This window comes from Frankia sp. AvcI1 (genome assembly GCF_001420875.1).
GTDB lineage: Bacteria > Actinomycetota > Actinomycetes > Frankiales > Frankiaceae > Frankia > Frankia alni.
Map to the genome: position 1 here is coordinate 115,344 of NZ_LJFZ01000004.1, position 115,343 is coordinate 230,686.

The window sequence follows — 115,343 nt, forward strand, 5'->3', positions numbered from 1 at the left end:
TCGGGTGAGGGTCGCCCGGCCCGCCGGATCGAGGTCCAGATCGTCGAGGATCGTCGACGCCGCCCGCAGGCCGGCCTGGTCCGGGGCGCCCGCGGCGGTGACGGTGCCGAGCACCCGGGCCAGGCGCACCCGCGCCTCGACGTGGGCCGCCGACGCCGCCGGCACCCGCCGGTAGGCCTGCGCGGCGCCGTCGCGGTCGCCCGCGGCGAGACGTACCCGGGCCAGCCCGAACGCAGCGCTGGTGAACGTGTCGTCGGTGCGCGAGACCAGGTCGTAGAGCTCCTGGGCCCGGGGCAGATCGCCGCCCGCCTCGGCCGCGCGGGCCAGCGCCAGCTTCGGCGCGAGCTCGCCGGGCACCTCGCCGTACACCCGCTCGAACGCCGTGACCGCCCCCGCCGTGTCACCCTGGGTGAGTAGGAGCAGGCCACGCTGCCAGTGCACCCGCCAGGCGAAGGGATCCTCGGCCGCCACGGCGTCGAGCAGCTCCCGCGCCGCGTCGTGCTCACCGAGCCGGGTCCGCAGGTCGGCCAGGCACAGCCGGGCGCCGGCGCTGTCCNCACCCATCGCGTCGAGCAGCTCGGCGAGCTGGCCGGGGGAGACGTCGGGCAGCGCGGCGAGCGCGGTGGCCGCGGGATCGTCCGGATCGGGCAGCAGCGCCGGCAGCAGAGCCGNCAGCAGACCCGAGGGCACCGGATCGGCCGGTTCACCCGTCGGGTGGGCGTCACCGGTGAACCGGACGCTGCGGGCCGGCATCGGGGTGNCCCGTTCGGCGGCGACGATCTCCCGCAGGACGCCGAGCAGTTCGCCGTNCATCTCCTCGGCACTGGTGAACCGATGATCGGGGTCGAGCGCCGTGGCCTTGACCAGCAGACGGTAGAGCGACTCGTGCCGGGCGAGCACCGGATGCCCCGACGCCGGCGGCAGGGCGTGCCGGTAGGTCNAGGTGTTGCCGCGGAAGTCCAGGACGAGGGTGGCCAGCGTCCGGCCCACCGTGTACAGGTCGGAGGCCACCGACGGGCCCTCGGTGGGCACTTCCGGGGCCTGGTAGCCGAGCGTGCCGTAGACGGCGCCGTCGTGGTCGTCGATCCGCCGCACTGCGCCGAGGTCGATCAGCCGCACCGCGTCCCGGCCGACCATCATGTTGTCCGGCTTGAAGTCGCAGAACACCAGACCGTTGCGGTGCAGGTAGGCGAACGCGGGCAGCACCGCGAGCAGGTAGGCGACGGCCTCGGCCGCCGGCAGCGGGTCGGGCCGACCCGCGGCGGCCCGCCGCCGGCGCAGCACCTCGCGCATCGACGTCCCGCCGACGTACTCCATCACGATGTAGCCGGTTCCGGCATGCTCGACGAACGTGTAGATCTTCACGATCGCCGGATGGTCGACCGCGGCCAGGAACCGGCGTTCGGCTATCGCCGCGGCCTGCGCGTGCCGGTCGCCGGAGTCGAGCAGCCCCTTGAACACCACCCAGAAGTCCCCGCCGACGCCGTGGTCGCGGGCCAGGTAGATCCAGCCCTGCCCGCCGTGGGCGAGGGCACCGGCGATCTCGTACTGGCCGACGCGGTCGCCCGGCCGCAGCGCAGGCCGGAACGAGTAGGGCTGCCCGCAGCCCGCGCAGAACCCCTCCGCCAGGGCCGGCTGGCCCCCGCGCGAGCGGCCGACGGGCTCGCCGCAGCGGGCGCACACCCGCCGCCGCTGCGGGATCTGCGGGTCGGCGAGCACCAGCGAGGTGGGATCGGGCAGGTCGATCTCGGGCATGCGCACCAGCCCGGCGCCCAGCCGGTCGGGCGCGCTGTGGCTCGCCGACCCGCGCCGCGACCGCCGCGAGGCGGTGGCCCCCGACGACGCGGACCCGCCGGTTCCGTGGGACACGGCAATTCCGTGGGACGCAGGGGATGCGCCGGACGCAGGGCGTGCGCCGGTCACGCCGCCGTCCACCGGCGCCCAGGCGGCGGGACGGTCGGCGGCCGCGGCGGCCGGGCCGGGCGGCCGGTAGGCGAGGCCGGTGATCGTGCAGTAGCCGTCCTCGATGACGCCCTCGCAGTCCGGCTCGGGACACCGGATCGCCTCCGTCATGCGTGCTCCTCTGGTCGGGCGGGGTATCGGGCGGGCGCGGCTGCCAGCAGGGCGTCCGCGTAGGCGCGGACGAGCTTCTCGGCCCGGTCCAGGTCGATCGGGGCCGATCCCAGCGCGGCCAGCGCGGGGGCGTAGCTGGCCTCCACCGCGGCGGATTCACCCAGGCCGGTGCGCCCGGCCTTGGCCCGCAGCGCCCGCAGCAGCCCGCGCAGCTCGTCGCGGCGGCGCACCGGCGCCGCGTTCGTCTCGGCGATCGTCGTCGCCGTCGCCAGCGTCGCCTGCGCGGTGCGCCGCCAGGCCGGCAGGCCGTAGGCGACCAGCCGCCAGTCGCCGGCCTCGCCGGCGGCGCTCAGCCGGTCCAGCCAGGGCCGCAGGCCGCGCCGCGGCGCGTCGAACCACCCGTCGGACAGCCGCAGCAGGCCATCGGCGTGGCCGCTGATCCGCTCGACGACCTCCCGGGCACGGCGCTCGCCGACCTGCGCGGCCGCGACGACCTGCGCCAGCAGCGCGTCGGCCGCGGCAAGGTCCGCGGCGAGATGGTCGTGTGCCCGCGCGAGTGCGGCGACGGCGGCGAGGGCTGGGGCGAGCGCGTCGCCGACCTCGGTCAGCAGCTCCGCCGGCACGTCGAGCGGGTCGGCGGCCACCGCGGCCTGGGCGAGTGCCAGCGCGGCCCGGGCTGTCGCGAGCGCCGGAACCTCGTCGTCCACGGCTCCGTCGTCGTCCACGGCTCCGTCGCCGGCCTCGGCTCCGTCGTCGGCCTCGGCGCCCCTCGGGCCGGCGCCACCCGGGGTGAGCCCGAGGCGTTGCGCCGTCGCCTGCGCCTCGGCGAGGTGGCGGCCGAGCGGTGCCAGCGCCTCGCGGTGCGCGGCTCGTGCCGCGATGATCTCGTCGGCGGCGGCGCGTAGGGCACGGACGCTCGCGAGCGCCTCCTCGAGGCGACGATGGGCGGGAGTCCGGGCCGCAGCGTCGTGTCCCTCAGCCGCCCCGGCGGCGCCGGCCGGGCGGTCACCGTCGGGCTCGGCGTCCAGCAGCGCGGCGAGCCGGGCGGTGCGCCGGGCGCCAAGCCGTGGACCCTCTCCCCGTTCGGCCGCGGCGGCGGTGAGCAGGTCGTTGAGCGCGGCGTGGGTCTCCCAGAGGCCCACCAGCCGGCGGCGGGCGTCGGCGGCGATCGCGGCGGTGCGTCCGCGCAGCCGCGGCGGATCGCCGAGGTGCCGGTCGATGAGGGCGTCGAGGTCCAGCAGCTCCGCGGCGAGCTGCGCGCCGCCGGAACGCAGCCTGGTCAGGGCCGCGTCGACGTCCGAACGGGTGCGCATCGCCGGTCACGCCCCCTGCGTCGACGCGAGCGATCCCGCTGCCCGACGCGGCGAGGGCCGGACGGGTCGGGCGTGCCGGGCGGAACATGCTGTGCGGGCGCCGGCGAGGCGCGCGGATCCGGCCGCTCGTGGCGCGCGACTCGCCCCCGCGGCATCAAGCATGCCCGCCATGCCCTGAGTACCACCGCCCCGATCGTCCGTTTCGCGACCGTCCCGGTCTCGCCGGGACGCCCGCGCCTGCACCGCCCTGAGCCGCGGCGGTCAGGGCGCCTGATGGCGGTCCGACTCCGCGGGATGGCTGATCGTAAATCGGTCGAGCACCTTCCGTGGGGCAATGTCGCCTTGTCGTCACCTCGCCCGGCTCACAGTGCCGGCATGTTAGGCAGTCCGGCCCTGGGAGCAGGGCGAATCCGGCCGGCCTGGGAAGACGTAGTGAGGGCGACCTGCCTTCGGCGTCGCGGCGGGACCGGCACCGTCGGGGGCGGGCGCAGCCCCTTCAGCCGTCGCCGGACCAGCACGTCAGAGTGGGGAGCCGCTCGGTGTTGAGGTCCGGAGGCGGGAGGCGGGAGACGCCGCGTCACCCGCCGTCGGTGTAGCGGGGGACCGGCGCGGTCGGGGGTGGGCGCAGTGCCGGCAGCCAGTGTTGGACCAGCGCGGCCCAGGTGCCGTCGCGCACCACGTCGGCGAGCACGCCGTTGACGAAGCGGGTCAATTCCGGATGGCCGCGGGCGACGCCGATCGCGTCCGGCTCGTTGGACAGTCCCGGGCCGACGAGGTGGACCCGGGGATCCTGCGCCGCCATGCCGGCGAGGACCGCGCTCGTCGTCGTGATCCCCGCGACCTGGCCGGACTGGAGCAGCACGAGGCAGTCGGCGATGTTCGNCACGGTCCGCACGACCGGGTGCGACGACGTCCGGCGCAGAGTGTCCACCGTGGTGGTCCCCGCCGCGGTGCACACCGGCTGCCCCCCGAGGTCGTCCAGGCTGCGGGCGGGCGAGCCGAGGGGGACCAGCACCCGCTGCGTCTCGTACCAGTAGACGGTGGAGAAGTCGATCTGNCGGCGCCGCTCGCAGTTCGTCGTCATGGTCGCGACGACGATGTCCACGTCCCCGTGCGTCAGCACCGGGATGCGCTCGGCGTAGGTCGTCGCGCGAAACCGCACGTGCCCGTCCGTGCCGAAGATCGCCCGGCCGATGCGGTTCGCCAGGTCCACGTCGAAGCCCTCGAACTGCCCGGTGAACGCGTTGATCGAACCGAACGGCGGGACATCCGCGAGCACCGCGGCCCGTAGGTAGCCGCGTTGCTGGATCGTCGCGAGGAACGTGCCGGCCGGCATCGCGCCGGGCGTGGGGGGCACGGCCGGTGGCCGCAGGCTCGCCTGCGGATCTCCGCAGCCCGCACCGGTGCCCGACGGTGGCGGGACGCCGGTGGCAGACGGGGACGAGGCGCCCGTCGTGACCAGCGGCCGTGCCTGCGCGGGAAGCGGCGCGTCCACGGTTGCGCAGCCGGCGCCGGCGAGGGCCAGCAGCACCGCGACGGCCAGCGCGATGACCCGCGGCAGCCTCGTGGACGTCGTGGACGTCGTGGACGTCGTGGACGTCGGGGACGTCGGGGACGTCATGGAGGTCGGGGAGGTCGTGAGGGTCGTGGGTTTCGGCATGATGGCGGCTACCGATAGTCGTTGATGCGGAGCTGGATACCGGCGAGCGCGAGGGCGGCGGCGAACAGGAGGCTCGCCGTGACGGCCAGCGGCAGCGGATCGAGGCCGTCGTCCGCGGCGGTGAGTCGCTGCTCGAACCGGCCGCGGCCGGCGTCGAACACCACTGTCGAGGCGGTGTCGAACCGTCGGAAGGCGTCGGTGCCGCCGCCCTGGGCCAGGGCCACCGCCTGCTGGAACCCGCCGACCTCGGCGACGAGCGCGCGGACTCGCACCGCGCTGGCCTGGTAGGACTGCCAGGTGGGCGCGAGCGCGCCGCGGGCGGCCCGGTCCGATCCGGGTAGCGCCGCGGTCGCCGGGAGCAGCCCCGTGCCGGTCGGCCGGCCCTGGGCGTCGTAGCCCAGCCGGGCGCTGACCGCGTCGGCGTCGGCGTCGAGGCCCGCGCCGTTGCCCCGGGAGATCAGCGACAGGCTCTCGTCGCCCCAGGCACGCAGCGCGAGCGCCCGGGCCTGCGCGGTCATCGTCATCGGCACGTAGCCGTCGTCGCGGCTGTCGAGCAGGCGGGCGCGCTGCACCCCGAACGCGGCGAGCGTCCACCCGAGCGCGAGCGCGGCGAGCAGCGTCGCCGCCACCAGCGCCGGATTGAGGATGCGGTTGGTCCGCCGGAACAGCCGGACCTGCAGGACGATCAGCACGGCGAGCGTCGCCAGCCCGGCGACGGCGACCACCACCGGGTGGTAGACGCGGCTGGCCTGCCGGTAGTCGTGGTCGATGCGGTCGGCGGCCGCGGCGGCGAGCCCGTCGGCGGCCGGCAGGATCGTGCCCTGCATCAGGCTGGACGCCTCGCGTAGATACGCACCNCCGACGACCAGGCCGAGNCGGTTGTTTGCCCGGGCTCGTTCCACCTCGCCGGTGTAGACGGGCAGCTGCTCGGTGAGCACGGTCAGCGGCTCCCGCGGCCCAGCGGCCCGGGCGAGATCGACGATCCGCTCGCTCGCGTCGGCGATGGCCCGCTGGTAGGCGGCGCGCTGGTCGGGAGGCTCGACGCCGCCGGCGAGGAAGGCCCGTGCCGCCGCGGCGTCGGCCGCCGAGAGGTCGGCGTGCAGGCTCTGCGCCGCGATGAACGACGCGCCGCTGTCGGTCCGCAGCGAGTGCAGCGCCTGCTGGCGGGCCCGCACGGTGGCGAGGGCCGCGATCCACAGGACGAGCAGCCCGACGGTCACGATGATCGACAGCAGCCGCAGCCGGCCGGGCGGGGTGGCCGTGNGGCGCCGCAGCCCGCGGCGCCCGGGCGAGCCGCCCCTGCCACCGTTCGTCTCCGGCCCGCCGGCCACGCCCGATCCGCCGGCTGCCCCCAAGGTGCCGGCCGCCCCCAAGGTGCCGCTCGTTCCCGGTCCGCCGGCCGTGCCCAGGGTGCCGGCTGCACCCCCGGCGGGCATGCCCGTCGCGCCGCGGACTGCGGTCGGCGGTGGCGTGGTTGCGGCCGGCGTGGTTGTGGCCGGCGGGGTGGCGGGATGCGGGGTGGAGGGAGGCGACGGCGTGCCCACCGCGGTCATAGCCGGTGATCTTAGGTGAACCACGGCGTTGCGTGGCCCCGGTGTCAGCTTTGCGTCATCACACTTCGCTGCGGCGTCCCGGGCCGGGGTTCGCCGCCGTCCGCGGTCGCGCGTCGTGGCGAAGCTCGTGGGCGCGCACCTGCCGTCCTCCACGCCGACGACGCCCGCCGGCCGGACGCGGCGATCAGTGGGGCACGAGGTCCGGGTGCACCGGCGCCGTCGCGTTGGCCATGACCTCCTCGGCCCGGTCCCACACGCGGTGCAGCCCGAGCGCGAGGGTCAGGCGGTCGGTGAACGTCTTGGTGACCGCGTCGGCGACGAGGACGCCGGCGTGGTCGGCGGTGATGCCGGCGGCGGCCAGGACGCGGGCACCGGAGCCCCACGCGGCCAACGGCTTGAGGTGCCGGTAGGCCTCCTGGAGCAGCAACGTCACCTTGAGCGCGTCCGCCACCTGCAGGGCGTCGCGCGGGGAGGTGTCGCCGGCGACGACGACGGCGTCGAACTCGACGGAGCGGGCGGTGAGGTTCGTCCGCTCGACGACCTCGGTGTGCCGGCCGTGGTGGAGGACCCCGCCGACGGGGGCGACGACGAGGAGCTGCACCCCGAGGCTCGCCACGGCCTTGCGGAGCTTGTCGATGCCGCCGAGGTCGGCGTCCAGGCTGGCGATCACCCCGATGCGNCGGCCCGCGACGGGGCCCGGCTCCGTCACGAGCTGGGACAGCGAGGGGGCCAGGGCGACGTCGGGCGGNGAGCCGTCGGGAGCGGGTAGACCCAGCGCGGCGGCGACCCGGGCGCTCAGGTCGGCGTCGACGTTGGCGAGCACCCTGAGCTGGCGTTCCTTGATGGCCTTGTCGTACACCTTGCCCAGTTCGAAGGCGAAGGCCTCGACGATGTGCGCCCGTTCGATCGGGCTGACACTGCGGTAGAACATCGCAGCCTGGGAGAAGTGGTCGTCGAAGGAGACCGGGTTGGCACGTACGACGCGGCCTTCCACGGGCCGCTCCCGCTGCACGTAGCCGCCCTCGNCCTCGGCCGCGACGAGCGGCAGACCCTCGTCGACGCTGTTGGGCAGGTAGGCCGCGAGGCCGGTGTGGATCGCGGACTGGTGGGCGCCGTCGCGGAGCAGGTCGTTGACCGGGCAGTGCGGCCGGTTGATCGGTAGCTGCGTGAAGTTCGGCCCGCCGAGGCGGGTGAGCTGGGTGTCGAGGNAGGAGAACAACCGGGCCTGCATGAGAGGGTCGTCGGTGACCTCGATGCCGGGGACGAGGTTGCCGGTGTGGAAGGCGACCTGTTCGGTCTCGGCGAAGTAGTTCGTCGGATTCGCGTTCAGGGTCAGCCGGCCGATCAACTGCANGGGCGCCAGTTCCTCGGGCACCAGTTTGGTGGGATCGAGCAGGTCNATGCCTTCGAACGTGTGCGTGCCGTCGTCGGGCAGGACCTGGATGCCGAGCTCGTACTCGGGGAAGGCGCCGGCGTCGATGGCGTNGGCCAGGTCCCGGNGGTGGAAGTCCGGATCGACCCCGGCGGCGATCTGCGCCTCCTCCCACACGAGGGAGTGGACGCCNCTGACCGGTTTCCAGTGGAACTTCACCAGGCTCGTGAGGCCCTCCTCGTTGACCAGCCGGAACGTGTGGACGCCGAAACCCTCCATCGTGCGATAGGACCGGGGAAGACCGCGGTCACTCATGTTCCACAGGACGTGGTGGGTGGCCTCGGTGTGCAGGGAGACGAAATCCCAGAAGGTGTCGTGGGCCGACTGCGCCTGNGGAATCTCCCGGTCCGGGCGCGGCTTGCCGGCGTGGATGACGTCGGGGAACTTGATGCCGTCCTGGATGAAGAACACCGGGATGTTGTTGCCGACGAGGTCGACGTTTCCCTCGCTGGTGTAGAACTTCACGGCGAAGCCGCGGGTGTCGCGGACGGTGTCCGCCGACCCGCGGGATCCGAGGACGGCGGAGAACCGGGTGAACACGGGCGTTTGGCGACCCTTGACGGCGAGGAACCGGGCCTTGGTCACNGACGCCGCCGTCCCGTAGGACTCGAAGACGCCGTGCGCGGCGGCGCCGCGGGCGTGCACGACCCGTTCCGGAATCCGTTCGTGATCGAAATGGGTGATCTTCTCGCGGAGGTGGAAGTCCTCCAGCAGCGTGGGGCCGCGCTCGCCGACCTTGAGGGAGTGGTCGGTGTCGGGGAGCCGGAGCCCCTGCGCGGACGTCAGGTAGACGCCCTCCTGGGTGGGTGCCGCCAGGCGGGCGGCGTTGTCCTCGGCGGCGTTGTCCTCGGCGGCGCCGTTGGCGGCGGCCGACCGGGAGGCGGCCTGATCAGAGTGACGGGCGGTTGGCATCGCGACTCCGTAGGGGTAGAGCGAAGGACAGCGGATCTCCACCCGCCTGCGGCCGAATCCGGAGCAGACGGACGAACCTTCGTCGCCGTGCGATCTCCTTCATGGTAACTCTGAGTAAGCTAATACCGCTGCATCGGTAGCATCGCCGGGGAGGTGTGGGCGCGGGGATCCGGTCGGCGACGCTCGGTGGTGGTGCTCAGTGGTGGCGCTCAGTGGCGGCGGACGTCGAACGGTGCCGCGAGGTTGGTGAGTGCGAACAGCCGGTAGGTCAGGGGACGGGCGCCGATCACGACCAGGCGCTGCCCCGAGGCCCTCGCCCGGGTGCGGGCGGCGACCAGTGCTCCCAGCCCCAGGGCGTCGAGGAAGTCGACCTCGGCGAGGTCGACCACGACGGTGGGGGACCCGCCGCGGACGGCCGCGAACAGCGCCGAGCGCAACGCCCCGACGCTGGCCAGGTCGATTTCTCCACGCACCTCGACGCCGGTTTCGGCGGATCCGTGGTGGACCGTCACCGACAGCCTGTCGGCGACCCAGACGTGCTGCGGGGATTCGACTGGTGGCGGCTCGGCGTCGGCCTCGACCGCTTCCCGGGTCACCGGGCCTTCTTCCCCGATAACGAGGAATTGTTGGAGGTCATCCTCGGTCGGCGGGAGCCGCGAGGGGACCATGTCGACGACCGACACCGATGCGATGCGTGCGGAGGGGGCCGCGCCAGACGCGATGGGCGGGGAACCGCGGAGGGATTCCGCCGACCGTCGCCTCAGGGGAATCCGCTGAGACCCTCATGTCCGTGGACTCCCTTGCGCGCTGAAAAACAACGCGTCACCGGGAGTCTGGAGCGACGTCGGCTCTCTGAGGCCACCGCGATTGTGGCATGTCGGACGTCTCGCCGCAAGCCCGACCATCGGCCCTGGGCTTGGAGACGGTGGAGCCACGATCCGGCCGTCGGGCCGTCCCCGCCGCGACGGCGAAACCGGGCGGTCACCGGTGCGCCCGTAGCCGATCGGTACCCGTAGGCTGGAAATGACCAGCGGATGGTTGGCGGGCCGTTACCGGTGCAGGAAACCGATGCGNGGAACCGCGGATGGATGTGGGCAGTGCGGCCCGACGTTGGGGAGGGGCTATCGCCTCGAGTGAGCGTGTCCGGTCCGGTCTCGGTGCGGCGGTGGCGGCCGGCAGCGGCCTGGCGGCGGCCGACGGGCTGTGCCGGGCGTGCGTGCGGCTGCTCGGGGTCGACGGGGCCGCGGTCTCGGTGGTGCGCGACGGCGTCTCGACGGGGACGTTCGGCTCCAGCGGCGCGTTGAGCCGGCGGCTGGACGAGCTCCAGTTCACCTTCGGGGAAGGCCCCTGTCTCGACGCGGTGCGCGAGGGTCGCCCGGCGCTGGTCCCGGACCTCACGCTGACGACCGAGACCCCGTGGCCGGTGTTCGCCGGCGCGGTGATGGCCGTCGGGGTGCGGGCGGTGTTCGCCCTGCCCGTGGTGCTCGCCGGTGCGCCCATCGGCGCCCTGGACCTGTTTCGCCACACTCCCGGCCCGCTGGGCGGGGAGAACCTGGCCGGCGGTCTGTTCGNCGCGAGGCTGGCCAGCTTGCCGCTGCTGGACCTGGCGGGCGGGGATCTGGACTGGGAGGCCGTCGGTGACAGCGGCGAGGGGTTACGGGAGTTCGCCTCCCTCGAGCGGGTCGAGGTCTACCAGGCCACCGGGATGATCATGGCTCAGTGCGACGTCGGTCCGGCCGAGGCGCTGGTGCGACTGCGGGCCTACGCGTTCGCGCACGACCTGACCGCGAGCGAGGCCGCGTGGCGGGTGGTGNAGCGTCAGGTGGCGCTCGACGACGACAGCGCCTGGGTCCTGCCGGACGACGACCCGGGGATGATCGCGTGAGCGCCGAGCGGGAACGTCAGGTCACCCGGGCGTTCGTGTCGCTGGCGAACAGCCTGGTGGACCGCTTCGACGTGGTGGACCTCCTGGACGGGCTGACCGCGGACTGCGCGCGGCTGCTCGACGTCGAGTCCGCGGGCCTGCTCCTGGCCGATCATCGCGGCACCCTGCACCTGGTGGCGGCGTCCTCCGAACGCACCCGCAACCTGGAACTGCTCCAGCTCCAACGCGACCAGGGGCCGTGCCTGGACTGCTANCGGGCGGGGGCGCCCGTCAGCGTCGCGGACCTGCGCACGGCCACGGCGCGCTGGCCGCGGTTCGTCGCCGCCGCCACGCAGGCCGGCTTCGTCTCGGTCCACGCCCTTCCCATGCGGTTGCGGGACACGGTCCTGGGCGCCCTCGGGCTGTTCGGCACGCAGGTCGGGACGCTCAGCGAGGACGACCTGAGTCTCGGCCAGGCCCTCGCGCACGTGGCGAGTGTCGCGATCGTGCAGGACAAGGCGGCCACCGACCAGATCGTCATCAACGAGCAGTTGAAGGGCGCGCTGAGCAGCAGGGTCGTCCTGGAACAGGCCAAGGGCTTTCTGGCGCAGCGCGGGAATCTCGGGATGGACGAGGCGTTCGGTCGGCTGCGGACCTATGCCCGCGACCACAACCTGCGGCTCACCGACGTCGCCCGCGCGGTCGTCGCCCGGGAGATCCCCGCCCAGCGCCTGCTCGATCACGCCGCCACCAGGGCGTCTCGACCGAGGCGCGCCAAGCCGAGTTGAGCGTTCGCGGGCTGGAGTAGTCTGACCGTTGTCACTTCAGCGTGGCAGTGTTCTCGTCCCTGGTCTGGTCCGTACGCCTGTTCCGGGTTCCCTCTCGCTGATGCGTTGTCGGCTGAGAGGGATGCCCATGGGCGCGGATGCCGTGGCCACAAGCAGTGCAGCAGCAGAACCCGCTTCGGCACCGGTGCCGACGCCGTCGGCGGCAGTCCGTGGCAGCGAGTACGCCGAACTGCGGCGCCAGGTCGCCGCCGCCGCGTTGTTCGATGGCCGGGCCGGCTGGTATTCCGCCCGGATCGCGGTGAGTCTGGGCCTGCTCGCCGCCGGCTGGTGGGCGTTCGTCGCGCTGGGCGACTCGTGGTGGCAGCTGGCCACGGCGGCGTTTCTGGCGGTGATGTTCACCCAGGTGGCGTTTCTCGGGCACGACGCGGGCCACCGCCAGATCTGCCTCGGCCGGCGGGGCAACGACGCCCTGGGCCTGTTAGCGGGAAACATGCTGGTGGGGCTGAGCTACGGCTGGTGGGTGGCCAAGCACAACCGGCACCACCGCCACCCCAACCAGGTTGGTCGCGACCCGGACCTCGCCCCCGGCGCATTCGTGTTCACCGCCGCCGAGGCCGGGCGGCGCCGCGGGTGGGCGCGCCGGCTGACCCGCCACCAGGCGTCGCTGTTCTTCCCAATTCTCCTGCTGGAGGGACTGAACCTGCACGTGGCCAGNGTGCGGGAGCTGGCCGAGCGCCGCGACCGGACCGGCCGGCGGGACCGGACCGTCGCCGCGGAGGCGGGGCTGCTGGTGGTGCACCTCGCCGGCTACCTCACCGCCGTCGCCCTGGTTCTCTCGCCGGTCAGGGNGGTGGTCTTCGTGCTGGTCCATCAGGGGCTGTTCGGCCTGTACATGGGCTGCGCGTTCGCGCCGAACCACAAGGGGATGACGATTCTCGCCGGCGACGAGCCCGACTTCCTGCGCCGGCAGGTGGTGACCGCGCGCAACATCCGGGGTGGCCGGGTCACCGACGTCGTGTTCGGGGGGCTGAACTACCAGATCGAACACCACCTGTTCCCGAGCATGCCGCGGCCGAGCCTGCGCCGGGCCCAGCCGCTGATCCGCGCGTTCTGCCAGGCCCACGAGGTCGGCTACCGGGAGACCGGCGCGCTGGCCTCCTACGGCGAGGCGCTGCGGCATCTGCACCGGATCGGCGGGCCGCTGCGGCACCCGACCCCGGAAAAGCGGCTGGCCACCGCCTCCGACCTGGCCGCCGTCGCGGGGGCGGCCGTGTCCACGTGAACTGCGCACCGCCGCGCCGTGGTCGGGACCGGTGAGGGCGGGAGTCCTCAGGGTGGTGCCAGCCTCCTGGGCCCTTTCCAGCCTCCGCGACACCCCCTCAAGAAGCGGGGTGAAACAGCCGAAGTAGGCCGCCGATCTACTCGTGGAATCGGGTCAGACGCTCGCTCAGGACCCGGTCGAGCGCCGCCCGTCCCGCCGGACCCCACGCCGGCTTGCCGCCGGGCAGGCCGCGGTCCCCGTTCTGGCCCATCAGCATCAGGAAGAGGCTCTTGCACGCGGCCAGCCCGCGGGCGCGCCGGACCGTCGCGTGGTCAGCCTCCCCGTAGGCGGCGAAGAAGCGTGCGGCCGCGCCGGCCGGCAGCAGGACCCAGGCGGCCGCCAAGTCCAACGCCGGGTCGCCGACGAACATGTCGCCGAAGTCGACCACGCCCGCCAGCGTGCCGTCCGCGACGACGACGTTCGCGGGATGCAGATCGCCGTGCACCCACACCGGCGGACCCTCCCAGGCGGGGGCCGCGACGGCGTCGTCCCAGACGGCCCGGACGTCGGCGGCGTCGGAGCCGATCGCGTCAGCGTCGGGCTCGCCACTGCTCGTCGTCGTGCCTTCGGCTACTTCGGCGACGACGTTGCCGAATCCTCGCTCCGACGCCGTCCCGCCCCGACCCAGCGACGGTAGGCGTCCACGTCGACGTTGCTGCCGCACACGACGGTGACGACGTGGCGGCCGGCGAAACGGTCCCGGTCCTCGAGGATCGCCNCCACGCCGAGCGCGGCCGACGGCTCGACCACGAGGCCGGCGTGGTCGAGGAGCAGCCGCATCCCGGCGATGATCGACGCCTCCCGGACCAGGACCGCGTCGTCGGCGACGAGGAGGAGGTCGTTGAGGACGGCCGGGATGGGACGTCGACCGGCGACGCCGTCGGCAATGGTGTTGGTCGCGTCGGTGGTGACGACGCGCCGCCGGCGCCACGAGTGGGTCATCGCCGGTGCGCCCAGCGGCTGGACGCAGATCACCTCGACGTCGGGCGCCAGGGCCTTCACCACATGACCCACCCCGGTCGCCAGCGCTCCGCCGCCGAGCGCGAGGAGGACCGCGTCGAACGACGGCCCGATGTTGAATGGCGGCCCGGTGTCGACGAGTTCCAGGCCGATGGTCGCCGCGCCCTCGCACGTCTCGAGGTCCAGGCTGTCCTCGACCAGCCGGATGCCGTCGCGGCGCGCGATGNCCGCGGCCCGCTCACGAGCCAGGTCGAAGTCGCCGTCCACCAGCTCCACCCTGGCGTCCAATGCACGGATGCGGGCCAGCTTGGCCGCGGGCGCGTGGCGGGAGGCCACGACGGTGACGTCGAGCCCCCGGCCGCGACCGGACCAGGCGAGGGCCTGGCCGAGATTGCCGGCGCTGGCGCACACCACGGCCCGCGCGCCGGTCTCGGCGAGCCCGCTCGCGACCATCTCGGTGCCGCGGGCCTTGAAGCTGCGCACCGGATTCGCCGTTTCGAGCTTGATGCTCACCGCGCAGCCGAGGTCGGGTTCCAGCGCCTCGCAGCGATACAGCGGAGTGTCGAGAAACACCGGGTCGATGATCCGGCGAGCCGCTCGGATCCGGGCGGTGTCGAGACGCGTTCCCTGCACGGTCCGCCAGCGTAACGCCGCCGGCGACGGTCGGTTTGGGCCTCCCGGCCTCAGCGAGGGCCGGCCGCGTTCCCTGATCCTCGCCGTCGAGGTGTGAGGATATGATCGTGGACGGCGGGGTCCCGACCGGCACCACGGGGCGGTTCCGCGGTTCCGCGGAACCGCAGGCGCCGGACGCGGGGGCTGGTGCTAGCAGGCGAAGGCGAGTTCGGGTCCTTCTGTGCCTGCCCGTGCACGCCGATCGTGCCGAGGGTTCGTGCCACTTTTCGGCGCGGGAGTCCGCTTCCCGTCGCCAGCCACGAGCCCGTGAGAATCAGCAGAAAGCCGAGGAGCATCGTTCTCGTCAGGTTCTCGTGCAGAAAGGGAACGCCCAGCGCCACCGCCACCAGGGGATTGACATAGGTGAACACGGTCCCTCGACTCGCGCCGACCTCGGAGATCAACGCGAGGCAGGTGATCCAGGCCAGCGCCGTACACACCACGCCCAGCACCACAATGCTGCTCTGCGCCTTCCAGCTCGGGGTCGTCCCTGGTAGGCGAAGGGCCGCCACGGGCAGCAGGACCAGGGCCGCCGCGACGCACTCCGCCGTGACCACGCCCAGCCGCGGAAGATGGACGAACGGGCTGCGCTGCACCAGCACCGCGCCCAGGGCATAGCACCCCGAGGCGAGAAGAACGAGCCCCGCGCCGGCCAGGAACACAGTGTCCCCGCCCACCCTCACGCCCAGCAGCGCGGCAACACCGCCCAGGCCGAGGCCCAGGCCCACGGCACGGCGCCGTGACACCCGTTCCCCCGTCAGACGCGGCGCAATCAGGGCCACGAACACGGGTTCCGTCGCGATCAGCAGGCTGGNCATCGACGAGGCGACATGGCGTTCCCCGACGCTGATGCACAGGAAAGGCACGCCGATCTGAACCAGTCCGAGCATGGCGAGACGGAGCCAGCATCCCCGTAAACCCGAGAAGGACCTGGTCGCCAGTGCCACGGGCAGCAGCACCACCACCGCCACGGCGATGCGACCGAAGGTGGCGACGACGGGATCGACCTCGCGAACCGCGACCTTGATGAACAGATACGGAACGCCCCAGAACAGCGCCATCGCAACAAAGAGCAGCCAGCCACGGCGAGTCACGCAGGCCAGAATACTATCCACCACCGCGGGCAGCTGAGTCGCTTCACCTTTTCCGAACAGGAAAGGAATGGCGCAGTGCTCTGGCCTGCTCGGCGCCGAGTCCTCTCGTCCTCTCGTCGTCTTGTCACGGCTGTCGTCTTGTCACGGCGGCCGCCGCGATGGCGACCACCACGCTGCCCCACGTCATCGAGGGCATGTGCGGGGTCGATCCCCGTTCACCCGAGTTCGTCGGCCACNACGCGGACCAGGTCGCCACCGTCACCCGCCTCCTCGGCCTCGACACCGCGGGCTGATGGACAGCCCGGGGTGTCGGCCGCCGACGGGATCAGGCGCGGGCGAAGTACTGGGTGGGGAACGTGTAGGAGGTGCCGTCGGCGTACCGCTCGGTCTCGACGATCGGCAGCCCGGTGTACCTGGTGGATGNCGTGATGTACAGCGTCTCGGTCAGCCCCTGGAAGTTGTACGTGGCGGTCAGCGACGTCCCGTAGACGCCCCATTTCACGCTGCTGGNGTATCCCCAGTACGACGAATTCGCGGAAAGCCCGAGGAAGGCGTGGGAGAGGACGCTGACCTTCACGGAGTTCCAGTTCGAGCAGTTCGGGAACTCGAGGGCGACGACGATGAGGTGATCGTCGGGATCGGTGGCCTTCCAGGTTCCCTGGTAGGGATTGTCGGTGCAGGTGGATGCCTGCGCGGCCGGCGCGGTGAGGCCCAGGGTCGCCGTCAGGCCGACCGCCAGAGCGGCCGCGGTGAACAGTGCTCCGAGCCGGCGGACGGGCAGGGCGAAACGACGTGACATGGTTACCCCCGTAACTGGTGATTTCGTTCGCTGCGATTGCAACAATGCCAGCATTCAGTTCGCCGCGCGGTGATTGTCGGCTGCTGTACAGCACCCTGCGGCCCGTTGGCCGGACCAGCACGGGGTCGGCTCTGCCACCACAGGGTCGGCCGGTGCTGGGCGCTGCCGGGGCAGTCTGACGACGCCCTACCAGGACGGACGCGGCCAGATCCGCACGCCGAGGCCCAGTTGCAACCGTCTTGCAGTTACGAGAGGGTTGCATCTGGGCCCGTTGGTGGCTCGTTGGCGGAGCTCTCCTCGCGCCCGAGGACGCCGCCCCGAGGTCCCGCAGTCCCGGTGAGGAGGCTTCTGGTGGCTCACGCGGCTTCCGGCGTCGGCGAGCCGACCCTGGCGAGACGGCTGATCGAGTTCCGGCGCAGCCTCACGGGGGCCGACAGGCGGTCCCTGGCGGGGATGGCCGGGNTCATCGTCCTGCTGCACGTCGTGGGGTTCGTCGTCCTGCTCACCCTCGTCACCCCGCACGACTACCGTCTCGGTGGCGATCATCCCGTGTTCACCGCCGGGGTCGGCGTCCTGGCCTATACCTTCGGGCTGCGCCACGCCTTCGACGCCGATCACATCGCCGCCGTCGACAACGCCACCCGAAAGATCATCGCCGACCACGCGGCGAGGGGAGCCGAAGGCGCCGGCCCCCAGCGCCGACCGCTCTCGGTCGGGTTCTGGTTCTCCCTCGGCCACTCGACGATCGTGTTCGCNCTCGCGTTCCTGCTCTCCGTCGGCATCAAGTCCCTGGTCGGCCCGATCGAGGACGACTCCTCCACGCTGCACACCATCACCGGCGTGATCGGCCCGTCGGTCTCGGGGGTGTTCCTGTGGGTGCTCGGGATCCTGAACCTTGCCGCCCTGCTCGGCATCGTCAGGGTCTTCCGCGAGATGCGCCACGGGCAGTACGACGAGCAGGAGCTCGAACGGCGGCTGNAGTCCCGCGGCTTCATGNACCGTTTTCTCGGCGGCCTGACGAAGACGGTCACCAGGCCGTGGAACATCTACCCGATCGGTGTGCTGTTCGGCCTCGGGTTCGACACCGCGACCGAGGTCGGCCTGCTCGTCCTCGCCGGCGGCGCCGCGGCGTTCAACCTGCCCTTCTACTCGATCCTCGTGCTGCCGATCCTGTTCGCCGCCGGCATGTGTCTCATGGACACCATCGACGGCGTCTTCATGAACGCCGCCTACGGCTGGGCCTTCGCCCGTCCTGTCCGCAAGGTGTTCTACAACCTGANGATCACGGCCATCTCCGTGATCGTCGCCCTCGCCATCGGCACGATCGAACTCGTCGGCGTCCTCGCCGACCGGTTCACGATCGAGTCCGGGCCCCTCGCCTGGATCGCCACCATCAACCTCGACTACGCCGGCTACGCCATCGTCGGCCTGTTCGTCCTCGCCTGGGCCGTCGCGCTCGCCGTCTGGTACTTCGGCCGCGTCGAGGAACGCTGGTCCGCCAACCTCACCTACGAATCGACCCGGTCCACCGAAACGACCACCTGATCGCGCCACCGGGCGGCTAGGGCGGGTGAGGCTCGACGGCGACCGCAGCAGGATAACTTAGTGCACCTGCACGCCCGAGGGCTCGGACCTCCAGGTGGATCTTTGCTGGACGACTAGCCTTGGGTGATGGTGAACGGTCGGTTGCCGCGGGGGTCGCTCGACTCCGAGGTGATCCTGATGGCGGCGGAGCGGTTGGCCGCGGAGGCGGGTCTGGCCGAGGTCACCATCCGCAAGGTGGCCGCGGTCCTCGGGGTGCANCATCCCGCGGTTCACTACCACTTCCCTCGGCGGCACGATCTTGTCGATGCGCTGCTGGGGCGAGNGGTGCGGCGCTTCAACGAGGNCCTGCCGGTGATCGACTCCGACGACTGGGAGACGCACCTGCGCGGCTACTGGGAGGGCTACCGGGCGGCGCTGCGGTCCGATCCGGCGCTGTTCGAGCTGGTGGTGGGCCAGTGGGCGACCATGGGTCGGTCACAGCAGGCGCTCGACTCCAGTTACGGGCGGATCGACGCGCAGCTCGGGGTGCTGCTGCGGGCGGGCTTCACCCCCGAGCAGGCGGGGTACGCCTACCACCTGCTCTCGACCTACACGCGTGGGTGCCTGGCGAGCGAGCACGAGTTCGCGCGGTACCTGGNCCCGGACCGGGACGACGCGCTGCANGGGTCGCACGTGGACCTGCCCGGCGACCTCGACCAGTTCCCGAACCTGCATGAGGTCACCAAGCGCGGCTGGTCCTACACCTTCGCGACCGACGCCGACTTCGACCACGGTCTCACCGTCATCATCGCGGGGCTGCGGGCCTGGTTGCGGGCGGCGGGCTGACGAGCCGAGCCGGCACGGCCGTTCGCTGGACATCCTGACCATCGGTCAGTAACGTCCGTCCCGAAGATGCTGACCACTGGTCAGTACCTNGGTTCGACCGGTCGTCTGGAGGCCGCCGTGGGCACGTTCGAGTTCACCGACGATCATGAAGCGCTGCGGTCGACGGTGCGGGCGTTCGTCGAGGAGACCTTCCCCGAGGCGCAGGTGCGTCGGCTGATGGCGGCGCCGTCGGCGTTGGAGCGTCCGGTCTGGGAGCGGATGGCCCGCGAGCTGGGGCTGCAGGGGCTGGTGGTGCCCGAGGAGCACGGCGGTGCGGGGGCCGGCCCGGTGGAGTTGGCGATCGTGCTGGAGGAGTTCGGACGCCGGCTGGTGCCGGTGCCGTTTCTGTCGACGGCGCTGGCCACGATCGCGCTCACCGGCGGCGACCGAGCGGTGACCTCGGGCCACCTCGAGGCGGTCGCCGAGGGTCGGGTGGTGGCCACGGTCGCCGTCGCCGAGGACGACGGCGGCTGGGATGCGGCCGGGGTGCGCTGCAGCGCGGTCGGCGACGGCGACGGGGGCGGGTGGCGGCTGACCGGAACGAAGTCCTTCGTGCCGGACGGCCTGGCGGCCGATCTTCTGGTGGTGGCGGCGCGCACCGAGGCCGGCGTCGGACTGTTCGCCGTCGACGGCGCCGCGGACGGGGTGTCGCGCGCCGCGCTGGAGGTCTTCGACCTCACCCGGCGCCTCGCCCGGGTGCGCCTCGACGGCGTGGCCGCGACGCCGCTGACGGCCCCGGCGGACGAGGCCGCGTTCGACCGTTTCCTCGACGCCGCCCGGATCGCGGTGGCCGCGGAGCAGGTCGGCGGCGCCGATTTCACGCTCGCGATGGCCGTCGGGTACGCCAAGGAGCGGGTGCAGTTCGGCCGGGCGATCGGCAGCTTCCAGGCGGTGAAACACCTGTGCGCCGACGCCTTCGTCGACGTCGAGTCCGCCCGCTCGGCCGCCTACTACGGGGCGTGGGCCGTCGCGCAGGACAGCCCGGAGGTCCCCACGGTCGCGCCGCTGGCCAAGNCGTTCTGCTCCGAGGCGTTCTTCGCCACGGCCCGGACGAACATGCAGGTGCACGGGGGCATCTCGTTCACCTACGAGCACCCGGCCCATCTGTACTACCGGCGCGCCAAGTCCGGGGTGCAGCTGTGGGGCAGTCCCCGCGCGCACCGTGACCTGCTGGCCACCCGAATCGGTCTGTGATCGCACCCTTCGGGTGCACGTGAACGACGAGGAGGAACCCGATGACCGCGACGACAGGGCCGGGCACGCCGCCGCAGGCGTCGAAGGAGGCGTCTGAGGAGGCGTCGGCGCAGCGGGTACGCGCGCAGGTGGCGGCGTGGCTGGCCGAGAACTGGCAGCCCGGCGGCGGGGGCCCGCAGTGGCGGGAGCGGCTCGTCGACTCCGGGTGGGCGGCCCCGACCTGGCCGGTCGAGTGGTTCGGGCGCGGCCTGCACCGCGATCTGCGTCGGGTGGTCGCCGAGGAGTTCACCCGGGCGGGCGCGAAACCGGTCGCCCTGGACGTGACGCAGCTGTTCGCCAACACGATCCTCGCGCACGGCACGGACGAGCAGAAGAAGTCGTTCGTGCGGCCGCTGGCCCTCGGCGAGCAGCAGGGCTGCCTGCTCTACAGCGAGCCCGGCGCCGGCTCCGACCTCGCGGCGTTGCAGACCCGGGCCGACCGCGACGGCGACACCTGGGTGGTCAACGGCCAGAAGGTGTGGACGTCGGGAGCCCGCGAGGCGACCCACGGCTTCCTCGTCGCACGCACCNACTGGGACGTGCCCAAGCACCGCGGACTGACGTTCTTCTGGCTGCCGCTGGACCAGCCGGGAGTCGACATTCGGCCGATCCACCAGGTCACGGGCGGGTCGGAGTTCAACGAGGTGTTCCTCACCGACGCCGTCGTGGCCGACTCCCACCGGCTTGGCGCGGTCAACGACGGCTGGCGGGTACTGCAGACCGCGCTCGGCTTCGAGCGGCTGATCATGGGGGCCGCCGCCGGTGGCAGTTCCCGTCAGCGCCGGCGGGCCGGCGGGAGCGAGACCACCCTGGCGGACCGGCAGTCGCCGTGGACCCGGCAGATCGGCGGCGCCGACTACGTCGAGCTGGCGAAGAAGGTCGGCAGGGCCGACGACCCCGTCACCCGCCAGGAGATCGCCCGGCTGTACACGCTGGAGAAGGTCAACGCCTGGAACAACCTGCGGGCGCGGGCGGACGCCGGGCGCGGCGCGGCGTCACCGCTGGCGTCCATCGGCAAACTCGCCATGTCCCGCATCGTGCACACCGGCGTGGACGTGACCACGAACCTGCTCGGCGCCTCCTCGGTCCTCGACGGCGACACCGACCCGGTCGCCGCGGAGGTCAACCGCTCGTCGTTCGCCGCGTTCGTCACCTCCATCGGCGGAGGCACCGACCAGATCCAGCGGAACATCATCGGCGAGCGGGTCCTGGGCCTGCCCAGGGAACCCGAAGTCGACAAGAACGTCCCGTTCCGCGAGGTCCGCAAGGCCCAGGCCACCAGGCGGTTCAGTTGACCACCGCCGAGGCGTCGACCACCGCCGATCCGTCGACCAACGCCGAGGCGTCGACCAACGCCGAGGCGGCCGGGACGGGCGAACCGCTCGACCTGCCCCTGACCGGCGTGCGGGTCCTCGATCTGACCACCGGGCCGCTGGCGGCGATCGGCCGTCATCTCGCCGAATGGGGCGCCGACGTCCTGCGCGTCGAGCCGCCCGGCGGCGCCGCCGACCGCCGCACCGGTCGCCGGGTCGGCGGGGTCTCGTTGGCCTTCGCCGCCGCCAACCTCGGCAAACGCGCCGTGTCGCTCGACCTCGCCCAGCCCGCCGACCGGGAGAGGTTCACCGCACTGCTCGCCGACGCCGACATCCTGCTGGAGAGCACGCCGCCGTCCGGCCCGGAGGCGACGACGCTGGACGTCGAGGGCATCCGGCGGGAGCACCCGTCCCTGGTCGTCCTGTCCGCCACGCCGTTCGGCCGGACCGGTCCCCAGGCCGGCTGGCAGGCCACCGGCCCGGTGTTCCACGCCTTGTCCGGCGAGCTGTCGCGCTCGGGCATCCCCGGGCGCGCGCCGCTGCTGCCGCCCGGCGACCTGCCCTACGACTGCGCCGCGGCGCAGGCGGTGTTCGTGGTGCTCCTCGCCTACCTCGAACGCCTGCGCACCGGTCTGGGCGACCACCTCGACTTCGCCGTCCTCGACGGCGCGGTCGCCGCACTCGATCCCGGCTACGGCATCGCCGGCAGCGCCACCGCCGGAGTACCCGCCAGCAAGCTTCCCCGGGGCCGCCCCGAGGCCCGCCACCAGTACCCGATCATTCCCTGCGCCGACGGGTTCGTCCGCCTGTGCATTCTCGCCCCGCGGCAGTGGCGCGCCATGTTCGCGTGGATGGGACGCCCCGCGGAGTTCGCCGACCCCTCCTACGACAAGCTGTCCACCCGCTTCGCCTCCACCACCCTGCTGCCGGCGATAGCACGCTTCTTCGCCGACAAGACGCGAGCGGAACTCGAACAGGCCGGCCAGCACCACGGCGTCCCCACCGCCGCCGTTCTCGACCTGGACGAGGCGCTGGAATCCGAGCAGGTCCGCGCCCGAGGCGCCTTCAGCCCGGTCGAACTCGCTCCGGGGATGGCGGCACCCTTCCCGAACGGCGTGCTGGAACTGGACGGTCACCGCGCCGGAGTCCGAGGCCCGGCGCCCACGCTCCCCCCGGACTCCTCGCCGGCGGCGCAGGGCTGGGGCGACCGACCGATCCCAGGCCCAGGCCCAGGTCCGGACCCGGCTCCGGGCCCGGACCCACGGGACGGTTCCGTCGATCCCGGCCGTCGGCCGCTGGCCGGACTGCGTGTCCTCGACCTCGGTGTCATCGTCGTCGGCGCCGAGCAGGGGCGTCTGCTTGCCGACCAGGGCGCCGACGTCATCAAGGTCGAGAACGACGCCTTTCCCGACGGCAGCCGCCAGGCCCGCGACGGCAGTGTCATGACGGTGACCTTTGCCGCCGGCCACCGCAACAAGCGCAGCCTCGGCCTCGACCTGCGTTCACCACGAGGCAAGGACCTGTTCCGGCGACTGGTTGCCGACACCGACGTCGTGCTCACCAACTACCGTCCCGGCACCCTGGAATCCCTCGGACTCGGCTACGACGTCCTGCGCAGCACCAACCCGGCCGTCATCGTCGTGGACAGCTCGGCGTTCGGTTCCACCGGACCGTGGAGCCGCCGGCTCGGCTACGGACCGCTGGTCCGCGCCTGCGCCGGCCTGACCGCGCAGTGGCGCTACCCCGGCGAACCGGACGGATTCTCCGACGCACTCACCGTCTACCCGGACCACGTCGCCGCCCNCATCGGCATCGCCGGCGTCCTCGCGCTGCTGATCCGCCGGCGCCGCACCGGAATCGGCGGAACGGTGAGCGTCAGCCAGACCGAGGTCATGCTCGGCCACGCCGCCGCGACCGTCGCCGACAAAGCCCTCCTCCGCGCCGGCGTCGAGGTCGAAGGGCCCACCGAACCGGATGCGCCCTGGGGGGTTTTTCCCACCGCAGGCGACGACGACTGGTGCGTCGTCACCGTCCGCGGCGACGGCGACTGGCAGGCTCTGTGCCGCGTCCTCGACCGCCCCGACCTCGCCACCGAACCCGCCCTCACCAGCGCGTACGGACGCGCCGGCGCCCGAGATCGGATCGACGCCGCCCTCACCGACTGGCTCGCCCAGCACGGCGCCGTCGAGGCCATGACCCGGCTCCAGGCGGCCGGCATACCCGCCGGCGCGATGCTGCGCGTCTCCGAACTGCCCTCGTTCCCCTACTACGCCCAGCGTGGCGTCTTCCGGCTGTCCGGACATCCGCGTATCAGACAGACCTTCTACCTGGAGAACGCACCCGTCGTTTCCGACCGACTGCCCGACCCCCCCGACATCCCCGCCCCGCTGCTCGGCGAACACACCGAACAGATCCTCCGGGAAACACTCGGCCGCACCGACGCCGAAACAGCCGAGCTGCTGTCCGCCGACGGTCGAATAGCCGGCGCAACCCGCTGACCCCGCCCTGGTCGGTTCGACCGGAGGAGGCGCCGGCCGCGGAACTGGGGTTACGACATGTCTGGGGTGACGACTGCGTGGCCGGTGTTCGGGTGCCGTGGTCGTCGGGCGTCTGGTGATGCGTGCCAGGCCGACTCGTCAGGATAGGAGCCATGTGGGTGCCGTTGCCGCTGGGGGAGAGGTTGTGGGCCGAGGTGGGTTCACCTCGGCGGGCCCGCCGGCTGGGTAGCAGTCCGCGATCCCGCGTGTGGCGGGTGGAACTGTCCGGCACACCTGCGGTGGTCAAGCAGCTCATCGACGGGCCGGGGGGCGCCGAGAGATATGCCCGGGAGGTGGCCGCGCTGACGCTGGCGTCTCGCGTGGACCCGCCCGTGGCGCCGAGGCTCCTCGGGACCGATCCGGACCAGCGGNTCCTGGTTCTGGAATACCTGGACCATCAGCGGCCGCGGGAGGACTGGGTGGTCGCCTACGCCGAGGCGCTGGCTCGGCTCCACGCTTCCACGGGAGTCGAGGACACGGGTGTTCTGCCGGCCTGGTCCGGCGGCCCGACCCGCAACGACGTCGACTCCTTCCTCCGGCTGGCCCACGCGCTCGGCGTCGCCGCGCCTCGCGGAGTACGCNCCGAGCTGGACGACCTCGTGAGCCGCCTGGCCCGTTCACCGGGCAGTGCCCTGCTGCACGGCGACCCGTGCCCGGGTAACGACCTGCACACCAGCAGCGGTGTCAGGTTCGTCGATTTCGAACAGGCGGCGCTGGGCGACGGGCTCACCGAACTTGCCTACCTGNGCATCGGATTCCCGACCTGCTGGTGTGTCACCGCGCCGCCGCGGCCGCTGCTGAAAGAGGCGGAAGTCGCCTACCGTGCGGCCTGGCGCCAGCAGACCGGACGTGATGTTCCAGACGATCTCACCGACGCGTGTGCCGGCTGGCTGCTACGAGGTGATGCACTGGTCGAGAGGGCGAAGCGCGAAACCCTTGACCATCTGGCCAGGATTGCGCGCCGTGACTGGCGTTGGGGCACGGCGACGGCGCGCCAACGGCTCACCCACCGCCTCGGAATCGTCAGCCAGATGACCGCTCACGGTGGCGAGCTGGAAGAATTGGGGCAGCTCGCCGCAGCCATGCGCGAAAACGTGCTTACCCGCTGGCCATCACTGCAACCACTGCCCACCCGCCGGCAATGATGCCTCCTCCGACTGGAGCGGCGTTGNCTGTGGAAGCTCACGGCGTGCAAGGAGCGCTACTCGGCGGGCTCGGCGACTTCTCCGTGGAGGTGGGTGAAGAGCACGTCGATCTCGTCAGGTGGGGCGCCGCTCTCCTCGATGCGCTCGCCGGCCAGGTGCTGGGCCNCCGCCACCAGCAGGTCCTCCCGGGACGGGAAGTGGTGCAGCAGCCGGCCGCGGGACACGCCGGCCCTTGTCTGGATCGCCACGGTGGTCGTCCGGGCGTAACCGTCCTCGAACAATCCCCGGACCGCCGCGTCGAGGATGAGTTCGCGGCTGCTGGCGCGGCGTTGCCGCTGGGTACGCCGGGGCTCGGGATCATCGACGGGCATCGGCCGACGATAGCGGGCCGTGCCGGTCCGGCCGGTTCGCGCTCGGGTCGCGGTGGGCGGTCTTGCCGGCCGGTGTCTGCAGGCTGCCAGGGACAGCAGGGCTGCCTGGGACAGCGGGGCTGTCGGGGGCAGCGGGGCTGCCTGGGACAGCGGAGCGCCGACCGTCGGGCCGCAGCCAGGCCGCTCCGGCGGGCGGGCCGGGATGGCCCAGCAGGTAGCCCTGGCCGTAGGGGATGCCCGCGGCCATCGCGGTGGCCAGCTCGGCCGGGGTCTCGATACCCTCCGCGACGACGCTGCCCCCGATCTCACCGGCGACCTCGACCAGGCCGGTGGCGATGGCGCGGCGGGCGGCGTCGGTGTCGATGTCCCGGGTGATGACGCCGTCGAGCTTGATGATGTCCGGGCGCAGGTGCAGGAGCTGCTCCAGGCCCGCATAGCCGGTGCCGATGTCGTCGATGGCGATCCGCACGCCCCGGGTGCGCAGCTTCTCGACGGCCCCCAGCAGGCGCTTGTCGGTTCCGATGTGCTCGTGCTCGGTGATCTCCACGATGATGCGGCCGGCCGCGGCCTCGGGAAGCAGGTCCAGCAGGCCGGCGGAGATGGTGGTGGGGGAGGCGTTGACGGCCAGGGTGAGATCACCGGGCAGGACGGGCAGGACGGCGAGCGCCCGGCCGATCGCGAGCCGTTCCAGTTCGGTGCTCAGCCCGACGGTGGCCGCGTCGGCGTACCAGCGCTGCGCCCCGCGGCGCCCGCCCGGGAACCGGGACAGCGCCTCCACGCCGACGATGCGCTCGTCGGCGAGCCGGAAGATCGGCTGATAGATGATCTGTGGGCCGCCGCTGTCGATGAGGTCGCTGACCTCCTGCCACACCCGGCGCCGCCGCGCCCACATCTCGTGCAGGTCGAGGACGGTGTCGCCGAGGAACGCCGCCAGCAGCCGCAGGAAGCGCCCGTCACGCTCGGGGCTCACCGATCGGGACCGATGCCCCGCGCAGCACAGCAGGCCGTACACCCTGCCCTCGCCGTCGACGATCGGCGCCGAGGCGTAGGAGCCGATGCCCCTGTCCCGGACGTCGCGGCTGCCGGCGAGGACCGGGTCGGCCAGGGTGTCCGGGACNATCGCGGGCAGTTCGCCGGCCAGCACCCGCCCGAGCAGGGAGTCGCCGCGGCTGATCGTCGCGCCCGCGTGCAGGCCGAACCCGGCGACGTCGCCGCACAGCACCTGGAGGACCAGGTGGCCGCCCTCGACCCTGGCCAGCGCGGCGAGGTCCATGTGCAGCTGGCGGCGCAGGATCTCGAGCAGGTCCGCGACCACCGTGTCCGGCTGGGACAGCTCCGTCCCCGTGGCGGCCAACGCCAGCGCGGGCACCATCCGGACCACCTCCACGGGGAGCATGCCCGCCGTGACGTGCGGTCATGCCGGACGACCCCAACGGACGCGACCGCAACGCGCGACCCTGACGGCTGGCCCCGACGGGGGTCTCGGCGGGGGTCTCGGCGGGTGGTGCCGAAGGGTGGTCTCGACGGAAGGGCCGGCGACCGGGCCGGGAGCCGGGGCCTGGTCTCAGGCCAGCGCGGCGACGACGGTGTCGCGGATGAGCTCGGCGAGCCGGGGTGGCGCGCCCCGGCGGGTGCGGATGTGCAGCGGCTCGGGGGTGACCGGGGGCAGGTCGTCGCGGCGGACCAGGCCGGGTGGGACCGGGCCGACATCCGCGAGCAGCGCCACCCCGACGCCGGCCCGGGCGGCCTGCAGCACTCCGGCGAGGTGACCGGCCTCGCCGACCACCCAGGCGGTGCGGCCGACCCGTGCCAGGGTGCTCAGCGCCTGGCTGCGGATCGTGCACGGATCGTTGATNGCCACCAGGGGCAGTGGACGGTCCGGTGGCGGCGGCGTCCAACCCTCGGCCGCGTACCAGGCCAGCGGCAGGGCGCCGGCGGGCCGGGAGACGGCGGCGCGGGCCGAGCCGATGAGCACGGCGACGTCGACCGCGCCCTGGTCGAGCGCCTCGGTGAGGCGGGCCCCCCGATCGAGGCGGAACTGCACGCGCGCGTCCGGGAACCCGGCGGTGAGCGCCTCCATCCACAGGGGCAACAGGTGATCCGCGGCGTGCTCGGTGGCGCCGACGGTGATCGTGGACGGCCGGGCCGGGCCGCCGACGCCGAGCTGTTCGAGCGTGCCGTCGTGCAGGGCGAGGAGCCGGCGCGCCGCGGCGAGCAGGAGCTCACCGTCGGGGGTGAAGCGGGTGGCCCGACCGTCCGGCTCGACCAGCGGGCGCCCGACCGTCTTCTCCAGCCGCCGGACGTGCTGGCTCACGGCGGACTGCGAGACGCACAGGGTCTCCGCCGCCCGCCGGAAACCGCCGCTGTCGGCGATCGAGATGAGGCTACGCAAAGCGTTTATGTCGAGCACTGAGGACACAGGGCGCACCATAACACGAACCGATCGCGAATCCTGATCGGTGCGATCGCGGATCCGCGTTGGACAACCCGAGGAAAACCAACCATCCTCATGGACATGGTCGGCAGGTCGCGTGCATCCCGGTTCGGGCAGGTCAACGCCCCTCGTGCCGGCTGTGCCGTCGCCGTGCCGCTACCCCAGCGGGTGTTGACCCGCCGGCGGGTGGTCGACTTCGGCATCCTCGCCTCGTCCTGTTGTCGCTGCCGCTGCCGCTGACGCGACCCGCACCGCCGGCGCCAGCCGGACCCGGACGCCGGCCCGGCCACGCCTGACGGTGCCGGCACGGTGACGCCCCGGCCGGTCGGACAGTCCGCCGCTGCGACCGCCGCCTGCCGGCCCGCCGCGACGGGTGGCGCCGCCCCGGCCACCAGTCAGGTCCCGATCCTCGCACGGCGCGACGGCGTCGACGACCGCTGAGTTCGTCCGGCCCTCCGGTGCACGCGGTGCACCACCCGCGCTGTGCAGACCGTCCAGGCCAGGCGCCTCCCGCTCGGCCGCCTCCGCCCCGCCGTCCATCCCTCTACGTCTGCGCCGCCGCCGCGCCCTCGTGCTCGGCCGGCCGGCCGTGCGCGCCTGCCCCGTGCGCCGACCGCCCGCCGGTTCCGCCGTGCCCGCATCCCCCAGCGCGCCCGCACCGCCGGGCCCCCACCCGCCGGGCCCCCACCCTCCGTGCCCCCTACCCTCCGTGCCCCCTACCCTCCGTGCCCGCACCGCACCCCGGCCCGGACCCCCTGACCGGACCGAGTCCCCGACTCCCGGACGAAGGACGCCTCGATGACCTCCGCCCAGCTCTCCACCGCCCCCGCGCCGGCCCCGACCATTGCCGCGTGGGACAACCCGCCCGCCGTCGCCCCGCGCGGAACGATCATTCTGGTCGTCGGGCGCGGTGAGCACCCCGGCGTCTACGAGCGGTTCGGCACCCGGATCGCGTTCGACGGCTACCGCGTGCGCGTCGTCGGGGATCCGACCGCAGATGCGGACGCGGTGACGGCGGACATCCGCACCCTGCTGAGCGACCCCGACCTGCCGGCGCCCCGCGTCCTGGCGGGCTCCGACGCCGGCGCCGCGTTCGTCGCCGCCCTCGTCGCGACGGGGACCGTGCAGGCCGACGCGCTGCTGCTCGTCGGCCTGCCGCCGGCCGATGCCGACGCCTCGGCGGGCACCGCCGCCCCGGCGGACGCCACCTCGATCGCGGCAGGGGCGACGGGGACCGGGACAGGGGCAACCGGGGCGGGGGCGACCAGGACAGGGGCGACCGGGGCGGGGGATGAGGACGGCGAGGGCGAGGGCCGCTGGGCGGCCGAGCTCGCGGCGCGCACGGCCTGCCCGACCCACCAGGCCCGGCTCAGCGCCGACCCGCACCTGCGCCGCGGGGGCCTGGACACGCCCGTCCCGCCGGCCTGGCTCGCCGACGGCGACCTGGGCCGGGTGGACCTGCCGGTGCTGGGTCTGCACGGCACGGCCGACCTCGTCAGCCCGCTCGGCCAGGCGCGCGCCCGGTACGCGGCGGCGCCCCGGGCCGAGCTGGTCACCATCGACGGGGGCAGGCACGACGCCCTCAACGACGCCACCCACCGCACCNCCGCCGCCGCCATCGTGCTGTTCCTCGAACGCCTGCGGCTCGGTAGCGAACTGCCCGCCATCGCGCGCTGGTCGTGACCTGCCCCCACCGCCCCCGCGCCTGACCGCCTTCCCGGAGGACCCTGATGCCCGTCGAGTTCATCAGCGCGATCAACATCAACCAGTCCAACGAGCTCAACCGGCTCGGGCAGACCGACATCGACCTGCCGTTCTTCAAGCGGTACGCGCGGGCGCTGGACGAGGGCGGCTTCGACTACACGCTCGTGGCCTACAGCTCGTCGTTCCACGACCCGTTCACCCTGGCCTCCGCGATCACCCAGCACACCGAGCGGGTCAGGCCCATCGTGGCGCTGCGGCCCAACACGATGTACCCGACGGTCGCCGCCAAGCAGCTCGCCACGCTGGACCAGCTCAGCGGCGGGCGGGCCGTCGTGCACTTCATCGCCGGTGGCGACGACCGCGAGCAGGCCCGCGAGGGTGACCGGCTGAGCAAGACCGAGCGGTACGCCCGGCAGTCGGAGTACATCGACATCCTGCGCAAGGTGTGGACCTCGACGACCCCGTTCGACCACGCCGGGACCTACTACTCGTTCGAGGACTTCGTCTCGCTGGTCCGGCCGGTCAACGGCACCATCCCGGTGTCGGTGGGCGGCTCGTCGGCCGAGGCCTACCAGGTCGGCGGCGCCAAGGGCGACATCTTCGGGCTCTGGGGCGAACCGCTGGCCGAGACGAAGCAGCAGATCGACGCGGTGTACGAGCAGGCCCGCCTCGCCGGGCGCAGCGACACCCCGCGGATCTGGGTCACCTTCCGGCCGATCATCGCCCCGACCGAACAGCTCGCCTGGGAGAAGGCGCACCAGATCCTCGGCGTCCTGNAGGGCAACGGCGGGATCGTCCACAAGGGCTTCCGGGTGGGCGGCAACGCCACCCCGGCCAACGTCGGCTCCCAGCGGCTGCTGGCCGCCGCCGCCCGCGGCGAGGTGCACGACCGCGCGCTGTGGACCGCCACCGCCAAGGCGACCAACGCCGCCGGTGCGTCGACCGCGCTGGTCGGGACGCCCGAGACGGTCGCCGCCGCGATCCTCGACTACGTCGACCTCGGCGCCGAACTCGTCTCGATCCGCGGGTACGACAACTTCAACGACGTCGTCGACTACGGACGCTACGTCCTGCCGCTGGTGCGCCAGGAGCTGGCCCACCGGGAGGCGACGGGCCGTCGCGGCGAGGTCGTACCACTCGACGCCGGGCTGCCCCAGCCAGAGCTCGTCGGCGCGGCCGGGGCGCGGGTGGCGTCATGACCGCCCCGTCCGACGTGATCCCGCCGTCGATCGCCGAAGCCGGCTCCGTGCTGGGCGGCGAGGCCGCGCCGGCCGGACAGGCCGTGGCCGCGGCGCCGCTGCCCGACGTCGACATCTCCGACGAGGCGCTGGCCCGGGTCGGCGCCCAGCTCGCCGCCACCGCCGAGGAGTACGACCGGTCGGGGGCGTTCCCCTGGAAGGGCGTGCAGGCCGTGCACGACGCGGGCCTGCTGCGCCTGGGCATCGACCCGCGCTACGGCGGGCGGGCACTGAGCCCGACCGACAGCATCCGGGTGTTCGAGGCCCTCGGCAAGGGCGACCCGTCGGTGGCGCTGGTCTCCGCGATGACCGTCTTCCAGCACGTGCTGCAGGCCCGGGACCCGTTCTGGCCCGACGAGCTCTACCGCACGGTCGTCGCCGACTCGCTGGAGCGCCCGGTGCTGCTCAACGCGATCCGGGCCGAGCCGGAGCTCGGCGCCCCGGCCCGCGGCGGCCTGCCGGCGACGAAGATCCGCCGGACCGCCGACGGCTGGGTGGTCAACGGGCACAAGGGCTTCGCGACCAGCTCCGAGGGGCTGAGCTACCACCTGGTGTGGGTCGCCACCGAGGAGGACGACCCGCTGCTCGGGCACGTGATCATCCCCGCTTACACGCCCGGCATCGAGATCGTCCGCACCTGGGACCACTTCGGGCTGNGGGCGAGCAGCACCCACGACGTGATCTACCGCGACGTCGAGGTGCCGGCGGCGAACTTCCGCGGGCTGCCCGCCTCCGCCCAGACCCCGGACGCCGGGTTCGCCGCCGTCGGGATCGGGGCGACCGCCCTGTACATCGGGGTGGCCCGGGCCGCGCAGGAGTTCTTCCTGCGCTTCGCCAACGAGCGGGTCCCCACGGCGCTGGGCCGCCCGATCGCCACGACCGAGCGGATCCAGACGGTCGCCGGCGAGATCGAGGCGCAGCTCGTCGCCGCCGAGGAGATCGCCTTCGGGGTGGCCCGCCGCTTCGAGCAGGGCGCGCCGGAGGCGGCGGAACGCTCCGTTCTCGCCAAGCCGCTCATCGCCCGGGCGGCGATCACCGCCGTGCAGACCGCGGTCGCCGCGATCGGCAACCCCGGCCTGACCCGGCGCAACCCGCTCGAACGCCACCTGCGCGACGTCCACTGCGTCCGGGTCCACCCGCCGCAGGAGGACACCGCGCTGCTCATCGCGGGCCGGCGCGTCCTCGCCGCCGCGGCGCCCGCCGCCGGCTAGCCGCCGCGTCCCCACCCTCCCGGCCCCGGGCCTGGAACCCGTCCATCCCGTCCATCCCGTCCGCACGTCGCGGAACGTCACAAGGGGGAGCACCATCACCATGTCCACGTCGCACCGTCATCGAACGACGAGACGGCTGGCCGCTACGGCCGTCTCGGTCCTCGCGGCCGTCTCCCTCGCGGCCTGCGGGAGCGGCGGCTCCTCCGGTTCCGGTTCCGGCACCTCCGCGGCCGGCGGCGCCCAGGACGGCAAGCCCGTTCCCGGCGGGCGTCTGAAGATCGCCTTCTGGTCGGACTTCCAGGCCTGCATCGACCCGAACCAGGTGTACTGGATCGAGTCCCGCAGCATCGACCGGAACATCGCCGACTCGCTGACCGACCAGGACCCGAAGACCGGCAAGATCGTACCCTGGCTCGCGACGAGCTGGACGGTGAGCCCCGACGCCACCTCGTACACGTTCAACCTGCGCAAGGACGTGACGTTCAGCGACGGCACCAAGTTCGACGCGACCGCGGTCAAGACGGCCTACGACGGGCTGCANGACCTCGGCGCCAAGTCGACGCTCGGCCTGACCTACCTCGCCGGCTACAAGTCGACCACCGTCGTCGACCCGTACACCGTCAAGGTCGACTTCGCCACGCCCAACGCCGCGTTCCTGCAGGCCTCCTCGACGACGACGACGGCCATCCTGTCGCCGGCGACCTACAAGGAGACCCCGGAGGCGCGCTGCGCCGGCAAGGTCGTCGGCTCGGGTGAGTTCACCCTCGACAGCTACTCGGCCGGCAAGTCGGCGAAGCTCACCAGGCGCGCCGGCTACGCCTGGCCCAGCTCGCTGATCGCGAACAAGGGCGCGGCGTACCTCGACGGCATCGACGTCAGCTACATCGCCGAGGACAACGTCCGGGTCGGCAGCCTGACCAACGGCACGATCGACATCGCCTGGCCGCGCCAGCCGATCACCTCCGCCGACCAGCAGGTCATCAAGGCCTCCGGCGCCAGCATCCAGACCCGCGCCCTGCCCGGCATCATCGGGCTGCTGATCCCGAACGTCACCGGCGGCCGGCCGCTGGCCGACCTGCAGGTCCGCAAGGCGCTGTACAAGGCGCTGGACGTGACCAGCTACGCCAAGACCGTGTACTGGGACGACTACCCGGTGGCGAAGAGCCCGGTGACCTCGACCACCCCGTACGCGACGGACGAGTCCGCCAAGCTCGTCCACGACCCCGCCGGGGCGGCGAAGTTGCTCGACCAGGCCGGCTGGGCCCTCGGGCCCGACGGCTACCGGCACAAGGACGGCAAGAAGCTGACGCTGACCTACCTGACCAACGCGGCGGGCCCGGGTGACCAGCTCGTCCAGGACCAGCTCAAGAAGGTCGGCATCGACTACCAGATCAAGGTCGTCACGGCCGCGCAGCTCACCCCGACCGGCAACTCCGGCGACTGGGACCTTGCCGGCGGCTACCTGACCCGGGCGGACCCGAGTGTGCTCGGCTCGTCGCTCGACCAGGCCGTGTCCAAGCAGTACACGGCGAAGTACTCCCAGGACCCGGCGACCGCGGCGAAGATCAGCGCACTGTTCGCCAAGGGGCTGTCCACGGCCGACCCCACCCAGCGCGCCGCCGCCTACAAGGACCTGCAGGACGCCCTGATCGACAACGGGGTGGCCTACCCGCTCTTCGACCGGCTGCAGACCGCCGGCGTCTCCGGCAAGGTGCACGGCTTCGCGTGGACCTCGGAGAGCTTCCTGCGCGCCAACGACATCTGGCTGTCCAAGTAAGGACCCCGCACCCAGCACCGGAACCACCACCGTGGGACCGGAACCCGCCTCCGTAGGACCGGTACCCACATGCCCCGTTATCTCGCCGGTAGGGTCGCCCAGGCACTCGTCGTGCTCTGGGCGGCCTACACCGTCACCTTCATCATCCTGAACGTCCTGCCCAGCGACCCGATCACCCTGCAGCTCGAGGCGAGCGGCTCCGACGTCAGCCAGCTCACCGCGGCGCAGGTGCACGCCCTCAAGGCGCACTACGGCCTCGACGACCCGATCCTCGTGCAGTACTTCCACCACCTGTGGGGGGCGCTGCACCTGGACTTCGGGATGTCGCTGACGCAGAACGTCTCGGTGGGCAGGCTCATCACCGACCGGCTGCCCTCGACGCTCCTGCTCAGCNCCGTCGCGGTGGTGATCATGCTGGTGCTCGGCACCTCCGTCGCCTTCCTCGCCACCTACGTCCAGTGGCGCCCCGCGCGGATGCTGCTGGCCCGGCTGCCCGCCGTCGGCGTCTCGCTGCCGCAGTTCTTCGTCGGGCTGCTGCTCATCCAGATCTTCTCGTTCTCGCTGACCTGGCTGCCCGCGACCGGCACCCACGGCTGGCGTTCCCTGGTCCTGCCGGCGATCACCCTGGCCCTGCCGGGCGCCGCGATGCTNGCCCAACTGCTCACCCGCAGCCTCAGCGACACCTGGCGCGAGCCCTACATCGTCACCGCCCGCGCCAAGGGCCTGTCCCGCTGGACGATCCAGGTCCGCCACGCGCTGCGCAACGCCTCGCTGCCGGCGTTGACCCTGCTCGGCGTGGTCGTCGGGTACACCGTGGTCAACTCGGTCGTCGTCGAGGTGGTGTTCTCCCGCAACGGCATCGGCCAGCTCGCGCAGCAGGCGGTGCTCGGCCAGGACGTGCCCGTCGTCNAGGCCATCGTCCTGATCGCCGCGGCGCTGTTCGTCGTGGTCAGCCTGCTCGTCGACCTGCTCTACTCGCTGCTCGACCCGCGCGTCGCCCGCGCGGCTCGGGCGGCCTGAGGGGGACCGCACCGATGCCCGACAAGATCCTCTCTCCGAACACCGACCTCGTCGCNCCGCCGGAGCAGCGCGGCGCCGTCGCCCGCGCCGCCGGGTCGGCAACGACCGCACCACCGGTCCTCACCCCGGCCGGGATCGCCCAGCCCGGCCCCGCCACCGCGCCGGCCGGCATCGCGGTGCCGGCGGACGTCGCCGATCCGGTCGGCACCGCGGAGCCGGTCGGCACCGCGACCCTGACGTCGGGCGATGCCGGGGCGGACGGGCAGGGGCGGCGACGACGCCACGACCTGCTCGCGGCGGCCGGACCGCTGCTGCGCCGGCCGGGGTTCGTCCTCGCCGCGCTGTTCGTCGTCTTCGTGATCCTGTCGGGCCTGGCGCCGGGGCTGTTCACCTCCTACAAGCCGTCCGCGACGTCCCCGGTCGACAAGCTGAAGGGGCCGAGCCTGCACCACCTGTTCGGCACCGACGAACTCGGCCGGGACCTGTTCAGCCGGGTCCTNCACGGCTCCACCCTGACCATCAAGGCGACCGGCGGCGCGGTGCTCATCGCCATCGTCGCGGGCCTGGCCATCGGCGTCGTCNCCGGCTTCTTCGGCGGCTGGGTCGACAGCCTGCTCATGCGGATCGTCGACATCCTGCTGGCGATCCCGATGCTGCTGATGGCGCTGGTCATCGTCACCGCCCTCGGGTTCGGCCTGCTGCCGATCGCGATCGCCGTCGGAACCACCATCACCCCGACGTTCGCCCGCACCACCCGGGCCGAGGTGCTACGGGTGAAGGAACAGCCCTACGTGGAGGCGGCGCGCACCGGCGGCGCCTCCTGGGGCCGGGTGCTGGTGCGCCACATCCTGCCGAACTCCTGGGGCCCGGTGTCGGTGCTCGCGGTGCTCGACTTCGGCACGGCCGTGCTGGTCGTCTCCTCTCTGAGCTTCCTCGGGTTCGGCACGCCNCCGCCCGCCGCGGAATGGGGCACACTGATTTCCAACGGCCGCAACTTCCTCATCACCAGCCCCTGGCTGTCGTTGCTGCCCGGCCTGTTCGTCGGCCTGGTCGTGTTCAGCCTCAACCACATCGCCCGCACCCTCGAGGAGATGCAGCGATGAGCGCCGAGGCAACGCCGCTCGACGGCCCCGTCCCGCCCGGCGGCCCCGTCCCGCCCGCCGGCACCGGCCCCATCGTGGAGCTGGCCGGGCTGTCCGTCGGCTACCGGCAGCGCGGACGCACGACCCTGGCGGTCGAGGACGTCGACCTCACGATCGCCCCCGGCGAGACGGTGGCCGTCGTCGGCGAGTCCGGCTCCGGCAAGACGACCACGGCGAACGCGATCCTCGGGCTGCTGCCGTCGAGCGGGGTGATCACCGCCGGCCGCATCCGCATCGCCGGCACCGACGTCACCGGCGCCCCCGACCGGGTGCTGCGCACGTTTCGCGGCAACGTCGTCGGGCTCGTCCCGCAGGACCCGATGGTCGGGCTCAACCCGACGATGCGCATCGGCGGGCAGATCGCCGAGGTGGTGCGCCGCCGCGGCGTCGACAAGCGCCTCGTCCACGCGGAGGTGATCGAGGCGCTGGAGCGCGCCGGGGTGGACCAGCCGGCGGTGCGCGCCCGGCAGTACCCGGGCGCGCTGTCCGGCGGGCTGCGCCAGCGGGTGCTCATCGCGATCGCGATCGCCGGGCATCCCCGGCTCATCGTCGCCGACGAGCCGACCAGCGCGCTCGACGTCACCGTGCAGCGGCGCATCCTCGACCACCTCGGCGGCCTCGTCACCGAGACCGGCGCGTCGCTGCTGATCATCACGCATGATCTCGGGGTGGCCGCCGACCGGGCCGACCGGGTCGTGGTCATGCAACGCGGCCGGATCGTCGAGCAGGGCGAGCCCGAGGCGATCCTGCTGCGGCCCCGGGAGCCCTACACCCGCCACCTCATCGCCGCCGCCCCGGCGCTGTCGCACGCCGGCGGCGTCGTGCCCCACTTCACCGGCGTCACCCCGGCACCCGAGGTGCTGCGCCTGGACGGGATCGGCAAGGACTTCCGGCTGCCGCGCACCGCCGGCGGCGAGCGGACGTTCCGGGCCCTCGACGACGTCACCCTGTCGGTGCGCGCCGGGCAGACCCTCGGGCTCGTCGGCGAGTCCGGCTCCGGCAAGACCACCGCGCTGCGCATCGCGATGGGCCTGGAGAAGCCGACCCAGGGCCGGGTCCACCTCGACGGCGTCGACATCACCGACGCCGGCTGGTCGCAGCTGCGCCCGCTGCGGCGGCGCTTCCAGNTCGTCCACCAGAACCCCTACTCGTCGCTGGACCCGCGGTTCACCGTCGCGCAGAGCATCGCCGAGCCGCTGGTGTCGTTCCGGGTCGGCGACCGGGCCAGCCGCGCCGCCCGCGTCCGCGAGCTGCTCGACCAGGTGGCCCTGCCGGCCGCGTTCGCCGACCGCAAGCCGGCGGAACTCTCCGGCGGCCAGCGCCAGCGGGTCGCGATCGCCCGGGCGCTCGCCCTCGAACCCGAGCTGGTGTTCCTCGACGAGCCGGTGTCGGCGCTCGACGTGTCCGTGCAGGAGCAGATCCTCACCCTGCTGCTGCGGTTGCAGGCCGACCTCGGCGTCGGCTACCTGTTCATCTCCCACGACCTCGCGGTCGTCGCCCAGCTCGCCCACCACGTCGCGGTGCTGCGGGCCGGGCGGATCGTCGAGAGCGGCCCGGCCGAGAAGATCCTCACAGCCCCGGCCGAGGAGCACACCCGCGAACTGCTCGGCGCGGTCCCCGGCCAGCGGTTCGCCGCCGAGCTCGCCGCCGCCGCCCCGGCCGCGGCGTCCCACCAGACACGACAGAGGGGAACGGGGCGATGAGCCGCCGGTACGTTGTCATCGGAGCCGGCGCGGTCGGCGCGACCATCGCCGCGGAGCTGAACCTCGCCGGCATCGACGTCGTCGTCGTCGCGCGGGGCGCCAACCTCGCCGCGCTGCGTGCCGGCGGGCTGCGCTACATCCGCCCCCCGGCCACCGAAGGCGGCCCGGCCGACGAACGGCGGGTGGACCTGGCGGTCGCCGGCGGGCCGGACGAGGTGGAGCTGCGCTCCGGCGACGTCCTCGTGCTCGCCACCAAGTCGCAGGACTCCGAGGCCCTGCTCGCCGCCTGGGCCTGGCAGCCGGTCGACGGCGGGCGCAGCACGGCCGCCGAGTCGCTGCCCGTCGTGCTGCTGCAGAACGGCATCGAGAACGCCCGCACCGCGCTGCGCCGCTTCGCCGTCGTCATCGACGCGATGGTGCTCAGCCCGTCGTCGCACCTGCGCCCGGGCGAGGTGATCTCCCCGGCGGCGCCGCTGGTCGCCGGGTTCCTGCTGGGCCGCGCGCCCGGCGGCGGCGTCGGCGACCCGGTCGTCGAGGCGATCGCCGCCGACCTGCGCCGCGGGGCGAGCGCCGTGCGGATCGTCGACGACATCGGCCGCTGGAAGGCCGGCAAGCTGCTGGGCAACCTCGCCTACAACCTCGACGCGCTCTACCCGCCGAGCCCCCGGCGCGACGCCGCCTCCGCCGAGCTCGTCGCCGAGGCCCGCCGGGCGTTCGACGCCGCCGGCATCGACATCGCCGACCTGCGCCAGGACGGCGGGTTCGACCACACCCAGCTCGCCATCCACGACATCCCCGGCTTCCCGCGCCAGGGCAGCTCCACCTGGCAGAGCCTGGCCCGCGGCGGCTCGGTCGAGTCGGACTTCCTCAACGGGGAGATCGTCCTGCTGGCCCGGCTGCACGGCCTGACCGCCCCGGTGAACGCGGGCGTGCAGCGGCGCATCGCCGTCGCCGCCCGTCTCGGTACCCCGCCGGGCGGCCTCGGCGACGCCGACCTCGCCGAGTTGCTCGCCTCGGGCCGCGGAACGCGCGGCTCCGCGGCGGCCCGCCAGCCCGGCGGTCGGCAGCCCGGCGGTCGGCAGCCCGGCGGCGAGGTGCTCGTCGATGCCAAGGCGCTGCACGACGAGCTGGGCTCGGCGCTGGCGCCGCTGCTGCTCGACGTCCGCTGGGCGCTCGGCGACCCGCACGGCCACGACCACTACCGCGAGGGTCACCTGCCGGGTGCCGTCTACGTCGACCTCGACACCGAGCTCGCCGCCGCCCCCGGCGGCACCGCCGGACGCCACCCGCTGCCCGCGCTCGCCGACCTGCAGCGGGCCGCCCGCTCCTGGGGGCTGACCGCCGGGCGCCCGGTCGTCGTCTACGACGACAACGGCGGGCTGTCCGCCGCCCGGGCGTGGTGGCTGCTGCGCTGGGCCGGCGTCGCCGACGTGCGCATCCTCGACGGGGCGCTCGGCGCCTGGCGCGACGCCGGCCTGCCGATCGAGACCGGCGAGATCATCCCGTTGCCCGGGGACATCGTGCTCGAAGCCGGGCACCTGCCCGTCCTCGACGCCGACACCGCTGCCGCGGTGGCCCGCGAGGGGATCCTGCTCGACGCCCGCGCGCCCGAGCGCTACCGCGGCGAGGTGGAGCCGGTCGACCCGCGGGCCGGCCACATCCCGGGGGCGGTCAGCGCGTCGACGGGGGACAACCTCGACGCCGCCGGCCGGTTCCTGCCCGCCGCGGAGCTGCGCGCCCGCTTCCTCGCCCTCGGCGCCTCGGCCGGCGGCGGCGGCGACGCCCAGGCGCCGATCGGGGTGTACTGCGGGTCGGGGGTCACGGCCTCGCATGAGATCGCCGCCCTCGCCGTCGCCGGGTTCGACGCGGCACTGTTCCCGGGTTCCTGGTCGGCGTGGTCGTCCGACCCCGCCCGGCCGGTCGCCACCGGTCCGCGGTGACCGCCACCCCGCCCCGCCCGTCCGCGGCCGGGATCGCGCCGCGGGCCCGCGCCGCCGGGCCGGTGGACGCGGACGTGATCCGCGCGGACGCCTTCGCCGTCGCGCTGCCCGTCGGCCGGTGGAGCACGGACCCGGCGGTCGTCGACGCGCACCGCCTCGACCGCTCGGGCTGGATCCCCGACGGCCGCCCGCTCGGGGTGGCGTTCGCCCGCGAGGTCGCCGACGTGCAGGCGGTGCTGCGGGTCGCCGTCGCCCGCGGGGTGCCGGTGACGGTGCGCGGCGCCGGCACGGGCCTCGCCGGGGGCGCCGCGGCCGTGCCGGGTGGCGTCGTGCTGGACCTGGCCGGGATGAACCGCATCCGCGAGCTGTCCGTCGACGACGCCGTCGCCGTCGTCGAACCGGGCGTGGTCACCGCCGATCTCGACGCCGCCGCCCGCGAGGCCGGCCTGTGCTACGCGCCGGACCCGGCGAGCGCGGCGATCTCCACGATCGGCGGGAACATCGCCACCAACGCCGGCGGGCTGCGCTGCGCCAAGTACGGCGTGACCCGCGAGTCGGTGCTGGGCCTCGACGTCGTCCTCGCCGACGGCGAGCTGATCAGCACCGGGCGGCGCACCGTCAAGGGCGTCGCCGGCTACGACCTGACCGGCCTGTTCGTCGGCTCCGAGGGCACCCTCGGCGTCGTCGTCGGCGCGACCGTGCGGCTGCGCCCGCTGCCGCGGGCCACCGTCACCCTCGCCGCGTTCTTCGACACCGTCGCCGCCGCCGTCGACGCGGTCACCGCGCTGGGTGCCGCCGGGATCGTCCCCGCCGTCGCCGAGCTGCTCGACGCCCGCACCGTGCGGGCCGTCGACGCCGCCACCGGCAGCGACCTGGCGACCCACGGGGAGGTGTTCCTGCTCGTCCAGACCGACGGGTCCGGCGCCGCCGAGGAGGCCGACGCCGCCGAGGCGGTCCTCGCTACCCGGGCCAGGCTGGTGCGCCGCTCCGCCGACGCGGCGACCGCCGAGACGCTGCTCGCCGCCCGCCGCGCCGCCCTGCCCGCCCTGGAACGGCTCGGGCGGGTGCTCATCGAGGACATCGCCGTGCCGCGCGGGCGGCTGGCGCAGGCCGCCGCCCGCGTCACCGAGATCGGCGCCGCCACCGGGGTGGAGATCTTCACCCTGGCGCACGCCGCCGACGGCAACCTGCACCCGATCATCGTCGTCGACCCGGCCGAGCCGGAGATCCCGCCCCGGGCGTGGGCGGCCGCCGAGCAGATCTTCGCCCTCGCGCTGGAGCTCGGCGGCACGGTCACCGGCGAACACGGCGTCGGGGTGCTCAAACGGCGCTGGCTGGCCAGCGAACTCGGCAGCCGCAGCCACGACCTGCAACGCCAGGTGCGCCGGGTCTTCGACCCCACCGGCATCCTCAACCCCGGCCGCGCCCTGTAGGCCGCGTATCCGACTGTGTGCCGACGGCTCGTCTGCGCCGCNTGATCCGGACCTGTCGAAACGTGGACGCGGGGACACAGCGTGATGATGGACGTCAGGGTCGTCGCGGACGGCGGGCTCGCTCGTCCGGCGGCGCGGCGCGGTTCCGCGGAACACCAAGATCATTAGCGTTGGGTTCGAGTTGAAGTATTTTCGTATCCCCCCGATCACGCACAGTGTGGAGACTGGCTGGCGATAGTCCCACCAGCCCCCGCTGCGAAGCCGCTCGAAGCAAGGGCAGGGCCTGATTGCGGTGCGTGCTGCACGGTCTGGCCCCGCGAACCGCGCGCACAAGGCACCGCAATGCGCGTACCGGCGCGCCCCGGCGCCAAGGCCGCCCGCACCGGGGAATCGGGCGCGCCGCGCGCCACAGTTCGCGACGATNGTGGGGCGCGGTGGTGCTGGAGCTGCGACGGCGAGCGAGGAGTGGATCATCGACGGCGTCTTCCGGTCGCTGNGGGTGTACAACTTCCGGCTCTTCGCCGCCGGGCAGGTGCTGTCCGTCACCGGCACCTGGATGATGTTCACCGCTCAGGACTGGCTGGTGCTGTCGTTGAGCGACCATCCGGGGACGGCGCTCGGCCTCGTGACGGCGCTGCAGTTCACCCCGATGCTGCTGCTCACCCTTTACGGCGGCCGGCTCGCCGACCGGCACGACAAACGCCTGCTGCTCACCGGCGCGAACCTGGTCGCCGGCCTGCTCGCCCTGGCGCTGTCGCTGCTCGTGTTCACCGGCTCGGCGCGGCTGTGGCACATCTGCGCGTTCGCGCTGGCGATCGGCCTGGTCAACGCCATCGAGACGCCGACCCGGATGGCGTTCGTCAGCGAACTGGTCGGCCCCGAGCTGTTGCCCAACGCCTCCGCTCTCAGCGCCGGCTACTTCAACATCGCCCGGGTCGTCGGCCCGGCCGCCGCGGGCCCGCTCATCGCCGGTTTCGGCTCCGGCCCGGCGATGGCGATCAACGCCGGAAGCTACCTGGCGACCGTCGCCGGCCTGCGCCTGATGCGCCCGGCGGAGATCCACCGCCACGCTCGCCCCGCGGTCNCCCCCCGCATCGTCGACGGGCTGCGCTACGTGCTCGNCCGCGCCGACCTGGTCGTCGTGCTGGGCCTGGTGGCCACCGTCGGGTTGGTCGGGATGAACTTCCAGCTCACCGTGCCGCTGCTGGCGCGCACCGTCTTCCACGCCGACGCCGCCGCCTTCGGCCTGCTCACCACCGGGCTGGCCGCCGGTTCGCTGCTCGCCGCGCTGCTCACAACCGGCCGCCGCAGCCGTCCGTCGGCCATGATGGTGATCGTCTCGGCGTTCGCGTTCGGCCTGCTGGAGGCGGCGACGGGCGCCTCGCCGACCTACCCGGCGACGATCGGCCTGCTGGCGTTGACCGGCTTCGCGAGCCTCTACTTCGCCCAGGCGGCCAACCACCGCATCCAGCTCGGCAGCGACCCGAGCTACCGGGGCCGGGTGATGGCCCTCTACAGCCTCATCCTGCAGGGGACGACGCCGCTGGGCAGCCTGGGAGTCGGCTGGCTCGCCGAGCACCACAGCGCCCGCGCCGGCTTCTACGTCGGCGGCCTCGCCTCCGCCGCTGCCGCGGTCGCCGCCTGGGCGGCCAACCGCGGATGGGCCTCCGCGTCCGCCGCGTCGCCCCTGGCTGCGTCGCCTCCCGCTGTGCCGCCTTCCGCAGCGTCGCCGCGGGAGGCGGCCGAGCAGCCTCCGGTCCAACCGGCCGTCGGCGGTTCCTGACCGCGCCGGTCAGTCGCCTGGCCGGGACCTGGGGGCGACGGCGCTGATCTCAGCCGATCGGCGAGCCTCGGTGCCGCCGTCGCCCGCCACCGCCAGGAGCGTTCGATCGAGGACGTGCGGGAAGAATGTCGCAGGCGAGGGAAAGACCCCGCGCGACGATCTCGTCGCCGGCGCCGTCGCGGCGTTCACAGTGGCGCCGAATCGCCGATGTCGACAATCCCACGGACAGTGTGCTCAAACACTCAGCCCGCCCCGCCGGCGGGCGCACGCAGTATACGGTGAAAACATGGCAGCTCCCTTGGTCGGGGTGAAACAATCGCGTCGCAGATCTGTCATGCGGCACCGGGGAATGGCATGCGGTGATGACCGTGTCGGCTGAGGTCGACCGGTGGCTGCGGCGGTTTCATCCGGGTCCGCCCGACGCCCCGCGGCTGGTGTGTTTCCCGCACGCGGGCGGGGCGGCAAGCACCTATCTGGCGATCTCGAAGGCGTTGTCGTCGGTCGCCGAGGTCCAGGCGGTGCAGTATCCGGGACGGCAGGACCGGCGGACGGAGCCGGCGCACACGGCCATCGCGCCGCTCGCCGACCGGATCGCCGAGGTCCTCACCCCGCTCACCGACCGGCCCCTGGCCTTCTTCGGGCACAGCATGGGGGCGATCGTCGGCTTCGAGGTCATCCGCCGGCTGGCGGCGGCGGGCGGGCCGGCACCGTTCGTGCTGTTCGCCTCCGGGCGCCGCGCCCCGTCGACCACACGGTTCGAGGACGTCCACCGCCGCGACGACGCGGGTTTTCTCCGGGAGATGCGTGAGCTCGGCGGGACCGATCCGCGGGTTCTCGCCGATCCGGAACTCGTCGAGATGGTGCTGCCGCCGACCCGGGCCGACTATCAGGCGATCGAGACGTATTCCGCGCCGGACGACGCGGTGATCAGCACGGCCGTCGTCGCGATGGTGGGGGATTCCGATCCGAGGGTGACGCAGNCCGAGGCCGAGCTCTGGCGCCGGCACACCACCGGGCCGTTCGAGGTGAAGGTGTTCCCCGGGGGCCACTTCTACCTGTCCGACCAGCAGGGCGCCGTGGTGGAGGCGGTGACGGCGGGCCTCGCCGCCGCGCGCGGCGCCCAGCCGACGCCCTGAGGCCACCCGAGCCGCTCACCCCGGGGGCGCTCACCACCAGGGCGGCGACACCTGGCCGTCGGGCTCCAGGCCGTAGCGCAGCAGCGGGCCCGCGTCGGCGCCCAGCGCGTCGGTGAGCAGGCGCAGGGCGCCGGTGTCCCCGGCGTCGACGGCCCGCAGGTAGGCCCGCCGCATCCCGGGTGGGTCGCCGGCCTGCCTGCGCACGCGGGCCAGGTCGTGCAGCGCGGTGGGGTCGCCCGCGTCGGCGACCTGCTCGTAGGCCCACGCGGTCCGGTCGAGGTCGCGGACCTGCTCCCGCGCACGGCCCAGCCGGCGCAGCAGGTCGGTGTCGCCGGTGGACGCGAGCTGCCGGTAGGCCCAGGCGGCACCGTCCGGGTCCCCGGCCCGCTCCCGTGCCCAGGCGACGTCGCGCAGCAGGGCGGCGTCGCCGGCGTCCGCCAGCCGCCGGTACACCCGGGCCGCCGCCTGCGGGTCGCCGGCCCGTTCGTACATCCGAGCGACCCCGCCCCACGCACCGGTGTCGCCGGCGTCGGCGGCCCGCCGGTAGACCCGGACCGCGCCGGCGTGGTCCCCCGCCCGTTCCCGGGTCAGGGCCAGCTCCCGCAGCGCGGTGGTGTCGCCAGCGTCGGCGGCGTGGCGCGCGAGCCGCTCGGCCTGCCTGCGGTCCCCGGCCCGCTCGCGGGCCCGGGCCAGCTCGCGGAGCATGCCGTGGTCCCCGGCGTCGGCGAGCCGGCGAGCGAGACGGGCTGCGCCGTCATGATCACCCTCCTGTTCGCGTGCGCGGGACTCGCGCCACAGCGCCGCGTCGGCGGCGTCGGTGGTGGCGGCCTCGGTGGTGTCGGTGGTGTCGGTGGTGGTGGCGGCGGTCGTGGCCTGCCGGTGGGCCAGGGCGGCTTCCGCCGCGTCGCCGGCGCGGTGGCGTGCCTGGCCCAGCTCCGCCAGCATCGTGCGGTGACCAGCGTCGACGGCAAGGCGGTAGAGCCTCAGGGATGCCTGCACGTCGTCGGCCCGTTCGAGCCGGCGGGCCACATCCCGCAGTACGAAGACCGCGCCCGCCGCGAGAGCCTGACGGGCGATGCGTTCGGCGCCCTGGTGGTCGCCGGCCCGGATTCGGCCCCGGGCCAGGTCACGCCACAGCCGGAGGCTGCGGGCCTCGCCGGCGAACCGCTCCGCGTCCTGCCTGTCGCCGGCCTGTTCCCGCAGCCGTGCCAGCGCCGCCCACACGCCCCGGTGGCCGGCGTCGCCGGCCTGGCGGGCGAGCTGTTCGGCACCGTGGTGGTCGCCGGTCCGCTCCCGTAGCAGTGCCAGCCACCCCACCTGGTCGGTGTCGCCGGCGTCGATGGCCTGCTGGTAGGCGCGGGCGGCCCCGGCATCGTCCCCGGCGGCCGCCAACGCGCGGGCGAGCCCCGCCAGCGCCGAGCGGTCGCCGACGTCGACGGCGCGCTGGTAGGCCCGGGCGGCGCCGTGGTGGTCCCCGATCCGCTCCCGCAAACCACCCAGCTCCCGCAGAGCGGCCGTGCCGCCCGGTGCGCCGGCGTCGGCGACCCGCTGGTAGAGCGCGACGGCGATCCGGATCCGCCCCCGGTCCCGGGCGGCGCCGGCGAGCCCGAGCAGGTCGTCGAGGGAACGGGCATGGCGGGCCGCGGCGTCCCAGAAGGGCTGCGCCGGGACGACACAGCGGCGGCTTCGGCCGGCGTGCTCGACCAGGATGGCCGCCGGGTGGTAGCCGATCACCGGGAGCCCGGCGCCCGCCCGCTCCTCGACCAGCGCGCTCGATCCGCCCGGGATGCGCGTGCGGGCCCCGTGGCACAGCTCGTGCAGCACGGGGAGGAGCCACCGTGGGTCCTCGCCGGGCAGCCGGCCGGGCGGCATCCCGGCGGTGGCGTCGGCGAGCGTTTCGATGGTGGCGTCGGCGAGCAGGGCGGCGGGGATGGCGCTGGCGTGGCCGAGCCGGCGGGCATCCAGCGCCACCGTGACCACGGCCCGTTCCAGCGGGGTGAACATCCCGTCGCCGGGATCGTCGAAGGCGGCGAGCAGCGCCTCGTCGCCCGCAGGCCGCCGCCCGCTCCTTCCACGCTCGCGACCGCGTCTGGCCATGCCCGATCATTACGCGGGCACGGACGCGGTGGGGCGCCTTTCCCGGTGCGGGCGTCCTCAGAGCGGGATGTTGCCGTGCGCGCCGCGCCGCGCCGGCGCGGCCGCGAGCGCCCGGGCGATGCGGGGGCGGGTGTCGACCGGGTCGATGACGTCGTCGATGACACCCAGCGCCACCCCCCGCTCGACGCCGCCGGCGGTGCGGGTGTGCTCCTCGACGAGGCCGGCGAGCACGCCGGGCCGCTCGTCGTCGGAGGCGGCGGCCAGCGCGCGCCGGTGCAGGATGCCGACGGCGGCCTCGGCGCCCATCACGGCGACCTCGGCCTCGGGCCAGGCGAGCACGGCCGTGGCCCCGAGCGAGCGGGAGTTCATCGCGATGTAGGCGCCGCCGAACGACTTGCGGGTGATGAGCGTGACCCGGGGCACGGTCGCCTCGGCGAAGGCGTAGAGCAGCTTCGCGCCGCGGCGGACCACCCCGTCCCATTCCTGGCCGACGCCGGGCAGGTAGCCGGGGACGTCGACGAGAACGACGAGCGGGACGCCGAAGGAGTCGCACATCCGCACGAAACGGGCGGCCTTCTCGGCGCTCAGGGAGTCCAGGCAGCCGCCCTTGCGCAGCGGGTTGTTCGCGATCACGCCGACGCTGTGGCCGTAGAGCCGGCCGAGGCCGACGACGACGTTCGGTGCCCAGCGCGGCTGGAGCTCCTCGAAGCCCCCCGGGCCGTCGTCGCCGTCGAGCAGCCGGTACACCAGCGGGTGCACGTCGTAGGCCCGCCGCGCCCGCTGCGGCAGCAGCGACCGCGGGTCGCGCGGGTCCGGCGCGACCAGCTCCGGCCCGGCGTCGGCGGCCGTCTGCGCGGCGGTGACGGCGCCGGCGGCCGCCTTGTCGGCGGTGATGGCGTCGGCGGCCGCCTCCTCGGCGGTGATGGTGTCCAGGTCGACGTGCCCCGGCGCGGCGAGCAGCGTGGTGATCCGCCGGGCCCGCTCGTAGGCGTCGCTTTCGGAGCGGGCGACGACGTGGACGACGCCGGAGCGCCGGCCGTGGGCGTCGGCACCGCCGAGACCGGCCATGTCGATCTGCTCCCCGGTGACGCTGCGCACCACGTCCGGGCCGGTGACGAAGACCCGCCCGTCGGGCGCCATGATGACGACGTCGGTCAGCGCCGGCCCGTAGGCGGCGCCGCCGGCCGCGGGCCCCAGCACCACGGAGATCTGCGGCACCCGCCCGGAGGCGTGGATCATGGCGGCGAAGATCTGGCCGATGCCGTCGAGCGCCTCGACGCCCTCGGCCAGGCTCGCCCCGCCGGAGTGCCACAGCCCGACGACCGGCACGCCGTGGCGGACGGCCTCCTCGATGGCGGCGACGATCTGGCCGGCGCCGATCGCGCCGAGCGCTCCGCCCATGCGGGTCCCGTCCGTGCAGAAGGCCACCGCGGCCACGCCGTCGATGCGGCCCCGCCCGGCCAGCACGCGGCCGCCAGTGGGCCCGGCGGTGGCGACGAACGAGCCCGCGTCGAACAGCTGGGACAGCCGGCGACCGGGGTCGCGCACATCCTGGCCGGGGATGACGACCGCGGTCTGGCCGATCCTGGTCGGCTGGGTCATGGCTTCCTCTCCCGCGCGACAGGTGGGCGGCGATCGGNATCGCCGATGNGATCCCCGGGCGCCACCCGTGCCGCGCCACGGGTCGGTCGGTCACCGGNGGGCCGTCCGCCCCCGGCGTTTCTGCCAGTGTCGACCAGCCGCCTTGCATCCCCCTAAAGAACCAATAGAGCTCGCTTCCGCCCGCCGGGGAACGGAATAGGCCGCACATTCCTTGCTGGTCGTCGACGCGGTCACGTCGACGCCTGTCTGCCGGTGTCGTTTCGCGGGGGTCGATCCGCCGGGGTCGTTTCGCCGAGGTCGGTGCGCNGGTGTCGTTTCGTCGACGTCGTTTCGTCGACGTGGAACGCCGACCCTCGAAGTTCCGGTCACCGTCCGGCACCCCCGTGCCATCTCGGCCGCACAGCACCGGGCACTCGTTGACGGTGATCGTCGTGATGCGCTCATATTGTCCCCGCGGTAGCGGCAATACGGACAAACAGGGCGAGGCGTCGCGGGCTGCGGCCCGGGCGTCGAGGAGTGAGCTGTGAGGCTGATGACCGGGTGGTGCCTGCGATACCGGTGGATCGTGGTGGGCACATGGCTGGTCGTTCTGGTCGCCGGCAACGTCCTGGCGGCCCACGAGGGCACCCGCTACCGCCAGGTGTTCGGNGTTGCCGGCACCGACTCCCAGCTCGCGACCGACGCCCTGACGAACGTCGTGCCCGGCGGCCTGCCCGACGCCGAGATGATCGTCGTGCGGGNCCGCGAGGGCGACATCAACACCCCGGCCGTCCGCCAGCGGATCGCGGCGATGACCACGCGGGTCGCCCGGCTGCCCGGCGTGGCCACCGCGATCGATCCGTACGGCCCGGCCGGTGCCCTGCTGCTCGGCGTCGAACCGGTGGCGCGCGACGGGCGTGCGGCGATCGTCGGCGTCGTGATGAAGGGCGCCGCGACCACCCCGGACCTCGGCGCGGTGCGGCGCCTGATCACGACCGCCCGCGCCTACGACGGGCCGGACCTGCAGGTGGAGATGGCGGGCCCCGGCACGACGATGATCGTCCAGGGGGACATCTCCGTCACCCCGATCGCCCTGGCCGTCGCGGCGGCCGCGATCATCCTCTGCCTGGTGGTGCGCGCGCCGGGCGGGGTCGCCGTCTGTGCCCTGGTCGCCGCCGCGACCGCGGCGGGGGTGCAGGCGGGCGTGACCCTGCTCTCCCACCGGGTCGACGTCAGCCCGCTGGCACCGCCGTTCGCCGTGATGATCGCCGTCGGGGTGAGCCTCGGCGCGGCGGTCGTGGTCGTCCACCGCTGCCAGGCCGAGATGCGCGCCGGGCGCCAGCCCCTCGACGCGGTCGCCGCGAGCCTGGTCCAGTCCGGGCGCCCACTCACCCGCGGCGGCCTCGGCCTCGCCGTCGTCATGCTCGGCACCAGCGCGCTGCGCGGGAGCGTCCTCGCCGGCCTCGCCCCCGCCGCGTTCGTCGCGGCTGCGGTCGCCAGCCTCGCCATCGCCACCCTGCTGCCCGCCTCACTCGCCGTCGCGGGCCGGGCCCTGTTGGTGTGGACGGAACGCACCCACCTGCGCGCCACCGGCCGTGGCCTGCCGGTCCGGCCGGGTCTGCGCTCGGCGTGGGCGGGCCTCGTCGGCCGTTTCCCGGGGGTGCTCGCCGCCGCGGCGGTCCTGCTGCTGGCCGCGCTGGCGCTGCCGATCACGGGGCTGCGCCTCGGGGGCGGTGACGGGGGCGTCGACCCGACGTCGGAGACCACCCGGCGGGCCTACGACATCATCAGCGCCGACTACGTCGCGGGCCTGAACGGTCCCGTGCTCGTCGCCATCTCGAACCTGCCTGCCGCGGGCCTGCCCGCCGCTGCCCACCCGCCCGCCGCGAGCCTGCCTGCCGCCAACCCGACCGTCCTGGCGACCCTGGTCGACCGCCTCGGCACCACCCCGGGGGTGGTCCGGGCCTTCCCGGTGCTGCAGAACCCCGCCACCCGCACGGCGCTCATCGAGGTGCTGACCCAGGCGCAGCCCCGGTCGGCGCAGGCCAGCGACCTCGTGCGCCGGCTGCGCACCCGCACGGTGCCCGCCGCCGTCGCCGGCACGGCCGTGCGGGTGCACATCGGCGGCCAGACCGCCCTGTTCGACGACATGGCGACGCGCTTCACCCGGGTCCTGCCGGCGTTCGCGGCCCTCGAACTCGTCGTCCTCGGGGTGTGTGTGCTCGCCAACGTGCGCTGCGTCGGCCCCACCGTGGCGATCGTCGCGGCCAGCGCACTGACGACGGCGGCGGCGCTCGGCGCGATCACCTTCGTCTTCTGCGACGGTCACCTCGCCGGGCTGCTCGGGGTGCGCGCCGGGCCGATCGAACCGTTCGTCCTGGGCCTCATCCTGATCCTGTCCTTCGCCCTGGCCATCGGCATGCACCTGACCCTGCTGCGCCGGCTGTGGGACCCCCAGGGGCGGCCGCCGGACGGCGAGGACCCGGCGACGGCGATCCGGTCCGGCCACGCGGACGTCGGCCCGGTGGTCGTCGCGGCCAGCCTGATCGTGATCGCCGTGTTCGCCGGGCTGGCCTGCCAGCAGGTGCGCACGATGAAGCTGCTCGGCCTCGGACTGGCCGTCGGCGTCGCGCTCGACGCGCTGGTGCTGCGCGTCCTGCTGCTGCCGGCGCTGGTGCACCTCACCCGGGACGCCGCCGGCCGCCGGCCGGCGACCCAGGCCGCCTCCGCCGAGAACACCGAGAACACCGAGAACACGGTGCCGACCCGGCTCACCACCCGGAGTCGGGCGCCGCGTGCCGCCGCCGTCGGCGCGATGGCCGGTCGCGAGGTCGAGGCGGCGGTGCNCCTGCCCGGTGGCCGGGGCGTCGCCGGGCAGGCGGCCGGGCCCACCGTCACCGCGCCGTGGAACTGGTTCGAACCACCCCGGCGGGGCAGTCCCCACCCGGACTGACTGCCCGTTCGACTGACGGCCGTTCGGGTGGACGGGCCCGCCGGCCGGTGTCGACTGTCGGGCGCTGCGTCCGTCGGGGCCTGCGGGCGGCGTGATCGTCAGGCCAGCAGCGCGCGCCTGGCCCTGAAGTGGCCGGCAATCCGGCTGGTGGGCCGGCAGTGGTGGTCACGCGGCGCGGGCCGGGCTGACGGGTACCCGAGGTCATGAGTCTGGCGACGGCGGCCGGGCGGGGATGCCCGCGGCCTCAACGCCCGAAGAACCCGGCACTCGAAAGCCGGAGAGAATCCAGGAGAGCCTTGGGTGGAACAAGGTCCACCTCGGAGATCGGCCGCCCGGGAACCATCTGCCCTGTCCTGCGGACGGCAGTGATGGCGGTTCTGAAAATGCGGAGCTCTCGGTGGATGTTCCGCGCCGATCTGACGCCGTCGGCTGATGGCGGCAGGCCGATCCGACGGTCAGGGCCGATGATCGGGTCGGCCCCCGACAGCTCGGCGGATCACGGCCCGGCCAGACGGTGGTGGAGCCGGCCAGACGGGCGGCCCGGCCGGGGGGAGGGCCGGGCCGCCCGCGGGTCGCTACTTCACGTAGGAGGCGATGAAGGGGGTGTCGGCCTTGATCTTGCCGACGCGGGCGGCGCCGCCGGGCTCGCCGAGCGGCTCGTCGCGGCCCGGGAGGATGTCGGTGAAGAACGCCGCCTCGCTGTCGATGAACTCCTTGTCCTTCGCCTTCACCCGGTCGTCGCTGAGGGCGGCGCCGACGGGGCAGGAGACTGCGCAGGCGCCGCACTCGGTGCACTCGTCGGGGTTGATGTACATCTTGCGGTCGCCCTCGTAGATGCAGTCGGCCGGGCAGCCCTCCAGGCAGGAGCCGTCCTTGACATCAATGCACGCCGCGGTGATGACGTATGGCATGGGAGCCCTCATTTCCGGATCGACGTTGCGGACCGCTGCTCGGCGGTCGNCAATCGCGTGGCTGGCCTACGACTTTCGTTCCGGCTGGTAGGCCGGGGCGGGTGCCGTGCGGCGAACCCGAAAGGAATCGTAGCGGCCAGGGCGAGGTCGAAACGGCGCGCGCTGTGAATCTCATGTAAACAAATAGCGCGCGGGAAAGGTGACGTCGATATTCCTCGGGGCCAGCAAAACAATGATGTCAAGGATAATGTCGACGATGAAGTTTTCCTGGCTCTTTTCCTGCCGCGTCGGGTCGAGGCGCAGGTCAGCGCGGCCGGCCGCGCCGGTCCGGAACGGTGTCCGGCGCCGGCGCGGCCGGCCGGTCCGAGGCTGTTCCCCGGTCCGGCGCTATTCCTGGGTCAGAGTGGCGATGTCGATGACGAACCGGTAGCGCACGTCGCTGCGCAGCACCCGCTCGTAGGCCTCGTCGACCTCGTCGGCGCCGATGAGCTCGATCTCCGAGGCGATCCCGTGCTCGGCGCAGAAGTCGAGCATCTCCTGGGTCTCGCGGATGCCCCCGACGCTGGAACCGGCGAGGCTGCGCCGCCCGCCCAGCAGCGAGAACACGCTGAACGAGCTCGCCTCGGGNGGCGCGCCCAGGTTGACCATCGTGCCGTTGATGCGCAGCAGGCCGAGGTAGGCGTCCAGCGGCAGGTTCGCCGACACGGTATTGATGATCAGGTCGAACGAGCGGCGCAGCGTCTTGAACGTCGCCTTGTCGCCGGTGGCGTAGTAGTGGTCGGCGCCGAGGCGCAGGCCGTCGGACTCCTTGCTCAGCGTCTGGCTGAGCACGGTCACCTCGGCGCCGAGCGCGTGAGCGATCTTGACGGCCATGTGGCCGAGCCCGCCCATGCCGACGACGGCGACCTTCGTGCCGGGACCGGCCTGCCAGTGCCGCAGCGGCGAGTAGACGGTGATCCCNGCGCACAGCAGCGGGGCCGCCGCGTCGAAGGGCAGCGCCTCGGGGATGCGCACGACGAAGTGCTCGGTGACGACGACGCTCTGGCTGTAGCCGCCGTAGGTGATCTCGCCGTCGTAGCCCTTGCCGTTGTACGTCGGCACCGCGCCCTTGAGGCAGTACTGCTCCTCGTCGGCCTCGCACGCCTCGCACTCGCCGCACGAGTCGACGAAGCAGCCCACGCCGACCCGGTCGCCGACGGCGTACTTCGTCACCGCCGGGCCGACCGCGGCGACCACACCGGCGATCTCGTGGCCGGGGACGAGCGGGTAGGTGCCCCGGNCCCACTCCTCCTTGGCCTGGTGGATGTCGCTGTGACAGATGCCGGCGAACTTGATGTCGATGAGGACATCACGCTCGCGCAGCTCGCGGCGCTCGACCGTCGAGCGCTCGAACTTGGCGCCCGCGGCGGGGACGACCAGCGCTGCGGTGGTGGCCATGGAACTCCCTCGCGCCCTCGCCGCCGCCGGGCGGGTGCGCCGCGCAAGAACGGCGAGGGCCATAGTGATCATGGTGTGACGCGGACGAAAACCTGCGAACGCCCCCGGGACCGGCACCCCGGTCCCACAATGTAAGAGCGCACTCACTTCGATTGTATGGTGCACAGACGTCCAGGCGTCGGGACCGGAGGGGGCAATGGCGGAGCCGGGCCGGACCTCGTACCACCACGGCGATCTGGCGGCAGCACTGGTGGACGGCGCCCTCGACCTGATCGCCGAGGGCGGCCTGGCGGCGTTCTCGGTCGCCGCGGTCGCCCGCCGCGTCGGGGTGAGCTCGGCGGCACCGTACCGGCACTTCCCCGACCGCGACAGCCTGCTCGCGGCGGCCGCCGCGGCGGCGGCGGGCCAGCTCACCGGGCAGGTGCGCGCGGCCGCGGACTCCGCCGGCGCCGATCCGGTGCAACGACTGGCCGCCACCGCCGGCGCCTACACCAGGTTCGTCATCGAACGCCGCGCCGGAATGGACGTCCTGTTCGCCCCGGGGCTCGCGGGCAGCCGCCACCCGCAGCTCGGCGCGCAGACCCGCGCCCTGCTCGACACGCTGCTCCCGCTGGTGCTGGCCCTGCCCGGGGTGCCGAGCTACCGCGACGCGCTGATCCTCGTCGAGCAGCACCTCGCCCAGGCCCACGGGCACGCCGTGTTCCACCTCGACGGCGTCTTCGCCCAGCACCGCCGCAGTGTCGACCAGGCCGCCGCCGCGTCCGTCGCCACGACCCTGATGCTGATCGCCGGCCACGCCACCGGCCGCCGCTGAGCGGGTGGGGGTACCCGATGTCGGGTCGCCGGCCGCCCGTTCGTGGGACGCGCGGGCCATTGCCGGCCCGGGCCCGGCGGTTCGGCTACGGCTGATGGTGTGGCCGTGATTCCCGTCAAGATTTCCACCGATCGGCCGGGACCTGAGGTAATAGGCGCGGAAATGCGCCGCGTTGGCCGTCGGGATCGGCGCGGACAATGACAACCGGTCTACCGCCGGCGAGATGAGAACGGCCGGTGGTGCACACGGTGGTCCGTCCGCGCCGCCCCGGTACCGCGGGCGCCACCCCGGGGCCGCCGGGGGTCACCCGGGTCGCCGTGTCAGTCCTCGCCGTCGGCCCGCACCGGCGGCGTGGCTGGCCGTTTCGGGCCAGGTAGGGGCCCCCGCGGGGGAGTTGCGTCGGTGACATCGGGCCGTCGTCGGNGGCCAGCCCGGGCGAGGGAACGGCGCCGTCGACGCTGTCGAGTAGCCGATAGGGACGACCGGGCGGGNGCGCCGTCACCGACAATTCAGCAGGCGCCCTGTGCCCGATTTTCGCTCGGCCGTAGGGAGGAAAGGTGGATGCGCGCGAGAACGTCGACGAGGTGACCGAGCCGCGGGAAACAACGACCGGGCTCGCCACCCGCCCGGACCCGCTGCGCCCCGGCGATCCGCGCGAACTCGGTGAATACCGGATTCTCGGTCGACTCGGCGAGGGCGGCATGGGGACCGTCTTCCTCGGCCGGGGCCGCGACACCGGCCTGGTCGCGGTGAAGGTCATCCGCGCGGACGTCGCCCGCATCCCCCGCTACCGCGACCGGTTCCGGCGGGAGGCCGCGGTGGCCCGCCGCGTCGCCCGCTTCTGCACCGCGGAGGTCCTCGACGTCGTCGACCCGCCCGACGGGCAGCCCTACCTCGTCACCGAGTTCGTCGACGGCCCGACGCTGGCCCGCGCCGTCGCCACCCACGGCCCGCTGGGCTCGGCCGATCTGGAACGCGTCGCGGTCAGCGTGGCCGCGGCCCTGACCGCCATCCACGGTGCGGGCCTGGTCCACCGCGACCTCACCCCGACGAACGTGCTGCTGTCCCCGCTGGGCGCGCGGGTGATCGACTTCGGGCTGGCCCGGGTCAGCGACGAGGCGCCCAGCGGGCCCTCGGGCCGGGTCGCGGGGACGCCGGCGTTCATGTCGCCGGAGCAGGCCCGCGGCGAGACCGTGACGAGCGCGGCGGACATCTTTTCCTGGGGCGGCCTGGTGATCTTCGCCGGCAGTGGGCGCAAGCCGTTCGGCGACGGCCCGACGTCGGCCCAGCTACGCCGGGTCCAGCACGCCGACCCCACGCTCGGTGACCTCGATCCGGCGCTGGCCGCGGTCGTGCGCGCCGCGATGCGCCGGGAGCCGGCCGGCCGGCCCACCGCCGAGGAGCTGCTGCGCCGCCTCGTGCGCCCCGGCGACGCCGCACAGACGATCGTCACCAGTCCGCTGGACATCCTGCCGCCCCGGACGGGCCTGAGCATCTCACCGCCGACGTCGCCCCCCGCCTCCCGAACGCCGCCGGCCGGGCCGCCACCGTCGGGGTCGCGGCCGTCGGGGCTGGCGCCGTCGGGGTCGCGGCCCGACCTCGCGCCGGCTGTGGCGGGATCCGGCCTCGCGCCGGCGCCGGCGGGGTCCGGGCCGGTCCCGGCGGGTTCGAAGTCCGGGTCGGCTGCCGCGGCGAGGTCGGGGGCCGGCTCCGCGGCGACGGCGACGGCGACGGGGGCAGTGACGGGGGCGGGGGCGGGAAGAAGGCCGGGTTATGCGACGGGGTTGGCGGTGGCACGACCCGAACCCGCGCCCGGCGAGGGAGCCGGCGTCGCGCCCGCAGCCGGCGCGACGGAGCCGGACCAGACGCCGGCCGCGGTCGCCGTGATGCCAGAGCCGGCGACCGGACCGTTGGACCTGATGCTCGCGGGCCCCGCCGATCCCACCGACGATCGCGGCCCGGCCGACCGGCGCCGGGTGCGGCTGCTCACGGCCGTGGCCGGCGCCGTGATCGCGGCCACGCTGCTGGTCATCGGACTGCTCGTGCACGCCCACGGCGGACCCGCCCGCGCCACCGCGTCCGCGGCAGGCCAGGGCGCCGGGCCCGGCGTAACGGCCACGGTCCATCCCGTCAGCCCCACCACCACCCGGCCGGCCACCCGACCGGGCGGCGACGGCGGCGCCCGCGGTGACGGCGGCGACGCCGGGACGGGCGCGCCGACGAGCACAGCGGATCCCGCCGCGACGACCGATCCCGCCGACGCCTCGCCGGCCACGGGCAGGCTGCTCACCGTCAAGAACGTGGTCGGCCAGGACGCCACCGTGGCCGAGACCCGCCTGCGCGAGCTCGGTTTCGACACGATCGAGCGCTCCTACCGGGCCGACGACGGCGCCCGCGGCACCGTCGTCGCGATCGATCCGACGCCCGGGACGAAGGCCGCCCGCGACACCACCGTCACCCTGACCGTGTCGACGGGGCCGAGCACGGTCACGGTGCCCGAGGTCGCCCACAAGAGCGCCGCGCAGGCCCGCGCGATGTTGCGCGCCGAAGGCCTCGTCGTCGTCGAGCAGGTCATCACCGGCCGGTCCACCGCCGACGCCGGGCAGGTGGACACCGCCACGCCGAGCCCGGGCAGCCGGGTGGCGGCCCACAGCACCGTCACCATCACCGTGGCCAGCGACACGGTGACGGTGGCCGATCTGCACGGACGGACGGCGGCGGACGCGGAGCGGGCCCTGACCGACCTCGGCCTCACCGTCGTCGAGCACCCCCGGACCGGGGGCGGCCAGCCCGGCACGGTCGTCGGGCAGACCCCGGCAGCGGGCGAGGTGCCCCGGGGGTCGACCGTCGCCCTCGACATCGCCCGCCCCACCGCGACCGACTCGCCGAGCCCCCCCGCGGCGATCGGGGGATCGGGTCCGCCGACCGCGTCCCCGCGGCCATCCCCGCCGGCCTCACCCTGACCGCCGGTCGACGGTCAGGGTGAGCTCAGCCGGTCAGGGTGAGCTCAGCCGGCCAGGGTGGCGAGGCTGACGTCCCACAGCAGCGCGGCCGAACGCGGGTCGAGGGCGTAGTCCGCCACGCCGGTGCGCGTNCCCGGCTGGTTCGGGCCGGCCTCGTTGCAGTCCTCGAAGTACCGGCCGCTGACCCCGTCGACCAGCGGCGACGCGGCGAGCAGCACCGAGGTCGACGCCCCCTGCTCGGGCGTCTTCCAGGTGATGCCCCCGCCGCCTCCGCCGCCCGCGCCGGCGGTGCTCTGCGCCCGCAGCCGGTCGAGCTCGGCGTCGGTGACGTGGCGCTGCAGCTTCGTGCGGATGCCGCCGGGCATGAGCGCGTTGACGGCGATGCCGTCGTCCGCCCACCGCCGGGTCGCCTCGACGGCGAACAGCACGTTGGCGGTCTTCGACTGCCCGTAGGCCGCCCACGGCTCGTAGGGCCGCGCGAGGAAGTGGATGTCGTCGAAGACGACGTCGGAGCGCAGGTGCGCACTCGAGCTCACCGACACCACCCGGGCGCCGCCGGCCGCGGCCAACGCCGGGCGCAGGCCCGTCGTCAGCGCGAAGTGCCCGAGGTGGTTGGTGGCGAACTGCAGCTCCCAGCCCTGCGACGTGCGGGTCTCCGGCGCGGCCATCACCCCGGCGTTGTTGACCAGGATGTGCAGCGGGCCCTGCCAGCCGTTGACGAACGCGGCGACGGAGGCGGGCTGGGCGAGGTCCAGCGGGGCGACGGTGACCTGGTCGCTCCCGGTCGACGCGGTGATGTCGGCGGCCACCCGGGCACCGGCGTCAAGGTCACGGACCGTGATCGTCACCTGGGCGCCCGCGCCGGCGAGTGCCCGGGCCGTCTCCACGCCGATGCCCGAGGACGCGCCGGTCACGACGGCGCGCCGGCCGGACAGGTCGACCTCGGTCAGCACCTCGGCCGCGGTCGAGGTCGCGGAGAACGGAGTGGTGATCAGAGTGCTCACAGTAATGATCTTCCTGTGTGCTCGGCGGATCCGGGCGGAAGCCCGGCCGATAGGATGACGACGGCGGGACGGCCACGGCGGCGGCCCGTCCGGGCCGGGGCGCGCGGGCCCTGCGGAACACTCGGTCGGTTCCGGTGGGGGCGAGGCTCCCGGCCGCGAGGCCCAGCCTAGGTGGAGTCTCCTCCGCTTAGCAACGCAGTCACCGAGCGTTCGCTGGCCGCGCAACGGTCCGCCCGGCGCCCGGCCACTCGCCAGCCCCGGGGGGAGGAGAGCGATGCCGGCGCACGGCAGGACCAGGCCGCTGCGGGCCGACGCCCGTCGCAACCGCGACCAGGTCCTCGACGCCGCCCTGCGGGCCTTCTCCGCAGGTGGCCCGGGCGTGCCGCTGGAGGCCGTCGCGCGCGACGCCGGGGTCGGCATCGCCACCCTCTACCGGCACTTCCCGACCCGCGAGGTGCTCGTCGAGGCGGTCTACCGCGCCGAGCTCGGCCGGCTGTGCGACGCGGCGCCGGCGCTGCTGGGCCGCCTGCCGCCGGCCGCGGCCCTCCGCGCCTGGATGGACGCCTTCCTCGACTACACCACCGCCAAGCGAGGGATGGCCGACGCGCTGCGGGCCGTCATCGCCTCCGGCGGCGATCCGTTCGCCCACAGCCGCGAGCGGATGGTCGCCGCCGTCACCTCCCTGCTCGCCGCCGGGGACGCCGCCGGGACGGTCCGCCCCGACGTCGAGCCGGTCGACCTGCTCACCGGGCTCGCCGGCGTCGCCCTCGCCGCCGGCGAACCCGCCCAGCGCGCGCAGGCAGGACGCCTGCTGGACCTGTTCATGGACGGCCTGCGCCCCCGGGCCACCCCGCCGGGCCGCCCCTGAGCCGCCCGGCGTCCGCCGGGGGTCAGGCGGCGGCGCGTTCGAGGATGTGCACGCCGCAGGCCGAACCCAGCCCGATCACATGGGTCAGGCCGACGCGGGCCCCGGGGATCTGCCGGTCGCCGGCCTCGCCGCGCAGGTGGGTCGCCACCTCCCAGATGTTCGCGATGCCGGTCGCCGAGATCGGGTGCCCCTTGGACTGCAGCCCGCCGGAGACGTTCACCGGCGTCGACCCGTCCCGCCAGGTCGCGCCCGAGTGGAAGAAGTCCACCGCGCCGCCCTCCGGGCACAGCATCAGGTTGTCGTAGTGGACCAGCTCGGCGGTGGCGAAGCAGTCGTGCAGCTCGACGAGGTCGAGGTCCTCCGGATCGACGCCGGCGATGTCGTAGGCGCGCCGCGCGGCGTTGCGGGTCANCGTGTTGACGTTCGGCAGCACCTGGCAGGCCTCCTCCCACGGGTCGGTGGTCAGNACCGAGGCGGAGATCTTCACCGCCCGGCGGCGCTGCTCGGGGGCCAGGGTCCGCAGCGCGGCATCGGTGACGAGCACCGCGGCCGCGGCCCCGTCGCAGTTCGCCGAGCACATCGGCCGGGTGTTCGGGTAGGAGATCATGACGTCGTTCATGATCTCGTCCAGGGTGAAGCGGCGCTGGTAGGAGGCCAGCGGGTTCAGCGTCGAGTGCGCGTGGTTCTTCTCGGAGATCCGGGCGAACAGCTCGAAGCTCGTGCCGCCGTAGCGGTGGCCGTACTCCATGCCGATCTGGGCGAAGACCCCGGGCATCGTCTCCGTGCCGATCCGCCCGTCGAGCGGACCGACCGCGCCGAAGCGGCCCTGCGGCGTCCAGGTGGTCGAGTCGCCCGCCCGCTCGCCGCCGGCGAGCAACCCGGCGCCGGCGAGCTTCTCCACACCGACCGCGAGACCGAAGTCCGCCTCCCCGGCGCGTAGCGCCATGTGGACGACGCGGACGGCGGTCGCCCCCGTCGCGCAGGCGTTGGCCACGTTGTAGACGGGGATGCCGGTCTGGCCCACCTGCTTCTGTAAGGCCTGGCCGATCCCGCCGCCGCCGCGCAGGTTGCCCGCGGCGAGAATGCCGATCTCCCGCATGGTGATCCCGGCATCCGCGATGGCGTTCATGGTCGCCTCGGCGGCCAGGTCGATCAGGTCGGAGTNGGGGTGCTTGCCGAACCGCGTCATGCTGATGCCGAGGATCCACACGTCATCGCTGGCCATGTCGTCATCTCCTGCCGAAAGGGTGATCCTGCGGAAAGGGAGGTCCCGCGGAACGGGAGGCCCGCGGAAAGGGTCGTCCTGCGGAAAGGGTGGTCCTGCCGAAAGGGTTGGGTCCTGCCGGAGGGTTGGTTCCTGCCGAAGGGCTGCGGTGGTTCCCGGGACGCCGAGGCCTTCAGGGGCGGGGCTCGAAGCCGAAGCTGATCGCCTCGGTGCCCGCCTGGTCGACGCCCACCGGGGTGAGCGCGAGGCNCACCTTCATCCCCAGGCGCACCGCCTCGGGCGTGGGCTCGACGTTGACGAGGTTGGCACGCACGCTCGTGCCGGCGCAGTCCACCGTCGCCGACACGAACGGCACGGGTACCCCGGGGGCGGCGTGGGCGACGATCGTGAACGCGCGTACCTCCCCCTCGGTGGGGACGTCCACCTGCGTGAAGGAGGTGGCGAAACAGTTCGCGCACGCATTGCGCCGGTCGAAGAAGCGTGCGCCGCACCCGGTGCATGCGCGGGCGACCAGGTGCGGTCGCTCGCCCAGGACCAGATAGTCGACGAACGGGACGGTCTGCGGCACGGGGTGCTCCTCAGGGGTCGGATTCCGTCCGCGGCCGGCCGACCGGCGGACGCGTGGGTGGTCCGCCGCGGGACGGGCCGTGGTGGCGACGGCGGATCCCACGCCGGACGCGGCTGCGGGGGCGCGGCCCCGCCGATCACCATCCACCCTCTGTGGGCTTACCATCCGCCCCAGGCAGCGGCAACCGGTCCGCCGTCAGGCCGCTCGCGGCGCCGATCGCCGCCGCGATCCGCCACGCCGCGGATCCGCCTGAAAGTGCCGGCGGCGCACATCGCCTAAACGTTCCGTCCGCGTTTTCCCTGGTCGCGGGTTCCCCGGACGAGACGCACTCGGCACAACCCGCCCGATACCGGGACATGTTGCTACGATGTCGCGACTGCAATAAATACTCCGAGGGCGGGTCATCAATGCCCTGACGGCGAGGGGAATCGGCTTGGACGAGCTCGACCGGGCCCTGNTGCGCCTGTTGCAGCAGAACGGCCGGCGGACCAACCGGGATCTCGCCCTGGCCACCCATGTGGTGCCCTCGACCTCCCTGCAGCGGGTGCGCTCGCTGGTGGAGCGGGGCATCATCAGCGGGTTTCGCGCCGAGGTCGATCTCGCCGCGATCGNCAGGCCGGTGCAGGCCCTGATATCCGTGCGGGTCAGACCGCCCTCCCGAGCGGTGATCGAGGCTTTCCGCGCGTGGGCGGCCGACCTCGCCGAAACGGTGAGCCTGTTCTCCACGACCGGATCCTTCGATTTCCTCCTGCACGTCGCGGTGCCGGACGTCGACGGGCTCTACCGCCTCGTCATCGACCGGCTCACCGCCCGGCCCGAGGTCTTCGACGTGCACACAAGTCTGGTGTTCGACCACCGCCGCTCGGCCACCGTCGAGCCGATCGAACCGGCCGACTCCGCCGACTCCACCGACTAGCGCNGCCCCGGCGGTGACCCCGGCCGCGTCGACCGGATCCTCGCGGCCCGGGCGGCGCTGGTCGCCGACAGCGCGACGGTCACCGCCCCGTGCCCCGCCGGCGCCGCCCGCCCGCCGGCCGGTTCTCTGCTCACGGGACCAAGGGTGCGTAGTACGTTATAGGTGACAATCTCCTGTGGTGCCAGCGGACCGGAAGCCGTACGGCGATCCGCCTGCGGGCGTGCGACGGGAACTGTCCGCTCCGGCAGGTGCTGCCGTGGCCGGTCTGATCGGGTCTGGGGGGCCGGGCATGTCGACGCCATCTTTTCGGACGCTTCGCCACCCCTTTGAACCGTCGCGGCTGGCTTTCGCGTTGGGCTCGGCGAGTGTGGTCCTCGGCATTGNGATCATGCTTCTGGTTCGAGCCGCTCAACGTACCAGCTGGATTGTTCCGCTCGTGGTCGTGCTTTTCGTTCTGTTCGTCCTCGCGGCGGTCTGGCTCGTTCTGCAGATCCTTCGGGCCCGTCTGCTCGGCCACGCCATCCGGGTCACCGAACAGACGTTGCCGGTGCTCCAGGAGGTGNTCTCCGACGTCCGTGAGCGGTTGGACTACCGCAAACCGGTGGACGTGTACGTGGTCGACAAGGCGGCACGGTCGACGAGCCTGACCAGCTACCTGGGCACCAGGATCATCATCCTGGAGGGTGATCTCGTCGCCGACCTGCAGACCGACGAGAACCGTGGCCAGCTGACCTTTCTCATCGCTCGCTATATCGGTGCGCTCAAGGCACGGCACCAGCAGTTGATGCCGGTCCTGCTCGTCCTCGGGCTGTTCCAGTATCTCGCGCCGTTCAGACTCCTCCTGCTCCCGTACGTGCGCGCCACGGCCTACTCCGGTGATCAGATCGGGCAGTCGTGCGCGGATCTCCGGTCGGCTCTGACCGCGACGAACAGGCTTCTCGTCGGCAAGGACCTCACCCCAAGTCTCGCCGTCCGGGGTGTGTTCGAGCAGGCTGTGGTGGTCCNCCGCAAAATCCTGNCTCGACTCGCGCAGCTCGGTGCCGCCGAGCCCCACCTGACCAACCGGTACCTCAACCTGTACCGGTATGCCGCCGCCNCCGACCCCGACGCCCTGGCGAGGTACCGGGAGGCGCTGGACGACGACACGACCGAACGGCTGGACGCGGCGCTCCAGGCCGCGCCCGGCCGCCGGGGGGTCGGCCCCCGACTCCGTGCCCCGCTGATCGTGTCCGTCGTCAGCGGCACCATCCTGGTGCTGGCAGGGCTGCTGCTGTTCGGGATCGACCACGGCGAGACAGCGCAGCGCGAGCAGAGCGCGAGCCCGGCGGACACGAGCGCGAACAGCCTTCTCAACCACATACCGAGCGATCTCCGACCGACCTGCCAGGAGTTCTCCGAGACGGAGACGAGCTTCACCTCCGGGCTCCTCGCGTCGNAGGNCTGTTTCCCGAGCGGCTCGATGACCCCGGACAACGCCCGTTACTACCAGTACGACAGCCAAACGTCGATGAACCAGGTCTTCGACACCTACGCGTCGGATCTGACCGCCGGAGGCTGTCCCCGTGAGGGAGTCGAGACCTACCCNCACGGCCGTCGAGCCTGCTATGTCAGCGCGGACCAACAGAACATCATCATCTGGACCGACACCGACCTCGACATTCTCGCCTACGGGGTGTCGAAGCAGCTCGATCTTGCCGACCTGACCACCTGGTGGTCGGACGCCGGCCCCGAGTAGCAGCCGGCCGCCCTGCCCTGGTAGCGGGCGGTAGGCCCTGGCTGGACTCGGCCGGGCGCGCGAACGACCCCTGCGGCTGGATTCGACCGTCGCCGGACTGATCCGTCTCGTGGTCGACGTGGCTCCACCCGCAGGCCTGGTCCTCCAGCCGTAGATCGTGGAGGCCGGTGGGGAGGTCCATCGGATCTGCCGGATCCCCGGCCGGCGATCTCACCCCGGCCGGCGACCTGACCTCGGTCGGCGACCTGACCTCGGTCGGCGACAGCGCCCGGTCACCCGCAGCCACCGCCAGCCTCGTGACGTCCCGGGAATGAGCCGTCCGCGCTACCCCGGGGCCTCGGCACCGCAGGTCAGGGGGCCGCTGGAAAACACGGCGTGGTGCTGCGGACACCCCTCGCGAACATCCAGAAAAGGGGCGCTTTACTCTGATGGCGCGATTCCGCGCAGGCGGTACGGGACGGTCGGCGCCGCGGAAGGCGACTTCGGCGGGAGGGATCCGCCGACCTGCTGAGCGGCACCCGGGGCCGGCGCGATGGAGTCCGGGACGGATGGACGGTTCCGGCGACGGATGGATGGTTCCGGGGACGGTTGTGCGGCTCCGGAACGGGATGGGCGGGGGAGATGGGCGCGGGCTCACCACCGTGGGCGCGGGCGCGCAGGGCGGCAGTGGGGCCGTCGGCGGTGGGTCCGTCGGCGGTGGGGTCGTCGGCGGTGGGGTCGTCGGCGGTCGAGCCCATGGCGGTCGAGTCCGCGGCGGACGTCCCGTCCCCGGCGACGCGCAGCCCCGGTCCGGTGACGCTGCCCGTGCCGCGCCAGCCCAGCTCGGCGGCACGGTCCGCCCCGGACCGGCGGGTACAACTGCGGTGGCCGTCGGGCCCGGGCGGGCGGGTCGGCGGGTCGGACCGGGGGTCGGGCCGGGCGGCCTGGTCGCGGCCGGCGCTCGCCGTCGCCGTGATCTGCGTCTGCTCGTTCACGGCGAGCCTCGTCCTACAGGCGACGCTGTTCCGCGACGGCTCCGGCGACGCCGACGAGGCCGCCTACGTCCTGCAGGCCCGGATGCTGCTCGACGGGCACCTCACCCTGGACGCCGCCACGATGGAGCCGTTCTTCCGGCCCTGGCTGACGGGCGAGCACGACGGCCGGCTGTTCACCAAGTACCTGCCCGGCTGGCCGGCGCTGCTCGCCGCCTCGCAGGCGCTGTTCGGCACCATGACGGTCGCGCCGGCCCTCGTCGCCGCCGGCTGGGTTGCCGGGACGTACCGGCTGGCCCGGGAGCTGCTCGACGACGCGGCGAGCGCGGTACTGGCCGCGGCCCTGGTGGCCGGGTCGCCGCTCGTCGTCGTGCACACTGCGCTGCCGCTGGCCTACGCCTGCGGCGCGGCCACCCTCACCCTGGCCAGCGCGGCGCTGCTGCGTGGGGCCCGCACCGGCGCCCGGAGCTCGCTGCTCGCCGGCGGGGCCGGCGCGGGCTTCGCGCTGCTGCTGCGCCCCTTCGACGCGGTGCTGGTGCTGACCGGGGTGGTCGTGTTCGCGCTCGCGCGGTTACGCCGCCAGCCGCGGGCGATACCTGCGCGGGTCGGCTGGGCGGTCCTCGGCGCGGCGCCGTTCGTCGCCGTGCTGCTGGTGTTCTGCCGGCTGGTCACGGGCTCCGCCCTGCGGATGCCGCTGTCCGCCTCCGATCCGCTGGACCGCTTCGGCTTCGGTCCCCGGCGGATCCTGCCGTCCGAGCCGACGTTCACCTTCACCCGCCACCTCGCGCTGCGGGCTCTGGAGCAGACCTGCACCGCCGCGCCGGGCTGGCTGTTCGGCGGCGTGGTGGTGGTCGGGTTCGCCGCCGTCGGGGCGGTGCTCGCGCGGCGGCGGGCGCAGCGGCTGCTGCTCGTGGTGACGGTGGTCGCGGTCGCGGGCGGATATCTGTTCTGGTGGGGCTCGGCGTTCGCGATGCCGGGGCTGCGCGACGGGCTCGGCCCGCACTACCACCTGGCCGCCCTGACCCCGATCCTGATCCTCGCCGCGGACGGCGCCCGCCGGCTGTGGTCGGCCGCCGCCGCCCTCCCGCGGGCCGCCGTGCTGCGGCCCACCGCGGCCGGCGTGGTCGTGGTGACGATGGTCCTGCTCACCGCGTCGGCGGTGCCCGGCAAGGTCGACGGGCAGCGCTGGGTCAACGACCACAACGCCTTCCTCGCCGCCCTGCTCCCGGACCGCTTTCCCGCCCCGGCGGTGGTCGTCGTGACGCCCCAGGTGCCCAGCCGGTACACCCAGGTGCCCTACCAGACGCTGCGCAACCGGCCGGACCTGCACGGCCGCGTGCTGTACGCGGCGGACCTCGGCCCCGCGACGGCGACCCTGCCCGAGGATGTCCCGGGCCGGGCGCTGTACCGACTGCGCCCGGACGAGATCGCCGACCCGGCAGCCCCCGCCAGCTTCTACGGCTCGTTCACCGCGTTGCGCCAGGTCAGCGGCGAGCGGATCCGGGTACACCTGACCGCTCGCCTGCCCGCCGGCTCCGCCGCCGGTGCGGCCGCCTACGTGCGCCTGGGCGCGCAGACCCGGATCTTCCCGGTGACACCGTCTGCCGGCGACCGCGTCGACCCGTCGATCGCCGACCCGTCGATCGCCGGCCCGGCGGTGATCGACGCGACGCTGGTGGTCACGTCGGGGGAGCCGGCGGGCGCGGGGGAGCTTGGCGCCGGCACGGCGACGCTGCCGGGAGAGCTCGTCGTCGGAGTCGTCCAGCCGACCGCCGCGGGCCCCGCCCGCTGGGAGGAACGCATCCCGCTGGCGCGCCGGCACGGCTCGGGCGCGCTGACCCTGCTGACCCCCGGGCTGGGCTGGCGCCAGGTGCCCGGCCGCGCCGCGGTGGGATGGCTGCCCGCCCCGGTCCGCCCCACGCTGGCCGTCGCGGTCGGCCTCGACTGAGTCCGCGTAGCCGATCGTGATCGGGCGGCCTGTCCGCGTCACGTGAACCGGGGCCCGGTAGACCCATGCGCCCTGCCCCGCCCCGCGGCGCGGGCGAGATGGCCGTGGCGCGGTTCCGCGGAACACTTGGATCGTCGTTCGTCGTACGTCGTTCGGCGGCTGGATGCTCGGCACGGTGGACAGGCACCAGCCGCGACGCCTCCCGCACAGGGCGGTAATGTCGCGCGGCATGGCGCAGCGCGACGGGCGCGTCGCCGTCGACATCCATACCGACGGGGCGTGCAGCGGCAATCCGGGGCCCGGCGGCTGGGGCGCNGTGCTGCGCTACGGCGAGCACGAGCGGGAGCTGCACGGCGGCGAGCCGGCGCGCACGACGAACAACAGGATGGAGCTCACCGCGGCCATCATGGCGCTGGAGGCACTGACCCGGCCGTCCGTGGTGCGCCTGCACACCGACAGCACCTACCTGCGCAGCGGGATCACCACCTGGATCGCCGGATGGCGGCGCAACGGCTGGCTGACGAAGGACCGCACGCCGGTGCGCAACGCCGACCTGTGGCAGCGGCTGGAGGCCGCCGTCGCCCGACACGAGGTCGAGTGGTTGTGGGTCCGCGGGCACGCCGGCGACCCCGGCAACGAACGCGCGGACGCCCTGGCCGCCCGGGGTCTGCAGGAGGCTCGCCAGACACCGCCGCCCGCCTGAACCAGAGGGGACGGCGCCCGATTCGGCCCGGCCCAGCCCAGCCCGGCCCAGCACCGGCTCAGCCCCAGCCCGNCTCAGCCCGGCCCGATCGGCCAGGCCAGGCCAGGCCAGGCCTGAGCCGCCGTGGCCGGCGCATTTGTCGGATGCAGTGTACTTCGGCATGGCATCATGCACGTGCAGATGCATTCGACGATGGTTTTGCATTCGATGGAGGTCGCCCATGGCCCGACGTCCCCCGAACGGGCCGGTGCCAGCACCCCCCTTACCGGCCGACCTTCTGGTGAAAGTGCTCACCGCCGCGGCCGCGCTGGTCGGCCTCGCGATCCTGATCGCGATCACCGTCATCGCCCTGTGCTCCGGTGAGCCCGGCCTCGCGGCCGTCCCCGTCAGCCTCCCAGCGGCGGTGATGAGCCCCTTCACGGTCGCTCTACCTGCGGCTATCCGGGTCGCCCTGGCGGAGAGGGGCGCGGCGCGGCGCGGACCCGGGAGCCCGGCACCCGGACGCCCCCGGGCCCGCGGCGCCCCGCCGGCGCGATAGCGGCGCACCCTCGACGACCTTCGCGGGGACGTCGACGGTTCCCCGGACGCAAACGATCGCCTCTACGGTTGACCGTCGTGCGGGTCATCTGGGCGGCCTTGGCCGCGATCGTCATGTCTGTCGGCCTTCTGGCCGGCTGCAACGCCTCCGCGACGGGTGGTCCCCTCAACGCTGCCGGCAGCATCGGCACGAGCACCGCCACCGGCGGGTCGTCCGACCGTGATACCGGCGGGTCGTCCGGCCGGGACGCCGGTGGGTCGTCGGCGCGCGGCCTCGGCGGGCCGTCGGCGGACGCCGGCGGGTCGTGGACGGACGCCGGCGGGTCGTCCACGGCCGCGACGACGGCGTCGAAGCCGTCGTGCGGCGGCAAGGTCAGCGACGTGCAGGACGTCGAACGGCTCATCAACGAGCCGGTCGGCTGCCCCGGCGCGCTGAACACCTTCTGGCACGGCGAACTCGGCGACGCCTGGACGGCGCCGCGCTTCGTCCCATACCACGACGGTGAGGTGCCCGACGACGCCTGTGGCCGGCAGGTCAACGACCCCCGGCAGTTCGCCGACAACGCGTTGTACTGCACGCTCGACGACACGGTCGCCTACAGCGTCGACTTCCTCGATGAGCTGGCGCAGGTCGGCGGGCCCACCTACCCGCTGTTCGTCCTCATGCACGAGCTGTCCCACCGCGGCGACCGCATCGGCGGCAACCTGGGAGTCGTCACCCGCGCCGAGGAGAACCAGGCCGACTGCTTCGCCGGTCGGCAGGCCTCCGCCGCGCACGACGCCGGGCGCATCGCCGTCCGCGACGCGCTGCAGGGCGCCCTGCTGTTCTACAGCCTCGGCGACACCCGCGGCGGCTGGTTCGCCCAGGAGCCCGCCAGCGCCCCCGACGCCCACGGCTCTCCCCGCCAACGCGCCCAGGCGTTCGCCCTCGGCTACCTGCGCGACAGCTCCACCTGCCACACGATCGGCAGGTCCGAGACGGGCGACGTGTCGTTCTGACCAGCGACCCGCATCCACGCGCCGCCCGATGAGTGACGCTGGGTCACCATCGGCGCGGCCCGGTTGCGAGGACGGAGTTACGGTCAGTTATGACCTTCAGGGCTGCGTCCGATCAGATCGAGGTTCCCGCCGGGGTGGGTCTGACCGCCGTCGGCATGGCGTGGGTCCGCGCCCGGGAGAGCGCGCGCCGCGACCGGCTCTTCGACGACCCCTACGCGGAGGCGTTCGTCGAGGCGGCCGGTGGCCCGGCGGCCGCCGGCCCCGCCGGCGCCTTCGCCCGCTTCATCGACGTGGTGGACTCCCACGGCGTGCAACGCACCCGCTTCTTCGACGACTACCTGACCCGCGCCGCCGACGCCGGCCAGCGCCAGTTCGTCCTGCTCGCCGCGGGCCTGGACACCCGCGCCCACCGGCTGTCCTGGCCCGCCGGCACCCGGCTGTTCGAGGTGGACCTGCCGGAGATGCTGACGTTCAAGCAGGCGGTCCTCGACACCCGGCACGCCACCGCGCGTGCCGAGCGGATCACCGTCCCCGCCGATCTCGCCGGCGACTGGTCGAGCGCGCTGACCCGCGCGGGCCTANGGCCACGGGAACGCACCACCTGGCTCGTCGAGGGCCTGCTGCCCTACCTCGACGCGGAGGCGGCCGCCCACCTGCTCACCACCGTCGGGGAGCTGTCCGTCCCGGGCAGCCTGCTGGGATTCGAGTACCAGGCCGACACGTGGCTGCTCGACGAGCTGCGTGCCACCCCGGAGCTGGCGGAGTTCGCGACCCTGCTCAAGGGCGGCCTCGGCGAGTCCCCCCTCGACTGGCTGCCCCGCCACGGCTGGCAGGTGCTCCAGGCTCGGCTACGCTCCGAGCTCGCCGCCGAGGCCGGACGCCCCGCGCCCGGCCCCCTCGCCGACGGCTTCCTCGTCGCCACCCGCCGCTGACCGCCACCTGCCTGACCGCCACCCGCCGCTGACCGCCACCTGCCTGCACGCCACCCGTCTGGCCGCCATCCGCCGCTGCGGCCGGCGTCCGGACATGGCGACGGCCACGGTTGCCCGGGATGACTCTCCCGGGCAACCGTGGCCGAGATGCCGCCCGCTACCGGTGGCCGGCGCGGGCCGTGGCGGGGATCAGGGGGCCTGGAAACCGGCCGCGGTCAGGACCGCCTCGCCCTTGTCGGAGGTGACGTAGTCCACCCACGCCTTGCCGCCGGCGGCGTTCTTGCCGGCCTTGAGAGTGGCGATCGGGTAGTCGTTGATGGCCTTCGCCGACTCGGGGAACTCGATGCCGGTCACCTTGTCGCCCGCGGCCTTCGCGTCCGTGCGGTAGACCAGCGCCGCGTCGACCTCACCGAGGGTGACCTTCGAGAGGGCCGACTTGACGTCCTGCTCGAGGGTGACGGGAGTCAGGTTCACCCCGGCCGCGGCCAGCGCCTTCTTGGCCGCCGCGCCGCAGGGCACCGCGTCGGCGCACAACGCGACCTTCACGCCCGGCTTCGCCAGGTCGGGCAGGTCCGTGATGCCCTTCGGGTTGGCCTTCGGCACGGCGATGACGAGCTGGTTGCGGACGAAGACCTTCGGCGCCGAGGAGTTCTCCGAGGCGTCGGTGACGGTCTTCATCGTCGCCGGGCTCGCCGCGGCGAACACGTCCGCGGGCGCGCCGGAGGTGATCTGCTGCGCCAGCGCGGAACTGCCCGCGAAGGAGAACTTCACGGTGGACCCCGGGTTGGCGGCCTCGAACTGCTTGCCGAGCGTCGTGAACGTCCCGGTCAACGACGCTGCGGCGAACACGGTGATTGTGCCCGTCACACCGCTGGAGGCACTGGTGGTGGCGGGCGCCGGCGTGGCGGCCGTGCCCCCGTCGCTCCCGCTGCTGCCACACCCGGCGGCGAGCAGACCGGCGCTGGCCACGACCGCCAGCGCCGTTTTCACCCTGCGAAATCTCACGAATCCCCGTTCCTACGCACCACGGCCGGTCGCCGGCGCCATCGCGCGCGGTCGACCGCCCCTACGAACATCCACTGTCGGCTGTGCGGTCGGACGCCTCGATGTCACTCGTCGTCACCGAACCGACCCATGGCGACGCCGTCGTCGCCGCGGGCGCCGAGCCGTGCGGAGTACTCCGACGGCGACGGAACCCGCTCGCACCTGCGGACGCCGCTGGTAGACGATGCCGCAGATGCGAAACTGGATGCATGATAGTGCCGCTTGTACGTTGCGACCAGGTGGGGGTGTCTCGAAACCATCCGCAACTGCGGTCCGACTCCGGCCGGATCCCGTCCGCGTCACGGCCGCGGTCGGGGACCTCGCCCCGGCCCGCCCGGACGCGTGAGTGCGAAGCCGGGTGGGGCCGGTTGCGGTGCGTTCCGCACGGTCTTAGCCCTGGGTCGCGCGCATCGCACCGCAACGCCTCCCGCGCACCGCGCCGATGGTCCTGGTGGGGGTGATGGGTGTGCGGGGCGCAGGCCCACCGGGTGCCGACACGCACACGGCCCGCCCCCCTGGTGGGGTGCGGGCCGTGGACGCTGCGGGCGGGGACCAGCCGAGCCGAGCCGAGGCGCGTGCGCCGACTCGGCGTGTGGGCAGGCTCAGGGCAGGGCGTGGAAGGTGCGGTCGTGGTAGATCAGCGGGGCCGCGGCGGGATCGGTCGCCGCCTCCAGGACCAGGCCGACGATGAGGAAGTGGTCGCCGGCCTCGATCGGCGGGCGGGTGGCGCAGCGCAGCCAGGCCCGGCCGCCGTCGAGCAGCGGCTCGCCGGTGGGCAGTGCGCTCCAGCGGGTCGGTGCGGCGAACCGGTCGATGCCGCTGCGGGCGAAGCGGCGGGCGACCTCCTCCTGCTCCGAGGAGAGCAGGTTGACGACGAACGTGTCGGCGGTGCGCAGGTGCGGCCAGGCCGACGCGCTCGACGAGATCGCGAAGACGACCATCGGGGGCTCGGCGGACAGCGACGCCAGCGAGGTCGCGGTGAAGCCGACCGGTCCCACGCCGGCGTCCGTCGTGATGACGGCGACGCCCGCCGGGTGACCCCGGAAGACGGTCCGGAACAGGTCGCCGTCGACGGCGCGCGCCCTGGTGGCTCCCTGGGTCTGGCGAAGCGAGGCGGTCATACGGATGCTCCCGAGGTTCGAGGGGCGAGACGTGGTTCTGAGCGGCGAGACGTGGTTCTGAGCGGCGAGACGTGGTTCTGGGGGTGGCGCGTGGTTCCGAGCAGCGGGACCGTGCTCTGGGCGGCGGCCGTGCCCGGCGGGCAGGCTCGCCGCGGNCCGGTGGCGGCAGGAGTCCGGCTCCGGGGGTGGGCCGCGGCCTGTGGCTGGGAGCTCGGGCGCTGGAAGCCGGGTAGAGGGGGACCGGACACGTGCTGGTCAGGGCCACCGACGCCGCTACGGGCGGCAGGGGGCGCCGGCTGGAGGCGGACGTGTCACCAGGGGGCGGGCCACCCCGCGGGGCCGGGCGCGCGGCGACCGTGCGGGACGCGCCGTTCGGTAGGGCGCAGGGGCCCGCAATGCTCACGACAGTGGCATCGNCACCGAGCAGGCCTTCCCGGGGCGGACCGGNGCGGGCGCTCGCGGGCGAGAGTGACCGGGGCGGGGTGACTCAGCGGCAGGGGCGACAGAGATCGCTGTTGCTGTGCCCGAAGTCGACGTGACGCCGACGCCGCAGACGTGGCTGGTCGTCGCGACCCTCCACGCAGGCGCACGCGGACGCGCCGGCCGTAGGCCACGGAGTGAGCTGCACGCTTCCACACTAAATCCGCGCCAATGGCAGGTCAACGGACCGATCGGGGCATCCGAACCGCGGTCCGGCGGCAGCCTGCTGCCGCCGGTGGGGATACGCCGCGGCGAGGCGGGATCGACTATGACCTAGCTCACTGTTGGTGCGGATCCACACGTCGTGCGGACCCGCCGATCGCCGCCCGGTCCGCAGGCGGGGTGGGTGTGGCGCCCGGTCCGGGCGTGTTCTTCTCGCCGGACGGTGGCTCGCCGTCCGCCCGCCATTGTCCATCCGGAGACAAGTGGTATCGGGATGGGGTCCCGGGGTCGGCCCGACGAAGATCTCGGCGGCGGCGGGACCGCCGCGCCGACGGATCGCCCCACGTCGCGGGCCCGTGCACCGTTCGGCCGGCAGTCGGGGGCGGTCGGGTGCCGGTGCGTTCGCCGGGGCAGGCGCGCTCTTGGGCGCGGATCGTCGTGCCCGCTGCGCCNAACGTTGTCCCTCCCGGGATCGTCCGTATACAGATCGATGGCGTGATGGGGTGGCGGGTGGCCCCGCGTCACCGTCGGGTGAGCGGGGCGGACGCGTCACAGGGCAGGTCGGATGGGACTCGTTGTGAATTCTTGAGGCGGCTGTCTAAGGGTGCGGGCGGGATACGGAGAGCACCCCCCGGTTGGTTCTGGTGTGCGTCCCGCCTGGTACGTTTCCGTCGACAAAACCCGTGATCGTTCAGTGAAGATGCCGAAGGATCGGACCTGTACTGACTGTTGTGCTGCCGTGAGGCATGTCGTCCGCACTGATCTGGTGTGGACGTTGACGTGCCATGCAGTTGTGACGGTTCCGGCAGCGACTTCGCTGGCCGAGTCCGATACCCGATCGCGCTTGCGTGGCCGGGCGGAAATTCGTCAGAACAGTGGGATGGTCGCGGGCTCGGGAAACCTCGGCGCGATCGAGAGGCGGCTTTGACGGGTGAAGCGCACGAGACTGGGCGTGGCGGCGGTCGCTGCGGTGCTGATGCTGGCGGCCTGTAGCTCCGGCGATGCGACGGAGAGCGGAAGTTCCGCGTCCGGTTCGTGTGCTCCCGGTGTGACCGACAGCTCGATCAAAGTAGGTCTGCTCTATCCGGACACCGGGGTGATGGCCGCTCAGTTCACCGGCTACCGGGCAGGTGTGAGCGCCCGCTTCGGTGTCGAGAACGCCGCCGGCGGCGTCGACGGTCGGAAGATCGACTTTGCCTGGCAGGACGATCAGTCCGACCCCCGCGGCAACCTGCAGGGCGCCCGTGGCCTGGTCGCCCAGAACNCCTTCGCCGTCATTCAGTACACCGCGGTGTCCCAGCAGTCCNTCGCCTACCTCGACGAGGTGGGAGTGCCGGTGATCGGCGCCGCCGACCAGCCCGGCTGGGCGGCACACCGCAACACCTTCACCGTCATCCTGACCACCCAGACGGGGCAGAGCACGACGACGATCGGCGACTTCGTCCGCCAGCAGGGTGGCACCAGGGCCGCGGTCGTCGTCAGCTTTCTNAGCGAGACCGCCAAGCTCTACGCGGACGGAGTGACGAAGAGNCTGCAGCACGCGGGCATCNACGCGGTCACCCAGGACGTCGACGGCACCAACGCCGCCGACGTCGCCCGCAAAATCATCGCCTCCGGGGCCGACACGATCATCGCCGCGGCACCGCTCGACCTCTACACCGGCGTTCTGGACGCAGCCGTCAGTGCCGGGCACCCGTTCAAGGTCGCCGTGTCCGCCGTCAGCTACGACCCGCGCCTGCTCGCCCCCTACGGGCGGCAGCTCGCCGGCACCTACGCGTCGCTCTCCTACGCCGCGTTGGAACGCCACCGGCCGGTCCAGCGCCGGTTCCTGCAGGCGATGGCGGACTACTCTCCGGAGGTCTCCCCGCCCGGCCAGCAGAGTGCCATCATCGGCTGGTTGAGCGCGGATCTGTTCATCCGTGGCCTGAAGACTCAGCATGGCTGTCCTACGCGGGAGTCCTACATGAAGGGCCTGCGTGGGGTGACCGACTACGATGCCGACGGGATGCTGGTCAATAAGATCAATTACGCCACCGATCAGGGTCGGCTCGACCCGTGCTTCGACTTCGTCCGGGTCGCCGAAAGCGGTGACCATTTTGATGTCGCCAGCCCGCAGCCGCTCTGCGGCCAACGCTTCAGCACCGGTGAGTGAGGCGGGAAACCGGACCCGTGCGTTGACAGGTGCTAGCCGCGCTATGGTGTGGCCCTGTGCAGGCGCGGGNGGCGCGTCGACATGACGGCCGGCGGTGTCGAGGAAAGCAATCGACCGGTTCTCGGTGCGGATCGAACTTGCTAGAGTTCGGGCTGGGGTGGTGCTGTGGGCAGCTTTCTTGGATACGCCGTCATCAGTCTCGGGACCGGTGCGCTGTATGCCTTTGTGGCGGCAGGTCTGGTACTGATCCACCGGGGTTCCGGAGTGCTGAACCTCGGGCAGGGTGCGCTGGTGATGTTCGCGGCCTATCTGTTCCACGAGGCCGGTGATGGGTGGGGGCTGCCGACCGCGCTCGCCGCCGTCGTCGTCGTCGTGCTCACCGGGGCGGTCGCGCTGCTGTTCCACGCCGCGGTGCTGCGCCCGATGCGCCATGCCGCGCCGCTCAACCGGGTCGTCGCCACGCTGGGCCTGCTCATCGTCCTACAGGCCGCGGTGGTGCTGGCCTTCGGCGGGCAGAGCCGCTCGGTGCCGTCGTTTCTGCCGCAGTCCGTCGTCGAGGTGTTCGGCAAGCCGGTCGGGGTGCACGTCTTCGTCCGCCTCGGCGTCGTCGTCGTCCTGGTCGCCGCGCTGTGGGCGTTCTTCCGGTCCACCACCGCCGGGGCGGTCACCACCGCCGTCGCCGAGGGGCCGGCCGCGGCGGCGACCCTCGGCTGGTCGGCCGACGTGGTCGCCGGGGCCTGCTGGTTCGGCGGCGGGGTGCTCGCGGGCCTCGCCGGTGTCCTGCTCGCCCCGCTGCAGAACCCGCTGTCGTCGACGAGCCTGGTCCTGCTGGTCGTCCCCGCGTTGGCGGTCGCGCTCGCCGCCGGGTTCCGCTCGTTCCCGCTCGCGCTCGTCGGCGGGCTGCTGCTGGCGCTCGTCGAACTCCAGCTCCAGGTGCATCTGACCGGCCCGCACGACTGGGCGCAGGGGCTCGACAGCGCCCTGCCGGTCGTCGTCATCATCGCGTTGCTCGTCGCGCGGGGCAGCGGCATCCCCGACCGCGCCCACCAGGCCGAGGACCGTCCGCCGCTCGGCTCCGGGGCGATCAACCTCCCGGTGCTGGTCGGCGGGTTCGCCCTGCTGGTGGCGCTCGTCTGGCTGGTGCTGCCCGATCCGTGGGTCAACGCGGTGGCCATCCAGTCCGGGTACGCGCTGATCCTGCTGTCACTGGTGGTCCTCGTCGGCTACGCCGGCCAGCTCTCGCTGGCCCAGAGCGCGCTGGCCGGCATCGCCGCGCTCGTCGCGGGACGCCTGGTGGCGGCCGAGGGCTGGCCGTTCGCCGCCGCCCTGGTGGTCGGTGTGCTGGCCACCACCGCCGTCGGCGTGCTGTTCGCCCTGCCGGCGCTGCGCACCCGCGGCCTGCAGCTCGCCGTGGTCACCCTGGGGCTCGGCGTCACCGTCAGCGCGATCCTGTTCCAGCGTGGCTACTCCTCACCCCCCGCGGACGGCCAGAGCTCCTCGATCTTCGGGGGCGTGCTCGACCAGCAGGGCACCGTCGTCGCCACCGCCGACGCCCCGCTGCACTTCCTCGGCATCCCGGTCGACCGCACCGACGACCCGCGCGCCTACGCCACCCTGGCGCTGATCCTGCTGCTGCTCGCGGGGCTCGCGGTGTCCGCGGTGCGCCGCGGCCGGGCCGGGCGGCGGCTCATCGCGGTGCGCACCAACGAACGGGCGGCGGCGTCCCTGGGCATCAGCGTGTTCGCGGCGAAGATCTACGCCTTCGGGTTGTCCGCGGCCATCGCCGGGCTCGGTGGCGTGCTGCTCGCCTTCGCCGACCGCAACATCAGCTACGACGACGGGGACTTCCTGCCGTTCACCGGCATCCTCGTCGTCGCCTACGCCGTCGTCGGCGGCGTCGGCTACATCAGCGGCGCCGGGATCGGCGCTCTGCTCGCCCCCGCCACCCTCGGTCAGCAGCTCGCCGGCTGGCTGTCCGACCGCTTCGGCGGCTCCACCGTGCTGCCGCGCACCGTCGGCGCCGTGCTCGCCGGCCTGCTCGGGTACGGGCTCGGCGGGCTCGCCCGCGGCCAGGTCGACCGGTCCCGGCTGGCCGGTGCGGCTGGGACGGTCGGCGCCTCTGGGCAGGTCGGTNCGTCCGGGCAGGTCGGCGGCTTCGGGAAGGTCGGTGCGGCCCGGTGGACGCGCTGGCTGCCGGCCGGCGCCCTGGTCGTCCTCGCGGTGCTGGGCGTGCTGTTCGGTGACCGGCTCACCGACTGGCTGCGCGAGATCGACCGCTACCTGCCGCTGATCGGCGGGATCATCCTGCTGCTGGTGCTGATCCGCTCCGGAGGCACGGGGCTCGCCGGCGGCCTGGCCGGCCGGGCCCGCCTGCCGCTGCCCGTCCTCGTCGCCGCCCGNCTGGGTCGTTCCGACGCCGTACTCGCCGGCCCCGCGCCCGCGGCGGCACCCGTCGTCGAGGCACCGGCCGAGGCTGTGGCGGCCGAGGAGGCGGCGGCCGAGGAGGCGGCGGCCGAGGAGGCGGCGGTCGAGGGGGCGGCGGTCGAGGCCGACGTCCCGGCCACCGCGGAGTCGGCGCCCCCACAGGACGCGGTGGCCGCGCCGCAGGCGCTGCGGGTGCGGCCGGCGACGCTGACCGTCGAGGACGTCACGGTGCGCTGGGGCGGAGTCGTCGCCGTGGACGGCGTCGGGTTCGAGGTGGCGCCGGGCACCGTCGTCGGGCTCATCGGTCCCAACGGCGCCGGCAAGACGACGATCATCGACGCCATCACCGGGTACGCGGCGACGGCGGCGGGCACGGTCCGGGTGGGCGACACCCGCCTGGACGGGCTGCGGGCGCATCGCCGGGTGCGGGCGGGGGTGAGCCGGTCGTTCCAGAACCTCGAACTGTTCGAGGACCTCACCGTCGCGGAGAACCTGCGCGCCGCCAGCGACCCGCGCGACCTCGCCGCCTACGTCACCGGCCTGGTCTGGCCGGGCAACCGCCCGCTGAGCGCCCCCGCCCAGGCCGCGGTCCGCGAGTTCGGCCTGGCCGACGCGCTGGACACGCCGGTGTCGGCGTTGTCCTACGGGCGCCGCCGGCTGGTGGCGATCGCCCGCGCCGTCGCGACCGCGCCGTCCGTGCTGCTGCTCGACGAGCCGGCCGCCGGTCTCGACGAGCGCGAAAGCGCCGAGCTGGCCGTGCTCGTGCGCCGCCTGGCCGACGAGTGGGGGATCGCCGTCCTGCTCATCGAGCACGACATGCCGTTCGTCATGGGAGTCTGCGACCGGCTGGTGGTCCTCGAGTTCGGCCGCCGGATCGCCGAGGGCGCGCCGGCGGACATCCAGGCCGATCCCGCCGTCATCGCCGCCTACCTCGGCCACCCCGACGAACCGACCGCGGACAGCACCGCCGACGACCAGGCGGGCAGCGACACCGAGACCCCTCCGGCCGACGATCCGCCGGCGGCGGCGGCGGCGGTGGCGGTGGCGGTGGCGCAGGCTGCCGCGGCGGGGTCGTCGGCGCCGGCGGACGAGCCTCTCGTCGAGGAGTCGCCGGCGGTGGGGGATGCGGTGGGGGATGAGGCCGCCGCGGGGGGCGATGGAGCCGCCGCGGACGGAGTGGGCGCCGGCGGCCCCGAGGAGGAGATCGTCGTGGCCCAGGCCAGCGCACCGGAGCAGACGGCCGGCGACGGAGCCGGGAACGGCTCGGCCGGCGATACAGCGGTCGGGGACGGGAAGGACGGTGCGGCGCTGGCCGTGCCGGTCGGCGAGGCGGCGGCGGTGCCGCCGGTGGCTGGAGGTGCCAGGTGAGCGTCGTCGGATGCCGCCAACTTGCCGTCGGGTACGGCGCCGGGCCCGTCGTGGCCGGGCTCGACCTCGAGGTCGCCCGCGGGGAGGTGGTGGCCTTGCTCGGCCCGAACGGCGCCGGCAAGACCACCACGCTCATGGCGCTGGCCGGCGCCCTGACCCCCAGCGAGGGGACCGTCACCTGGCAGGGGGAGCCGACCACGGCGCCGCTGCACCGGCGGGCCCGGCAGGGCCTCGGCGTCGTGCTCGAGGAGCGGGCCGTCACCCCGTCGCTGACCGTCCGCCAGAACCTGCGCATCGGCGGCGTCGACCCGCAGTCCGCGCTGGCCGACTTCCCCGAGCTCACCGAGCATCTCGATCGCCGCGCCGGGCTGCTCTCCGGCGGCCAGCAGCAGCTGCTCACCCTGGCCCGGGTACTGGCCCGGCGGCCGGTGGCGCTGCTCGCCGACGAGCTTTCGCTCGGCCTCGCCCCGCAGGTGGTGGCTCGTCTGCTGGGCGCCCTGCGCGCCGCCGCCGACGAGGGGCTGGCCGTGCTGCTCGTCGAGCAGCACGTCCGCGCGGCGTTGCGGGTCGCGGACCGGGCCGTGGTGCTCAGCCGCGGGCGGGTCCGCTGGTCCGGACCAGCCGCCGAGGCCCGCGCGGACCCGGCGCTCGTCGAACAGGGCTACCTGGCCTGACAGCCCGCTCACCTGATCCACGCGCCTGGCCGCCAGCCGGCNGACCTGATCGCCGGCGTGTCCGACAGCCCGCCTGCCAGACCATCTTCCTTCTGCCTGGCCCGATCGCCCCCGTCCGTGCCCCGGGCGGAAGTCCCACTGATCCTGGAGGAACAGCACATGCCAGACGACACCGCGGGCGCGGCGGCGCCCGCCGACGGCGGCCACGGCCTGCGGGCCGCGACGCTGGACTGGCTCGAGTTCGAACGCCAGCGCGCCGAGGACCCGCGCGCCTACTTCTCCCGGCTGCGGGCGAAATGCCCGGTCGACTACGACGAGGGGCACGAGGGCTGGATCCAGATCCTGCGCCGTGCCGAGATCGACGAGGTCCTGCGCAACCCCGAGGTGTTCTCCAACCTCATCCCCGAGCTGATGAGCAGCCCGCTGCCCGCCATCCCGATGGGCGTCGACCCGCCCGACCACGCCAAGTACCGGCGCATCCTCGACCCGCTGTTCTCCCCGCGGCGGATGGCCGCCCTGGAGGCCGAGGTCGTGGCGAACACGGTCGCCACGATCGAGAGTTTCCTCGACCGCGGCAGCTGCGACTTCGCCACCGACCTCGCGGTCCCGCTGCCCTGCTCGGTGTTCCTCACCCTGTTCGGGCTGCCGCAGTCCGAACTGCCGGGCCTGCTGCACATGAAGGACGCGCTGATCCGGCCGGAGTCGCTCACCGACGACCCCGACGAGAAGCTGCGGATCCAGACCGAGGCCGGCACGCAGGTGTTCACCCTGTTCGGGACGGTCCTCGCGCAGCGCCGCGCCGAGCCCCGCGACGACCTCATCACCGAGCTGCTCAAGGCCGAGATCGAGGGCCGGCCGCTGACCGAGCCGGAGCTGCTCGGGATCTGCTTCATGCTCATGATGGCCGGCCTGGACACCGTCACCATCAGCCTCACCTGCATCCTCGCCTACCTGCTGGAGCACCCCGAGGCGCGGCAGCGGATCGTCGCCGACCCGGAGACGATCCCGGCCATCGTCGAGGAGCTGCTGCGCTGGGAGACCCCGGTGATGGCCGTCCCGCGGATCGTCACCCGTGACACCGAGGTCGCCGGCTGCCCGGTTCGGAAGGGCGAGATGGTCCACGTGATGCTGGCCTCGGGCAACCTCGACCCCGACGCGGACCCGCGGGCCGGCGTCGTCGACCTCGACCGGGCCGACAAGCGGCACCTGGCCTTCGGCGGCGGCCCGCACCGCTGCCTGGGCTCCCACCTGGCCCGGATGGAGCTGCGCACCGTCCTGCGCGAATGGCACCGGCTCATCCCCGAGTACTCCCTGGCGCCCGGGGCGAGCATCACCTGGAACGGCTCGACACTGCGCGGCCTGGACTCGCTGGCGCTGACCTGGCCGACGGACGCGGGGCAGGCATGAGGCTCACGATCGACACCGCCCGCTGCCAGGGGCACGGCCGCTGTTACGACCTCGCCCCCGAGCTGTTCACCGACGACGACAGCGGCTACGGCGAGGTGACCGTCGCGGACGTGCCGGCCGACCGGGTGGAGCTGGCCCGGCGCGCGGCGGAGGCCTGCCCGGAGCGGGCCGTGCTGCTCGACGNGGTGTAGAGCCCCCGGCGGGGTGCGGAGCGCCCCGGCGGGGTGGAGGAACGGCGGCGAGTTGCGAGTTGAGAGTGGGTTCGGGCAAGAGATGAGGAAGACGATGCGGTCCAGAAGCGCGATGGCGGCGCTGGCGGTGGGGGCCACGCTGGCCCTGGCCGCGTGTGGTTCGTCCGGAACGACGGGGGAGTCGTCGCCGGCCGCGGACGGCCCGAAGGCCAGCCCGGTGAAGCTGTTGTCCATCGTGCCGCTGACGACGCCGACGACGAACTTCCCGGAGCAGGCCGGAGCGGCCAAGGCCGCCGTGCGCGCGCTGAACAAGCGCGGCGGCATCAACGGCCATCCCGTGCAGATCGACGTGTGCGACTCGAAGAACGACCAGGCCGCGGGCGAGGCCTGCGCCCAGAAGGCGGTGAACGGCAAGTACCTCGCCGTCGTCTCCGCCTTCAGCACCGCGGGCGGCATCAACGCCATCCTCGAGAAGGCCGGGATTCCCAGCATCGGCGCCTCGGGCATCGCCGGCGACGGCTCGGACCTCACCTCGAAGATCAGCTTCGTCTACCAGCCGGCGTCGACGTACTACGAGGCCGTCTGCGCGCCGCTGCTCAAGGACACCGCCAAGATCAGCAAGATGGGGGTCGTCAACTACGACATCGCCGCCGCCGCCCGCCTCGGGGTGCTGGCCGGGCTCGGCGGCAAGTCCGCCGGGGTCGGCACGCAGGAGATCAAGGTGNCGGTGACGACGAGCGACTACGCTCCCGTCGCGGCCCGGATCACCGACGCCGGCGCCCAGGGCGTCACGATGGGCCTGGCCGAGCCCAGCTCGATCGGCCTCATCCAGGCCGGCGGGGACAAACTGAGCTACTGCCACGCCGCGGGCACCATCTCGGACGCGAACCTGGTCAAGCTCGGGCCCGCCGCGAAGAACTTCTACGCCGTCGGCGCGTTCCCGCTGCTCAACCAGAGCGCGAAGTACCCGGAGCTGACCCGGCTGCAGTCCGAGCTCGACGCGGACTTCGCCGCCGGGGACTCCGACGCGGCGAAGAACCTGCGCCACTCCACCTCCACCATCGGCGGCTGGCTGGCGGTGCAGATCGTCGAGCAGGTCGGCAAGAAGGTCACCGGTGACCTCACCGCCAAGTCCCTGCTGGCGCAGCTCAACCAGACCAAGGGCCTGGACCTGCAGCTCGTCCCGCCGCTGGACTTCACCAAGCCCAACCCGGTTCCCGGGCTGACCCGGCTGTTCAACAACACCCTGCTGGGGCAGCGCTGGGACCCGGCGAAGAAGACCTTCCTCGCCACGGGCAGGTCCTACGACGGCCAGAAGATCCTTACCGCCGGCGCCAAGTGACCCCGTCGGGTCCCGTCCGCGGGACCTGACGCCAGCCGGCTCCGGCCGGCGCGCCTCGCCCTGGGCCGGGCCGACTCCCCGAGGTGGGGTGGTCGGCCCGGCCCGGCGCGTTTGACACGATGGCGCCTTCGTCTGCGACCCCGACCCCGACCCCGAGCCCCGCCTGCGGTTCCGCGGAACCGCGCCCTGCTGCCGGGCGCGGCAACAACGGTGATCCTGGTGTTCCGCGGCGCCGCGCCCAGGCCGTCCGTGCCTCGACCGGTCTGGATCACGTGGCGCGGGCAGGCCGTCAGCTCGCGAGGGGATGTGCGGCCTGGGACACCGAGGTGGAGGCCGGCGGCTGGGGGTCGGGCACGCCGTGGGCGAGCAGGAACGTGCGCACGCCGGCCTGCACGGCGCGACGCACGACGTCGTCCGCCGCCGGGCGGGTGCCGTTCTCGGTCAGTTCGGGGATCTGCGCGTTGATGAGCGCGAAGAACTGGCGGGCGGCCAGCGCCGGATCCGCGACCTGCAGCAGCCCGGCGTTGCCGAGCATCGCCAGGCGCCCGGTGAGCGCGTCGAGGATCGGGTCGCCGGCCTTCTCCCGCACCGTGCGGTAGATCTCGGGATCGCGGGCGGACTCGGCGGCGATCGTGCGGTACAGGAACATCGAGCAGCTGCTGCGCTGGCACTCCACCAGCTTCACGCCCACCTCGAACAGGCTCGCCTGCCAGCGCTCGGGGGAGACGTCGAGGGTCTGCAGCACGCGCAGCGCGTCGCCGTTCTGCTCGACGGCGGAGTCGGCGACGGACTCGCGGAACAGGTTCTCCTTGCCGCCGAAGTAGCTGTAGATGGTCGGCTTGGACACTCCGGCCGCGGTGGCGATCGCGTCCACGCTCGCCCGCTCGTACCCCTGCGTGCCGAAGATCGGCGCCGCGGCGTCGAGGATGGCCCGGCGCTTGTCGACGCCGCGCTGCCGTCCCGCCATCGGGTCCCACCCTCACCTCTGCCGTCGACGCTGCCCTCCTTACTGTAGGCCGCTCTGGCCTTACTAAACCGTGTAGTTTAGTCTGGTCTCATGAGCGTAAAGGAAGCCTGCGGGGAGCCAGGAGCCACGGCGCCCGTCCCCGCCGTCGTCCCCGCGGCCGGCCCGACGCCGACGTCTCCACCGTCGCCCGATCCGGCCTCGGCATCCGGGTCGCCGGTGCGCACCGGGCCGGCCCTGGTCGCGCTCGCGGGCGCGGCGCTGCTCGCCGTGCTCGACGGCACCGTCGTCGCCGTGGCCCTCGACCCGCTGGCCCACGCCTTCTCCGCCCCGCTGACCACCGTCGTCTGGGTGACGATCGCCTACCTGCTCGCCGCGGCGACGGCGCTGCCACTGCTCGGCTGGGCAAGTGCCCGCTTCGGCGGGCGCACGGTGTTCCTCACCGGCCTCGGCCTGTTCCTGCTCGGCTCGCTGCTGTGCACGGTGGCCCGCTCGCCGGGGATGCTCATCGGCTTCCGGGTGCTGCAGGGCTTCGGCGGCGGCCTGCTCGAACCGAGCGCGATGACCCTGTCCGCGGCGCTGGCCACCCGGGAGTCGATGGGGCGGGTGCTCGGCGTGATGTCCACGGTCGTCAACGTCGCGCCCGCCGCCGGCCCGATCCTCGGGGGCCTGCTGCTGGAGACCGGCCACTGGCAGTGGCTGTTCGCGGTCAACATCCCGCTCGGGCTGCTGGTGGGCGCCGCCACCCTGGCCTACGTCCCCGCCGGCCGGCCCGACCCCGCGGCGGCGCGCCCCGGCGCCGACCTGCGCGGCCTGGCCCTGCTCACCGCGGGTTACCTCGGCGTGCTGTTCGCGGTCAACCGGGCCGGCGAGCAGTCCGGCGACTGGCCGGTGCCGGCCGCCGCGGCGGGCGGGATCGTCCTGCTCGTCGCCTATGTCCGCCGTGCCTTCACCACGACGGCCGTCCCCGCCCTCGACCTGCGGCTGCTGCGCCGGCCCGGATTCGCCGCCAGCGTCGCCGTGATGGGCCTGGTCGGACTGATCATGTACGGGCAGACGACCGCGCTGCCGGTGGTCGGCCTCGACCAGCACGGCCTGCACGGCTTCGACCAGGGGCTGCTGGTCTGCGCCCTCGGGTTCGGGCTGCTCGTGTCGATGACGACCGGCGGGCGGCTCAGCGACCGCCTCGGCGCGCGTTCCCTCGTGCGTTCCGGCGCCGTCGCCAGCGCCGTGCTGCTGGCGACCTTCGCGGCGAGCGCCGAGCACCTCCCGCTCGCCGCCGCGTGTGCGCTGTTCGTCGCCGTCGGGCTGAGCTTCGGCCTCACCGCCTCCCCGACGGTGGCCAGCCTGTACCGCACGCTGCCGCCGGCCGAGCAGCCGCAGGGCACGACCTCGATCTTCATGGCGGTGCAGTTCGCCGCGTCGCTCGGCGTCGCCCTGCTGACCCTGCTGCAGGCGCGCGCCGGCGCCGACTGGGTGACGGCCCTGTTCGCCCTGTTCGCCGGAGCCGCCGCCGGCATCGGCCTGCTCGCCGCCCGGCTGCCAGGCCGGCCCGGCTGACCCGACCCGGCGGCCNCCACATCGTCGCCACATCCGGCGGGTCCTACCATCGATCCATGCGGGTCCTGGTCGTGGAGGACGAGGTGCGCACCGCCGCGGTGCTGCGCCGGGGCCTCGTCGAGGAGGGGTACGCCGTCGACGTCGTCGGCGACGGGATCGACGCCGTCTGGCGGGCCACCGAGATCGCCTACGACGCGATCGTCCTGGATCTCATGCTGCCCGGCATCGACGGCTTCGAGGTGTGCCGCCGGCTGCGCGCCGGCCATCGCTGGGCGCCCGTGCTCATGCTCACCGCGCGTGTCGACGTCGACGACCGCATCCGCGGCCTGGACGCCGGCGCCGACGACTACCTGCCCAAGCCGTTCAGCTTCGGCGAGCTCACCGCCCGGCTGCGCGCGCTGGTCCGCCGCGGCGCGGTGCACCGGCCCGTCGTGCTGCGCGCCGGCGCGGTCGAACTCGACCCGGCCGGGCACCGGGTCTGGCGGGGCGGGGAGCCGGTCGACCTGTCCGCCAAGGAGTTCGCCCTGCTGCACCTGCTGCTGCGCCATCCCGACCAGGTGCTCACCCGCACCTACATCACCGAACACGTCTGGGACGACGCGTTCGACGCCACCTCCAACATCGTCGACCAGTACGTCCGCTACCTACGCCGCAAGATCGACCTGCCGCCGGCGCCCTCGCTCATCGAGACGGTCCGCGGGGTCGGCTACCGCCTGTGCGTCCCGCTCACGCCGCTGCCGGCGGGGTCGGCGTTGCCGGCGGGGTCGGTGCCGCCGGCCGCCGGCACCGGGACGTAGTCCGACGTGCCGCTGCGGGTCCGGCTGACCCTGCTGTTCGCGCTCGGCACCGCGCTGGTGCTGCTGCTCGCCGGCACGCTGTTCTACCTGCTGCTGCGGGCGAACCTGCGCGACGCCGTCGACACGGATCTGCGAACCCGGGCCGACGTGCTCACCGCGCGCCTCGCCGACCGGTTCGCCGCCGACGAGCCGGTACCCGGCCGCGAGGACCCGGCCGCCCTGCTCGCCGGGGCCGGTTCCATCGCCCAGGTCCTCACCCCCGAGGGGCGGCCGCTGGCCTCCTCGACGGACGCCGGGCCGGCCCCCCTGCTCACCGCCGACGAACGGGCCCGGGCCCGGTCCCACCCGGTCTGGATCGCCGGCGACGCCGACGGCGGGGCCCTGCCCGCCGGGCGGGCGCGCCTTTACGCCGTCCCGGTGCGCACCGCGGCCGGCGGGAGCGGGAGCCCGCTCGTCGCCGTCGTCGGCAGCCCGACCCACCTCACCGACCGCGCCGAGGATCGGGTCCGCAACGTGATGGTCGCGGCGACCGCACCGCTGATCGCGCTGTCCGGGCTGGCCGCCTGGCTGCTGTCCGGCGCCGCGCTGCGCCCGGTGGACCGGATGCGCCGCCAGGCCGCCGAGATGGCGGCCTCCGACCTCGGGACGGCCGGCGGCGGGTTCCAGCTGGCGGTGCCGGCCACCCGCGACGAGATCGCCGCCCTGGCCCGCACCATGAACGACCTGCTGGCCCGGCTGCACGCCGCCCGCGCCCGCGACCGCGCCTTCGTCGCCGACGCGGGCCACGAGCTGCGCACCCCGCTGACCGTGCTGCGCGCCGAGCTGGAGCTGGCCGACCGCCCGGGACGCTCGGCCCGGCAGCTGCGCGAGGCGATCCACACCGCCGCCGAGGAGACCGACCGGCTGATCCGCCTCGCCGAGTCACTGCTCACCCTGGCCCGGATGGACGGCGGCCACATCCGGCGCGGACCGCTCGCCCTCGACGAGCTGCTCGACCGCTCCGCGCGCGCCGCCGCCGGCTACGCGGCCTCGCGCGGCCTGCGCCTCGACGTCACGGTGCCCGCCGGCGACCGGCCGCTGACCGCGTTCGGCGACCCGGACCTGCTGCGCCAGGCCGTCGACAACCTGCTCGCCAACGGGGTGCGCCACGCTCCGCCCGGCAGCGCCGTCGAGCTGCGCGGGCACCGCGCGCCGGGGCACGCCGACGGCTCGCCCGGCGTCGTCGTGGTTCAGGTCCGCGATCACGGCGCCGGCTTCCCCGCCGCCTTCCTGCCCCACGCGTTCGAGCGGTTCCGCCGGGCGGACGCCGCCCGCGCCCGCGACGACGGCGGTGCCGGGCTCGGTCTGTCCATCGTCGCGGCGATCGCCGCGGCCCACGGCGGCACCGTCGAGGCGGCCAACGACCCGGCCGGCGGCGCCCTCGTCACGATCATCCTGCCCGCCACCCCCGGCTCACCCGCCACCCCCGGCTCACCCGCCACCCCCGGCTCACCCGGCATCTCCGGCCCACCCGGCGTCTCCGGCCCCTCCGGCGTGCCCGACCTGCCCGACCCGCCCCTCGGTGGGTCGGATGCGGGAGGGTGAGCGCGTCCGCGGGGACGGAAACGGTCGACGACCTCCTGCATCACCGCCCGCGGCGCGGCACCGCCGAGCGCGTCNCATCGAGTAACGGTCCGGCGGCCTCATGTGTGCACACTGGTGGTGGACGTCGGGGACGCCGTCGCATGTCCCGGATCGGCGGGCGGCCGGTGTCCGCGTCCGCAGCGCGGGTCGTCCGTCCCGCCCCGGCCGGAGGAGGAGATCCACCGTGCAGATCGTCGTCATCGGCGGAACAGGGCTCATCGGCGCGAAGCTCGTGCAGCGGCTGACCGGGCACGGGCACAGCGCGGTCGCCGCCTCGCCGAGCACCGGTGTGAACACCCTGACCGGCGACGGGCTCGCCGAGGCGCTCACCGGCGCCGACGTCGTCGTCGACGTGTCCAATGCGCCGTCGTTCGCCGATNAGGCGGTACTGGAGTTCTTCCGGACGTCGACGGCGAACATCCTCGCCGCCGCGGCCGCCGCCGGCGTCGGGCACCTGGTCGCGCTGTCGGTGGTGGGGACCCGACGGCTGGCCGAGAGCGGCTACTTCCGAGCCAAGATCGTCCAGGAGGAGCTGATCGGGCAGGGGGACCTGCCGTACTCGATCGTCCAGGCGACGCAGTTCTTCGAGTTCGTCGGCGGCATCGCCGACGCCGCCACCGTCGAGGGCATGGTCCGCCTGGCGCCGGCGCCGTTCCAGCCGATCGCCGCCGCCGACGTCGCCGCCGCCGTCGGTGTCACCGCGGCCAGCACGCCGGTGCTGGGCACCGTCGAGGTCGCCGGCCCACAGCGGTTCCGCCTCGACGAGCTCGTCCGCCAGCACCTGGCGAGCCGCGGCGACCCCCGCCCGGTGGTGACCGACCCGCAGGCCCGCTACTTCGGCGCCCGCCTGGACGACGACACCCTGCTCCCCGGGCCGGACGCGCTGTTCGCCCGAACCCGGTTCGAGGACTGGCGGGCCGTCACCGGCACCGCCGCCGGCCGCTAGCCGGAGCGCCCGGCCCGCCGCCCCCGGGCCTGCACCCGCCGCAGGCCGGGCGGCGCCGATCCCTGACCAGGAGCCAGGATTCGGTGACGGATCCGGCTGGCTCGTTCCGGCTTCGCGGGGTCCGGGGTTACCGTCGACGCGGTGCGACGTCGATCGTGGACGGAGAGTCAGCATGGCGTGGAACAAGCACGGTGCGTCGGGTGGTGGGGCCTCGACCGGCCGTGACGGCATCAAACGCGGCGGTAGGGACGGCTCCGCGGGATCGAAGGGCAACCCGGACACGGAGAAGGACTACGACAAGCGGGGCGCGAAATCCCGGTCGCCCGACCTCGACGAGGTGGAGATCGCGGACTGCCCCGCCTGCAACGGAACTGGGCGGATCCAGACCGACCGCGCCGAGACCGACGAGGACGGCCAGTTCGTCGGCACCCAGGAGAAGAGGTGCGAGGCCTGCTCCGGCGAGGGCCGGATCAGGAAGAAGCAGTGACCGCGCCGGAGCCCCAGGAGCCGCTCGTCTCGTTCATCTCGCTGGTGGCGTGCAACAAGTGTCGCCGCCGTCGGGGCGCCCAGTTCGTGCGGTCCGGCAGCGTCGAGCCGGTTCCCGTGCGGGGAACCTGCCCGCACGGGAAGCCCTTGCGCGTGCTGTGGGCGCCGGGGCAGGGGCCGGGTTCGGCGCCGCCGGACGACCAGCCGCCCGAGGACCGGTCGCCGGGTCCACCGTCACCGGGGGAGCGCCGTCAGGGCCCGGTCTGACCTGGGGGTCGACGCGCCCGCTCGTCGGACGCGCGGTCAGGGTTCGGTCCGAGCCCCACGCTGGTCGCGGCGCAGCGGGTGCTCGGGCGGGATCTCCACGACGACGATGGGGATACCGTCCGGGTCCTCGATCCACATCTCGTCGAGCCCCCACGGTTCCCGCTGCGGGTCGCGGACGATCGGAACACCCGCGGCGGCGAGCCGGTGGTGCTCGGCGGCGAGGTCGCGCACCTGCAGCCACAGGCGCACCCGCCCCGCACCGCCACCGGTCGGCTCCTCGGCGCGGCCGGAGACCTCCAGCAGGCTCTGCCCGAGGAAGAACACNAGGCCGGGATCGTCCGGCGGCCCGAACTCCCGGTAGATCGCCAGCCCCAGGGTGTCCCGGTAGAACCGCCGGCTACGCCCCGGGTCGACCGGCCTGATGAGAATCCGACTGCTGAGAACCTCCATCCCCACAGTCTTCCCCCGCCGACTCGTCCTGTTCAGGCTCGTGCCAGCCCGGTTCGCGGCGCAGCACCCGGCGCGCCTGCGCCGTGGTCGGCGCTACGGCGCCGCCGCGGGTGCGCGCACGGCGATCGCCTGGAGTTCGACGAGCACGACGGGCAGCGCGAAGCCGGTGACCAGAGTGGTCCGCGCCGGCGGGTCGGCGGGCCAGGCCGCGGTGAAGGCGCTGTCCCACAGCGGGAAGNCCGCCGGGCGGGCCAGGAACGCCTCCACCCGCAGCGCGTAGCGCAGGTCGCTGCCGGCCGCGCGCAGGACGTCGCGCAGCGCTGCCAGGGCGCCGTCGATCTGCTGGCGGACGTCCGGGGTGGTGGCGGGCGTCAGGCCGGGGCGCAGCAGGTCGGGGCAGATCACGCCGGAGGTGACGACGAGGTCGCCGTGGCCGGCGGCGCCCGAGATCGACGGGAGCTGGCCGGGCACCCTCGTGATCACGGCCGGCTCCGGGGAAGCTGGCCGGACACTACGGCGATCACGGCCGGCTCCGTTGCAGGGCCGCGGGGGTCAGCTCGGTCACCGAGCCGTGCCCAAGCAGGGTCAGCACGGTGACCATCTCCTCGTGCAGCAGGGTCAGCACGCGGGCCACCCCGGCCTCGCCGCCCGCGGCCAGCCCGGCGGCGGCCAGCCGGCCGATGACCACGGCGCGCGCACCGAGGGCGAGGGCCTTCACGACGTCCGTGCCGCAGCGCACCCCGCTGTCGAGCAGGACCTCGGCGCGGCCGTCGGCGGCCGCGACGACCTCGGGGAGCTGGTCGAGCGCGGCAGGGGTGCCGTCGAGCTGGCGTCCGCCATGGTTGGACACGAGGACGGCGGCGGCGCCGGCGTCGATGGCGGCGCGGGTGTCCTGCGCGGTGAGGATGCCCTTCGCGATCCACGGCAGGTCGGTGTGGCGCATCAGCCCGGCCAGCCGGTCCCAGGTCCAGACGGGTTCGTCGCGGGCGAAGAGCTNGCCGAAGACGTCCTGGGCGGCGACGTCGCCGCCCGGCGGGTAGTTGCCGGTGATCATCCGCAGGTCGACGGTGAAGCGGTTGCGCAGGTTGCGCTCGCGCCACCCGGCGGTCGGGCAGTCGACGGTCACGCACACGGCCGCGTAGCCGGCGCGTTCGATGCGCTCCAGCATGCGCACGAAGTTGCCTTCGGTGCCCATGGGGTGCAGTTGCGCCACACGGGCCGCGGCGGGCGCGGCCTGGGCGACGCTCTCGATCGAGTGGGTGCCCGCCTCGGGGACGATGCTCAGCGTCCCGCACCGGGCGTTCGCCCGGGCCACGGCCAGGTGGCCGTCGGTGTCGAAGAACCCGTCGGTGCCGAACGGCGCCGTCAGCACCGGCAGGCGCATCGGCAGGCCGAGCACGGTGGTCGCGGTCGACGGCACCGGGTGGCCGCTCATGACCCGGGGACGGAACTGCCAGCCGCCGAACGCGTCGCGGTTGGCCCGCAGCGTCGTCTCCTGCCCGGCGCCGCCGGCGAGGAAGTCCCACACGTCGCGGGGCAGCACCGCCTGCGCCGCCGCGCGGATCTCCGTCAGCGTCGGGAACCGCCCGGCGATCGGGTCGCCCCTCTCCGCGGCCACCAGCCCGGCCGCCACCAGCCCGGCCTCGGTCTGGCCGACCTGCGCGCCCTCCGTCTGGCCGATCTCCGTCTGGCCGATCTCGGTCTGGCCGACTCCCGCCGTGGTCGTCATCAGGCGACCTTCTCGATCAGCGCGCTGCGGTCGCTCAGCGCGTCCCCGGCGCCGGTGATCCTGTCGATCAGCCCGCCTACCGTCATCTCGGACTTCTCCGTCCCGTCGTAGTCGGCGATCACCCGTCCCCGGCTCATCACCAGCAGCCGGTCGCCCAGGGCGAGCGCGTGATCCATGTTGTGGGTGACCATGACCGTGGTGGCGCCCAGCTCGCGCACCAGCTCGGTGGTCAGCGCGAGCACGGTGGCGGTCGTGCCCGGGTCCAGCGCCGCCAGGTGCTCGTCGAGGAGCAGCACCGACGGGGCGCTCAGGGCGGCCATCACCATCGTCAGGCTCTGACGCTGGCCCGCCGAGAGCAGCCCGACGCGGTCGGCGAGCCGGTTCTCCAGCCCCAGACCCAGGCCGGCGACGTGCTCGCGCATGACGGCGCGGCGCCGGGCGGTCACGGCGAACCGCAGCCCGCGCGCCCGCCCGCGGGCCATCGCCAGCGCCAGGTTGTCCTCGATGGACAGCTCCGGCGCGGTGCCCGCCCGCGGATCGTCGAAGACCCGGGCGATCCAGCCGGCACGGCGGTGGTCGGGCAGCCGGGTGACGTCGCGGCCGTCGAGGTGAACCCGGCCGCGGGTCGGGCGGGCCGCGCCGGAGATCGTCTGGATCAGGCTCGACTTCCCGGCGCCGTTCGTGCCGACGACGGTCACGAACTGCCCGCGGTCGAAGGTGACGTTGAGGTTGCGCAGCGCCACGACCTCGTCGGCGCGCCCGGCGTTGTAGATCAGGTCGATGTCGGCCAGTCGCAGCATCAGGCGGCCTCCTGCCGGACGGCGGTGCTGGTCGAGCGGGTGGTGTGGGCGAGCGTGCGGGCGAGGCCGCCGAGCACGCCGAGGTAGCGTTCGGCGGCGATCGCCACGAGCAGCGTCAGCGCCGTGACCCCCCGCAGGTCGCCCGCGGGCAGCCCCACCCGCAGCGCACCGACCAGGACCAGCCGGTAGGCCAGTGTGCCGACCAGGACGCAGCCGACGATGCGCAGCAGCTTCGACCCGGACGGCCGGACGAACAGCTCGCCGAGCAGCACCGCGCCGACCCCGGCGACGAAGGTGCCCGCGCCCATGTTGACGTCGGCGTATCCCTGGTACTGCACGGCGAGGCTCGCGCCGAGCCCGGCCAGCCCGTTGGCGAGCACGAGCGCCAGCACGGTCAGGCGGCGGTCGTTGACGCCCTGGCTGCGGGCCATCCGCGCGTTGACACCGGTGGCGCGCAGCGCCAGGCCCAGCTCGGTGCGCAGGAACAGGCCGAACGCGACGAGCACCACGGCGACGACCCCGGCCATCACCCCGGAGGTGGCAAGGTCGGCCTGACGGCCGGACAGCGACCCGAAGCCGCTGAACAGCGTCCCCCGCGTGCCGAGGCTCAGCGTGGGGGTGTCGAGCACGTGCAGGTTCACGCTGAACAGCCCGATGCTCATCACCAGCCCGGCGAGCAGCACCGGAACCCGCAGCAGCAGGTGGATCAGCGCCGTGACGGCGCCGGCGGCGGCCGCGCCGGCCGTCCCCGCCAGCAGCGCGAGCCAGCTCGGCCAGCCGTGCACCAGCGTCAGCGCGCACACCGCGCCGCCGGTGACGAAGCTGCCCTCCACGGTGAGGTCGAAGTCGGCGCGAAGGCGGAAGACGGTGTAGATGCCGAGGAACACCGGCACCAGCGGCAGGCCGGTGACCAGCATGTCCAGCAGGACCTGGATCATCACTGCACCGTCGCCGCGCTCAGCAGATCCGCCGGCAGGGTGATCCCGAGCTTGGTCATGGTGGCCTTCTGGACGGTGAACCCGACGCCCGACGGCTGACCGAAGGCGACCTCGGCGGCGGGCGTGCCCGTCAGCACCTTCGCGGCGGCGTCGGCGGCCAGCCGGCCGAGGGAGGGATAGTCCGGACCGATGCTGGCCAGGATGCCCGCGACGGTGGCGTCCCCGCCGACGACGTAGACCGGCAGCTTCCCGCCGGCCGCGGCCGAGCCGACGACGGGCAGCGCCGACAGCACGGTGGCGTCGGGGCCGATGAGCTCGGCGTCGACCCGCCCGGTGAGGCTGCGCGCGGCGCTGGGCACGTCCTGGGCGCCGGAGATCGTCGACTCCACCACGCTCACCCCGGGGTACTTCGCCACCGCGGCGCGCAGTGCCTTGATCCAGACCTGCATGTTCTGGTTGGACGGGTCGTAGATCGTCCCGATGCGCTTCGGTGCCGGCGTGATCTTCATGATCGACCGGAGCAGCACGGCGGGATCGACGTAGTCGACGCTNCCGGTGACGTTCTTGCCCGGCCGGTCGAGACTCTCGGCGACCTTCGCGCCGACCGGGTCGCCCATCGCCAGGGCGAAGATGGGCTTGTNCTGCGTCTGCTGCGCCAGAGCGACCACGGCGGGGGTACCGATGACGGCGACGCCGTCGGAGTCCGACTGGGCGAAGGTCCGGGAGATGCTGGTGATGAGGCTCTGGTCGCCCTGGGCGTTCTTCACGTCGAAACTGACCGGGCGAGGGGCGAGTTTCGTTTTCAGTTCCTGCTCGAAAGCGGCCACGGTCTGGTCGATGACGGTCGCGCTGGCGAGTTGGAGCACGCCCACGTGCACCGTCTTCGCGGTGGCGGCGGAGGAGGCGCCGGTGCCCGCCGGGGAGCCGTCGCCGCCGGAGGATCCGCAGGCTGCCAGGGAGATCGCCGCGGCCAGGCAGGAGGCGACGGCCGGCGCGAGAACGCGTCCGCCGCGCCGGCCGTGGGCGCGAGGCCCGGGTGTCAATGCGGTAACGGCCATGTGACATCACTTTCGGGGAGCGGGGAAAGGGATTGAACTGGCGATCTTCTCGCGGACATGGGAAGATTTTCGCGTGTTGCCAGAGTCTTGAGGTCGGCCCGGATGACTGTCAAGGCGCGAAACATGAGATTAACTTCCCAGGTTATGGGTTAACATTGATGTCGGTGCGCGCGGACGGCGGTGCGCACCATCGGCGGTGCGCGTCGACGGCGGTGCACGTCGACGGCGGCGAGGGGGAGCGGATGGCGGGGCCGAGACCGGGACTGCGGCGGGACACCCAGGAGACCCGCGACCGGCTGCTGGCCGCGGTCGGCGAGCTGCTCGCAGAGTCGGGCCCCACCTTCGGCCTGCCCGAGCTCGCCCGCCGCGGCGGCGTGGCCACGGCCACCGCCTACCGGCACTTCGAGACGATCCACGACGCGCACCGCGAGTTCCTGCTGCAGCTCACCGGCCGGCTCACCGACCGGCTGCGGTCGGTGCCCCCCACCTGGACCCCGCGGCGGCGTTTCGACGCCGCCTGCGAACGGTGGGCCGAACAGGCCGCGGACTGGGGCCCGGCGGCGGTCCACATCCGCAGCTGGCGGGGTTTCCTGGAGCGCGTCCACCTCGGCGACGAGCCCACCGGCGCGCTCTACGCCGCCCTGGAGCCGATCGTGCGCGACCTCATCGAGCACGGGGAGCTTCCCGACCAGGACGTCGAGTACGCCGTCCTCGTCTGGATCACGATGTTCGACGAGCGGGTGATCGTCGACCTGCGGGAGTCGAAGGGCTGGCCGCTGCAGCGCCTGGCCGCCGTCCTCGGCCGCAGCGTCCTGTCCGCCCTGGGCGGCACCGCCGGCTGAGGTGACTCAGGACTCTTCCTTCTGGCATTCCCGGAAGCCCTCCGGGCTGTAGCAGGGCGGGTGCCCCTGGGCCCGCATCACGTCCTGGCCTCTGCCTCGGGCCAGATAGTTGAGGAAGCTGGCCGCGAGGNAGCCCGGGGGCGGTTGGCCGTAGGTGTAGGCGTATTCGACGCCGATGAAGGGATAGGGTCCGCTGACGGAGGGTGCCAGGCCGTCCAGGGTCAGGGCGTGCAGGTTCCGGTGAGTCTGGGCGGTGTGCAGATCGCTGTAACCGATGGCACCCGGCACGTCGTCGACGGTGTCCAGTACCTGGTCGGTCCTGCTGAGTTCGCAGCGGAGTTTTCCCGTGTCCTGAGGGTTGAGCGGCGTCTTGCAGTCGATGGAGTTGGCGCTCAGTGGAAAGGCCCCGCCGAGAACGCGCTGCCGGAAGACCTCCCGGGTTCCGGAGTCGCTGGAACGGCTGACGATTCTGAGGGGAATGTCGGCCTGACCGACGCTGCGCCAGCTGTCGACGTCCCCGCGGTAGATGCTGCGTACCTGCTCGCTCGTCAGACCCGGGACGTGCACGTCGTTGTTCACGACGACGGCGAAGGCGGTCAGCCCGACCGCGAGCTTGTCCAGGTGCGTGGAGAGATTCGACTGACCGTCCGAGACGGTGATGAGTGCCGGCGACCCGCTCGCGGCCTTTGCGCCCGCCTGCACGAGTGCCCGGAGCCCCTCCTCGCTGCCGTTCGCCGTCACCGTGATCGTGGAACCCGGGCAGTCCGACTGGTACATCCGGGCCACCTCCTGCGTGACCGGTGCGAAGNCCGTGGAGCCGTTGAGGTCGAGGCGTCCCGTGGCGCAGCCGACCGGAGGCGGCGCCGGGGCGGGGGAGGCGTCCTCGCCGGTGACGATGATGCTCGCCAGCGCGACGACGCCGACGGTGAGCACGCTGGTGATCCACCGGGAGGGCCGGCTGAACAGCGGTGGCTTGTCGTCGACCGTCGTGCTGCGGTTGCGCTCGACCTTGCCGTCCCGGATCCCGCCNATGACCGCGACCTCGCTGCCGACACCGCCGCCGCTGAGCAGCACCAGCAGCTTGTAGTGCTGTCCGCGGTTGAGCGGGACCCGGGGAAGGTAGATCCTGCCGCCGTCGTGTGCCATGCCGTTCGACGGCGTGAAGTGGTCCATGAGGTGCTCGTCTCCGGGTTCGGTGACGGCGACCCCCCGGACGGTTCGTTCGGTGAAGACGGCGGTGAGTCCGTGCGGCTCATGGCTGGTGTAGTCGGTGTCGGTGATGCTCTGCGCGCCGTCGTTTTCGATGCGAAGCAGGACGAGGGTGGCGTCGGACATGTCGGGGAGGTCGTTGAACAGACCGAGCCGAATGTTCGCCCGAGGCGGACCGTGCCGGTTGTCGCTGCCGATGGGCATGTCCATCTGCACGCGGTAACCGATCCGCTTTCGGCGCGGAACTCGTCGCTCGTACCAGATCCCGGCAAAGGTCNCCACGACGCCGACCAGCGCGGTGATCACGGCCACGACGTTCTCGGTGCTCAGCCAGTCCACGCGTTCGTTCACCCCGATGTGCATAGCGTGTGAGCCGATTTGGTGGTGTTTTCACTGTAAGCGGCGCCGGCGTGCGCGGATTGTCGCAGAGGATGCGGTGGTCAAGTATTCGCCGCGAATTCACCCGTGGGTTCTCCGGCTACCACGGCCCCATCACGGCGCGGGGCGACGACAGCCGGGGTGGCGTCGCAGCGCGCCCGGGCGCGCCCGGGGCGCGTGCCGGCCGGGCGCGCGGGGGAGGATGCTCGGGATGTCCTCCCCGGCTGGAAGGTGCGCTGCCCCGTGACCCCGACGACCGAAGCCGCACCGGCGCGGCGGCTGGCCGGCCCGCGGCGGCTGCGGGCCTGGCTGCTCGCCGGCGCCGAGCAGGCCCAGCAGCACTCCGGCCCGCACGCCCAGCCCGCCGAGGAACACCACCTGCACCCCTGGTGGCGGGTGATGTGCCTGACCGGCGTCGACTACTTCTCCACCCTCGGCTACCAGCCGGGCATCGCCGCACTCGCCGCCGGCGCCGTCAGCCCGATCGCGACGGCGGTGCTGGTGCTGGTGACCCTCATCGGCGCGCTGCCGGTCTACCGGCAGGTCGCCCGGGACAGCCCGCACGGCGAGGGCTCCATCGCCATGCTGGAAAAGGAACTGTCCTGGTGGAAGGGCAAGGTCCTCGTCCTGGTGCTGCTCGGGTTCGCCTGCACCGACTTCCTCATCACGATCACCCTGTCCGGCGCCGACGCCACCGCCCACATCCTGGAGAACCCCTACGCGCCACACGCGCTGGAGGGCCACCAGATCGCCGTCACCCTCGTGCTGCTCGCCCTGCTCGGCGGCGTTTTCCTGCGCGGGTTCACCGAGGCCNTCGGCATCGCCGTCGTCCTCGTCGTGATCTACCTGAGCCTCAACGCGGTCGTCGTCGTCGACGCCCTGATCAAGATCGCGAGCCATCCGCACCTGTTCAGCGACTGGCACGCGCTGCTCGTCAACGAACATCCCGACCCGCTCGCCCTGATCGGCTTCGCACTCATCGTCTTCCCGAAGCTGGCGCTGGGGCTGTCCGGCTTCGAGACCGGCNTCGCGGTGATGCCGCTGGTCCGCGGCGATCCCGGCGACAGCGAGGCCAACCCGGTCGGCCNCATCCGCGGCGCCCGCAAGCTGCTGACCACCGCGGCGGCGATCATGGCGGTGTTCCTGATCACCAGCAGCCTGAGCACGACGCTGCTGATCCCGGAGAAGGAGTTCGAACCCGGCGGGCCGGCCAACGGGCGCGCCCTGGCCTACCTGGCCCACGAACAGCTCGGCGCCGCCTTCGGCACCGTCTACGACGTCAGCACGATCCTGATCCTGTGGTTCGCCGGCGCCTCGGCCATGGCCGGCCTGCTCAACCTCGTCCCGCGCTACCTGCCCCGTTACGGGATGGCGCCGACGTGGGCTCGCGCCGTGCGGCCGCTGGTCATCGTGTTCACCCTCATCGGGTTCGTCGTCACGATCGTCTTCCGGGCCAGCGTCGACAAGCAGGGCGGCGCCTACGCCACCGGCGTCCTCGTCCTGATCACCTCCGCCGCGCTCGCGGTCACACTGTCCACCCTGCGCCGCGGCCGGCGCCGGCTCGCGATCGCCTTCGGCGCCATCGCGGTCGTGTTCGTCTACACGACCATCGCGAACATCATCGAACGGCCCGACGGGCTCATCATCGGTTCGATCTTCATCATCGCGATCATCGTCGTGTCGTTCTCCTCCCGGGTGGCGCGCTCGTTCGAGCTGCGCGTCACCGGGGTGCGCCTGGACCCCCTCGCCGAGCGATGGGTGCGCGAGTCCNCCGAGGCCGGCTCGCTGCACCTGGTCGCCAACGAGCTCGACGCCGGTGACGCCGCCGAGTACGCCGACAAGGTCCGCAAGGCCCGGCAGGAACTGTTCGTACCCGACGACGTCCCGCTGCTGTTCCTCGAGGTCAGCATCCCGGACTCCTCCGAGTTCGAAGGTGAGCTCGACGTCTGCGGCGAGGACCGCCACGGCTACCGGATCCTGCGTCTGACCAGCACGTCCGTCCCCAACGCGATCGCCGCGCTGCTGCTGCACCTGCGCGACACCACGGGCGTGCGACCGAACGTGTACTTCGAGTGGAGTGAGGGCAACCCGATCGTGAACTTCCTGCGTTTCCTGTTCTTCGGCGCCGGCGAGGTCGCCACCGTCACCCGCGAGGTGCTGCGCGAAGCCGAACCCGACCCCGACCACCGCCCCTTCGTCCACGTCGCNTGACCCCGGGATCCCCGGATGCCGGGCCCGGGCGAACCGACCGGGCTGCGCGCGGACGACCCGTCCGGGCGGCGCGCAGGCGAACCGACCGGGCTGCGCGCGCTGCGCCGGCGACGCATCCATGACGCGCTGTCCGCCGCGGCGATCACGCTGTTCCTCGAACGCGGCTTCGACGACGTCTNCGTCGCCGAGATCGCGGCGGCGGCCGAGGTGTCCAAGCCGACCCTGTTCGCCTACTTCCCCACCAAGGAAGACCTCGTCCTGCACCGCATCCTCGACCACCGCGGCGAGGCGGCCCGCGTGGTGCGCGCGCGGGCTCCCGGCGTGGCGCCGCTGACCGCCGTGGCGGCGCACCTGCTCGCCGGGCTCGACCGGCGCGAACCCGTCTCCGGTCTCAACGACCACCCCGAGGTGCTCGCCTTCCACGCCCTGGTGTTCGAGACCCCGAGCCTGCTCGGTCGGGTTGCGCAGTACGCCGGGCAGGACGAGCACGACCTCGCCGACGCGCTCAGCGAGGCCGCGCCCCAGGCCGGTGACCTCGCCGCCCGGCTCGCCGCCGCCCAGATCATCGCCGTGCAGCGCGTCCTGGCGCGGGAGAACTGGGCGCGGCTGCGCGCGGGCGAGGACGTCGCCACGCGCCATCCGACGGCGGTCACGGCGACCCGGCGAGCCTTCGACGCCCTGCGCCGCGCCCTGCCCGACTACGCCTGACCCACGCGGCGGCGGCCCGACTCCGGCCCTGACCCACGCCCCGCCCTACCTCGCTCTACCCGTGCCCGTCCACCCGCGGCGGCCGGACTTGCGCCCACTACCGCCTCGGACGGCGACAGCGGAGAAGGCACCCAGCTCGCCGCGCAGGCGGAAGGCTGTCACGGTCAGCAGTGGCCGGCCGGTCATCCCCAGCGCGGCCATCCGCTCGGCCATCGGATGGCTCCCCAGCTCCACCCGCGTCCGACCCCGGCCCAGGCGGACGCCGTGCAACCGCACCGGCATCGCCCCGCGCAGCAGTACCCCCGCCCGGGGGCCGTCCGGCAGCACGCACCACAGCGGGATGCGGACGACCACCGGGAACGGCACCCGCACTCCACCCGCCTCCAGCCGGACCCGCAGCACGCCCCCGTCGCCCCCGCCGCCCCCGCCCCCGCCGCCCCCGCCCCCGCCCCCGTCGTCGCCGTCGTCGCCGTCGTCGCCGCCGCCGTCGTGCCCGCCACTCCCGCCACTCCCGCCGCCGTCGTCGTCGCCGCCGCTGTTGCCGTCGCTCCTGTCGTCGCGGCGCCCGATTCCGCTCTCGCCTGTGCCACCGGGTGGCGTGTCCGCGCCGTCGTCCGAGCGCCGGCGTCCACCGTCGGGCTCAACGACATGTCCGGAGGCCTTCGTGTCCGTTTCGTCCCTCTGGATAAGCGGGAGGGGGCGCTGTGGGGCGGCCGGCTCGGGTGCGGTGCCGATCGCGATCGACGTAATGTGATCGTCGAGTTGTGTCTCGGCGGTCATCAGCCACTTCGGCAGCGACCAGATCGCCCGGCCGGCGTCGCGGGTGAACACCCCGGTCACCGGCATGTCGACCAGGTGCAGGCCGCGCCGCCGACCCGGACCCCGCACCGCGACTCCCACCCCGACCTCGTCGTAGCTGCCCAGCACCCACGGCCCGTAGCGGACGACGAGCAGCACCGCGACGGCGCGCCCCGCGACGGTCCAAGGGGTGAGGCCCGTACCCGCCAGGACCGTGTGGGCGGCGGTGGGGTCGGCCCGGAAGACCGCGACGGCGGCCCGCGCGTCCGTGATCGTCACCGGCAGGCTGACCAGCCGGTCCTGGACACACCATGTCCCGCCCTGCGCCCTGCGAGCCACGCACCCGACCTCCCCTCGTCCCCGGGCCCGGCCCCGTGCCGCGTCCGCCACCGCAGTCTCGCCGTCCCTCGCCCCGGTGTCTGTCGCGTGCGGTGCAGCAACNCCGCGTCCGATGGAGACGCCACCTGATCCCTTCGCTGCAGTAAAGGTGATCTTCCGGCCGGCTGGCCGGCTCGGTGACTGNCCTGCCCCGGCGGGCTTCCGTCGCCCGTTTCCTGATNCGTGATCAGATGAGTACAGAAACGTGCCGAGGGTCCGGTACGGTCTTCGGGCCCGAACCGTGCCGAACCCTCGGCATGATCTGGCCGGGATCTGGCCGGGATCTGGCCGGGCGGCCGAAGGGGCACCGTGAGCTACGACCGTGGACCCGGAGCCAGGGCCCGAGTCGGTACTGGTAGCCGGCGTTGCTACCTGGGCGCGGGTCGCGGCGCGGTTCCGCGGAACCGCACGCCTTCCCGTGCACCGCGACCGGCCGCGGNGGGCAGGTGGCCGGGACCGTCGAAGTACCGCCTCGTCGTTCGGGCGCGGCCAGTTGCAGTGGTGTGCGCGGTCTGACGCCTGCGGATCGCGCCCATGGCACCGCAGTCCCTTCCCACGCGCCGCGATCGGCCGTAGCCGGTGTGCATCCCGGTCGACGGTTCGACGGCGGGCGGGCGCCCCAGCGCAGCCAGCACTCGACGTCGATCTTCGCGGCCGCGGGTGGAGGACGTGGCTCGTCCAACCGACCGCTGACCCACTGCACCGACGGGCAGCATCATCGCCCCCGTCCTGTCCGTCCTGCCGGTTCTGGTGCGTCACGGCCAGCGTGCGGGGTGCCCCTGAGGGTGTCGAACGCCGCGTATTCTTTACCGGGTTAAGGAAGGGGTCGTAGTGGGGACTGGGAGTCGGGGCGTCGGACGGAACGCCGAGCCAGAGACTGGGGTCGAGGCCGGGGGGTGTAGCGGAGCAGGAGCCGAAGGGGCAGGAACCGAAGGGGCAGGAACCGAGGGGGAAGGCGAGGTGGATCCGGCGGCCGAGGCGGTGGCGCAGGCGGCGGCCGCGGGGCGGGCCGAGCTGGAGGCTGAGCGGGACTATCTGCGGCGGGGTCGCGCGGCGCTGGCGGGGATGCGGGCCGAGGCCGAGGGCACGCAGGTCGCCGGCGGCGACCCGGTCGACGACAAGGTGACGATCGAGTTTCTGCGGATCGCCAGGAAGCGTCGGATCGCCGGTCTCGCCGACGGCGAGGGGACGGCGCCGCTGTTCTTCGCCCGTCTCGACTACGCCCCCGATGCCCGGGGGGCGCGCGATGGCCGCGGCGGGTCCGTGGAGCGCGGCGTCTCCGGCGCACCGGGAGCTTCCGGCGCACCGGGAGTCTCCGGCGCCCCGGGAGTCTCCGGGGTGCCGGGAGCTGACGGGTCCTTCGAGGCTGACGGGTCCTTCGAGGCTGACGGGGCCGCGGGGCGGCGGTTCTACCTCGGGCGGCGGCACGTGCGCGAGTCGGCTGGCGACGACCCGCTGGTCGTCGACTGGCGCACCGATGTCGCCCGGCCGTTCTACCGGGCCCACCGCGGTGACCCGATGGGCGTGCTGCGGCGGCGACGCTTCGGCTACGACGGTCCCGAGCTCACCGCCTTCGAGGACGAGCCGCTCACCGGTTCCGGATCGGCCCCCGGCGACGCCACCACCGGCGCATCGGTGCCGCCGGGAGGTGCCCCGCCGGCCGGGGGACTGGCAGCCGGGGGACTGGCAGCCGGGGGACTGGCAGCCGGGGGATTGCTCGAACGGGAGATCGAGCGGCCGCGGTCCGGTCCGATGCGCGACATCGTCGCCACGATCCAGCCCGAGCAGGACGAGATCGTCCGCGCCGACCTGNCCGTGAGCGTGTGCGTTCAGGGGGCGCCGGGGACCGGCAAGACCGCCGTCGGCCTGCACCGCGCCGCCTACCTGCTGTTCACCCACCGCGAGCGGCTTGCCCGGGCGGGGGTGCTCGTCGTCGGACCGAACCGGGCCTTCCTCGGCTACATCGCCGCCGTCCTGCCGACCCTGGGCGAGTTCACCGTCCGGCACAGCACGCTCGACGAGCTCGTCGACACGGTCGCGGCGCGCGGGGTGGACGGCGTCGAGGCGGCGACGCTCAAGGGCGATGCCCGCCTGGCCACCGTGGTGCGCCGGGCGTTGCACGACGGGCTGCGCTCCCCGGACGGGCCGGTGCGGGTGGTCACCTCGGTCGGGCGCTGGACGGTGGGGGAGGAGGAGTTCGCCGGCCTGTTCGCCGACGCCGCCGCCGGGCTGCGCGCCGGCACGATCCGTTATGCCGCCGCCCGCGACCGGCTCGCCACCCGGCTCGCCGCCGCCGTGCGCCGGCACGCCGAGGCCGGCGGGCACTTCCTCACCGACGGCGCCCTGCGCACCCTCGCCCGCGGCCGGGCGGTCCGCGACGCCGTCGAGGCGGTCTGGCCGAAGGTGGACGCGCCCGCGCTGGTCCGCCGGCTGCTCACCGACCCCGCTCTGCTCGCCCGCGCCGCCGACGGCGTGCTCGACCCGGCCGAGCAGCAGATCCTGCTCGCCGCCGCGCCGCCCGGCGGGGTCCGCACCCCGCGCTGGTCGCCTGCGGACGCGTTCTGCATCGACGAGGCCCGCGATCTCATCGACGGCACCCCCGGCGTCGGCCACCTGATCGTCGACGAGGCCCAGGACCTCTCCCCGATGCAGTGCCGCGCGCTCGCTCGGCGCTGCGCCGACGGCTCGCTCACCGTCCTCGGTGACCTCGCCCAGGGCACCACCCCGTGGGCGGCCACGTCCTGGCACGCNCAGCTGGCCCACCTCGGCCGGCCCGGCGCGCACCTGGAGGTGCTCACCCGCGGCTACCGTGTCCCCGCCCAGATCATCGCCTTCGCCGGCCGCCTGCTCGCCCACATCTCCGCCGAGCTCACCGCGCCCACCTCCGCGCGCACCGCACCCGGCGCGCTCGTCATCCTGGCCGCCGATGCCGATGCCGATGCCGATGCCGATGCCGCCGATGCCGCCGACGCCGCCGACGCCGACGTGCGCGTGGCCGCCATCGTCACCGATCAGGTCGCCGCCGCGCTCGGTCGCGCCGGCTCGCTGGCGGTCGTCGCCGCGGACGCCGACGTCGCCGCCCTCGCCGCGGCGCTGGCCGGCGCCGGCCTGGGTGTCGACGTGCTCGGCGCCGACGACACGCCGTCGCGGGCCTGCCTGGTACCCGCGTCGCTGGCCAAGGGCCTGGAGTTCGACCACGTCATCGTCGTGGAGCCGGCGTCGATCGTCGCGGGGGAGATCCACCCCCGTCTGGGCCTGCGCCGCCTGTACGTGGTGCTCACCCGCGCGGTCAGCGAGCTGACCGTCGTGCACGCCCGGCCNCTGCCCCACGAGCTGCGCGACCCCGTCNCGGCCACTGCCGTCGCGCCGGCCGGGATGGACGTGCCGGTCGTCACCGCCGGATGACCGGCCCGATCTGGCCAGACCCTGTGTGACCATCGTGNGCGTGGGAGAAAATGGGCGGGTGGCAGTGGAGCGCAACGTTCTCGGTGGCGAGCTCGAACCGTGCGGCACCGATCCGGTGACCGGCTTCTACCGGGACGGGTGCTGCAGCACCGGTCCGGAGGATCTTGGCAACCACACCGTCTGCGCGGTCGTGACCGCCGACTTCCTGCGGCATCAACGTCAGGTCGGCAACGATCTGTCGACGCCCCGGCCGGAGTACTCCTTCCCCGGTCTGCGCCCCGGGGACCGCTGGTGCGTCGTCGCCGTCCGCTGGTTGCAGGCCTACGACGCCGGGGTCGCCGCCCCGGTCGTGCTCGCCTCGACCCACGAGCGGGCCCTGGAGGTCATCCCGTTGGAGGCGCTGCGCGCCCACGCCGTCGACGTTCCCGCGGACCCGCGCTCGCTGAGCTGATCCCGGGACGGCCAGGCTGACCTCGTCCCCCTCCGACCCGGTCAGTCGATCACCTCGGGTTCGAGGCCGACGGTGAGCCAGTCGCGGTAGACCAGGCCGGTGATCTCCTCCAGCCGGGCGATGTCGTCGACGAAGTACGGCAGCACCGCGCGCCGCTGCTCGGGGGTCAGCTTCGGCCGGCCGCCCTTCTGGCGCTGCAGCGCGGACAGTAGCGGGTCGCGCACCACGCGGCGCAGCGGCACGGGGAAGTGGTGGCCGATGCGCCCCCCGGTGCGCAGCGCCGCCCGCAGGGCGGTGTTCACCGGGGTGTCGGCGACGAACGGGGTGACGTTCTCCGACGGCACGAGGCCGACCAGCCCGGTCTCGACGCCGAGGAACTCGCAGACCCGGTCCAGCGTCGCCACGGGGGAGTCGCGCAGGTCCCGGTAGCGCAGCAGCAGCACCTGGTCACGGGAGAACAGGCCGAACAGGTGGGCGAGCTGCTCGCCGTAGCGGCCGAGGGAGACGTAGTGCCAGAACTGCGCCCAGCCGGCGTCGCGGCGCTCNGCCTCCAGCGCGCAGGCGCGGACGAAGTCGCGTTCGCTCTCCAGCCCCGCCGCCCACAGATGCGTCCAGTTCGAGTGGGNGCGGTCGACCGGGTTACGCAGCAGGACGATGATCCGCACCTTCGGCAGCAGCCGGCGGATCCGGTTCTGCGCGTCGAGGTCGTAGAGGTAGAACGGGGTCGCCTCGCCGGCGAGCGTCCCGGCGGGCGCCGGGTCGAACAGCGCCTCGTAGTCCCGGCGGCGCCACACGTGTTCCTGGTAGGTCTGGGCGTCGCCGGGGCCCCCGCGGGCCGGCGGCGGGCCCTCGGAGAGGAAGAACTTCGGCTCCTTCACCTGGGGCAGGAACAACCCCGGATGCTGCGACAGCGCGGCGTGCAGCGCCGTCGTGCCGGCCTTGGGCACACCGAGCACGAGGAAGTCGGGAAGGGCCATCGCCGGTCGCTCCTCCAGGGACGGGGATCGGGGTCGGCCGATCCGGGCACGGGTCGGCGCCGGTCGGCGGCCACGCGCGGGCATAGCCGGGTAACTCGACCGGTGAAATCAGGATGGTAGCCGCGCGCCGCCCCCGCCGGGGCCCGCTTGCCCGACGGCCCCCGGCAGGCGAAACGGTAGGGTTGCGGCGTGGCAATCAGCCAGCAGCACACGACGTCCCAGACCGTTCCCCTGCCCGGCCGGCAGCCCGCGACCACCGTCGCCGCCTCACCCGGGTCGGGCCCCGGCTTCTGGGCCGGCGCGCCCTGCGCGGTGCTGGTGGACGGCGTGTTCTACCTGGCCTACCGGCTGCGCCGCCCGGTCGGCTCCGGCCGCGGCTACGGGCTGGTGATCGCCCGCTCCACCGACGGGGAGACCTTCACCGAGATCGCCGAGGTCCCACGCGACCCGTTCGGCGCGGAGAGCCTGGAGCGGCCCGCCCTGGTGGCGACCCCGCAGGGTTCCTGGCGCCTCTACGTCAGCTGCGCCACCCCGGACAGCCCGCACTGGTGGGTCGACCTGCTCGAGGCCGACTCCCCGGCCGCCTTCGACCCGCAGCGCCGGCGCACCGTGCTGCCCGGCGACCCGGCCACCCTCGCCGTGAAGGACCCGGTCGTGGCCCTGCTCGACGGTCAGTGGCAGCTCTGGGCGTCCTGCCACCCCCTCGACGACCCGCTGGCCACCGACCGGATGGACAGCCGGCACGCCACCAGCCCCGACGGCGTGCACTGGACCTGGACCGGGACGGCGCTGGCCCCCCGCCCGGGCCACTGGGACGCCCGCGGCGTGCGGATCAGCGCCGTGCTCACCGGCGGCACCCAGCCGGTGGCCTACTACGACGGCCGGGCCAGCGCCGCGCAGAACTGGGCCGAGCGCACCGGCCTCGCCGTCGGCATCACCCCCGACCGCTTCCACGCCGTCGGCACCGAGCCGGCCGCGTCCTCCCCGGACGGCGACGGCGCGCTGCGCTACGTCAGCGTCGTGCCCCTGCCCGACGGCTCCCACCGGCTGTACTACGAGGCCGCCCGGCCCGACGGCAGCCACGAGCTGCGCACGGAGCTGCACCCGGCACCCTGAGCCGGCGCGCCACGCCGGCCCCGACGCCCGCGACGGCCGCGCACGAGCCGTACCACCGGCAGGGTCACCCCCGCCGCGCCGACCTCGATCAGCACCTGGCCGGGACCCGGCTCCGGCACGTCCACCCGCTCGACCCGCAGCACCGCGGGGCCGCCGTAGGAGTGGAAACGGACCGCCTGCACCCTGACGCCTCCCGTGGACCCCGACGACGTCGATCGTCGACACCGTCGAAGTCTGGGGGGGACGTCGGCGGGGTCAACGGATGTTCGCCGGCCCCGCCGGCGGGTCAGGAGGTGATCTCCTTGCCGCAGAGCTGCTCCTTGACGACGTCGAACGCGGTGCCGGCGTCGTTGACCTGCACGAAGGCGTAGCAGGTGGTCTGGCGACCCTGGCCGTGGGCGATGTCGATGGGCTGGATGAGGCCNTCGGCGTCGTAGTTCGTCACCGCGCGCAGCCCGTCGATGAAGCCCTGCCGGGTCGGGCAGTCGCCGGCCTCCTCCAGCCCGCGGATGAACATGTCCGTCTGGATGTAGGACATCAGCGGGATGTCCTGCTGTGGCTGGTCGATCTGCGGCGCGAAGCGGTTCATCGCGTCGACGTAGGCGGCGATCGCCGGCCCGCTGGACTCGAACGGGCGGTAGAACAGCGGCACCGTCACCCCCGCCATCGCGGCGCCGTACCGCTTGAGCAGCCCGGCGTCGTACCCGTTGACGGCCATGACGACCTTGGGTGCGTGCCCGCTGGCGCGCAGCTGCGCGAGAACCTGGACGAGGGCGTCGGTGTCGGTGATGGCGAGCAGGGTGTCGGCGCCGCTGTCGACGACCCGCTGGGCGATCGTCGTCGGGTTGTCGGCACCCGGGGTGTAGCTGACGGTCCCGCCGTCGCTGACGCCGGCCGCCGTCATGCTCTGCACGAGCTTGGTGCCCACGTCGGAGACGCCGCCGGACAGCGCCGTCTGCAGCAGCACCGACCGGCTGCCCCCGCGGGACTTCACGAACGTGCCGTAGGTGTCCACGGCGGCGCCGGTGGTGTAGGAGAACGAGAACATGTTGCGGTACTTCGACCAGACGCCCTCGGCGGCCAGCCCCGTGACGGGGACGCCCTGGTCGCTGAGGTACTGGGCGCTGCCGCTGGCCGCGATCGTGGACTCGATGAGGCCGAAGACCTGCTGGTGCTCGACGAGGTCACGCGCCGCGATCGCGTTCGCCGTCGGCGTGCCCTGATCGTCCCGCCACTCGTAGACGATCTTCCGGCCGTTGACGCCACCCTTGGCGTTGATCGCGCCCAGCCGGGCGTCGATGCCGGCGCGGGCAGCCTGCAACGGTCCCGACACCGCGCCGGTGTCCGGGTACACGACGCCGATGCGGATCGCGTCCTTGGTCACCCCGGGGGCGTCGCAGTCGCCGGCGGCGCCCGCCGCGCCGCCGGCGCAGCCCGTGGCGACGGCCGCGATCAGGGTGAACGCGGCGGTCGCAAGACGTAACTGGACGTGGCGGCGCATAAGCAGCGAACCCCTCGGTGGCTGGCAGCGGACGATCGACGAGAACGGGCGACGATCAGCGAACGGTGCGCGCGGACTCCGATCTCGTCGGCAGCNGGGTGCGCCTGGCCGGAACCACGACTGCGATGTTCACTGCCTGTGACAACAGGCACGTGCCCGAGGCGGGGACATTACCGTAAAATGTCCACAGCTGAGCACAATACCGAGCACACCTTTGTGGGGTCATGCCTGGTGGTCCTAGGTGTCCGCCGGCACCTGCGCGTAGTGTGCAGCGGGCGCAGCGTCCCCGCCCGCGGGCGCGATCGGCTCCATCGTGGTGACTCAAGGCAGCCGTGCAAGCCGCCCGGCCGCCGTTCGGCTCGCCGCCGACTCGCTTCGCCGCCGACTCGGCCCGCCGCCAACTCGGCTCGCCGTCGGCGTGGGTGCGTCGCCGCACTCTCGCCGCCGCCGGCGGCCCGTCCGCGCCGTCCGCCGTCCGCCGGCCCGCGTTGGCGCTGCTCGGCTCCGTCGTCCGCACGTGCGCGGCGGCCGCGCGGAGTGAGGAAGTGTCCGCCCGCGGCCGCCGCGCGCCGTCAGTTCCCTCGCCGGGCGAGGGTCACTCGCCGCGCCAGACCGGCGCCCGCTTCTCGGCGAACGCCAACGCGCCCTCCTTGGCGTCCGCGGAGGCGAACACCGGATTCATGATCTCCGCCTGGCGGTCGAACGCCTCGTCCGCCGGCCAGGAGGACGCCGACGCGAGGATCTCCTTGGTCGCGGCCACGGCCAGCGGGCCGTTCGCCGCGATCCGGGCGGCGAGCGCCCGGGCGCCGGCCAGCGCCTCACCGACCGGGGTCAGCACGTTGACCAGGCCGTAGCGGTGGGCGTCGACGGCGGAGAGCTGGTCGCCGGTCAGCGCCAGCTCCATGGCGACCTGGTAGGGGATGCGCTTGGGCAGGCGCAGCAGGCCACCGGCCCCGGCGACGAGGCTCCGCTTGACCTCCGGGATGCCGAAGGCGGCGTTCTCGGCGGCGACGACCAGGTCGNAGGCCAGCACGACCTCGCACCCACCGGCCAGGGCGAAGCCCTCGACCGCGGCGATGATCGGCTTGCGCGGCGGTGTCAGCGTGATGCCGGCCAGGCCTCGGCCCTCAATGGCGACGTTCTCGCCGCGCAGGAACGCCTTGAGGTCCATCCCCGAGCAGAACGTGCCGCCCGCGCCCGTGATGATCGCCACGGTCAGGTCCTTGCGGGACTCGAACTCGTCGAGGGCGGCGGNGACCCCCTCGGACACGGCGCGGTTCACGGCGTTGCGCGCCTGCGGGCGGTTGATCGTGATGACGGTGACCCCGTCGGCGTGTTCGACCAGAACTTCGTCGGACATACGTGCTCCCTTGTTGACGGACAGTAAGCCACGCGCGCCCGCGCCGCCGCATACGGGTGATCTCGCCGCGGACGTGGCTGTTTTCGCNCAATACCCGGTGGCCGAACGCTACCGCTGTCGCGCCGCAGAGGAGAGTTCTCGTCCGCTCCACCGCCGCACCCGGCCCGCCCGTCGCCCGTCCGCCCGTTCCGCCCGCGTTCGCCCGCGTCCATCCGCCCGCGTCCATCCGCCCGCGTCCGCCGCGCCTCCTGCCATCCACCCGCCCGCGCACGGACCATGATCGAAACCTGTCCGAGCGTCCACACCTCGACGTCCAGATCACGTGGCACTGGCAAGCCGTCAGATCACCATGGGAGCGTGGCCCGGCATTGCGCCGACAGAAGTGCCGCCCCGTCAGCGGGGCCTGGAAGGTCGGTAGGGAGAACGGGGTCGGTGGACACCACTGGTCGGTGGGTCGTGCGAGGTCGACCGGGCGCGCGGGGTCNGCGGGGTCGGTGGGGTCGGTGGGGCGTGGGTCACGGTGTCTCCACGCGGGTCGGTTTCGGGTTCTAGGGTGGCGGCGGGGCTCCGTGGGCAGGCATGTGTGCAGCTCGGGGGTCGATCGGGCGGCGGAGGGGGGTGGCGCCGGTGCGCGAGATCGCCGACGCGCTGCGGCGCTGGCGGGCCGAGGGGGTCGGGTTTGCGGTGGCGACCGTCGTCGGGGTACGGGGCAGCGCGCCCCGCCAGCCCGGCGCCGCCATGGCCGTCGCCGCCGGCGGGGAGGTCGTCGGCAGCGTGTCCGGCGGCTGCGTCGAGGGCGCGGTCTACGAGGCCGCGGCCGAGGCGATCCGCACCGGCATCCCCGCCCTGGAGAGTTACGGCATCTCCGACGACGACGCCTTCGCTGTCGGCCTGACCTGCGGCGGGATCATCGACCTGGTCCTTGTCCCGTACCCGGCCCGCGGCCCGTTCGCCGCCGCAGACGTGGACCGGCCCGACGCCGTCGGCGTGGACCGGCCCGACGCCGTCGGCGAGGTGGCTGTCGCCGCTGCCGCCGACCGTGCCGCCGACGGCAACGTGGAGGCTGCTGATGTGGGGGCCGGCGATGTGCGGTCCGGCGATGTGGGGGCCCGCGACGTTGGGGCCGGCGAGCAGCGGCGTGCGGGGGTTGCGCTGGACGCGGTCCTTGNCGCGCTGGCCGCCGACGACACCGTGGCGCTGCTGACCGTCGTCGGGGGAGGCGGGCTGGGCGGGCAGATAGCGGTGTGGCCCGATCGTACGGTCGGTTCGTCCGGGGTCGCCGGTCTTGACGTCGCCGCGGTGGACGATGCCCGCGGGTTGCTGGCGGCCGGTCGCAGTGGGCTGCGCCGCTACGGGCCGCAGGGGCAGCGGCGGCCGGACGCGATCGGCGTGTACGTCCAGTCGTTCGCCCCACCGGCGCGGATGCTGGTCTTCGGCGCGATCGACTATGCCGCCGCGGTGGTGCGGCTGGGCCGCTTCCTCGGCTACCGGGTGACGGTGTGTGATGCCCGGCCGGTGTTCGCGACCACGCGGCGTTTCCCCGACGCCGACGAGGTGGTCTGCGAACGGCCGGTGGCCTTCCTCCACCGCGCGGCGGTCGACGCTCGCACGGTGATCTGCGTGCTCACCCACGATCCGAAGTTCGACATCCCGGTGTTGCGCGCCGCGCTGCGCTCCCCGGCGCACTACGTCGGCGCCATGGGGTCGCGGCGCACCCATGCCGACCGATTGCGCCNCCTGCGGGACTGCGGTGTCGCCGAAGAGGACCTCGCGCGGCTGCACTCCCCGATCGGACTGGACCTGGGTTCGCGCACGCCCGAGGAGACGGCCGTCTCGATCGCCGCGGAGATCATCCAGAGCCGCTGGGGTGGCAGCGGCCGCCCGCTGCGGGCCACCAGCGGTCGCATCCACGCCGACTGGGGCGAAACCTCCGACAACGGTCGCATCCACGCGAACCAGGGCGAATCGGCCGACAGCGGTCGCATCCACGCCGAGCGGGGCGACCCGTCCGACGACGGTCGCATGCACGCCGACCGCGGCGTCCCGTCCGAGCAGGTCGCACCGTCCGAGCAGCCAGGCCCGTAGGCGGACCCCGCCGTGGCCGTGCCAACCCCTGCGCCCGGCCGAATGCTGCGGCTCGGTGCCAGGTGGCCTCGAGTGCGCAATGCCCGCCGGCCACCCACCTCGTCCGTAGCCTTACGTAATCTTCTGGGCACGGAATCGTGCCGAGGTCTCGGCACGCTTTTCGGCCGGAAAACCGTGCCGAAGCCTCGGCATGATCTGGCCTCAATCTGGCCGGAATCCGGGCGGGCCGGCGGGCCGGCGGGCTGGCGGCGGTGGTTGTGGGGCGTGGTGTGGTTCCGTGAACACCATGATCGTCGGCCGGTGTTGGCCGGGTCTCGCGGCAACGGCGGTCGTGGCCGGTCTGAGGCGAGCCGGTGGCCCCCGGGTGGCCACCGGAGTGCTCCGCCGCACGGGGGCATCGAGGCCCGTCGGCCGGTCGGAGAGCCCCGCGGCGGCGGCGAGGGATGGGGCCCCACCTGCGTGTCTGCGTATCGCGACGGGTGGCGGGCGTCACGAGGGCACTGCTCGCTTTGGTGAACCGCCGTTCACTATGCTGGTGAACGGCGGTTCACCGGCGAGCCGCCACCCTCGCGATCATGTCCTGCCGATCTGTCAAGGAGTCACGTGGACGAGCCTGCCGTGCATCCGGTCCGCGCCGCGTCCGCGAAGGAGGCCCCCGCGGCGGGCGGGGGACGCTCCCGGGAGCTCAGCGCCGTGCTGGGCGTCGGCGGCATCCTCACCGCGATCTCGCAGGTCTCGATCGTGCCGTTGCTGCCCGACCTGCCTCGGCTCACCGGCGCGTCGGCGTCCAACGTGAGCTGGCTGCTCACCGTCACTCTGCTCGTCGGCGCGGTGGTCACNCCGCTGTTCGGCCGGGCGGGGGACATCTTCGGCAAGCGGCGGATGCTGCTGGTCGCGCTCGGGATGCTGACCACCGGGTCGGTCCTGTGTGCGCTGACGTCGAACATCTGGCTGCTGATCCCGGCCCGCGGTCTGCAGGGCGCCTGCCTCGCGGTGGTGCCGCTGTCGATCAGCATCCTGCGCGACGAGCTGCCACCCGAGCGGGTCGGGTCGGCGGTCGCGCTGATGAGCGCCACCGTCGGCATCGGCGCGGCGCTCGGCGTCCCGTTCGCCTCCCTGATCATCCAGTTCGCCGACTGGCACGTGATGTTCTGGGTCACCGGCGGGCTCGGCCTGGCCGATCTGATCCTCGCCGGGCTGCTCGTGCGCGAGTCGAAGGTCCGTGCCCCCGCCCGCTTCGACATTCCCGGCGCGGTCGGGCTGGCCCTCGGCCTGCTGTGCCTGCTGCTGGCACTGTCCAAGGCGGCCGACTGGGGCTTCACCAGCCCGCGCTTCGGCGGCCTGATCCTCGCCGCGGTGGTGATCTTCATCGGCTGGGCCCGCTGGCAGCTTCGGGTCGCCGACCCGCTGGTCGACCTGCGCCTGGCGCGCCGGCCCGCGGTGCTCGCCCCGAACGCGGCGGCACTGCTGGTCGGCTTCTCCTTCTACGCCAACTCGCTGTCCACCGCCCAGCTCGTCCAGGTGCCGAAGGAGACCGGCTACGGCCTCGGCCTGTCGGTGTTCGCCAGCGGCCTGTGCCTGCTGCCCGGCGGCGTGGCGATGTTCGCCCTGTCGCCGGTCGCCGCGCGGATCACCGCCTCCCNTGGCCCGCGGATCACGCTGCTGCTCGGCACATGCGCCCTCGTGTTCGGCTACCTGCTGCGCATGTTCACCAGCGAGAACCTGCCGATGATCGTGGTCGGTGCGGCGGTGGTCGCCGCCGGGACGGCGCTGGCCTACTCGGCCATGCCGATGCTCATCATGAACGCGGTTCCCCGCACGCAGACGGCCGCGGCCAACGGCCTCAACGTCCTGCTGCGCACGGTCGGGCAGGCGATGTGCAGTGCCGCGGTCGCCGCGCTGCTCAGCCACCTCACGATGACGACCTCCGCCGGGGCGGTGCCGAGCCTGGGCGCCTTCCAGACCGTTTTCGCGATGGCCGGCGTGGTGGGCGCGCTCGCCCTCGCAGTGGGCTGCCTGGTGCCCACCCGCGGCCGCGCCGACGTGGCCGCGCCTGGGCAGCCCGCCGGCCCGTCGCGGACCGGGGACGCGGCCCGCGGCGGCGACGTCCCGTTGGGGGAGCCCGTCCCGGCCGCCGCGACCTCGGTCACCACNTCGCGCTGACCATGGGCCAGGACCTGCAGGGGTATGGCCACAGAGCCATGGTGACGGGGTCCGGGCGACGGGGTCAGCGTGGCGGGGTAGAGCGTGGCGAGGCCAGGGTGACCCGAGGTGGGCGGCGCCGTGAGGACGCGGGGTCGGCGAGGAGGCGGGGTCCGGGAGGACCCGACGGTGCCGGGGCGAGCACGGTGCGGCGCCGGTGAGCGGTAGCGTGCAGGCTCGGGCGTCCCGGCCGGGGATGTCCGGTGCATCCCGGGATGGGCGGAGGACTGAATCATGACGAGCCCCTCGACCACCGCCCACAGTCGTCCGGCAGCATCGGCCCCGGTGGGGGCATCGGCCCCGGTGGCAGCATCGTCCGGGACGGGGGCAGCGTCCGGGGGGCGAAGCCGGACGCGGGGAGACGCCGAGGTCAGCCGCGAGGCGATCATCGCGGCGGCCCGCCGGGCGTTCGCCCGCCAGCCCTACGCCGCCATCACGCTCAAGGCGATCGCGGCGGACGCCGGGGTGAGCGCTCCGCTGGTCCTGAAGTACTTCGGCAGCAAGGAGNAGCTCTTCGCGCGGGTCGCCCGGTTCGGCGACGAGATCGACCGGCTGCTCGACGCGCCGCTGCCCGACCTCGGCCGCCACCTGCTGCACGCCCTGCTCGACGCGCACGAGCAGCGCCGCGACCCGCTCATCCGGGTCGCGTTCGCGCTCCAGCACGGCGAGCACGCGACCCTGCTACGGGACAACTTCCGCGATCAGGTCGTCGCCCGGCTGCGCTCGCGGCTGACCGGCCCGGATGCCGCCCTGCGCGCCGAGCTCGTCCTCGCCCACCTGCTCGGCCTCGGCGTCCTGCGCAAGATCGTGCATACCGAGGCGATCAGCGTCGCCGAACGCGACCGGATCGTCGACCTGTGCGCGCCGGNCCTGCAACGCCTCCTCGACGGCACCGTCTGACGGCCCCCGTCGCCACAGTGATCACCCGGCCGAACACGGCCGGGTCGGTTGCGGTGCGTTCTGTCCGGTCCGGCCCGGCGATGGTGCACAACGCACCGCAGTCCCCGTCCCCACCCACAAGATAATCAACAGTGTTGACGAGCTGGCCTGCCGGTGATCATCTCGGTGGTGCGGTCGGACCCTGTCGTGTCGTCGGCGCCGGCGGGCTGGCTCAGCGCGGGCCGGCGCCGACCGGCCGGCCACCTCGGCGCGGGCGGGATCAGCGGTGGGTGGGCGTCACGCGGGCGACGGGCACGGGGGCGGCTCAGTGGTGGGTGGACGCGTCACGCGGGGGACGGGTGCCGGTCAGGTCGGCGTTCGGGGCGGCGGCGCGGACCAGGTCGGGGATGACCTCGCCGAGCGCGCCCGGGTCCCAGACGCCGTCNAGGTCGACGGCCGGGCCGGCCACCCAGCCCTCCAACACGGTGATGCTGCCGCCGACGACGGCGAACACCCGGCCGGTCACTCCGGCCGACGCCTCGCTGCCCAGCCAGACCACCAGGGGCGCGATGTGCCCGGGGGTCATCCTCGCCGCCTGCGCCTCGGGCAGGTCGCCGGTGAGACCGTCGGTCATCCGGGTCAGCGCGAGCGGAGCGATCGCGTTCACGGTCACGCCGTAGCGGGCGAGTTCCAACGCGGCCGTGATGGTGAACCCGGCGATGGCGGTCTTGGCGGCGCCGTAGTTCGTCTGGCCGATGTTGCCGAACAACCCCGACGGCGAACTGGTGTTGACGACGCGCCCGGCCCGCCCTCGCCCGGCGGAATGCTCGTCGCGCCAGTAGACGCCGGCATGGTGCGTCGGGGCGAAGGTGCCCTTGAGGTGCACCCGCACGACGGTGTCCCACTCCGTCTCGGTCATGTTGACCAGGGTGCGGTCGCGCAGGATCCCGGCGTTGTTCACCAGAACGTCGAGGCCCCCGAACGTCTCGACCGCCTGGGCGACGAGGCGCCCGGCCCCGGCGAAGTCGGCGACGTCGTCGCTGTTCGCCACCGCCTGCCCGCCGGCCGCGCGGATCTCCTCGACGACGGCGGCCGCGGGCCCGTCGTCGCGACCGCGGCCGGTTCGGTCGCAGCCGAGATCGTTGACGACCACCCGGGCACCCTCGGCGGCGAACGCCAGCGCATGCGCCCGCCCGATCCCGTTGCCGCCCCCCGTGACGATCACCACCCGACCCGCGCACAGACCCGACACGGGCTACACCGGGTCCGCGGCGTGGGCGACGATCTCCTCGCCGAAGCGGCGCACGGTGTCCTCGGCCGCGGCGGGGTCGTCGCCGCAGACCGCGATGACGATCCAGTCCGCGCCGAGCTTGGCGTAGGTCGCGACGTCGTCGAGCATGGCCGCCGCGTCCCAGCCCTGGCGGGCGTCGAGCTGCGGCCACATGCCGGTGGCCACCACGTCGACGGCGTCGCGCGGGCGCCCGGCCGCGTCCAGCCGGGCGCGGACGTCGTCGACGACCCGGGTGAACCCGTCGACGCCGGGCACCGCCGCCGTGCGGATCGTGCGGGCCAGGGTGTCGTTCGTGAGCAGCGTGACGACGCCCTGCCCGTAGCGGACGGCCCGCTCCCGCCCCCAGGCGCTGTTGCCGTGCAGCCACAGCGGCGGGTGCGGCTGCTGGACGACCCGCGGCTGGATGTTGGTGCCGCGGGTCTGCAGCAGCGCGCCGC

General features: G+C 73.7%; 66 protein-coding genes and 94 pseudogenes (2 of these 160 cut by a window edge). 91 read left to right on the top strand and 69 right to left on the bottom strand.

Features of this window, described 5'->3' with window-relative positions:
* The 19 genes and pseudogenes from UK94_RS41200 to UK94_RS05905 form a co-directional block, all read right to left on the bottom strand.
* A pseudogene (locus UK94_RS41200) lies at positions 1–556 on the bottom strand (tetratricopeptide repeat protein) (its annotated part extends 13 nt beyond the left edge of the window); the annotation flags it as partial.
* Between the two features lies 1 nt (position 557).
* Positions 558–666: pseudogene (locus UK94_RS41205) on the bottom strand (hypothetical protein); the annotation flags it as partial.
* A gap of 275 nt (positions 667–941) precedes the next feature.
* A pseudogene (locus UK94_RS41215) lies at positions 942–2,073 on the bottom strand (serine/threonine protein kinase); the annotation flags it as partial.
* The gene (locus UK94_RS05885; protein ID WP_055749019.1) at positions 2,070–3,386 is read right to left on the bottom strand and encodes a hypothetical protein; all 1,317 of its coding nucleotides are present in this window, start codon (positions 3,384–3,386) and stop codon (positions 2,070–2,072) included. The gene UK94_RS05885 and the pseudogene UK94_RS41215, both read right to left, overlap by 4 nt.
* Before the next feature lie 577 nt (positions 3,387–3,963).
* Positions 3,964–4,268, bottom strand: a 305-nt coding sequence (locus UK94_RS41220) for a transporter substrate-binding domain-containing protein (RefSeq protein WP_235486650.1), incomplete at its 5' end; no start/stop codon positions are given.
* Position 4,269: 1 nt separating this feature from the next.
* Positions 4,270–4,443, bottom strand: a pseudogene (locus tag UK94_RS41225) (transporter substrate-binding domain-containing protein); the annotation flags it as partial.
* A 1-nt stretch (position 4,444) separates the two neighbouring features.
* Positions 4,445–5,046, bottom strand: a pseudogene (locus UK94_RS75805) (transporter substrate-binding domain-containing protein); the annotation flags it as partial.
* An 8-nt stretch (positions 5,047–5,054) separates the two neighbouring features.
* Positions 5,055–5,903: pseudogene (locus tag UK94_RS41235) on the bottom strand (hypothetical protein); the annotation flags it as partial.
* An 880-nt stretch (positions 5,904–6,783) separates the two neighbouring features.
* Positions 6,784–7,278, bottom strand: a pseudogene (locus UK94_RS41240) (catalase HPII); the annotation flags it as partial.
* Positions 7,279–7,348: 70 nt separating this feature from the next.
* Positions 7,349–7,611: pseudogene (locus UK94_RS41245) on the bottom strand (catalase-related domain-containing protein); the annotation flags it as partial.
* A 14-nt stretch (positions 7,612–7,625) separates the two neighbouring features.
* Positions 7,626–7,807 (bottom strand): annotated as a pseudogene (locus UK94_RS41250) (catalase); the annotation flags it as partial.
* Between the two features lies 1 nt (position 7,808).
* Positions 7,809–7,952 (bottom strand): annotated as a pseudogene (locus UK94_RS41255) (catalase); the annotation flags it as partial.
* A 1-nt stretch (position 7,953) separates the two neighbouring features.
* Positions 7,954–7,998: pseudogene (locus UK94_RS41260) on the bottom strand (hypothetical protein); the annotation flags it as partial.
* Between the two features lies 1 nt (position 7,999).
* Positions 8,000–8,084, bottom strand: a pseudogene (locus tag UK94_RS41265) (hypothetical protein); the annotation flags it as partial.
* Between the two features lie 15 nt (positions 8,085–8,099).
* Positions 8,100–8,163 (bottom strand): annotated as a pseudogene (locus tag UK94_RS41275) (hypothetical protein); the annotation flags it as partial.
* Between the two features lies 1 nt (position 8,164).
* Positions 8,165–8,364, bottom strand: a pseudogene (locus UK94_RS41280) (catalase); the annotation flags it as partial.
* A gap of 1 nt (position 8,365) precedes the next feature.
* Positions 8,366–8,616, bottom strand: a pseudogene (locus tag UK94_RS41285) (catalase); the annotation flags it as partial.
* Between the two features lies 1 nt (position 8,617).
* A pseudogene (locus UK94_RS41290) lies at positions 8,618–8,943 on the bottom strand (catalase); the annotation flags it as partial.
* Between the two features lie 209 nt (positions 8,944–9,152).
* Positions 9,153–9,539: an STAS domain-containing protein gene (locus tag UK94_RS05905; RefSeq protein ID WP_055749022.1), complete on the bottom strand. Its 387-nt coding sequence runs from the start codon at positions 9,537–9,539 to the stop codon at positions 9,153–9,155.
* A 992-nt stretch (positions 9,540–10,531) separates the two neighbouring features.
* Between UK94_RS05905 and UK94_RS41295 the strand changes: the two genes are divergently transcribed.
* The 6 genes and pseudogenes from UK94_RS41295 to UK94_RS41315 form a co-directional block, all read left to right on the top strand.
* Positions 10,532–10,756 (top strand): ANTAR domain-containing protein (locus UK94_RS41295; protein WP_235486652.1); only part of this gene is annotated, 225 nt, incomplete at its 3' end.
* Positions 10,757–10,902: 146 nt separating this feature from the next.
* Positions 10,903–11,081 (top strand): annotated as a pseudogene (locus UK94_RS41300) (transcriptional regulator); the annotation flags it as partial.
* Between the two features lies 1 nt (position 11,082).
* Positions 11,083–11,595 (top strand): annotated as a pseudogene (locus UK94_RS05915) (GAF and ANTAR domain-containing protein); the annotation flags it as partial.
* 127 nt (positions 11,596–11,722) lie between these two features.
* The coding region (locus UK94_RS72920) for a fatty acid desaturase (RefSeq protein ID WP_268761217.1) at positions 11,723–12,309 on the top strand (587 nt) is incomplete at its 3' end.
* A 1-nt stretch (position 12,310) separates the two neighbouring features.
* Positions 12,311–12,443: pseudogene (locus UK94_RS41310) on the top strand (acyl-CoA desaturase); the annotation flags it as partial.
* Between the two features lies 1 nt (position 12,444).
* Positions 12,445–12,877: pseudogene (locus UK94_RS41315) on the top strand (fatty acid desaturase); the annotation flags it as partial.
* 136 nt (positions 12,878–13,013) lie between these two features.
* Here the strand turns inward: UK94_RS41315 and UK94_RS05925 are convergent.
* The 6 genes and pseudogenes from UK94_RS05925 to UK94_RS41330 form a co-directional block, all read right to left on the bottom strand.
* On the bottom strand, positions 13,014–13,544 hold the full coding sequence (locus UK94_RS05925) for a phosphotransferase (RefSeq protein WP_268761231.1): 531 nt from the start codon (positions 13,542–13,544) through the stop codon (positions 13,014–13,016).
* A pseudogene (locus UK94_RS72925) lies at positions 13,487–13,634 on the bottom strand (threonine dehydratase); the annotation flags it as partial. The gene UK94_RS05925 and the pseudogene UK94_RS72925, both read right to left, overlap by 58 nt.
* Before the next feature lies 1 nt (position 13,635).
* A pseudogene (locus UK94_RS41320) lies at positions 13,636–14,102 on the bottom strand (pyridoxal-phosphate dependent enzyme); the annotation flags it as partial.
* Between the two features lies 1 nt (position 14,103).
* Positions 14,104–14,509 (bottom strand): annotated as a pseudogene (locus tag UK94_RS41325) (PLP-dependent lyase/thiolase); the annotation flags it as partial.
* Positions 14,510–14,559: 50 nt separating this feature from the next.
* A partial coding sequence (locus UK94_RS05935) for a DMT family transporter (protein WP_235486655.1) occupies positions 14,560–15,362 on the bottom strand: 803 nt, incomplete at its 5' end.
* Between the two features lies 1 nt (position 15,363).
* A pseudogene (locus UK94_RS41330) lies at positions 15,364–15,609 on the bottom strand (EamA family transporter); the annotation flags it as partial.
* 1,295 nt (positions 15,610–16,904) lie between these two features.
* On the opposite strand from UK94_RS41330, the pseudogene UK94_RS41335 reads away from it, so the two are divergent.
* From UK94_RS41335 to UK94_RS41400, 16 genes and pseudogenes are all read left to right on the top strand, one after another.
* A pseudogene (locus UK94_RS41335) lies at positions 16,905–17,196 on the top strand (HoxN/HupN/NixA family nickel/cobalt transporter); the annotation flags it as partial.
* A 1-nt stretch (position 17,197) separates the two neighbouring features.
* Positions 17,198–17,419, top strand: a pseudogene (locus UK94_RS41340) (HoxN/HupN/NixA family nickel/cobalt transporter); the annotation flags it as partial.
* 19 nt (positions 17,420–17,438) lie between these two features.
* Positions 17,439–17,720, top strand: a pseudogene (locus UK94_RS41345) (HoxN/HupN/NixA family nickel/cobalt transporter); the annotation flags it as partial.
* A gap of 1 nt (position 17,721) precedes the next feature.
* Positions 17,722–17,986 (top strand): annotated as a pseudogene (locus tag UK94_RS41350) (HoxN/HupN/NixA family nickel/cobalt transporter); the annotation flags it as partial.
* 177 nt (positions 17,987–18,163) lie between these two features.
* Positions 18,164–18,243, top strand: a pseudogene (locus UK94_RS41355) (TetR family transcriptional regulator); the annotation flags it as partial.
* Between the two features lies 1 nt (position 18,244).
* Positions 18,245–18,308: pseudogene (locus tag UK94_RS72930) on the top strand (hypothetical protein); the annotation flags it as partial.
* A gap of 29 nt (positions 18,309–18,337) precedes the next feature.
* On the top strand, positions 18,338–18,623 hold a 286-nt coding region (locus UK94_RS41360; RefSeq protein WP_235486786.1), incomplete at its 3' end, for a TetR/AcrR family transcriptional regulator C-terminal domain-containing protein.
* Between the two features lie 26 nt (positions 18,624–18,649).
* A pseudogene (locus tag UK94_RS41370) lies at positions 18,650–18,811 on the top strand (TetR family transcriptional regulator); the annotation flags it as partial.
* A 90-nt stretch (positions 18,812–18,901) separates the two neighbouring features.
* Positions 18,902–19,864, top strand: a pseudogene (locus tag UK94_RS05955) (acyl-CoA dehydrogenase family protein); the annotation flags it as partial.
* A gap of 1 nt (position 19,865) precedes the next feature.
* Positions 19,866–20,044, top strand: a pseudogene (locus UK94_RS41375) (acyl-CoA dehydrogenase family protein); the annotation flags it as partial.
* Positions 20,045–20,085: 41 nt separating this feature from the next.
* Positions 20,086–20,613: acyl-CoA dehydrogenase family protein (locus tag UK94_RS41380; RefSeq protein ID WP_235486657.1), on the top strand; the 528-nt coding region annotated here is incomplete at its 3' end.
* Position 20,614: 1 nt separating this feature from the next.
* Positions 20,615–21,378 (top strand): annotated as a pseudogene (locus UK94_RS41385) (acyl-CoA dehydrogenase family protein); the annotation flags it as partial.
* Positions 21,379–21,485: 107 nt separating this feature from the next.
* Positions 21,486–23,199, top strand: a 1,714-nt coding sequence (locus UK94_RS05965) for a CoA transferase (RefSeq protein ID WP_235486787.1), incomplete at its 3' end; no start/stop codon positions are given.
* A gap of 1 nt (position 23,200) precedes the next feature.
* A pseudogene (locus tag UK94_RS41390) lies at positions 23,201–23,894 on the top strand (CoA transferase); the annotation flags it as partial.
* A gap of 152 nt (positions 23,895–24,046) precedes the next feature.
* A pseudogene (locus tag UK94_RS41395) lies at positions 24,047–24,304 on the top strand (hypothetical protein); the annotation flags it as partial.
* Between the two features lie 426 nt (positions 24,305–24,730).
* Positions 24,731–25,078, top strand: a complete 348-nt coding sequence (locus UK94_RS41400; RefSeq protein WP_235486789.1) for a DUF4398 domain-containing protein — start codon at positions 24,731–24,733, stop codon at positions 25,076–25,078.
* A gap of 166 nt (positions 25,079–25,244) precedes the next feature.
* Here the strand turns inward: UK94_RS41400 and UK94_RS05975 are convergent.
* The 5 genes and pseudogenes from UK94_RS05975 to UK94_RS05985 form a co-directional block, all read right to left on the bottom strand.
* Positions 25,245–25,449: pseudogene (locus UK94_RS05975) on the bottom strand (helix-turn-helix domain-containing protein); the annotation flags it as partial.
* A partial coding sequence (locus tag UK94_RS05980; protein WP_235486660.1) for an EAL domain-containing protein occupies positions 25,436–26,566 on the bottom strand: 1,131 nt, incomplete at its 5' end. The pseudogene UK94_RS05975 and the gene UK94_RS05980, both read right to left, overlap by 14 nt.
* Before the next feature lies 1 nt (position 26,567).
* Positions 26,568–26,845, bottom strand: a pseudogene (locus tag UK94_RS41405) (diguanylate phosphodiesterase); the annotation flags it as partial.
* A 168-nt stretch (positions 26,846–27,013) separates the two neighbouring features.
* A partial coding sequence (locus tag UK94_RS41410) for a LysR substrate-binding domain-containing protein (RefSeq protein ID WP_235486662.1) occupies positions 27,014–27,304 on the bottom strand: 291 nt, incomplete at its 5' end.
* Position 27,305: 1 nt separating this feature from the next.
* Positions 27,306–27,868, bottom strand: a pseudogene (locus tag UK94_RS05985) (LysR family transcriptional regulator); the annotation flags it as partial.
* Positions 27,869–28,681: 813 nt separating this feature from the next.
* On the opposite strand from UK94_RS05985, the gene UK94_RS05990 reads away from it, so the two are divergent.
* From UK94_RS05990 to UK94_RS41500, 21 genes and pseudogenes are all read left to right on the top strand, one after another.
* Positions 28,682–29,488 (top strand): lysophospholipase (locus tag UK94_RS05990; protein WP_235486664.1); only part of this gene is annotated, 807 nt, incomplete at its 3' end.
* A gap of 125 nt (positions 29,489–29,613) precedes the next feature.
* Positions 29,614–30,363, top strand: a 750-nt coding sequence (locus tag UK94_RS41415; RefSeq protein WP_235486666.1) for an LLM class flavin-dependent oxidoreductase, incomplete at its 3' end; no start/stop codon positions are given.
* Position 30,364: 1 nt separating this feature from the next.
* Positions 30,365–30,786: pseudogene (locus tag UK94_RS41420) on the top strand (LLM class flavin-dependent oxidoreductase); the annotation flags it as partial.
* Positions 30,783–31,481, top strand: a 699-nt coding sequence (locus tag UK94_RS41425; RefSeq protein WP_235486667.1) for an acyl-CoA dehydrogenase family protein, incomplete at its 3' end; no start/stop codon positions are given. The pseudogene UK94_RS41420 and the gene UK94_RS41425, both read left to right, overlap by 4 nt.
* A gap of 1 nt (position 31,482) precedes the next feature.
* Positions 31,483–32,036, top strand: a pseudogene (locus UK94_RS41430) (acyl-CoA dehydrogenase family protein); the annotation flags it as partial.
* 100 nt (positions 32,037–32,136) lie between these two features.
* On the top strand, positions 32,137–32,576 hold a 440-nt coding region (locus UK94_RS41435), incomplete at its 3' end, for an ABC transporter substrate-binding protein (RefSeq protein ID WP_235486669.1).
* A 1-nt stretch (position 32,577) separates the two neighbouring features.
* Positions 32,578–33,813: pseudogene (locus UK94_RS06005) on the top strand (ABC transporter substrate-binding protein); the annotation flags it as partial.
* Positions 33,814–33,882: 69 nt separating this feature from the next.
* Positions 33,883–34,206: ABC transporter permease (locus UK94_RS41440; RefSeq protein WP_235486671.1), on the top strand; the 324-nt coding region annotated here is incomplete at its 3' end.
* A gap of 81 nt (positions 34,207–34,287) precedes the next feature.
* Positions 34,288–34,463, top strand: a pseudogene (locus tag UK94_RS41445) (ABC transporter permease); the annotation flags it as partial.
* A gap of 1 nt (position 34,464) precedes the next feature.
* A pseudogene (locus UK94_RS41450) lies at positions 34,465–34,722 on the top strand (ABC transporter permease subunit); the annotation flags it as partial.
* Between the two features lies 1 nt (position 34,723).
* Positions 34,724–34,833 (top strand): annotated as a pseudogene (locus UK94_RS41455) (ABC transporter permease); the annotation flags it as partial.
* Between the two features lie 582 nt (positions 34,834–35,415).
* Positions 35,416–35,782: pseudogene (locus UK94_RS41465) on the top strand (ABC transporter permease); the annotation flags it as partial.
* A gap of 1 nt (position 35,783) precedes the next feature.
* Positions 35,784–35,936, top strand: a pseudogene (locus tag UK94_RS41470) (ABC transporter permease); the annotation flags it as partial.
* Positions 35,933–37,102: ATP-binding cassette domain-containing protein (locus UK94_RS41475; protein ID WP_235486673.1), on the top strand; the 1,170-nt coding region annotated here is incomplete at its 3' end. The pseudogene UK94_RS41470 and the gene UK94_RS41475, both read left to right, overlap by 4 nt.
* A gap of 1 nt (position 37,103) precedes the next feature.
* Positions 37,104–37,678, top strand: a pseudogene (locus UK94_RS41480) (ATP-binding cassette domain-containing protein); the annotation flags it as partial.
* The gene (locus UK94_RS06025) at positions 37,675–39,618 is read left to right on the top strand and encodes a rhodanese-like domain-containing protein (protein ID WP_055749037.1); all 1,944 of its coding nucleotides are present in this window, start codon (positions 37,675–37,677) and stop codon (positions 39,616–39,618) included. The pseudogene UK94_RS41480 and the gene UK94_RS06025, both read left to right, overlap by 4 nt.
* Positions 39,615–41,051 (top strand): FAD-linked oxidase C-terminal domain-containing protein, encoded by a 1,437-nt coding sequence (locus tag UK94_RS06030; protein WP_157734137.1) that lies wholly within the window; start codon positions 39,615–39,617, stop codon positions 41,049–41,051. The genes UK94_RS06025 and UK94_RS06030 overlap by 4 nt, the downstream gene beginning before the upstream one ends.
* 499 nt (positions 41,052–41,550) lie before the next feature.
* The coding region (locus UK94_RS41485) for an MFS transporter (protein ID WP_268761218.1) at positions 41,551–42,135 on the top strand (585 nt) is incomplete at its 3' end.
* Between the two features lie 38 nt (positions 42,136–42,173).
* Positions 42,174–42,834, top strand: a pseudogene (locus tag UK94_RS41495) (MFS transporter); the annotation flags it as partial.
* A 362-nt stretch (positions 42,835–43,196) separates the two neighbouring features.
* Positions 43,197–43,814 (top strand): alpha/beta fold hydrolase (locus UK94_RS06040; RefSeq protein ID WP_235486675.1); only part of this gene is annotated, 618 nt, incomplete at its 3' end.
* A 1-nt stretch (position 43,815) separates the two neighbouring features.
* Positions 43,816–43,970 (top strand): annotated as a pseudogene (locus UK94_RS41500) (thioesterase); the annotation flags it as partial.
* A gap of 30 nt (positions 43,971–44,000) precedes the next feature.
* Here the strand turns inward: UK94_RS41500 and UK94_RS06045 are convergent.
* Both UK94_RS06045 and UK94_RS06050 read right to left on the bottom strand, forming a co-directional pair.
* The gene (locus tag UK94_RS06045) at positions 44,001–46,067 is read right to left on the bottom strand and encodes a tetratricopeptide repeat protein (RefSeq protein ID WP_055749040.1); all 2,067 of its coding nucleotides are present in this window, start codon (positions 46,065–46,067) and stop codon (positions 44,001–44,003) included.
* A 57-nt stretch (positions 46,068–46,124) separates the two neighbouring features.
* On the bottom strand, positions 46,125–47,669 hold the full coding sequence (locus UK94_RS06050) for a carboxyl transferase domain-containing protein (protein ID WP_055749041.1): 1,545 nt from the start codon (positions 47,667–47,669) through the stop codon (positions 46,125–46,127).
* A gap of 649 nt (positions 47,670–48,318) precedes the next feature.
* Between UK94_RS06050 and UK94_RS72935 the strand changes: the two are divergent.
* Together UK94_RS72935 and UK94_RS06055 are read left to right on the top strand one after the other, a co-directional pair.
* Positions 48,319–48,409, top strand: a pseudogene (locus tag UK94_RS72935) (hypothetical protein); the annotation flags it as partial.
* Position 48,410: 1 nt separating this feature from the next.
* A pseudogene (locus UK94_RS06055) lies at positions 48,411–50,494 on the top strand (MMPL family transporter); the annotation flags it as partial.
* A gap of 682 nt (positions 50,495–51,176) precedes the next feature.
* Here the strand turns inward: UK94_RS06055 and UK94_RS06060 are convergent.
* The 5 genes and pseudogenes from UK94_RS06060 to UK94_RS41525 all read right to left on the bottom strand — a co-directional run.
* Positions 51,177–51,512, bottom strand: a complete 336-nt coding sequence (locus UK94_RS06060; protein ID WP_041939400.1) for a 4Fe-4S binding protein — start codon at positions 51,510–51,512, stop codon at positions 51,177–51,179.
* Positions 51,513–51,899: 387 nt separating this feature from the next.
* Positions 51,900–52,139, bottom strand: a pseudogene (locus tag UK94_RS41510) (alcohol dehydrogenase); the annotation flags it as partial.
* A gap of 1 nt (position 52,140) precedes the next feature.
* Positions 52,141–52,403, bottom strand: a pseudogene (locus UK94_RS41515) (zinc-binding dehydrogenase); the annotation flags it as partial.
* A 70-nt stretch (positions 52,404–52,473) separates the two neighbouring features.
* Positions 52,474–52,791 (bottom strand): annotated as a pseudogene (locus UK94_RS41520) (alcohol dehydrogenase catalytic domain-containing protein); the annotation flags it as partial.
* A gap of 1 nt (position 52,792) precedes the next feature.
* Positions 52,793–53,021: pseudogene (locus UK94_RS41525) on the bottom strand (alcohol dehydrogenase catalytic domain-containing protein); the annotation flags it as partial.
* Positions 53,022–53,145: 124 nt separating this feature from the next.
* Between UK94_RS41525 and UK94_RS06070 the strand changes: the two are divergent.
* Together UK94_RS06070 and UK94_RS06075 are read left to right on the top strand one after the other, a co-directional pair.
* Positions 53,146–53,763, top strand: a complete 618-nt coding sequence (locus tag UK94_RS06070; RefSeq protein ID WP_011604988.1) for a TetR/AcrR family transcriptional regulator — start codon at positions 53,146–53,148, stop codon at positions 53,761–53,763.
* 557 nt (positions 53,764–54,320) lie between these two features.
* Entirely contained in the window at positions 54,321–56,726 is a 2,406-nt protein-coding gene (locus UK94_RS06075; RefSeq protein WP_055749044.1) for a PASTA domain-containing protein, read from the top strand.
* A gap of 132 nt (positions 56,727–56,858) precedes the next feature.
* Here UK94_RS06075 and UK94_RS06080 read toward each other — a convergent pair.
* Positions 56,859–57,730 (bottom strand): annotated as a pseudogene (locus tag UK94_RS06080) (SDR family NAD(P)-dependent oxidoreductase); the annotation flags it as partial.
* Between the two features lie 274 nt (positions 57,731–58,004).
* Here UK94_RS06080 and UK94_RS06085 point away from each other — a divergent pair.
* Positions 58,005–58,598, top strand: coding sequence for a TetR/AcrR family transcriptional regulator (locus UK94_RS06085; RefSeq protein ID WP_055749045.1), 594 nt, complete (start codon positions 58,005–58,007; stop codon positions 58,596–58,598).
* Positions 58,599–58,620: 22 nt separating this feature from the next.
* On the opposite strand, the pseudogene UK94_RS41530 reads toward UK94_RS06085, so the two are convergent.
* The 4 pseudogenes from UK94_RS41530 to UK94_RS06095 all read right to left on the bottom strand — a co-directional run.
* Positions 58,621–59,009: pseudogene (locus UK94_RS41530) on the bottom strand (thiolase family protein); the annotation flags it as partial.
* A 56-nt stretch (positions 59,010–59,065) separates the two neighbouring features.
* Positions 59,066–59,762, bottom strand: a pseudogene (locus UK94_RS41535) (thiolase family protein); the annotation flags it as partial.
* Between the two features lies 1 nt (position 59,763).
* A pseudogene (locus UK94_RS72940) lies at positions 59,764–59,823 on the bottom strand (hypothetical protein); the annotation flags it as partial.
* A gap of 250 nt (positions 59,824–60,073) precedes the next feature.
* Positions 60,074–60,391, bottom strand: a pseudogene (locus tag UK94_RS06095) (OB-fold domain-containing protein); the annotation flags it as partial.
* A gap of 458 nt (positions 60,392–60,849) precedes the next feature.
* Between UK94_RS06095 and UK94_RS41540 the strand changes: the two are divergent.
* The 10 genes and pseudogenes from UK94_RS41540 to UK94_RS41555 all read left to right on the top strand — a co-directional run.
* Positions 60,850–61,002, top strand: a pseudogene (locus tag UK94_RS41540) (winged helix-turn-helix transcriptional regulator); the annotation flags it as partial.
* 26 nt (positions 61,003–61,028) lie between these two features.
* The gene (locus UK94_RS41545) at positions 61,029–61,307 is read left to right on the top strand and encodes an Lrp/AsnC ligand binding domain-containing protein (protein WP_268761232.1); all 279 of its coding nucleotides are present in this window, start codon (positions 61,029–61,031) and stop codon (positions 61,305–61,307) included.
* Positions 61,308–63,209: 1,902 nt separating this feature from the next.
* Complete coding sequence (locus UK94_RS33610; RefSeq protein ID WP_157734138.1) at positions 63,210–63,356, top strand: hypothetical protein; 147 nt, start codon at positions 63,210–63,212, stop codon at positions 63,354–63,356.
* Between the two features lie 421 nt (positions 63,357–63,777).
* A complete protein-coding gene (locus UK94_RS06110; protein ID WP_235486676.1) occupies positions 63,778–65,961 on the top strand; it encodes a glycosyltransferase family 39 protein in 2,184 nt (727 codons plus the stop codon).
* Positions 65,962–66,190: 229 nt separating this feature from the next.
* Positions 66,191–66,276 (top strand): annotated as a pseudogene (rnhA, locus tag UK94_RS72945) (ribonuclease HI); the annotation flags it as partial.
* A 1-nt stretch (position 66,277) separates the two neighbouring features.
* Positions 66,278–66,664 (top strand): annotated as a pseudogene (gene rnhA / locus UK94_RS06115) (ribonuclease HI); the annotation flags it as partial.
* A gap of 280 nt (positions 66,665–66,944) precedes the next feature.
* Complete coding sequence (locus tag UK94_RS06120; protein WP_157892121.1) at positions 66,945–67,202, top strand: hypothetical protein; 258 nt, start codon at positions 66,945–66,947, stop codon at positions 67,200–67,202.
* Between the two features lie 113 nt (positions 67,203–67,315).
* Positions 67,316–68,200, top strand: a complete 885-nt coding sequence (locus tag UK94_RS06125) for a metalloprotease (RefSeq protein ID WP_306280441.1) — start codon at positions 67,316–67,318, stop codon at positions 68,198–68,200.
* An 89-nt stretch (positions 68,201–68,289) separates the two neighbouring features.
* A partial coding sequence (locus tag UK94_RS41550; RefSeq protein WP_235486681.1) for an SAM-dependent methyltransferase occupies positions 68,290–68,781 on the top strand: 492 nt, incomplete at its 3' end.
* A 1-nt stretch (position 68,782) separates the two neighbouring features.
* Positions 68,783–69,132 (top strand): annotated as a pseudogene (locus UK94_RS41555) (SAM-dependent methyltransferase); the annotation flags it as partial.
* 189 nt (positions 69,133–69,321) lie between these two features.
* On the opposite strand, the gene modA reads toward UK94_RS41555, so the two are convergent.
* A complete protein-coding gene (gene modA, locus UK94_RS06135) occupies positions 69,322–70,137 on the bottom strand; it encodes a molybdate ABC transporter substrate-binding protein (protein ID WP_055749050.1) in 816 nt (271 codons plus the stop codon).
* Between the two features lie 641 nt (positions 70,138–70,778).
* Positions 70,779–71,297, bottom strand: coding sequence for a flavin reductase family protein (locus UK94_RS06140; RefSeq protein WP_011604971.1), 519 nt, complete (start codon positions 71,295–71,297; stop codon positions 70,779–70,781).
* 1,618 nt (positions 71,298–72,915) lie between these two features.
* Here UK94_RS06140 and UK94_RS41560 point away from each other — a divergent pair.
* The 10 genes and pseudogenes from UK94_RS41560 to UK94_RS41610 all read left to right on the top strand — a co-directional run.
* Positions 72,916–73,203 (top strand): ABC transporter substrate-binding protein (locus UK94_RS41560; RefSeq protein WP_235486799.1); only part of this gene is annotated, 288 nt, incomplete at its 3' end.
* A 43-nt stretch (positions 73,204–73,246) separates the two neighbouring features.
* Positions 73,247–73,427: pseudogene (locus UK94_RS41570) on the top strand (branched-chain amino acid ABC transporter substrate-binding protein); the annotation flags it as partial.
* Between the two features lie 62 nt (positions 73,428–73,489).
* Positions 73,490–74,091, top strand: a pseudogene (locus UK94_RS41585) (ABC transporter substrate-binding protein); the annotation flags it as partial.
* A gap of 165 nt (positions 74,092–74,256) precedes the next feature.
* Positions 74,257–76,224, top strand: a pseudogene (locus UK94_RS41590) (ABC transporter); the annotation flags it as partial.
* A 543-nt stretch (positions 76,225–76,767) separates the two neighbouring features.
* On the top strand, positions 76,768–77,883 hold the full coding sequence (locus UK94_RS41595; protein ID WP_268761233.1) for an ABC transporter ATP-binding protein: 1,116 nt from the start codon (positions 76,768–76,770) through the stop codon (positions 77,881–77,883).
* The gene (locus UK94_RS06155) at positions 77,880–78,557 is read left to right on the top strand and encodes an ATP-binding cassette domain-containing protein (protein ID WP_041939398.1); all 678 of its coding nucleotides are present in this window, start codon (positions 77,880–77,882) and stop codon (positions 78,555–78,557) included. The genes UK94_RS41595 and UK94_RS06155 overlap by 4 nt, the downstream gene beginning before the upstream one ends.
* A gap of 675 nt (positions 78,558–79,232) precedes the next feature.
* The gene (locus tag UK94_RS41600; protein WP_235486805.1) at positions 79,233–79,964 is read left to right on the top strand and encodes a cytochrome P450; all 732 of its coding nucleotides are present in this window, start codon (positions 79,233–79,235) and stop codon (positions 79,962–79,964) included.
* Positions 79,961–80,147, top strand: a 187-nt coding sequence (locus UK94_RS06165; protein WP_235486683.1) for a ferredoxin, incomplete at its 3' end; no start/stop codon positions are given. The genes UK94_RS41600 and UK94_RS06165, both read left to right, overlap by 4 nt.
* Before the next feature lie 102 nt (positions 80,148–80,249).
* A partial coding sequence (locus UK94_RS41605; protein WP_235486685.1) for an ABC transporter substrate-binding protein occupies positions 80,250–80,879 on the top strand: 630 nt, incomplete at its 3' end.
* Position 80,880: 1 nt separating this feature from the next.
* A pseudogene (locus tag UK94_RS41610) lies at positions 80,881–81,497 on the top strand (ABC transporter substrate-binding protein); the annotation flags it as partial.
* A 289-nt stretch (positions 81,498–81,786) separates the two neighbouring features.
* On the opposite strand, the gene UK94_RS06175 reads toward UK94_RS41610, so the two are convergent.
* Positions 81,787–82,464 (bottom strand): TetR/AcrR family transcriptional regulator, encoded by a 678-nt coding sequence (locus tag UK94_RS06175; RefSeq protein ID WP_011604960.1) that lies wholly within the window; start codon positions 82,462–82,464, stop codon positions 81,787–81,789.
* A gap of 90 nt (positions 82,465–82,554) precedes the next feature.
* Between UK94_RS06175 and UK94_RS06180 the strand changes: the two genes are divergently transcribed.
* From UK94_RS06180 to UK94_RS06200, 6 genes and pseudogenes are all read left to right on the top strand, one after another.
* Positions 82,555–84,021, top strand: a complete 1,467-nt coding sequence (locus UK94_RS06180; RefSeq protein WP_235486687.1) for an MFS transporter — start codon at positions 82,555–82,557, stop codon at positions 84,019–84,021.
* 56 nt (positions 84,022–84,077) lie between these two features.
* On the top strand, positions 84,078–84,818 hold the full coding sequence (locus UK94_RS06185; protein WP_011604958.1) for a response regulator transcription factor: 741 nt from the start codon (positions 84,078–84,080) through the stop codon (positions 84,816–84,818).
* A 6-nt stretch (positions 84,819–84,824) separates the two neighbouring features.
* Positions 84,825–86,402, top strand: coding sequence for an ATP-binding protein (locus tag UK94_RS06190; RefSeq protein ID WP_055749054.1), 1,578 nt, complete (start codon positions 84,825–84,827; stop codon positions 86,400–86,402).
* A 223-nt stretch (positions 86,403–86,625) separates the two neighbouring features.
* On the top strand, positions 86,626–86,820 hold a 195-nt coding region (locus UK94_RS41615; RefSeq protein ID WP_235486689.1), incomplete at its 3' end, for an NAD-dependent epimerase/dehydratase family protein.
* Between the two features lies 1 nt (position 86,821).
* Positions 86,822–87,387, top strand: a pseudogene (locus tag UK94_RS06195) (NmrA family transcriptional regulator); the annotation flags it as partial.
* 172 nt (positions 87,388–87,559) lie between these two features.
* On the top strand, positions 87,560–87,874 hold the full coding sequence (locus UK94_RS06200) for a hypothetical protein (protein ID WP_011604955.1): 315 nt from the start codon (positions 87,560–87,562) through the stop codon (positions 87,872–87,874).
* A gap of 302 nt (positions 87,875–88,176) precedes the next feature.
* Here UK94_RS06200 and UK94_RS06210 read toward each other — a convergent pair.
* From UK94_RS06210 to UK94_RS41645, 9 genes and pseudogenes are all read right to left on the bottom strand, one after another.
* On the bottom strand, positions 88,177–88,464 hold a 288-nt coding region (locus UK94_RS06210; protein ID WP_235486691.1), incomplete at its 5' end, for a VOC family protein.
* A gap of 1 nt (position 88,465) precedes the next feature.
* Positions 88,466–88,590, bottom strand: a pseudogene (locus tag UK94_RS41620) (VOC family protein); the annotation flags it as partial.
* A 520-nt stretch (positions 88,591–89,110) separates the two neighbouring features.
* On the bottom strand, positions 89,111–89,586 hold a 476-nt coding region (locus tag UK94_RS41625; RefSeq protein WP_235486693.1), incomplete at its 5' end, for an alpha-hydroxy acid oxidase.
* A 1-nt stretch (position 89,587) separates the two neighbouring features.
* Positions 89,588–90,319, bottom strand: a pseudogene (locus UK94_RS41630) (alpha-hydroxy acid oxidase); the annotation flags it as partial.
* On the bottom strand, positions 90,319–91,119 hold the full coding sequence (locus UK94_RS06225; RefSeq protein WP_011604950.1) for an ATP-binding cassette domain-containing protein: 801 nt from the start codon (positions 91,117–91,119) through the stop codon (positions 90,319–90,321). The pseudogene UK94_RS41630 and the gene UK94_RS06225, both read right to left, overlap by 1 nt.
* Entirely contained in the window at positions 91,119–92,057 is a 939-nt protein-coding gene (locus UK94_RS06230) for an ABC transporter permease (RefSeq protein WP_011604949.1), read from the bottom strand. Before UK94_RS06230 ends, UK94_RS06225 begins: the two co-directional genes overlap by 1 nt.
* Positions 92,057–92,608, bottom strand: a 552-nt coding sequence (locus UK94_RS41635; RefSeq protein ID WP_268761219.1) for an ABC transporter substrate binding protein, incomplete at its 5' end; no start/stop codon positions are given. The genes UK94_RS41635 and UK94_RS06230, both read right to left, overlap by 1 nt.
* A gap of 1 nt (position 92,609) precedes the next feature.
* A pseudogene (locus UK94_RS41640) lies at positions 92,610–92,697 on the bottom strand (ABC transporter substrate-binding protein); the annotation flags it as partial.
* A gap of 1 nt (position 92,698) precedes the next feature.
* Positions 92,699–93,115: pseudogene (locus UK94_RS41645) on the bottom strand (hypothetical protein); the annotation flags it as partial.
* 158 nt (positions 93,116–93,273) lie between these two features.
* On the opposite strand from UK94_RS41645, the gene UK94_RS06240 reads away from it, so the two are divergent.
* Entirely contained in the window at positions 93,274–93,957 is a 684-nt protein-coding gene (locus tag UK94_RS06240; RefSeq protein ID WP_200912748.1) for a TetR/AcrR family transcriptional regulator, read from the top strand.
* 6 nt (positions 93,958–93,963) lie between these two features.
* On the opposite strand, the gene UK94_RS72950 is transcribed toward UK94_RS06240, so the two are convergent.
* The 3 genes and pseudogenes from UK94_RS72950 to UK94_RS75810 form a co-directional block, all read right to left on the bottom strand.
* Positions 93,964–94,087, bottom strand: a 124-nt coding sequence (locus UK94_RS72950) for a hypothetical protein (RefSeq protein WP_268761234.1), incomplete at its 5' end; no start/stop codon positions are given.
* 1 nt (position 94,088) lies between these two features.
* Positions 94,089–94,765: pseudogene (locus UK94_RS41650) on the bottom strand (substrate-binding domain-containing protein); the annotation flags it as partial.
* Between the two features lies 1 nt (position 94,766).
* Positions 94,767–94,890 (bottom strand): annotated as a pseudogene (locus UK94_RS75810) (hypothetical protein); the annotation flags it as partial.
* 897 nt (positions 94,891–95,787) lie between these two features.
* Between UK94_RS75810 and UK94_RS41665 the strand changes: the two are divergent.
* The 5 pseudogenes from UK94_RS41665 to UK94_RS06255 all read left to right on the top strand — a co-directional run.
* Positions 95,788–96,357, top strand: a pseudogene (locus UK94_RS41665) (amino acid transporter); the annotation flags it as partial.
* 1 nt (position 96,358) lies between these two features.
* Positions 96,359–96,570 (top strand): annotated as a pseudogene (locus UK94_RS41670) (amino acid transporter); the annotation flags it as partial.
* Positions 96,571–96,632: 62 nt separating this feature from the next.
* Positions 96,633–97,314, top strand: a pseudogene (locus UK94_RS41675) (amino acid transporter); the annotation flags it as partial.
* Between the two features lie 456 nt (positions 97,315–97,770).
* Positions 97,771–97,933 (top strand): annotated as a pseudogene (locus tag UK94_RS41680) (TetR family transcriptional regulator); the annotation flags it as partial.
* Between the two features lies 1 nt (position 97,934).
* Positions 97,935–98,463 (top strand): annotated as a pseudogene (locus tag UK94_RS06255) (TetR family transcriptional regulator); the annotation flags it as partial.
* A 45-nt stretch (positions 98,464–98,508) separates the two neighbouring features.
* Here the strand turns inward: UK94_RS06255 and UK94_RS06260 are convergent.
* Positions 98,509–99,600 (bottom strand): acetoacetate decarboxylase family protein, encoded by a 1,092-nt coding sequence (locus UK94_RS06260; protein WP_055749058.1) that lies wholly within the window; start codon positions 99,598–99,600, stop codon positions 98,509–98,511.
* A gap of 999 nt (positions 99,601–100,599) precedes the next feature.
* On the opposite strand from UK94_RS06260, the pseudogene UK94_RS41685 reads away from it, so the two are divergent.
* A pseudogene (locus tag UK94_RS41685) lies at positions 100,600–101,451 on the top strand (ATP-binding protein); the annotation flags it as partial.
* A gap of 1,657 nt (positions 101,452–103,108) precedes the next feature.
* Positions 103,109–103,495, top strand: a complete 387-nt coding sequence (locus UK94_RS06270; protein ID WP_011604941.1) for a DUF2237 domain-containing protein — start codon at positions 103,109–103,111, stop codon at positions 103,493–103,495.
* Between the two features lie 41 nt (positions 103,496–103,536).
* Here UK94_RS06270 and UK94_RS41690 read toward each other — a convergent pair.
* From UK94_RS41690 to UK94_RS41700, 3 genes and pseudogenes are all read right to left on the bottom strand, one after another.
* On the bottom strand, positions 103,537–104,040 hold a 504-nt coding region (locus UK94_RS41690), incomplete at its 5' end, for a sulfotransferase domain-containing protein (RefSeq protein WP_235486695.1).
* Position 104,041: 1 nt separating this feature from the next.
* A pseudogene (locus UK94_RS41695) lies at positions 104,042–104,120 on the bottom strand (hypothetical protein); the annotation flags it as partial.
* Position 104,121: 1 nt separating this feature from the next.
* A pseudogene (locus UK94_RS41700) lies at positions 104,122–104,472 on the bottom strand (sulfotransferase); the annotation flags it as partial.
* A gap of 189 nt (positions 104,473–104,661) precedes the next feature.
* Between UK94_RS41700 and UK94_RS06280 the strand changes: the two are divergent.
* Complete coding sequence (locus UK94_RS06280) at positions 104,662–105,588, top strand: hypothetical protein (RefSeq protein ID WP_041939394.1); 927 nt, start codon at positions 104,662–104,664, stop codon at positions 105,586–105,588.
* A 286-nt stretch (positions 105,589–105,874) separates the two neighbouring features.
* On the opposite strand, the pseudogene UK94_RS41705 reads toward UK94_RS06280, so the two are convergent.
* The 5 genes and pseudogenes from UK94_RS41705 to UK94_RS41720 form a co-directional block, all read right to left on the bottom strand.
* Positions 105,875–106,012: pseudogene (locus UK94_RS41705) on the bottom strand (branched-chain amino acid ABC transporter substrate-binding protein); the annotation flags it as partial.
* Between the two features lies 1 nt (position 106,013).
* A pseudogene (locus UK94_RS06290) lies at positions 106,014–107,089 on the bottom strand (ABC transporter substrate-binding protein); the annotation flags it as partial.
* 595 nt (positions 107,090–107,684) lie between these two features.
* Positions 107,685–108,111: enoyl-CoA hydratase-related protein (locus UK94_RS41710; protein WP_235486697.1), on the bottom strand; the 427-nt coding region annotated here is incomplete at its 5' end.
* A gap of 1 nt (position 108,112) precedes the next feature.
* Positions 108,113–108,343 (bottom strand): annotated as a pseudogene (locus tag UK94_RS41715) (enoyl-CoA hydratase-related protein); the annotation flags it as partial.
* A gap of 1 nt (position 108,344) precedes the next feature.
* Positions 108,345–108,449, bottom strand: a pseudogene (locus UK94_RS41720) (enoyl-CoA hydratase); the annotation flags it as partial.
* 579 nt (positions 108,450–109,028) lie between these two features.
* Here UK94_RS41720 and UK94_RS41725 point away from each other — a divergent pair.
* The 8 genes and pseudogenes from UK94_RS41725 to UK94_RS41760 all read left to right on the top strand — a co-directional run.
* A partial coding sequence (locus UK94_RS41725) for an XdhC family protein (RefSeq protein ID WP_235486699.1) occupies positions 109,029–109,617 on the top strand: 589 nt, incomplete at its 3' end.
* Positions 109,618–109,622: 5 nt separating this feature from the next.
* A partial coding sequence (locus UK94_RS41730; protein WP_313949454.1) for an XdhC/CoxI family protein occupies positions 109,623–110,184 on the top strand: 562 nt, incomplete at its 3' end.
* 1 nt (position 110,185) lies between these two features.
* A pseudogene (locus UK94_RS41735) lies at positions 110,186–110,366 on the top strand (XdhC family protein); the annotation flags it as partial.
* 861 nt (positions 110,367–111,227) lie between these two features.
* The coding region (locus UK94_RS41740) for a hypothetical protein (RefSeq protein ID WP_268761235.1) at positions 111,228–111,373 on the top strand (146 nt) is incomplete at its 3' end.
* Position 111,374: 1 nt separating this feature from the next.
* Positions 111,375–112,176 (top strand): annotated as a pseudogene (locus UK94_RS41745) (MFS transporter); the annotation flags it as partial.
* A gap of 1 nt (position 112,177) precedes the next feature.
* A pseudogene (locus UK94_RS41750) lies at positions 112,178–112,687 on the top strand (MFS transporter); the annotation flags it as partial.
* A gap of 352 nt (positions 112,688–113,039) precedes the next feature.
* Positions 113,040–113,243 (top strand): TetR family transcriptional regulator (locus tag UK94_RS41755; protein ID WP_235486700.1); only part of this gene is annotated, 204 nt, incomplete at its 3' end.
* An 81-nt stretch (positions 113,244–113,324) separates the two neighbouring features.
* Positions 113,325–113,604, top strand: a pseudogene (locus UK94_RS41760) (TetR/AcrR family transcriptional regulator); the annotation flags it as partial.
* Positions 113,605–113,940: 336 nt separating this feature from the next.
* Here UK94_RS41760 and UK94_RS41765 read toward each other — a convergent pair.
* The 3 genes and pseudogenes from UK94_RS41765 to UK94_RS06320 form a co-directional block, all read right to left on the bottom strand.
* Positions 113,941–114,060: pseudogene (locus tag UK94_RS41765) on the bottom strand (short-chain dehydrogenase); the annotation flags it as partial.
* 1 nt (position 114,061) lies between these two features.
* Positions 114,062–114,867 (bottom strand): annotated as a pseudogene (locus tag UK94_RS06315) (SDR family oxidoreductase); the annotation flags it as partial.
* A gap of 3 nt (positions 114,868–114,870) precedes the next feature.
* A protein-coding gene (locus UK94_RS06320) for an LLM class F420-dependent oxidoreductase (protein WP_011604931.1) crosses the window boundary here: on the bottom strand, positions 114,871–115,343 show its 3' portion. It continues 460 nt past the right edge of the window; 473 of the gene's 933 nt are visible here — the last part of the coding sequence; its start codon lies off the right edge, out of view; the stop codon is at positions 114,871–114,873.

Excerpts from the sequence above, each read along its gene's own strand:
- UK94_RS05885 (WP_055749019.1), bottom strand. The coding sequence starts at position 3,386 with ATGCGCACCCGTTCGGACGTCGACGCGGCCCTGACCAGGCTGCGTTCC.
- UK94_RS06025 (WP_055749037.1), top strand. The coding sequence starts at position 37,675 with ATGAGCCGCCGGTACGTTGTCATCGGAGCCGGCGCGGTCGGCGCGACC.
- UK94_RS06045 (WP_055749040.1), bottom strand. The coding sequence starts at position 46,067 with ATGGCCAGACGCGGTCGCGAGCGTGGAAGGAGCGGGCGGCGGCCTGCG.
- UK94_RS06050 (WP_055749041.1), bottom strand. The coding sequence starts at position 47,669 with ATGACCCAGCCGACCAGGATCGGCCAGACCGCGGTCGTCATCCCCGGC.
- UK94_RS06060 (WP_041939400.1), bottom strand. The coding sequence starts at position 51,512 with ATGCCATACGTCATCACCGCGGCGTGCATTGATGTCAAGGACGGCTCC.
- UK94_RS06070 (WP_011604988.1), top strand. The coding sequence starts at position 53,146 with ATGGCGGAGCCGGGCCGGACCTCGTACCACCACGGCGATCTGGCGGCA.
- UK94_RS06085 (WP_055749045.1), top strand. The coding sequence starts at position 58,005 with ATGCCGGCGCACGGCAGGACCAGGCCGCTGCGGGCCGACGCCCGTCGC.
- UK94_RS06110 (WP_235486676.1), top strand. The coding sequence starts at position 63,778 with ATGGCGGTCGAGTCCGCGGCGGACGTCCCGTCCCCGGCGACGCGCAGC.
- UK94_RS06125 (WP_306280441.1), top strand. The coding sequence starts at position 67,316 with ATGTCTGTCGGCCTTCTGGCCGGCTGCAACGCCTCCGCGACGGGTGGT.
- UK94_RS06140 (WP_011604971.1), bottom strand. The coding sequence starts at position 71,297 with ATGACCGCCTCGCTTCGCCAGACCCAGGGAGCCACCAGGGCGCGCGCC.
- UK94_RS41600 (WP_235486805.1), top strand. The coding sequence starts at position 79,233 with ATGAAGGACGCGCTGATCCGGCCGGAGTCGCTCACCGACGACCCCGAC.
- UK94_RS06175 (WP_011604960.1), bottom strand. The coding sequence starts at position 82,464 with ATGGCGGGACGGCAGCGCGGCGTCGACAAGCGCCGGGCCATCCTCGAC.
- UK94_RS06180 (WP_235486687.1), top strand. The coding sequence starts at position 82,555 with ATGAGCGTAAAGGAAGCCTGCGGGGAGCCAGGAGCCACGGCGCCCGTC.
- UK94_RS06185 (WP_011604958.1), top strand. The coding sequence starts at position 84,078 with ATGCGGGTCCTGGTCGTGGAGGACGAGGTGCGCACCGCCGCGGTGCTG.
- UK94_RS06200 (WP_011604955.1), top strand. The coding sequence starts at position 87,560 with ATGGCGTGGAACAAGCACGGTGCGTCGGGTGGTGGGGCCTCGACCGGC.
- UK94_RS06225 (WP_011604950.1), bottom strand. The coding sequence starts at position 91,119 with ATGCTGCGACTGGCCGACATCGACCTGATCTACAACGCCGGGCGCGCC.
- UK94_RS06230 (WP_011604949.1), bottom strand. The coding sequence starts at position 92,057 with ATGATCCAGGTCCTGCTGGACATGCTGGTCACCGGCCTGCCGCTGGTG.
- UK94_RS06240 (WP_200912748.1), top strand. The coding sequence starts at position 93,274 with ATGTCGGTGCGCGCGGACGGCGGTGCGCACCATCGGCGGTGCGCGTCG.